The sequence below is a fragment of the Ramlibacter humi genome (genome assembly GCF_004681975.1).
GTDB lineage: Bacteria > Pseudomonadota > Gammaproteobacteria > Burkholderiales > Burkholderiaceae_C > Ramlibacter > Ramlibacter humi.
Genome location: NZ_SMLK01000001.1, coordinates 1 through 109103, shown reverse-complemented (window position 1 = coordinate 109103; position 109103 = coordinate 1). Strand labels below are relative to the sequence as shown.

General features: G+C 69.2%; 115 protein-coding genes and 1 pseudogene (1 of these 116 running past the window's edge). 50 read left to right on the top strand and 66 right to left on the bottom strand.

Going from position 1 to position 109103, the window contains the following annotated elements; translation table 11 throughout:
* The 5 genes from EZ216_RS00575 to EZ216_RS00555 form a co-directional block, all read right to left on the bottom strand.
* A protein-coding gene (locus tag EZ216_RS00575; protein WP_135247630.1) for a methyltransferase crosses the window boundary here: on the bottom strand, positions 1–522 show its 5' portion. The gene continues 453 nt to the left of window position 1, outside the view; only the first 522 of its 975 coding nucleotides appear in the window; it begins with the start codon at positions 520–522; the stop codon falls past the left edge of the window.
* Positions 523–981: 459 nt separating this feature from the next.
* Complete coding sequence (locus tag EZ216_RS00570; protein ID WP_135247629.1) at positions 982–1404, bottom strand: VOC family protein; 423 nt, start codon at positions 1402–1404, stop codon at positions 982–984.
* Between the two features lie 27 nt (positions 1405–1431).
* The gene (locus EZ216_RS00565; RefSeq protein WP_135247628.1) at positions 1432–1857 is read right to left on the bottom strand and encodes a gamma-glutamylcyclotransferase family protein; all 426 of its coding nucleotides are present in this window, start codon (positions 1855–1857) and stop codon (positions 1432–1434) included.
* 10 nt (positions 1858–1867) lie between these two features.
* Positions 1868–2671 (bottom strand): phytanoyl-CoA dioxygenase family protein, encoded by an 804-nt coding sequence (locus tag EZ216_RS00560; RefSeq protein WP_135247627.1) that lies wholly within the window; start codon positions 2669–2671, stop codon positions 1868–1870.
* A 137-nt stretch (positions 2672–2808) separates the two neighbouring features.
* Positions 2809–3090, bottom strand: coding sequence for a DUF2917 domain-containing protein (locus EZ216_RS00555; RefSeq protein WP_167772787.1), 282 nt, complete (start codon positions 3088–3090; stop codon positions 2809–2811).
* 79 nt (positions 3091–3169) lie between these two features.
* Here EZ216_RS00555 and EZ216_RS00550 point away from each other — a divergent pair, with 79 nt between their 5' ends.
* A complete protein-coding gene (locus EZ216_RS00550; RefSeq protein ID WP_135247625.1) occupies positions 3170–4141 on the top strand; it encodes a LysR substrate-binding domain-containing protein in 972 nt (323 codons plus the stop codon).
* The gene (locus EZ216_RS00545) at positions 4141–4542 is read left to right on the top strand and encodes an SRPBCC family protein (protein WP_135247624.1); all 402 of its coding nucleotides are present in this window, start codon (positions 4141–4143) and stop codon (positions 4540–4542) included. The genes EZ216_RS00550 and EZ216_RS00545 overlap by 1 nt, the downstream gene beginning before the upstream one ends.
* A 21-nt stretch (positions 4543–4563) precedes the next feature.
* On the opposite strand, the gene EZ216_RS00540 is transcribed toward EZ216_RS00545, so the two are convergent.
* Positions 4564–6225: an L-lactate permease gene (locus EZ216_RS00540; protein WP_135247623.1), complete on the bottom strand. Its 1662-nt coding sequence runs from the start codon at positions 6223–6225 to the stop codon at positions 4564–4566.
* Positions 6226–6361: 136 nt separating this feature from the next.
* The gene (locus tag EZ216_RS00535) at positions 6362–6946 is read right to left on the bottom strand and encodes a TMEM175 family protein (protein ID WP_135247622.1); all 585 of its coding nucleotides are present in this window, start codon (positions 6944–6946) and stop codon (positions 6362–6364) included.
* 254 nt (positions 6947–7200) lie between these two features.
* Here EZ216_RS00535 and EZ216_RS00530 point away from each other — a divergent pair, with 254 nt between their 5' ends.
* Positions 7201–7833 carry an isochorismatase family protein gene (locus EZ216_RS00530; protein ID WP_135247621.1) on the top strand — a complete coding sequence of 211 codons (633 nt, stop codon included), beginning with the start codon at positions 7201–7203 and terminating at the stop codon, positions 7831–7833.
* A gap of 179 nt (positions 7834–8012) precedes the next feature.
* On the opposite strand, the gene EZ216_RS00525 is transcribed toward EZ216_RS00530, so the two are convergent.
* The 4 genes from EZ216_RS00525 to EZ216_RS00510 are packed head-to-tail and all read right to left on the bottom strand — an operon-like array spanning position 8013 to position 9907.
* Complete coding sequence (locus EZ216_RS00525) at positions 8013–8246, bottom strand: DUF1653 domain-containing protein (protein WP_135247620.1); 234 nt, start codon at positions 8244–8246, stop codon at positions 8013–8015.
* On the bottom strand, positions 8246–8905 hold the full coding sequence (locus tag EZ216_RS00520; RefSeq protein ID WP_135247619.1) for a dihydrofolate reductase family protein: 660 nt from the start codon (positions 8903–8905) through the stop codon (positions 8246–8248). Before EZ216_RS00520 ends, EZ216_RS00525 begins: the two co-directional genes overlap by 1 nt.
* 10 nt (positions 8906–8915) lie before the next feature.
* On the bottom strand, positions 8916–9377 hold the full coding sequence (locus EZ216_RS00515) for a GNAT family N-acetyltransferase (RefSeq protein WP_135247618.1): 462 nt from the start codon (positions 9375–9377) through the stop codon (positions 8916–8918).
* Positions 9374–9907 carry an NADPH-dependent FMN reductase gene (locus EZ216_RS00510; RefSeq protein ID WP_205959599.1) on the bottom strand — a complete coding sequence of 178 codons (534 nt, stop codon included), beginning with the start codon at positions 9905–9907 and terminating at the stop codon, positions 9374–9376. Before EZ216_RS00510 ends, EZ216_RS00515 begins: the two co-directional genes overlap by 4 nt.
* 94 nt (positions 9908–10001) lie before the next feature.
* On the opposite strand from EZ216_RS00510, the gene EZ216_RS00505 reads away from it, so the two are divergent.
* From EZ216_RS00505 to EZ216_RS00485, 5 genes are all read left to right on the top strand, one after another.
* A complete protein-coding gene (locus tag EZ216_RS00505) occupies positions 10002–11015 on the top strand; it encodes an ABC transporter ATP-binding protein (protein WP_135247617.1) in 1014 nt (337 codons plus the stop codon).
* A 33-nt stretch (positions 11016–11048) separates the two neighbouring features.
* Positions 11049–12344, top strand: a complete 1296-nt coding sequence (locus tag EZ216_RS00500) for an ABC transporter substrate-binding protein (protein WP_135247616.1) — start codon at positions 11049–11051, stop codon at positions 12342–12344.
* A gap of 107 nt (positions 12345–12451) precedes the next feature.
* Positions 12452–13345 carry a carbohydrate ABC transporter permease gene (locus EZ216_RS00495; protein ID WP_135249074.1) on the top strand — a complete coding sequence of 298 codons (894 nt, stop codon included), beginning with the start codon at positions 12452–12454 and terminating at the stop codon, positions 13343–13345.
* On the top strand, positions 13342–14172 hold the full coding sequence (locus EZ216_RS00490; RefSeq protein WP_135247615.1) for a carbohydrate ABC transporter permease: 831 nt from the start codon (positions 13342–13344) through the stop codon (positions 14170–14172). The genes EZ216_RS00495 and EZ216_RS00490 overlap by 4 nt, the downstream gene beginning before the upstream one ends.
* Before the next feature lie 4 nt (positions 14173–14176).
* On the top strand, positions 14177–15019 hold the full coding sequence (locus EZ216_RS00485; protein WP_135247614.1) for an endonuclease/exonuclease/phosphatase family protein: 843 nt from the start codon (positions 14177–14179) through the stop codon (positions 15017–15019).
* On the opposite strand, the gene EZ216_RS00480 is transcribed toward EZ216_RS00485, so the two are convergent.
* Entirely contained in the window at positions 15012–15599 is a 588-nt protein-coding gene (locus EZ216_RS00480) for a sugar O-acetyltransferase (RefSeq protein WP_135247613.1), read from the bottom strand. The genes EZ216_RS00485 and EZ216_RS00480 overlap by 8 nt on opposite strands.
* 25 nt (positions 15600–15624) lie before the next feature.
* A complete protein-coding gene (locus EZ216_RS00475; protein WP_135247612.1) occupies positions 15625–16530 on the bottom strand; it encodes a LysR substrate-binding domain-containing protein in 906 nt (301 codons plus the stop codon).
* An 83-nt stretch (positions 16531–16613) separates the two neighbouring features.
* Between EZ216_RS00475 and EZ216_RS00470 the strand changes: the two genes are divergently transcribed.
* Together EZ216_RS00470 and EZ216_RS00465 are read left to right on the top strand one after the other, a co-directional pair.
* Entirely contained in the window at positions 16614–17357 is a 744-nt protein-coding gene (locus EZ216_RS00470; protein ID WP_239024239.1) for a sulfite exporter TauE/SafE family protein, read from the top strand.
* Positions 17358–17450: 93 nt separating this feature from the next.
* Positions 17451–21149 (top strand): ATP-binding protein, encoded by a 3699-nt coding sequence (locus EZ216_RS00465; protein WP_135247610.1) that lies wholly within the window; start codon positions 17451–17453, stop codon positions 21147–21149.
* A gap of 10 nt (positions 21150–21159) precedes the next feature.
* Here the strand turns inward: EZ216_RS00465 and EZ216_RS00460 are convergent, their stop codons facing one another.
* The 9 genes from EZ216_RS00460 to EZ216_RS00420 form a co-directional block, all read right to left on the bottom strand.
* Positions 21160–22185 carry an RNA methyltransferase gene (locus tag EZ216_RS00460; RefSeq protein ID WP_135247609.1) on the bottom strand — a complete coding sequence of 342 codons (1026 nt, stop codon included), beginning with the start codon at positions 22183–22185 and terminating at the stop codon, positions 21160–21162.
* Positions 22186–22335: 150 nt separating this feature from the next.
* Positions 22336–24384 carry a phenylacetic acid degradation bifunctional protein PaaZ gene (gene paaZ, locus EZ216_RS00455; protein ID WP_135247608.1) on the bottom strand — a complete coding sequence of 683 codons (2049 nt, stop codon included), beginning with the start codon at positions 24382–24384 and terminating at the stop codon, positions 22336–22338.
* Positions 24381–25091: a TetR/AcrR family transcriptional regulator gene (locus EZ216_RS00450; protein WP_135247607.1), complete on the bottom strand. Its 711-nt coding sequence runs from the start codon at positions 25089–25091 to the stop codon at positions 24381–24383. The genes paaZ and EZ216_RS00450 overlap by 4 nt, the downstream gene beginning before the upstream one ends.
* 6 nt (positions 25092–25097) lie before the next feature.
* Complete coding sequence (gene paaE / locus EZ216_RS00445) at positions 25098–26186, bottom strand: 1,2-phenylacetyl-CoA epoxidase subunit PaaE (RefSeq protein WP_135247606.1); 1089 nt, start codon at positions 26184–26186, stop codon at positions 25098–25100.
* Between the two features lie 147 nt (positions 26187–26333).
* Positions 26334–26834, bottom strand: coding sequence for a 1,2-phenylacetyl-CoA epoxidase subunit PaaD (gene paaD / locus EZ216_RS21690; protein ID WP_135249073.1), 501 nt, complete (start codon positions 26832–26834; stop codon positions 26334–26336).
* 5 nt (positions 26835–26839) lie between these two features.
* Positions 26840–27616: a 1,2-phenylacetyl-CoA epoxidase subunit PaaC gene (gene paaC / locus EZ216_RS21685; RefSeq protein ID WP_135247605.1), complete on the bottom strand. Its 777-nt coding sequence runs from the start codon at positions 27614–27616 to the stop codon at positions 26840–26842.
* Between the two features lie 7 nt (positions 27617–27623).
* Positions 27624–27917, bottom strand: a complete 294-nt coding sequence (paaB, locus tag EZ216_RS00430; protein WP_135247604.1) for a 1,2-phenylacetyl-CoA epoxidase subunit PaaB — start codon at positions 27915–27917, stop codon at positions 27624–27626.
* A gap of 149 nt (positions 27918–28066) precedes the next feature.
* Positions 28067–29080, bottom strand: a complete 1014-nt coding sequence (gene paaA, locus EZ216_RS00425; RefSeq protein WP_135247603.1) for a 1,2-phenylacetyl-CoA epoxidase subunit PaaA — start codon at positions 29078–29080, stop codon at positions 28067–28069.
* 208 nt (positions 29081–29288) lie between these two features.
* Positions 29289–29789 carry an Lrp/AsnC family transcriptional regulator gene (locus EZ216_RS00420; RefSeq protein ID WP_135247602.1) on the bottom strand — a complete coding sequence of 167 codons (501 nt, stop codon included), beginning with the start codon at positions 29787–29789 and terminating at the stop codon, positions 29289–29291.
* 219 nt (positions 29790–30008) lie between these two features.
* Here EZ216_RS00420 and EZ216_RS00415 point away from each other — a divergent pair, with 219 nt between their 5' ends.
* Both EZ216_RS00415 and EZ216_RS00410 read left to right on the top strand, forming a co-directional pair.
* Positions 30009–33668, top strand: coding sequence for an indolepyruvate ferredoxin oxidoreductase family protein (locus EZ216_RS00415; protein ID WP_135247601.1), 3660 nt, complete (start codon positions 30009–30011; stop codon positions 33666–33668).
* Between the two features lie 116 nt (positions 33669–33784).
* Positions 33785–34831, top strand: coding sequence for a DUF898 family protein (locus tag EZ216_RS00410; RefSeq protein WP_167772786.1), 1047 nt, complete (start codon positions 33785–33787; stop codon positions 34829–34831).
* 9 nt (positions 34832–34840) lie between these two features.
* Here EZ216_RS00410 and EZ216_RS21940 read toward each other — a convergent pair whose 3' ends face one another.
* From EZ216_RS21940 to EZ216_RS00340, 16 genes are all read right to left on the bottom strand, one after another.
* Entirely contained in the window at positions 34841–34963 is a 123-nt protein-coding gene (locus tag EZ216_RS21940; protein ID WP_275405125.1) for a hypothetical protein, read from the bottom strand.
* A 72-nt stretch (positions 34964–35035) separates the two neighbouring features.
* Positions 35036–35308 carry a DUF4242 domain-containing protein gene (locus tag EZ216_RS00405; RefSeq protein WP_135247599.1) on the bottom strand — a complete coding sequence of 91 codons (273 nt, stop codon included), beginning with the start codon at positions 35306–35308 and terminating at the stop codon, positions 35036–35038.
* A gap of 206 nt (positions 35309–35514) precedes the next feature.
* Positions 35515–36324, bottom strand: coding sequence for a crotonase/enoyl-CoA hydratase family protein (locus tag EZ216_RS00400; protein WP_205959598.1), 810 nt, complete (start codon positions 36322–36324; stop codon positions 35515–35517).
* 43 nt (positions 36325–36367) lie between these two features.
* Entirely contained in the window at positions 36368–36610 is a 243-nt protein-coding gene (locus EZ216_RS00395) for a hypothetical protein (protein ID WP_135247598.1), read from the bottom strand.
* Positions 36611–36810: 200 nt separating this feature from the next.
* Positions 36811–37257 carry a hypothetical protein gene (locus EZ216_RS00390; protein ID WP_135247597.1) on the bottom strand — a complete coding sequence of 149 codons (447 nt, stop codon included), beginning with the start codon at positions 37255–37257 and terminating at the stop codon, positions 36811–36813.
* A gap of 79 nt (positions 37258–37336) precedes the next feature.
* The gene (locus EZ216_RS00385) at positions 37337–37774 is read right to left on the bottom strand and encodes a hypothetical protein (RefSeq protein WP_135247596.1); all 438 of its coding nucleotides are present in this window, start codon (positions 37772–37774) and stop codon (positions 37337–37339) included.
* Positions 37775–37837: 63 nt separating this feature from the next.
* Complete coding sequence (locus EZ216_RS00380; RefSeq protein WP_239024238.1) at positions 37838–38557, bottom strand: enoyl-CoA hydratase/isomerase family protein; 720 nt, start codon at positions 38555–38557, stop codon at positions 37838–37840.
* A gap of 150 nt (positions 38558–38707) precedes the next feature.
* Complete coding sequence (locus EZ216_RS00375) at positions 38708–39103, bottom strand: VOC family protein (protein ID WP_135247595.1); 396 nt, start codon at positions 39101–39103, stop codon at positions 38708–38710.
* Positions 39104–39395: 292 nt separating this feature from the next.
* Entirely contained in the window at positions 39396–39917 is a 522-nt protein-coding gene (locus EZ216_RS00370; protein WP_135247594.1) for a DUF2199 domain-containing protein, read from the bottom strand.
* Positions 39918–39956: 39 nt separating this feature from the next.
* Positions 39957–40121: a hypothetical protein gene (locus EZ216_RS21215; protein ID WP_167772785.1), complete on the bottom strand. Its 165-nt coding sequence runs from the start codon at positions 40119–40121 to the stop codon at positions 39957–39959.
* 5 nt (positions 40122–40126) lie between these two features.
* Positions 40127–40366 (bottom strand): Imm32 family immunity protein, encoded by a 240-nt coding sequence (locus EZ216_RS00365; protein WP_135247593.1) that lies wholly within the window; start codon positions 40364–40366, stop codon positions 40127–40129.
* Between the two features lie 102 nt (positions 40367–40468).
* Positions 40469–40897 carry a hypothetical protein gene (locus tag EZ216_RS00360; RefSeq protein ID WP_135247592.1) on the bottom strand — a complete coding sequence of 143 codons (429 nt, stop codon included), beginning with the start codon at positions 40895–40897 and terminating at the stop codon, positions 40469–40471.
* 576 nt (positions 40898–41473) lie between these two features.
* Positions 41474–41809, bottom strand: coding sequence for a hypothetical protein (locus EZ216_RS00355; RefSeq protein ID WP_135247591.1), 336 nt, complete (start codon positions 41807–41809; stop codon positions 41474–41476).
* Between the two features lie 126 nt (positions 41810–41935).
* On the bottom strand, positions 41936–42457 hold the full coding sequence (locus tag EZ216_RS00350; protein WP_135247590.1) for a YcxB family protein: 522 nt from the start codon (positions 42455–42457) through the stop codon (positions 41936–41938).
* Between the two features lie 107 nt (positions 42458–42564).
* Positions 42565–42987 carry a hypothetical protein gene (locus EZ216_RS00345; RefSeq protein WP_135247589.1) on the bottom strand — a complete coding sequence of 141 codons (423 nt, stop codon included), beginning with the start codon at positions 42985–42987 and terminating at the stop codon, positions 42565–42567.
* A 118-nt stretch (positions 42988–43105) separates the two neighbouring features.
* Positions 43106–43579 carry a hypothetical protein gene (locus EZ216_RS00340; protein WP_135247588.1) on the bottom strand — a complete coding sequence of 158 codons (474 nt, stop codon included), beginning with the start codon at positions 43577–43579 and terminating at the stop codon, positions 43106–43108.
* Positions 43580–43837: 258 nt separating this feature from the next.
* Between EZ216_RS00340 and EZ216_RS22095 the strand changes: the two genes are divergently transcribed.
* Together EZ216_RS22095 and EZ216_RS22090 are read left to right on the top strand one after the other, a co-directional pair.
* Positions 43838–44287 (top strand): phage integrase N-terminal SAM-like domain-containing protein, encoded by a 450-nt coding sequence (locus EZ216_RS22095; RefSeq protein ID WP_205959597.1) that lies wholly within the window; start codon positions 43838–43840, stop codon positions 44285–44287.
* Entirely contained in the window at positions 44278–44889 is a 612-nt protein-coding gene (locus EZ216_RS22090; protein WP_135247586.1) for a tyrosine-type recombinase/integrase, read from the top strand. The genes EZ216_RS22095 and EZ216_RS22090 overlap by 10 nt, the downstream gene beginning before the upstream one ends.
* Here the strand turns inward: EZ216_RS22090 and EZ216_RS00325 are convergent.
* Both EZ216_RS00325 and EZ216_RS00320 read right to left on the bottom strand, forming a co-directional pair.
* Positions 44849–46123 (bottom strand): MFS transporter, encoded by a 1275-nt coding sequence (locus tag EZ216_RS00325; protein WP_135247585.1) that lies wholly within the window; start codon positions 46121–46123, stop codon positions 44849–44851. The two genes, EZ216_RS22090 and EZ216_RS00325, sit on opposite strands and share 41 nt — an antisense overlap.
* A gap of 53 nt (positions 46124–46176) precedes the next feature.
* Positions 46177–47187: a MerR family transcriptional regulator gene (locus EZ216_RS00320; protein ID WP_135247584.1), complete on the bottom strand. Its 1011-nt coding sequence runs from the start codon at positions 47185–47187 to the stop codon at positions 46177–46179.
* A gap of 140 nt (positions 47188–47327) precedes the next feature.
* Between EZ216_RS00320 and EZ216_RS00315 the strand changes: the two genes are divergently transcribed.
* Entirely contained in the window at positions 47328–47549 is a 222-nt protein-coding gene (locus tag EZ216_RS00315; RefSeq protein ID WP_135247583.1) for a hypothetical protein, read from the top strand.
* A gap of 80 nt (positions 47550–47629) precedes the next feature.
* Complete coding sequence (locus EZ216_RS00310; protein WP_135247582.1) at positions 47630–48163, top strand: hypothetical protein; 534 nt, start codon at positions 47630–47632, stop codon at positions 48161–48163.
* A 143-nt stretch (positions 48164–48306) separates the two neighbouring features.
* Here the strand turns inward: EZ216_RS00310 and lpdA are convergent, their stop codons facing one another.
* From lpdA to EZ216_RS00290, 4 genes are all read right to left on the bottom strand, one after another.
* Positions 48307–49704, bottom strand: a complete 1398-nt coding sequence (gene lpdA / locus EZ216_RS00305; RefSeq protein WP_135247581.1) for a dihydrolipoyl dehydrogenase — start codon at positions 49702–49704, stop codon at positions 48307–48309.
* Between the two features lie 7 nt (positions 49705–49711).
* Entirely contained in the window at positions 49712–51097 is a 1386-nt protein-coding gene (locus EZ216_RS00300) for a dihydrolipoamide acetyltransferase family protein (RefSeq protein WP_135247580.1), read from the bottom strand.
* A gap of 3 nt (positions 51098–51100) precedes the next feature.
* Positions 51101–52162 (bottom strand): alpha-ketoacid dehydrogenase subunit beta, encoded by a 1062-nt coding sequence (locus tag EZ216_RS00295; protein ID WP_239024237.1) that lies wholly within the window; start codon positions 52160–52162, stop codon positions 51101–51103.
* Positions 52163–52319: 157 nt separating this feature from the next.
* Entirely contained in the window at positions 52320–53555 is a 1236-nt protein-coding gene (locus EZ216_RS00290; protein WP_135247579.1) for a 3-methyl-2-oxobutanoate dehydrogenase (2-methylpropanoyl-transferring) subunit alpha, read from the bottom strand.
* Between the two features lie 246 nt (positions 53556–53801).
* Here EZ216_RS00290 and EZ216_RS00285 point away from each other — a divergent pair, with 246 nt between their 5' ends.
* Positions 53802–54170, top strand: coding sequence for a hypothetical protein (locus EZ216_RS00285; protein ID WP_135247578.1), 369 nt, complete (start codon positions 53802–53804; stop codon positions 54168–54170).
* A 3-nt stretch (positions 54171–54173) separates the two neighbouring features.
* On the opposite strand, the gene EZ216_RS00280 is transcribed toward EZ216_RS00285, so the two are convergent.
* From EZ216_RS00280 to EZ216_RS00260, 5 genes are all read right to left on the bottom strand, one after another.
* Complete coding sequence (locus EZ216_RS00280) at positions 54174–54737, bottom strand: restriction endonuclease (protein ID WP_135247577.1); 564 nt, start codon at positions 54735–54737, stop codon at positions 54174–54176.
* 18 nt (positions 54738–54755) lie between these two features.
* Positions 54756–55232: an FKBP-type peptidyl-prolyl cis-trans isomerase gene (locus EZ216_RS00275; RefSeq protein WP_135247576.1), complete on the bottom strand. Its 477-nt coding sequence runs from the start codon at positions 55230–55232 to the stop codon at positions 54756–54758.
* A gap of 160 nt (positions 55233–55392) precedes the next feature.
* A complete protein-coding gene (locus tag EZ216_RS00270) occupies positions 55393–56373 on the bottom strand; it encodes a Bug family tripartite tricarboxylate transporter substrate binding protein (protein ID WP_135247575.1) in 981 nt (326 codons plus the stop codon).
* Positions 56374–56383: 10 nt separating this feature from the next.
* A complete protein-coding gene (locus tag EZ216_RS00265; protein ID WP_135247574.1) occupies positions 56384–57340 on the bottom strand; it encodes a TauD/TfdA dioxygenase family protein in 957 nt (318 codons plus the stop codon).
* 13 nt (positions 57341–57353) lie between these two features.
* Positions 57354–58136: a class II aldolase/adducin family protein gene (locus EZ216_RS00260; RefSeq protein WP_275405124.1), complete on the bottom strand. Its 783-nt coding sequence runs from the start codon at positions 58134–58136 to the stop codon at positions 57354–57356.
* Between the two features lie 79 nt (positions 58137–58215).
* Between EZ216_RS00260 and EZ216_RS00255 the strand changes: the two are divergent.
* The 3 genes and pseudogenes from EZ216_RS00255 to EZ216_RS00245 all read left to right on the top strand — a co-directional run.
* Positions 58216–58365, top strand: a pseudogene (locus EZ216_RS00255) (ribonuclease activity regulator RraA); the annotation flags it as partial.
* 274 nt (positions 58366–58639) lie between these two features.
* Positions 58640–59968: a glucose-1-phosphate adenylyltransferase gene (gene glgC / locus EZ216_RS00250; protein ID WP_135247572.1), complete on the top strand. Its 1329-nt coding sequence runs from the start codon at positions 58640–58642 to the stop codon at positions 59966–59968.
* A gap of 184 nt (positions 59969–60152) precedes the next feature.
* Positions 60153–61676, top strand: a complete 1524-nt coding sequence (locus EZ216_RS00245; protein WP_135247571.1) for a class I adenylate-forming enzyme family protein — start codon at positions 60153–60155, stop codon at positions 61674–61676.
* Between the two features lie 109 nt (positions 61677–61785).
* On the opposite strand, the gene EZ216_RS00240 is transcribed toward EZ216_RS00245, so the two are convergent.
* Entirely contained in the window at positions 61786–63225 is a 1440-nt protein-coding gene (locus tag EZ216_RS00240) for a cytochrome P450 (protein WP_135247570.1), read from the bottom strand.
* A gap of 284 nt (positions 63226–63509) precedes the next feature.
* On the opposite strand from EZ216_RS00240, the gene EZ216_RS00235 reads away from it, so the two are divergent.
* Entirely contained in the window at positions 63510–64115 is a 606-nt protein-coding gene (locus tag EZ216_RS00235) for an ATP-dependent Clp protease proteolytic subunit (RefSeq protein ID WP_135247569.1), read from the top strand.
* A gap of 69 nt (positions 64116–64184) precedes the next feature.
* Here EZ216_RS00235 and EZ216_RS21210 read toward each other — a convergent pair whose 3' ends face one another.
* On the bottom strand, positions 64185–64562 hold the full coding sequence (locus tag EZ216_RS21210) for a hypothetical protein (RefSeq protein ID WP_167772784.1): 378 nt from the start codon (positions 64560–64562) through the stop codon (positions 64185–64187).
* A gap of 524 nt (positions 64563–65086) precedes the next feature.
* Here EZ216_RS21210 and EZ216_RS00220 point away from each other — a divergent pair.
* Positions 65087–66520: a glycosyl hydrolase family 8 gene (locus tag EZ216_RS00220; protein ID WP_167772783.1), complete on the top strand. Its 1434-nt coding sequence runs from the start codon at positions 65087–65089 to the stop codon at positions 66518–66520.
* Positions 66521–66663: 143 nt separating this feature from the next.
* On the opposite strand, the gene EZ216_RS00215 is transcribed toward EZ216_RS00220, so the two are convergent.
* Together EZ216_RS00215 and EZ216_RS00210 are read right to left on the bottom strand one after the other, a co-directional pair.
* Entirely contained in the window at positions 66664–67845 is a 1182-nt protein-coding gene (locus EZ216_RS00215) for an acetyl-CoA C-acetyltransferase (protein WP_135247565.1), read from the bottom strand.
* Positions 67846–68006: 161 nt separating this feature from the next.
* On the bottom strand, positions 68007–68939 hold the full coding sequence (locus tag EZ216_RS00210; protein ID WP_135247564.1) for a M14 family metallopeptidase: 933 nt from the start codon (positions 68937–68939) through the stop codon (positions 68007–68009).
* Positions 68940–69049: 110 nt separating this feature from the next.
* Here EZ216_RS00210 and EZ216_RS00205 point away from each other — a divergent pair, with 110 nt between their 5' ends.
* The 6 genes from EZ216_RS00205 (at position 69050) to EZ216_RS00180 (ending at position 76588) form a co-directional block, all read left to right on the top strand.
* A complete protein-coding gene (locus EZ216_RS00205; RefSeq protein ID WP_135247563.1) occupies positions 69050–69721 on the top strand; it encodes a glutathione S-transferase family protein in 672 nt (223 codons plus the stop codon).
* A gap of 91 nt (positions 69722–69812) precedes the next feature.
* Positions 69813–72383 (top strand): circularly permuted type 2 ATP-grasp protein, encoded by a 2571-nt coding sequence (locus EZ216_RS00200; protein WP_135247562.1) that lies wholly within the window; start codon positions 69813–69815, stop codon positions 72381–72383.
* 3 nt (positions 72384–72386) lie between these two features.
* Positions 72387–73292 (top strand): transglutaminase family protein, encoded by a 906-nt coding sequence (locus EZ216_RS00195; protein ID WP_135247561.1) that lies wholly within the window; start codon positions 72387–72389, stop codon positions 73290–73292.
* A 41-nt stretch (positions 73293–73333) separates the two neighbouring features.
* Complete coding sequence (locus tag EZ216_RS00190) at positions 73334–73786, top strand: RidA family protein (protein WP_135247560.1); 453 nt, start codon at positions 73334–73336, stop codon at positions 73784–73786.
* A gap of 574 nt (positions 73787–74360) precedes the next feature.
* Positions 74361–75923, top strand: coding sequence for a galactarate dehydratase (garD, locus tag EZ216_RS00185; protein ID WP_135247559.1), 1563 nt, complete (start codon positions 74361–74363; stop codon positions 75921–75923).
* A 5-nt stretch (positions 75924–75928) separates the two neighbouring features.
* Positions 75929–76588 carry an NUDIX hydrolase gene (locus tag EZ216_RS00180; RefSeq protein WP_135247558.1) on the top strand — a complete coding sequence of 220 codons (660 nt, stop codon included), beginning with the start codon at positions 75929–75931 and terminating at the stop codon, positions 76586–76588.
* A gap of 148 nt (positions 76589–76736) precedes the next feature.
* On the opposite strand, the gene EZ216_RS00175 is transcribed toward EZ216_RS00180, so the two are convergent.
* A complete protein-coding gene (locus tag EZ216_RS00175; protein ID WP_135247557.1) occupies positions 76737–77711 on the bottom strand; it encodes an NAD(P)H-dependent flavin oxidoreductase in 975 nt (324 codons plus the stop codon).
* A gap of 227 nt (positions 77712–77938) precedes the next feature.
* Between EZ216_RS00175 and EZ216_RS00170 the strand changes: the two genes are divergently transcribed.
* Positions 77939–78181 carry a hypothetical protein gene (locus tag EZ216_RS00170; protein ID WP_135247556.1) on the top strand — a complete coding sequence of 81 codons (243 nt, stop codon included), beginning with the start codon at positions 77939–77941 and terminating at the stop codon, positions 78179–78181.
* On the opposite strand, the gene EZ216_RS00165 is transcribed toward EZ216_RS00170, so the two are convergent.
* The 5 genes from EZ216_RS00165 to EZ216_RS00145 all read right to left on the bottom strand — a co-directional run bounded on the left by EZ216_RS00165 (position 78178) and on the right by EZ216_RS00145 (position 86085).
* Entirely contained in the window at positions 78178–78867 is a 690-nt protein-coding gene (locus EZ216_RS00165; protein WP_135249069.1) for an ATP-binding cassette domain-containing protein, read from the bottom strand. The genes EZ216_RS00170 and EZ216_RS00165 overlap by 4 nt on opposite strands.
* The gene (locus EZ216_RS00160; RefSeq protein WP_135247555.1) at positions 78867–79601 is read right to left on the bottom strand and encodes an ABC transporter permease; all 735 of its coding nucleotides are present in this window, start codon (positions 79599–79601) and stop codon (positions 78867–78869) included. The genes EZ216_RS00165 and EZ216_RS00160 overlap by 1 nt, the downstream gene beginning before the upstream one ends.
* Before the next feature lie 131 nt (positions 79602–79732).
* On the bottom strand, positions 79733–82582 hold the full coding sequence (gene fdhF, locus EZ216_RS00155) for a formate dehydrogenase subunit alpha (protein WP_135247554.1): 2850 nt from the start codon (positions 82580–82582) through the stop codon (positions 79733–79735).
* On the bottom strand, positions 82572–84380 hold the full coding sequence (locus EZ216_RS00150) for an NADH-ubiquinone oxidoreductase-F iron-sulfur binding region domain-containing protein (RefSeq protein ID WP_135247553.1): 1809 nt from the start codon (positions 84378–84380) through the stop codon (positions 82572–82574). Before EZ216_RS00150 ends, fdhF begins: the two co-directional genes overlap by 11 nt.
* A 25-nt stretch (positions 84381–84405) precedes the next feature.
* Positions 84406–86085: an OFA family MFS transporter gene (locus EZ216_RS00145; protein WP_135247552.1), complete on the bottom strand. Its 1680-nt coding sequence runs from the start codon at positions 86083–86085 to the stop codon at positions 84406–84408.
* A gap of 213 nt (positions 86086–86298) precedes the next feature.
* Between EZ216_RS00145 and EZ216_RS00140 the strand changes: the two genes are divergently transcribed.
* A complete protein-coding gene (locus EZ216_RS00140; protein ID WP_135247551.1) occupies positions 86299–87192 on the top strand; it encodes a dienelactone hydrolase family protein in 894 nt (297 codons plus the stop codon).
* Here EZ216_RS00140 and EZ216_RS00135 read toward each other — a convergent pair.
* The gene (locus EZ216_RS00135; protein ID WP_135247550.1) at positions 87189–88160 is read right to left on the bottom strand and encodes a LysR family transcriptional regulator; all 972 of its coding nucleotides are present in this window, start codon (positions 88158–88160) and stop codon (positions 87189–87191) included. The genes EZ216_RS00140 and EZ216_RS00135 overlap by 4 nt on opposite strands.
* A 144-nt stretch (positions 88161–88304) precedes the next feature.
* Here EZ216_RS00135 and EZ216_RS00130 point away from each other — a divergent pair, with 144 nt between their 5' ends.
* Complete coding sequence (locus tag EZ216_RS00130) at positions 88305–88700, top strand: cupin domain-containing protein (RefSeq protein ID WP_135247549.1); 396 nt, start codon at positions 88305–88307, stop codon at positions 88698–88700.
* Here EZ216_RS00130 and EZ216_RS00125 read toward each other — a convergent pair.
* On the bottom strand, positions 88687–89349 hold the full coding sequence (locus tag EZ216_RS00125; protein WP_167772782.1) for a Crp/Fnr family transcriptional regulator: 663 nt from the start codon (positions 89347–89349) through the stop codon (positions 88687–88689). The genes EZ216_RS00130 and EZ216_RS00125 overlap by 14 nt on opposite strands.
* Positions 89350–89596: 247 nt before the next feature.
* Between EZ216_RS00125 and EZ216_RS00120 the strand changes: the two genes are divergently transcribed.
* Positions 89597–90418, top strand: a complete 822-nt coding sequence (locus tag EZ216_RS00120; RefSeq protein ID WP_167772781.1) for a sensor histidine kinase — start codon at positions 89597–89599, stop codon at positions 90416–90418.
* Here the strand turns inward: EZ216_RS00120 and EZ216_RS00115 are convergent.
* Together EZ216_RS00115 and hisC are read right to left on the bottom strand one after the other, a co-directional pair.
* Positions 90405–91358 (bottom strand): Bug family tripartite tricarboxylate transporter substrate binding protein, encoded by a 954-nt coding sequence (locus tag EZ216_RS00115; protein WP_135247546.1) that lies wholly within the window; start codon positions 91356–91358, stop codon positions 90405–90407. The two genes, EZ216_RS00120 and EZ216_RS00115, sit on opposite strands and share 14 nt — an antisense overlap.
* Before the next feature lie 26 nt (positions 91359–91384).
* Positions 91385–92392 carry a histidinol-phosphate transaminase gene (gene hisC / locus EZ216_RS00110; RefSeq protein ID WP_135247545.1) on the bottom strand — a complete coding sequence of 336 codons (1008 nt, stop codon included), beginning with the start codon at positions 92390–92392 and terminating at the stop codon, positions 91385–91387.
* A gap of 165 nt (positions 92393–92557) precedes the next feature.
* On the opposite strand from hisC, the gene EZ216_RS00105 reads away from it, so the two are divergent.
* The 4 genes from EZ216_RS00105 (at position 92558) to EZ216_RS00090 (ending at position 95024) form a co-directional block, all read left to right on the top strand.
* Positions 92558–93391 (top strand): phytanoyl-CoA dioxygenase family protein, encoded by an 834-nt coding sequence (locus EZ216_RS00105; RefSeq protein ID WP_135247544.1) that lies wholly within the window; start codon positions 92558–92560, stop codon positions 93389–93391.
* Positions 93392–93481: 90 nt separating this feature from the next.
* Positions 93482–94018, top strand: coding sequence for a DUF4142 domain-containing protein (locus tag EZ216_RS00100; RefSeq protein WP_135247543.1), 537 nt, complete (start codon positions 93482–93484; stop codon positions 94016–94018).
* A complete protein-coding gene (locus EZ216_RS00095) occupies positions 94015–94320 on the top strand; it encodes a cupredoxin domain-containing protein (RefSeq protein WP_135247542.1) in 306 nt (101 codons plus the stop codon). Before EZ216_RS00100 ends, EZ216_RS00095 begins: the two co-directional genes overlap by 4 nt.
* Positions 94317–95024, top strand: coding sequence for an RNA polymerase sigma factor (locus EZ216_RS00090; RefSeq protein WP_135247541.1), 708 nt, complete (start codon positions 94317–94319; stop codon positions 95022–95024). Before EZ216_RS00095 ends, EZ216_RS00090 begins: the two co-directional genes overlap by 4 nt.
* On the opposite strand, the gene EZ216_RS00085 is transcribed toward EZ216_RS00090, so the two are convergent.
* Positions 95014–95745, bottom strand: coding sequence for a GntR family transcriptional regulator (locus EZ216_RS00085; protein ID WP_135247540.1), 732 nt, complete (start codon positions 95743–95745; stop codon positions 95014–95016). The two genes, EZ216_RS00090 and EZ216_RS00085, sit on opposite strands and share 11 nt — an antisense overlap.
* A 74-nt stretch (positions 95746–95819) precedes the next feature.
* On the opposite strand from EZ216_RS00085, the gene EZ216_RS00080 reads away from it, so the two are divergent.
* From EZ216_RS00080 to EZ216_RS00040, 9 genes are all read left to right on the top strand, one after another.
* Entirely contained in the window at positions 95820–96800 is a 981-nt protein-coding gene (locus tag EZ216_RS00080; protein WP_135247539.1) for a Bug family tripartite tricarboxylate transporter substrate binding protein, read from the top strand.
* 126 nt (positions 96801–96926) lie between these two features.
* On the top strand, positions 96927–98672 hold the full coding sequence (gene araD / locus EZ216_RS00075; RefSeq protein ID WP_135247538.1) for an L-arabinonate dehydratase: 1746 nt from the start codon (positions 96927–96929) through the stop codon (positions 98670–98672).
* A gap of 2 nt (positions 98673–98674) precedes the next feature.
* Positions 98675–99391 (top strand): ribonuclease activity regulator RraA, encoded by a 717-nt coding sequence (locus EZ216_RS00070; protein ID WP_135247537.1) that lies wholly within the window; start codon positions 98675–98677, stop codon positions 99389–99391.
* 78 nt (positions 99392–99469) lie between these two features.
* Positions 99470–99907 (top strand): GNAT family N-acetyltransferase, encoded by a 438-nt coding sequence (locus EZ216_RS00065; RefSeq protein WP_135247536.1) that lies wholly within the window; start codon positions 99470–99472, stop codon positions 99905–99907.
* A gap of 1 nt (position 99908) precedes the next feature.
* Positions 99909–100607, top strand: coding sequence for an aspartate/glutamate racemase family protein (locus EZ216_RS00060; protein WP_135247535.1), 699 nt, complete (start codon positions 99909–99911; stop codon positions 100605–100607).
* Positions 100608–100638: 31 nt separating this feature from the next.
* Positions 100639–100956, top strand: a complete 318-nt coding sequence (locus tag EZ216_RS00055) for a hypothetical protein (RefSeq protein WP_135247534.1) — start codon at positions 100639–100641, stop codon at positions 100954–100956.
* A 2-nt stretch (positions 100957–100958) separates the two neighbouring features.
* Entirely contained in the window at positions 100959–101366 is a 408-nt protein-coding gene (locus EZ216_RS00050) for a PaaI family thioesterase (protein ID WP_135247533.1), read from the top strand.
* 85 nt (positions 101367–101451) lie between these two features.
* Complete coding sequence (locus EZ216_RS00045) at positions 101452–101925, top strand: DUF1203 domain-containing protein (protein WP_135247532.1); 474 nt, start codon at positions 101452–101454, stop codon at positions 101923–101925.
* 177 nt (positions 101926–102102) lie between these two features.
* The gene (locus EZ216_RS00040) at positions 102103–103311 is read left to right on the top strand and encodes a hypothetical protein (RefSeq protein ID WP_135247531.1); all 1209 of its coding nucleotides are present in this window, start codon (positions 102103–102105) and stop codon (positions 103309–103311) included.
* Positions 103312–103336: 25 nt separating this feature from the next.
* Here EZ216_RS00040 and EZ216_RS00035 read toward each other — a convergent pair whose 3' ends face one another.
* Positions 103337–103753: a PaaI family thioesterase gene (locus tag EZ216_RS00035; RefSeq protein ID WP_135247530.1), complete on the bottom strand. Its 417-nt coding sequence runs from the start codon at positions 103751–103753 to the stop codon at positions 103337–103339.
* Positions 103750–104343 (bottom strand): TetR/AcrR family transcriptional regulator, encoded by a 594-nt coding sequence (locus EZ216_RS00030; RefSeq protein WP_135247529.1) that lies wholly within the window; start codon positions 104341–104343, stop codon positions 103750–103752. The genes EZ216_RS00035 and EZ216_RS00030 overlap by 4 nt, the downstream gene beginning before the upstream one ends.
* Positions 104344–104495: 152 nt before the next feature.
* On the opposite strand from EZ216_RS00030, the gene EZ216_RS00025 reads away from it, so the two are divergent.
* The 5 genes from EZ216_RS00025 (at position 104496) to EZ216_RS00005 (ending at position 108932) form a co-directional block, all read left to right on the top strand.
* Positions 104496–106238: an ABC transporter ATP-binding protein gene (locus tag EZ216_RS00025; RefSeq protein WP_135247528.1), complete on the top strand. Its 1743-nt coding sequence runs from the start codon at positions 104496–104498 to the stop codon at positions 106236–106238.
* Positions 106228–108048 carry an ABC transporter ATP-binding protein gene (locus EZ216_RS00020; protein ID WP_135247527.1) on the top strand — a complete coding sequence of 607 codons (1821 nt, stop codon included), beginning with the start codon at positions 106228–106230 and terminating at the stop codon, positions 108046–108048. The genes EZ216_RS00025 and EZ216_RS00020 overlap by 11 nt, the downstream gene beginning before the upstream one ends.
* 41 nt (positions 108049–108089) lie before the next feature.
* Complete coding sequence (locus EZ216_RS00015) at positions 108090–108326, top strand: hypothetical protein (RefSeq protein ID WP_135247526.1); 237 nt, start codon at positions 108090–108092, stop codon at positions 108324–108326.
* Between the two features lie 71 nt (positions 108327–108397).
* Complete coding sequence (locus EZ216_RS00010) at positions 108398–108625, top strand: glutathione S-transferase family protein (RefSeq protein WP_135247525.1); 228 nt, start codon at positions 108398–108400, stop codon at positions 108623–108625.
* Between the two features lie 7 nt (positions 108626–108632).
* Positions 108633–108932, top strand: a complete 300-nt coding sequence (locus tag EZ216_RS00005; RefSeq protein WP_135247524.1) for a hypothetical protein — start codon at positions 108633–108635, stop codon at positions 108930–108932.
* Positions 108933–109103 lie beyond the last annotated feature (171 nt).

Here is a 109103-nt window from a genome sequence, read left to right as displayed (position 1 = left end):
GTCGGCGAGCGCCAGGCTGGGCGAGGCGGCATGCGAAGCCTGCGCCGCGACCAGGCCACCCGCGCCGCCACCGCAGCCCACGTCCAGCAGCCGCGGCGCGGAGCCTTCGGCGAACGGGCGCCGTGACAGCTCCTGCAGGATCAGCGAAGTGAAGCGGTAGGTGTCGGGGCCGAAGAAGACCGCGTCGGCCTGCGTGGTCGGGTAAGCGGAGTGCGCGTACAGCTGGCCTTCGAGGAAAGAGAAGCGCACCTTGCTGCGCAGGCCGGCGCCTTCACGGTCCAGCAGGCCGGCAGCGTCCAGGCTCTCCACGATGCCGGCCGGCAGCAAGTCGCCGCCGAACGCCCGGCTCCAGCCGAACACGTCGCGCAGGTCGCGCGCCCTGCGATCCGGCTCGCGCGCGAGCACCCGCGCATGCGTCGCCGGCGTCGGCGCGATGAACTGGTAGCCCTCGCCGGCCAGCCACTGCCCCGTGGCGACGAGGGCATCGGTCACCCGGCCCGACAAGTCGGCCCTGGCGTTCATTTGGGTTCGCGCTCCCGGCCCGGCTTGTCGCCGGCGCGGCGCCGCGGCATGTCCGCGCCCGCTGGCGCGGAACGGGCTGCGCGCCTTTCCAGCCAGCCCGTCAGTGCCGGCCAGACCTCGTCTGCCGAAGAGGGCTTGGCCCCACGGCCGCGAGTCCTCAGCATGAACAGCGGGCCGAAGCTCATCGCGATACCCGATTCAAGTACGTCGATGGCAAGCGTGCCGCGCCTGCCCCGTCCGCGCTGTAGGCGGCGGGCGCATGCGAAGCCCAGCTGCTATCAGACCAGGGCGTCTGGCTGCTTCTGCCGCCCAGACGACGCGGGTCATCTTGATCCCCCGCAGGTAGAACCTGATGGTGATCTCGTCGCCGATGAACCTTCAATCTCATCGGGCTTCTCCCCAGGTCAGAGCGCCGCGAGAGCATGGCGCAGGACGCCGCGCGCGCCGCGCAACGAAGGTTCAGTCGTCCGGCAGCATCTGCGGGTTCCAGGCCACTTCCCACAGGTGTCCGTCGGGGTCGGCGAAGTAGCCGGCGTAGCCGCCGTAGAAGGTGTCCTGTGCCTTCTTCACGATGCTGGCGCCGGCGCGCCCGGCCTGCGCCATGACTTCGTCGACCTCGCCGCGCGTACGGACGTTGTGCGCCAGCGCGACCTCGGTGGCGCTGCGCGGTCCCACGGGTTGCGTCACGTCGTGCGCCAGGCTCGCGCGCGGCCACAGCGCCAGCTTCAGCCCGCCCGCCAGTTCGAAGAACGCCACGGCGCCGTGCTCGAACTCGGTGCCGACGATGCCGGGCGTCTGCAGCCCAAGCCCATCGCGGTAGAACGAAAGCGCGCGCTCGAGGTCGTCGACGCCGAGCGTGATGAGGGAGATGCGTGGCTTCATGCGGGCTCCTGGTGGCCGTGCGCGGGTTCAGCTGCGGGGGCGGTACAGCGCGGCGTGCTCGAGCGAGTATTCCGCCAGCGGCCCCACGCGGATGTCGGACGGCGTCAACTGTCCGGCAGGCTTGAGGTACACGTGGGCCTGCCGCCGGCCCGGCGGTTCACCGCCTTCGAAGTCCAGCAGCACGCGGCGGTAGCCGTCCGGCTCGCTCACGCGCTCCAGCCGGTCCATCGCCGCCAGCGTTTCGTCATCGACGCGGAACAGCTGCCCGTTGACCGGATGCCCCTGCCCGGGCAGATCGACCATCCAGGGCGAATGCCGCTCCCCCACCAGGTAAAGCGGGTAAGGCGTGCAGGTGCGGAAGATGCCCGGCACGCGCACGCCGCGGTTGGTGGCGTGGTTGGGGAAGTCTTCCTTCAGCGTGCCGAAGACGAAGACGAGGTGCGATGCAGCCATGTCCATGCGATCAGCGGCGATGGCCGGTGACGAAGTCGTTCCTGCCGCTGCGGTCCACGCCCTTCAGCAGCCACAGCGGCCGCTGCGCGAAGTTGACCGACACGCCGGTCTTGCCGTCCACCGGCCGCAGCGAACGGTCGAAGTGCGAGGTGGCCGGCATGTAGCGCAACGCGACGCCGGTGCGGCGGCGGCTGGACGTGTTGGCGCGGGCGCCATGGATCATGAACACGTCGTGCAGCGACATCTCGCCGGGGTCCAGTTCGATGTCCACCGCGTCGTCCTCGTCGAAGGTGCCGGGTGCCAGCCGCTGCTGCAGCGTGAGGTCCTGGCGGTCTTCGTGCAGGTGGTCGTGCAGTTGCCGCCCGGTGTGCGAGCGAGGGATGACGCGAAGGCAGCCGTTGTCCTTCTTCGAATCCTCCAGCGCCACCCACACCGTGCAGGTGGCCAGCGGCCGGATGGGCCAGTAGTGGCCGTCCTGGTGCCAGGGCGTCTCGAAGCCTTCCACCGGCGGCTTGCAGAACACGTGGCAGCCCCACAGGATGACGTCGTCGCCGATCACGCCGGAGACCAGATCCACGATCTCGGGGTCGCGCGCCAGTTCGAGAAACGCCGCGCTGCCGCGGACGCCTTCGCCGTTGTCGCCCTCCACGTGCGCCGACACCAGCTTCTCGGGCCGCACGCCGGGGTTGCGCCGGATCAGCTCGTCCAGCGCCTGCTTCATCGCGGCCGTGCGATCCGCCGGCAGGCGCCAGCGCGGCTTCACCCAGCCGTGTTCGTTGTAGTGGGCGACCTCATCGGCGGTGAGTCGGGCCATCGTCGTCTCCTGCTGTACGGGCATGAGCCTAACCGAATGGTCCGGAATGCGGACAGCGGTACGCGCCTGTCTGCAGGCCGTGCGGCGCGCCATGCGCCACCCGCCGCGCTTCCCCGGAATGTCGGGCCGTGAATAACTCAAGCCGGCACGACTTCAAATCCCCGCCGCGCGACAACCGTCGACGGCTCCTGCACAGCCCTGACCTCCAGCACCGCATCGTCAAAGGCATACGCGATCACCCGCCCGGGCGCTTCGATCAGCACGCGCTCACCACGCTCCAGCACCAGGTCGCGCGGATCGCCGTCCAGCGTCAGCCACAGCGTGCCGCCGGCGCTCGCCACGTCCAGTGGCCTTTCGGGCGGCAGGTCCACCAGGGTCTTGCGCATCATCGCGAACCGTCCGGATTGGTTGATCTTCATGGGGCACCTCGCATGCAATATGCGAATCACTATACTGAGCGCGTATGGCAATCTCCAATGGTGATTGAGCATGCCAAGCATGCATACAACGAATGCGAAAACGCCGGCACCCGCACCGCCGGAGCCCCGTTCGCGCCAGCTGCGGCTGGACCTGCTGCACACGTTCGAAACGGCGGCGCGGCACCTGAGCTTCACCAACGCGGGCGCGGAACTGGCGCTGTCGCAACCCGCGGTCACGCGGCAGATCCAGCAACTGGAGGCTTCTCTCGGCGTCGCACTGTTCGAAAGGCGCCACCGCTCGCTCGCCCTCACCGACGCCGGCCGCGTGATGCAACGCGCGGTGGACGACAGCCTGGAGCGGCTGCGTGACGCCGCCGCCCGCGTGCGCGCCACCGCCGGCACGCGCCAGATCGCCATCACCTGCACCCCGGGCTTCGCGTCGTTCTGGCTGATCCCGCGGCTGGCGCGCTTCACGGCCACGCACCCGGATGTGGATGTGCGCATCTCGGCCACGCTGAACATCGTGGACCTGGAGCGCGGACAGGTCGACCTGGCGGTGCGCTTCGTGCCCATGGCCGAAGGCGTGGGACCGCAGCTGTTCGCCGAAGCGGTGCAGCCCATGTGCGCGCCTTCACTGCTGAAGGACGCGCGGCGGCCGCTGAAGGTGCCGGAAGACCTGGCGCGGCACACGCTGCTGACGGTGGACATGAAGGACGCGCCGCCCACCGTCGAGTGGGAGCCCTGGCTGGACCTGATGGGCCTGGACGACGTGCGCATGGCCCACACCATGCGGTTCACGCAGTACAGCGAAGCGGTGGCCGCGGCCGTGGCCGGCCACGGCGTGGTCATTGGCCGGCTGCCGCTGCTGGCCGACCTGGTGCGCCAGCGCAAGCTGGTGGCGCCCTTCCGCACACCCGCCTCGTCGCAGCGCGGCTACTTCCTCACGCTGGGGCCCGCCGGTGCGCGCAACCCCGACGCCCAGGCTTTCATCGAATGGCTGCAGTCCGAAGCTGTGGCCGGTCCCGCCACCCCCACGACAAGGAGACCTTGATGGCCACGCTGAGACAGGACTTCACCGTCACCGCCGCCCCCGCGCAAGCCTGGGCCGCGGTGGCCGACTTCACCGCGCTGCACGAGAAGCTGGTGCCCGGCTTCGTCACCGCGTGCACGGCCGAGGAAAGCGGCAACGTGCGGTTCATCACCTTCGCCAACGGCATGCAGGTGCGCGAGCGCCTGGTCACGCGCGACGACGCGATGCGCCGGCTGGTCTACAAGACCGAGGGCGGCCGCGCCAGCCACTACAACGCCGCGGTGGAAGTGCACGAGATGGCCGGCGGCGGCAGCCGCCTGGTGTGGACGGTGGACCTGCTGCCCGACGAGCTGGCCGGGCCCGTTGGCCAGATGATGGGCGCGGGGGTTCAGGCGATGAAGAAGGCTCTGGGGAGCGGCTGAGCCGCCCCGTGCGCGCATGAGTCAGGGAATGACGAGGCCGGTGAAGGGCGGCACATACGCCTGCAACGTCACCAGGATGCCCACCAGGGCGGCCAGCGCCAGCGAGTGGAAGAACACGTATCGCAGGATTTCGCCTTCCTTGTTGACCCATCCCGTCGCGGTGGAGGCCACCACGATGGACTGCGCGTCGATCATCTTCCCCATCACGCCGCCGGAACTGTTGGCCGCGCCCATCAGGTTCATTGGCAGGCCCAGCTGCCCCGCGGCCACCTTCTGCATGCCGCCGAAAAGGACGTTGGAGGCCGTGTCGGACCCGGTCAGCGCAACGCCGAGCCAGCCCATCAGCGTTCCGAAGAACGGGTAGAGCGGACCGGTCGCCGCGAACGCCAGGCCCAGCGTGGTGTCCAGCCCCGAATAGCGCGTGACGGTGCCCAGCGCCAGCATCAGCGCGATCGTCATGAGCGAGTAGCGCACCTTCCAGAAGGTCGCCCCGTACACCCTGACGAGTTGCAGCGGGTTGTAGCGTGCCGCCAAGCCGCCCACGACGGCGGCCAGCAGGATGGCCGTGCCGGTGGCGGACAGCAGCGTGAAGGCGTACACGGCGCCTTCCTTGGTGTTCTTCGGAACCACCGGCGGCACCCGCTCGATCAGGTTGTGCAGCCCGCCGATCGGGTAGTTGGGCGCGAACAGGCCGTTGAGCGCGTTCTTGATCACGGGCAGGCCCCAGAGGAACACGAACACGGCCAGAAGCACCCAGGGCATCCAGGCGCGCAGCACGTCGCCGCGCGGATGCTGCTTGCGCGCCGCCGCGGCGGACGCCTGGCCGGCGCTGGCTTCGTGCCCGCGCGGCACCACGGACGTCCAGATCCGGGCGGGCTTCCACACCCGCAGGAACAGCGAGAGGCAAAGCATGGACACCGCCGCCGCGATCACGTCGACCAGTTCGGGGCCGAAGTAGTTGGACACCAGGAACTGCGGGATGGCGAAGCTGAGGCCGGTGACCAGGATGGCGGGCCAGACCTGGAGCATGCCGCGGAAGCCCGCGAAGGCCCAGATCAGCCAGAACGGGACCAGCAGCGAAAAGAACGGCAACTGGCGGCCGACCATCGCGGAAATCGCGTTGACGTCGTAGCCGTGCACTTTGGCCAGCGTGATGATCGGAGTACCCAGGGCCCCGTAGGCGACGGGCGCCGTGTTCGCGATCAGCGAGAGGCCCGAAGCCGCCAGCGGCGAAAACCCGAGGCCGATCAGCATGGCGGCTGTCACGGCCACAGGCGTGCCGAAGCCGGCCGCGCCTTCGAAGAAGGCCCCGAACGAAAAGGCGATCAGCAGCAGTTGCAGGCGGCGGTCCTCCGTCACGCCCGCGATGGAATCCTGCAGCACCGTGAAGGAACCGTTCCGTTCCGTGAGCTGGTGCAGGAAGATGATGTTGAGCACGATCCAGCCGATCGGCAGCAACCCGGTGAGTCCACCCAGCCAGGCCGCCTTACCGGCCATCTCGGCGGGCATGCCGAAAGCCACCACCGCGATCACGAGCGCCGCCACGAGGCCCGCCAGTGCCGCGATATGCGCCTTCATGTGCAGGAACCCAAGCCCCACCAGCATCACAACGACCGGGATGGCCGCCAGCAATGTGGAGAGCACCATGCTGCCCATCGGGTCGTACACCTGTTGCCATGTCATGGACGTCTCCTGTCTTCGGTTGAATGGCGACCAGCATGAAGTCGCGAGTCTGAAGGCGCGCTGACCAGACGCGCGGTCGCACGCCAGCCTCGGGTAAGCCCTGAGTCGGTACTGCAACGCTTGGCACCGCCTTGCGTCACGTTCCCTTCCTGTCGACCACCCGCTCGATGCGCCGATCCGGAACCAGCCAGGCCAGTGCGACGGCCACATAGATCGCCTGCGCAAGCCATTGCACCAGGAACGAAGCCGCGATGCCCGCCACATACGCGATCACCGACAGCTTCCCTTTCCAGTCCTGGCCCAGAGCCAGCCCGAGACGCGAGTCCGGTCCTTCGACACGCAGCATGACGCGCTCGAGGATGTAGTAGCTGATGGCGGCCATCGTGAGGATGAAACCGTACGCGGCGGACGGAAGGGGCGCGAAGTGGTTCTCGCCCATCCACGCCGTGCCGAAAGGCAGCAGCGTCAGCCAGAACAGCAGGTTCAGGTTGGCCCAGAGAACGCCTCCCGTCACGCGCGTTGCCGTGTGAAGCAGGTGATGGTGATTGCTCCAGTAGATTCCCACGTAGACGAAGCTGAGAACGTAGCTCAGCAGCTTCGGCAGGAGCGGCAGCAGCGGGGCAACGCCTTCGCCATGCGGAGGTCGCAGCTCGAGGACCATGATCGTCAGTGCGATCGCCAGCACCCCGTCGCTGAATGCTTCGAGCCGGCTCTTGTTCATGGCGATGCGCGACTCGATGCACGACTCAGTGCCGGTGCGAGCGCGAACGTCGGAATCCCGTGGCGGACAAGGGATCCTTGGCTGGATCAAGGGGGATCGTCGCGTCGGCCATGTCAGTCTCCTTGGGGTCCGAACGATTCTCACACCTGTTCGTTCTCATCAGTACCGCCGCCGGGGTGCGGCCGCACACAGGAGCCGGCGCGCGGCGCATACTTCCGGCGCCGCGAATCGTCGCCAACTGTCGAGGAGCTTGCATGGCCAGCGAACCACGCCGGGACCCTGTCCAGGACTCGTTACTCACCCCCGAGAACTCGGCATTCCTTCTCATCGATTACCAGCCGGTGCAGGTGAACTCCATCGCTTCGATGGAGAGGCAGCGGCTGGTGAGCAACATCGCGCGTGCCACGCGCGCGGCCATTGCGTACGGGCTGCCGGTGGTGCACTCCACCGTGAACGTGCAAAGCGGGCGCAACAAGCCCACGATCGCGGTCCTGCGCCACATGCTCGACGGTTTCCCGGCCTACGACCGGACCTCCATCAACGCCTGGGAAGATCGCGAGTTCCGCGCGGCCGTCGAAGCCACCGGACGGCGAAAGTTGATCATCGCCGCGCTGTGGACGGAAGCGTGCCTCACCTTCCCGGCGCTCGACGCCCTCCGCGAGAACTTCGAGGTGTACGCGCTGGCTGACGCGGTGGGCGGCACGTCCGTCGCAGCGCACGAACTGGCGCTGCGCCGCATCGAGCAGGCCGGCGCGAAGATGCTGAGCGTGACCCAGTTGTACTGCGAACTTCAGCGGGACTGGCAGCGGCCTGAGACGCTGCCTGCGTTCCTGCCGCTCTTCGTCGACATGACCGGAAGCGCCGGTGTCGCTGCGGCCGAGGAGTAGCGGCCATGGAGGTCACATGATCACTTTGCGCGAAGCCGAAGATCGAGGCCTCGCCGACCACGGCTGACTCAAGTCATCCCACGGCTTCGCGTTCACCGACTGCTGTCGATACGCAGCGGATAGTGCAGGCGACGGTGCAGCAGTGCTCCGTGCAACTCAGCCAGGTGTCGATCTGCGCACTACGCCAGCAACTGAAATCGCGGCCGCCGCGCGCCGTCGATCTCCACGTCTTCGAAGAACATGCCGTACGGCCTGACCCACAGCCCGCTGTCGTTGTACAGCGGCCGGTACAGCACCAGCGGTTCCAGCGTCTCGCTGTGGCGCGCGGCGCCCACCACTTCGTACTCACCACCCTTGTAGTGGCGATACCGGCCCAACGGCGGCTGCGGCAGCGGCGGCAGGTCGTCCGCCATCACGTGCCCTCGCGCGCGATCACCACGTGCGTGGCCTTCTCCGACGCCGCGCTGCTCACGCAGCGGTAGCCCAGCTTCCGCAGGTCCAGGCCCTGGAACAGGTTCTCGCCCGCGCCCAGCAGCACCGGCGACACGGCCAGGTGCATCTCGTCGATGAGCTTCTCCTGCAGGTACTGGCGGATGGTGTGCACGCCGCCGCCGATGCGCACGTCCTGGCCGCCCGCGGCTTCGCGCGCACGTTGCAGCGCTTCGTGGATGCCGCCGGTGACGAAATGAAAGACGGTGCCGCCCTTCATCGCCAGCGGCTCGCGCGCATGGTGCGTCAGCACGAACACAGGCACGTGGTACGGCGGCTCCTCGCCCCACCAGCCTTTCCAGCTGTCGTCGGGCCACGGCCCGCGCACGGGGCCGAACATGTTGCGGCCCAGGATCCAGGCGCCGACGTTGCGAAAGCCCCGCTGCGCGAAGTCCTCGTCCAGGCCGTCGCTGCCGCTGCCATCCTGCTTGCCCAGCACCATGTGCTGGAAAGTGCGCGTGCCGAAGAACCAGCCGTGCAGGTCCGGGCCATGCACGCCCAGCGGGTTCTGCAGGCTCTGGTCGACGCCGGCGCCGAAGCCGTCGAGGGAGATGGAATAGCTGGCGACGCGAACGCGGGTCATGGGACTCTCCTCAAAGGGGATCGCGGGAATAGACGATGAAGCCCAGGTGCCTGGCCACCTTGTCGTACAGCGCGCGGCCGGCTTCGTTGGTGGTTTGCGTGTGCCAGTACAGGCGCTGCGCGCCGCCCTGCCTGGCCTGCGCGGCCACGCCTTCGATCAGCGCGCGGCCCACGCCCTTGCCGCGCAGCTCAGGCGCGGTGAACAGGTCCTGCAGGTAGCACACGGGTTCGATTTTCGTCGTGCTGCGATGGAAGAGGTAATGGGCGAGGCCCGACACGCGGCCGTCCACTTCCGCCACCAGGGCGAACACCGGCTCGATGGGGTTGAAGAAGCGCTCCCAGGTCGCTTCGGTGATGCGCGGGTCGAGCGCGGTTTCGCCGGCGCGGCCGTAGAAGGCGTTGTAGCCGTCCCAGAGCCGCTGCCAGGGTTGGCGGTCTTCGCGGCGCAGGGGACGGATCAGGACTTGGCTCATGGTTCGGGCGGTTGGAAGGAAGCGATGGCCTGCAAGGCAGCATCGATCATCGCCGACAACCGCGGGTCGGCGCAGATTCCCTCGACGTCCCAGTCGCCCGCCGTCACCGGGATGCGCACGCACGCGCCCGGCACCAGCGGCGCCGCCATGGTCGCCAGCGTTTCGCGCAGCGCGGCATCCGCATGCTCCGCGCGGTGCGAAGGGTTGAACACCGCCACCGGCTTGCCGGCGAAGGGGACGTAGCCCACCAGCCAGTCGAGCGCGTTCTTGATCGTGCCGGTGACGCCATGCGCGTATTCGGGGCTGGCGATGAGCAATGCGTCGCTGTCCGACACCGCCTGCCAGAACCGGCGCACGGCGGCGGGCGCGTCGTCTTCGAGGTCCGGGTTGAACAGCGGCAGGTCGCCCAGGCCTTCGAAAATGTCGACGGCCACGCGGTCGCCCGCCAGCTGCCGCGTGGCTTGCAGCAGCGCGCGGGACCGCGACTGCCGCCGCAGGCTGCCGCACAGCGCGAGGATCTTCAGGGTCATGGCGCGCAGCCTAGCGCAGGGACGGACCGGCGCCAGCCGCCATTCGGGTCATTCCGCGTATGGATCGTCACGGCCCGTTCCTATACTGGTCCGCATGGCATCCATCCAGCTCGCGGGCGTCGGCAAGCACTGGGGGGACACGACGGCGCTGGAGGGCATCACGCTGGACATCGCGTCCGGCAGCTTCTGCGTGCTGCTCGGTCCTTCCGGCTGCGGCAAGTCCACCACCCTGCGCATCATCGCCGGCCTCGAGACGGCCAGCACGGGCACCGTCTCCATCGGCGGCCGCGACGTCACGAACCTGCCACCTTCGCAGCGCAACATCGCGATGGTGTTCCAGAACTACGCGCTGTTCCCGCACCTTTCCGTGGCCGGCAACATCACCTTCGGCCTCTCCGTGCGCAAGGTGGACAAGGAAGAAGCGGCGAAGCGCCTCAAGGAAGCCGCAGAACTCCTTGGCCTGTCACGCCTTCTTGAACGCAAACCCTCGCAGCTTTCCGGCGGCCAGCAGCAGCGCGTAGCGCTGGGCCGCGCGCTGGTGGCGCAGGCGCAGGTCTGCCTGATGGACGAACCGCTGTCCAACCTGGACGCGCAGCTGCGCCAGGAGATGCGCGCCGAACTGCGGCAGCTGCAGCAGCGCCTGGGCCTCACCGTCGTCTACGTCACGCACGACCAGGCCGAAGCCATGAGCATGGCCGACCAGGTGGTGCTGCTGAACAAGGGCCGCATCGAGCAGGCCGCCACGCCGCGCGAGATGTACGCGCGGCCCGCCACCACGTTCGCCGCCGCCTTCATCGGCACGCCGGCCATGAACCTGCTGCGCGTGCAAGCGCAGCGCATCGCCGGCAGCGAAGTGCCCGCCGGGCGCGAAGCGCACTGGCTGGGCGTGCGGCCCGAGGACGTGACGCTGGGCGGCGCGGTGCCGGGCATCGTGCGCAGCGTGGAATACCTGGGCGCCGACCTCATCGCGCACTGCGCCGTCGGCAGCGAAACGCTGACCGTTCGCACCGCCGGCCAGGCCGACCTGGCCGCGGGCTCCGAAGTGCGGCTGCAATGGCCGGCCGCACGCGCCCACCATTTCGATTCGCAGGGCCGGCGCCTGGCCTGAGCGCCCCATGAGATCACCACGAGGAGAAGCACCATGCAACGCAAGACCTTCCATCGGCTGGCCCTGGCCGCCACCGCCGCCGCGGCCCTGGGCTGGGGCAATGCCGCGCTCGCGCAAGGCACCACCGAGATCACCTTCTTCTACCCGGTGGCCGTCGGCGGCCCCATCACGAAGACCATGGACGGCCTGGCCGCCGACTTCATGAAGGCCAACCCGGGCATCAAGGTGACGCCGGTGTACTCGGGCACCTACCAGGAAACCATCGTCAAGATGCTCACCGCGCACAAGGCGGGCACGCCGCCGACGGTGGCGGTGCTGCTGTCCACCGACATGTTCACGCTGATCGACGAAGACGCCATCGTGCCCATCGACGGCTTCGTCAAGACCGCCGACGACAAGGCCTGGCTGAACGGCTTCTACAAGGCCTTCATGATGAACAGCCAGACCGGCGGCAAGACCTGGGGCGTGCCGTTCCAGCGCTCCACCGTGGTCATGTTCTACAACAAGGACCTGTTCAAGGAAGCCGGCCTGGACCCCAACCGCCCGCCGGAGAACTGGGCCGACCTGAAGACCGCCGCCACCAAGCTGACGAAGAAGGACGCGAGCGGCAAGGTCACGCAGTGGGGCGTGCAGATCCCGTCCAGCGGCTTCCCGTACTGGCTGTTCCAGACGCTCACCACCACCAACGACGCCATCCTGGCCAACGACGCCGGCACGCAGGTGAAGTTCGACGATCCCAAGGTCGTCGAGGCGCTGCAGTACTGGGTGGACCTGGGCAAGGCCGGCGTGCACCCGCCGGGCGTCGTGGAATGGGGCACCACGCCCAAGGACTTCTTCGAGAAGAAGGTGGCCATGATGTTCACCACCACCGGCAACCTCACCAACGTGAAGAACAACGCCAAGTTCGACTTCGGCGTGGCCATGATCCCGGGCAACAAGCGCAAGGGCTCGCCCACCGGCGGCGGCAACTTCTTCATCAGCAAGAAGGCCTCGCCCGCGCAGCAGGAAGCCGCGTTCAAGTTCGCCAAGTGGATGACCCAGCCCGAGCGCGCCGCCGAATGGAGCATCGACACGGGCTACGTCGCCGTGTCGCCCGCCGCCTACGGCACCGACGCGCTGCGCAAGTACGGCCGCGACTTTCCCGCCGCGCTGGTGGCGCGCGACCAGCTGGCCAACTCGGTGGCCGAGTTCTCCACGCACGACAACCAGCGCGTGACCAAGGCGCTGAACGACGGCCTGCAGGCCGCACTCACGGGCACCAAGACGCCGGCGCAGGCGATGCAGGATTCGCAGCGCGAAGCCGACCGCCTGCTGCGCTCGTACAAGTGACGGGACCGAGCGCCAGCGAGGCCCGTCATCCTCGCGAAGGCGGGGATCCAGCGGGTTCCAGCGCCAGCGAGGCCCGTCATCCCCGCGCAGGCGGGGATCCAGGTGGAATCGGCCGGGCCGCCCCGGCGGCCGCAGGTTTCGGTGCCGTGCAGGCCTGGCTGCTGCTGCTGCCGGCACTGGTGCTGCTGCTGGCCTTCACGCACGGGCCCGCGGTCGCCACGCTCATCGACAGCTTCCGCTCCACGCCCAAGGGCTCGCGCCCGCCGGTGTGGGTGGGGCTGGAGAACTACCAGGCGATGGTGGAAGACCCGGTCTTCTGGAAGGCCGTCACCAACAACCTCTGGTTCGCGGGCGCCACCATCCCGCTGTCCATCGGCCTGGCCCTGCTGATGGCGCTGTGGGTCAACGAGCGCATCGCCGGCCGCGCGCTGGTGCGCATGGCTTACTTCACGCCCACCGTGCTGCCGATGATCGCGGTGGCCAACATCTGGCTGTTCTTCTACACGCCGCAATACGGCCTGCTGGAGCAGCTGACCGGCGCGCTGGGCCTGCCTTCGCACAACTGGCTGGGCAACCAGTCCACCGCGCTGGCCTGCGTGACGGTGGTGGCGGTGTGGAAGGAAGCCGGTTTCTTCATGATCTTCTACCTGGCCGCGCTGCAGACGCTGAATCCCAGCCTGCGCGAAGCCGCTGCCATCGAAGGCGCGTCGCGCTGGTACTTCTTCCGCCGCGTGCAGTGGCCGCTGCTGATGCCCACCACGCTGTTCGTGCTGGTCAACGCGGTGATCAACGGCTTCCGCATGGTGGATCACATCTTCATCCTCACGCGCGGCGGGCCGGATAACGCGTCCACGCTGCTGCTCTACCACCTGTACGAAGTGGGCTTCAAGTTCTGGGACACGGCCTACGCCGCCGCCATCACGGTGGTGCTGGTGCTGGTGCTCGCCACGGTGGCGCTGTTCCAGTTCTTCGTGCTGGACAAGCGGGTGCACTACCGATGAAGAGCGAGCAACACCTGGCCTGGAACGAGCCCGGCCGGCTGGACACCGCCGCGGCGTGGCTGCTGGCCCTGCTGTGGATCCTGCCGCTGGCCTACGCGGTATGGACGGCTTTCCACCCCACCGAGTACGCCACGCGCTTCGCCCTGGCGGCGCCGCTGACGCTGGACAACTTCCGCCGCGCCTGGGAAGCCGCGCCCTTCGCGCGCTACTTCCTCAACACGGCGCTGCTGGTGGCCATGATCCTGGCCGCCCAGCTGGTGCTGGCCACGCTGGCCGCGTACGCCTTCGCGCGGTTCACCTTCCCCGGCCGCGGCCTGGCCTTCTCGCTGGTGCTGGTGCAGCTGATGATCACGCCCGACCTGCTGCTGGTGGAGAACTACCGCACCATGTCGCAGCTGGGCACGGTGGACACGCTGCTGGCCATCGGCCTGCCCTACTTCGCCAGCGCCTTCGCCATCTTCCTGCTGCGCCAGACCTTCATGGGCATCCCCAAGGAACTGGACGAGGCGGCGCGTGTGGAAGGCGCCGGCCCGCTGCAGGTGCTGTGGCGCGTGTACGTGCCGCTGGCCAAACCCGTCTACACGGCGTTCGCGCTGGTGTCGGTGAGCTTCCACTGGAACAACTTCCTGTGGCCGCTCATCGTCACCAACAGCGTCAACGCGCGCCCGCTCACCGTCGGGCTGCAGGTGTTCTCGTCGGTGGACCAGGGCGTCGACTGGTCGGTGATCACCGCCGCCACGCTGATGACGGCCGCGCCGCTGCTGGTGGCTTTCCTTCTCTTCCAGCGCCAGTTCGTGCAGAGTTTCATGCGAGCCGGCATCAAGTAAGCCCATGAAGATCGTCACCTGGAACACGCAGTGGTGCTGCGGCCTCGACGGCAAGGTCAGCCCGCAGCGCATCGTCGACACAGCCAGACGCCTGGCCGACTTCGACGTGATCTGCCTGCAGGAGATCGCGTTCAACTACCCGCGCCTGACCAACGGCGTGGCGGCCGACCAGGCCGGAGAGCTGTCGGAGCTGCTGCCCGACTATCTCCTCTTCTTCGGTGCGGCGGTGAACGAGTTCGACGAAGCCGGCCGGCCCAGCCGGTTCGGCAACGTCGTCGCCACGCGGCTGCCGGTCAAGCAGGTGCAGCACCACTCGCTGCCCTACCCCGCCGACCACAACGTGCGCAGCATGCCGCGCATGTGCACCGTGGTCACCGTGCAGGACCCGCAGCTGGGCCCCGTTCGCGTGATGACCACGCACCTGGAGTACTACTCGAAGCTGCAGCGCATGGCGCAGGCGCGCGCGGTGCGCGAACTGCACGCCGAATACGGCGCGCAGGCCGCCGCGCCGCCGGAACCCAGCGACGACGGTTCGCCGTTCCGCACCCGCGTGCACACGCCGCACGCGGTGCTGTGCGGCGACTTCAACCTGGAACCCACCGAGCCGGAATACGCGCACCTCACCGCGCCGGGTGAAGCGCAATGGTGGGACAGCTGGCGGCTGCTGAACGGGGACGCGAAGCATGAGCCGACCTTCCGGCTCTACGACCGGACTTACGGGCCCGATCCGGTGGCATGCGATTTCGTGTTCGTCAGCGAGTCGCTGAAGGATCGGGTGCGGCGGCTGGTCGTCGATGCGAAGACGCAGGATTCCGATCACCAGCCGGTGTTCGTCGAACTCACCTGAATTTTCTCCGCCCTCCCCCGGAGGGGGAGGGAACAAGAGAGCGGATCACGCGGCAAGGATTCCCCGCCGCGAACACGTCCGCCGGCACGTCGCGCGTCACCACGCTCCCCGCTCCGATCACCGCGCGGTCGCCGATGGTCACGCCGGGCAGCACGATCGCCCCGCCGCCGATCCACACGTCTTCGCCGATGTCCACTGGCGCCCCGTACTCCGTGCCTCTTCGCTCCACCGCGTCCAGCGGATGCAGCGGCGTGTAGACCTGCACCGCAGGCCCGATGAGCGTGCGCGCGCCGATGCGCACGCGGCATACGTCCAGCACCACGCAGTTGAAATTGAAGTACGCGCCCTCGCCCAGCTCGATCTGCGTGCCGTAGTCGCAGAAGAACGGCGAAGTCACGATCGCGGCCCCGCCGCCCGCGCCGAACAGTTCGCGCTGCACCCCGGCGCGGCTGGCGTCGCCCAGCGGCAGCGCGTTCAGCCGCGCGCAGAGCGACTGCGCCCGGGCACGCGCGGCCACCAGCTCGGGATCCATGGCGAGGTACGGCTCGCCCGCCAGCATCTTCTCGCGCTCGGAGGTCATCGGGCCATTCTGGGCCGCGCCGGTTTCAGCGCGCGTCAGCCGCCAGCGCGTCCCAGCGTGACCGGACAGCTTCGGCGAGATGGCGGCCCGCGGGCGTCTCCGCCGCCATGCCGCGGCACAGCAGCAGACGGCGCTGCGCCCACGCTTCCTCCAGCGGCCGGACGGCCAGACCTTCCCTCGCACCCGGCGGCAGCAACGCCGCCGGCAACACGGTGAGGCCCACTCCACGCGCCACCAGCTCCAGCACGCCGCGCACCGAAGGGATCGCCGCGCGGTAGCGGATGGCCGATCCCGCGCGGAAGGCATGCATCGCCAGGTGCGTGTGCAGCGCGGCGGGCTCGCTCCAGCCCACCCAGTCCTGCTCGAGCAGCCGCCGGAACGACACCGCGGATTCATGGGCGAGCCGGTGCGACGCCGCGACCACCAGCACCAGCGGGTCGTCGCCGAGCGGCTGCGCCACCAGGCCTTCCGTGTCCACCGCATCGCTGACGATGCCCAGGTGCGCGGCGCCCAGCCGCAGCGCCTGCGCGGTCACCTCGCTCGCGCTTTCGCGCACGACCACGCGCGCGCCGGGATGGGAGGCCAGCGCTTCGGCGAGCAGGCCCGCCAGCGGCCGCGCCAGCGCGGAGCTGTTGCCCAGCAGCACCGTGGTGTCCGGATCGGCGACCGCCGCGGGCGCCAGCTCGCGCCGCAGCTGGTCCACCTGCTGCAGCACGATGCGCGCGTGCCGCGCCAGCGTCTCGCCGGCCGGCGTGGCGGCCACGCCGCGCGCATGGCGGCGCAGCAGCGGCAGTTGCGCGTCGTCTTCCAGCGCGCGGATGCGCGCGCTGACCGCGGCCAACGTGAGGTGCGCGCGCGACGCGGCCCCGGTCATGCTGCCGCTTTCGTAGGCGTGCAGGAAGACACGCAAGTCGGTCAGGTCGAAGCGCATCGCCGGATCATAGGCAGCGCGGCCATGGCAGCCTCAAGCAAAGATTGATGGTGCGTCCGGCGGCGCGTCCGCACACTCCGGGCGTGATCCATCCCGCCCTGCCCGACTTCTTCGCGATCGCCATGGTGTTCGTGCTCGCGGGCGCGGTGAAGGGCGTGCTGGGACTGGGCCTGCCCACGGTGGCGATCGGCCTGCTCGGGCTGTTCATGCCGGTGGCGCCGGCCGCCGCGCTGCTGACGGTGCCATCGCTGGTCACCAACGTGTGGCAGGCGGCCGCGGGCCCGCAGTTCGCGGCGCTGTCGCGGCGGCTGTGGGGCATGCTGCTGGGCACGCTCGCGGGCGTGGCGGTGGTGGCCGTCTTCTTCTCCGGCGCCGCGACAGCCTGGGGGCGGCAATTGCTGGGCGTGTGCCTGCTGGTGTACGGCGGCATCGGGCTCGCGGGCTGGCGGCCGCGGCCCTTGCCGGGGCGGCTGCAAGGCCCGATCGGTGTTGCGGCCGGTTTCGCCAGCGGCGTGCTCACCGGTTTCAGCGGCGTGTTCGTGCTGCCCGCCGTGCCTTACCTGCAATCGCTGTCGTTGGACAAGCGCGGGCTGTCGCAGGCGATGGGCCTTTGTTTCACCACGTCAACGGTCGCGCTGGCCGCCGCGCTGGCCTGGCAAGGGCACCTGGACCTGCGGGCTTCGACGGGTTCGCTGGTGATGGTGGCGCCCGCACTGGCGGGCATGTGGCTGGGCCAGGCCTTGCGCGACGCGATGTCGGAAGCGGCTTTCCGCCGCACGTTGTTCGCGGGGCTGGCGCTGCTGGGCGGCTGGATGCTCGCGCGCTGAAGAGCTTCGCTGTAGGACGGCACCCATAGTTGAGCGACGGCGCTCATCCGGGACGCATACTCGCCCCCTGCGCCGCGGCGGCGCGAGAAAACGATGGGCGAGCGTACCGAATCCAACCGCGCCGGCGGAGACACCGGCTTCCTGTCCGGCGGCGGCGCACTCGCCGAACTCATCCGCTCCCACGATTGGTCGGCCACCCCCCTGGGGCCAGTGGCGCGGTGGCCGCAAAGCCTGAAGACCACCGTCAGCCTGATGCTCAACTCCCAGCAGCCCATGTGGCTGGGCTGGGGACCGCAAGCCACCTTCCTCTACAACGACGCCTACATCTCGGTGCTCAGCCTGGCCAAGCACCCGTGGGCGCTGGGACGCCCCGCGTCGGTGGTCTGGGCCGAGATCTGGGACGTGTGCGGCCCGCTGGCCGACAAGGTGTTCGGCCACGGCCAGGCCAGCTTCCAGGACGACGTGCGCCTGTTCATGCGGCGCGAGGGCTGCACCGAGGAAGTCTTCTATTCGTTCTCGTACAGCCCGGTGCGCGACGAGAGCGGCGGCGTCGGCGGCCTGTTCTGCCCGAGCACCGACACCACGGGCAAGGTGCTGGGCGCGCGCCGGCTGGGCACGCTGTCGCAGCTGGCCGCGCAGGCGCTGGTGCAGGGAACGGTCGCACAGGCCTGCGCCACGGCGATGGACATCGTCGCCATGAACCCCGACGACCTGCCGTTCGCCCTGCTGTACCTGGCCGATGCGGATGGCAGGCTGCGTTTGCAGGCCTGGTGCAACGTCCAGGCGCCGCGTGAAGCCATCGAGCCGCCGCGGCTGTGGGACGCGGAGCATGTGTTCGCCACCCACGTCCCCACCACGGTGCCGGTGCCCCCAGGCATCCCGGGGCTGCCCATCGGGCTGGCCGAGCAGCCGGTGAAGTGCGTGCGAGTGCTGCCTGTCTCGCGCGCCGCGGACGAGCAGCCGTTCGGTGTGCTGGTGGCCGCGGCCAGCCCCGCGCGGCCGCTGGACCGGGAATACCTCTCGTTCTTCGACCTTGTCGCCAGCCAGCTGGCCAGTACGGTGCAGAACGCGCGGGCGGTGGAAGAGACCCGCGACCGCGCCGAGACGCTGGCGCAACTGGACCGCGCCAAGACGGTCTTCTTCTCCAACGTCAGCCACGAGCTGCGCACGCCGCTGACACTGATGCTGGGTCCCCTGCAGGACCTGGCGGACGAAGGATCGCTCAAGGGCGAAGCGGGCCAGGCCCTGTCGCTCGCGCTGCGCAACGGCCGCCGCCTGCACCGGCTGGTGAACACGCTGCTGGACTTCTCGCGCATCGAGGCCGGCCGCGTGAGCGCGACGTTCGTGCCGGTGGACCTGGCGGCGCTAACGGCCGAACTGGCCAGCAGCTTCCGCTCCGCCGTCGAGAAGGCCGGCATGTGGCTGGACATCGACTGTCATCCCACGGCCACGCCGACCTACGTGGACGCGGAGATGTGGGAGAAGATCGTCCTGAACCTCGTGTCCAACGCGTTCAAGTACACGCTGCGCGGCGGCATCCACGTCGGCCTGCGCGAGGAAAGCGGGCAGGCCGTGCTGGCCGTGCAGGACACCGGCCACGGCATCCCCGAAAAGGAACTGCCGCGCCTGTTCGAGCGCTTCCACCGCGTGGAAGGCACGCAGGGCCGCACGCACGAAGGCACCGGCATCGGCCTGGCGCTGGTGCACGAGCTGGTGAAGCTGCACGGCGGCGCGATCCAGGTGCGCAGCCGGCTGGGCGAAGGCACGACGTTCGAAGTGCGGTTGCCCACCGGCAAGGCCCACCTGCCGCCCGGCAAGGTGCGCGACGAGCCGCACCGCGGCATTTCGGCCGGCGGCGGCGCGTTCGTCGAGGAAGCCCTGGGCTGGATCCCGGGCGAGGAATCGGCCGCCACGCTGCCCGGCACTTCCGCGGAACGCAGCGGCGCGCGCGTGCTGCTGGCCGACGACAACGGCGACATGCGCGAGTACATCGCGCGCCTGCTGCGGGCGGAGGGCCATGAAGTGCGTGCCGTGCCCGACGGCGAAGTGGCACTGGCGGAACTGCGGCGCGAACCCGCCGACCTGGTGCTGACCGACGTGATGATGCCGCGGCTGGACGGCTTCGGCCTGCTGAAGGGCGTGCGCGAGGACGCGGCGCTGTCCACCACGCCGGTGATCATGCTGTCGGCGCGCGCCGGCGAGGAAGCGCGCGTGGAAGGCCTGCAGGCCGGCGCCGACGATTACCTGGTGAAGCCCTTTTCCGCGCGCGAACTGGTCGCGCGCGTGGGCAGCACGCTGGCGGCGTCGCGCATCCGGCGCGAGGCGCTGGCCAACGAGCGCCACCTGCGCCAGGAGATCACCGGCATCCTGGAGAGCATCGGCGAAGGCTTCCTCGCGATGGACCGCGACTGGCGCTTCACCTACGTCAACGCCGAGGCCGAGCGCATCAACGGCATCCGCCGCGAGGACGTGCTGGGCCGCAACCACTGGGACGTCTACGCGGCGGCGCGCGGCACGCTGGTGGAGGAAAAGTACAACCGGGTGATGGAACGCCGCGAGCCGGAGCACTTCCAGTACTTCTACGAGCCGTGGCAGCGCTGGATCGAGATCAATGCGTACCCGCTGGCCGATGGCGGCATCGCGCTGTACTTCCGCGACATCACCGAGCGCAAGCGCATCGAGAAGATCGCGCAGGAAGCCGAGCGGCGCAAGGACGAGTTCATCGCCACGCTGGCGCACGAGCTGCGCAACCCGCTGGCGCCCATCCGCACCGGCCTGCAGGTGATGCAGCGCGCGCCGGGCAGCGACGCCGCCGCGCGCATGCGCGAGGTGATGGAACGGCAGGTGAACCACATGGTGCGACTGATCGACGACCTGATGGACGTGGCCCGCATCTCGCGCGGCAAGCTGGAACTGCGCAAGGAACGCGTGACGCTGGCCGACATCGTGAAGACCGCGGTGGAAACCTGCAAGCCGCTGCTGGACACCGCGAAGCACGAGCTGTTCACCTCGCTGCCGCACGAGACCGTGTGGCTGGACGCCGACCCCACGCGGCTGGCGCAGGCGGTGGCGAACCTGCTGAACAACGCGGCCAAGTACACGCCCGAAGGCGGCCGCATCACGCTGACGGCGCGGCGCACCGACGGGCACGCCACCATCCAGGTGGCCGACACCGGCGCGGGCATCACGCCGCAGCTGATCCCCTTCCTGTTCGAGATGTTCATGCAGGGCGAGAACAGCCGCGGCCGGGCGCAGGGCGGGCTGGGTATCGGCCTGACGATGGTGAAGCAGCTGGTGCAGCTGCACGGCGGCGACGTCTCGGCGGCCAGCCCCGGCACCGGCCAGGGCAGCACCTTCACGATCACGCTGCCCGTGGCGGCCCAGCGCGGCGACACCACCGCGCACGACACGCTGGACGGGCAGCCCGCCGCCGGGCGCAAGCTGCAGGTGCTGGTGGCCGACGACAACAAGGACGCGGCGGACACGCTGTCGATGCTGCTGCAGCTGATGGGGCACAGCTGCATCGCGGTGCATGACGGCCCGGCGGCCATCGAGGCTTTCCAGCGCGTGCAACCCGACGTCGTGATGCTGGACATCGGCATGCCTAACATGGACGGCTACGAAGTGGCGCGCCGGCTGCGGCAGCTCAAACAGACGCGCCGCCCGCGCCTGCTGGCCCTCACCGGGTGGGGCGCGGCGGCCGACCGTGCGCGCTCGCGCGAGGCCGGGTTCGACCAGCACCTGACCAAGCCGGTGGACTTCGCCACCCTGCAGTCGGCGCTGGAGTCCTGATCGGGGTCGGTTACGCGGCCCAGTGCACCACGGCTTCGCGCCGCGCGCGCGAACGCAGCTGGCCGCAGCCGCCGTCCACGTCCTGGCCGGCGGAATGGCGAAGCTTGGTGAGCACGCCGCGGCGGTGCAGGCGGCGCGCCATCTCGGCGGCCTTTTCCCACGCGGGCCGGCGGAAAGGCAGGTCCGGCACGGTGTTGTACGGGATGAGGTTCAGCACGGCCCAGCGGCCGTGCAGCAGGCGCACGATGCCTTCGATCTCCTCGTCGGTGTCGTTCACGCCTTCCAGCAGCGTCCACTGCACCTGCAGCGGGTAGCCGGTGACGCGCGCGTAGCCGTCGCCGGCGGCAATGAGGTCGTCGGGCGTGATGCGCGGCGCGCGGGGCAGCAGCTCGGCGCGCAGGTCGGCGCGTGTGGTGTGCAGCGACAGCGCCAGCGCCGGTTTCACCGGGCCGCGCGGCAGGCGCTCGAAAGCGCGCTCGTCGCCGACGGTGGAGAACACCAGGTTCTTGTGACCGACGTTGCCCACCGTGCCGAGGAAGTCGATGGCGTCCATCACGTGCGCCAAGTTGTGCGCGGGTTCGCCCATGCCCATGAAGACGACCTTCTTCACCGGGCGGATGGACCGCGCCAGGGCCACCTGCGCCACGATCTCGGCGCTGCCCAGCTGGCGGATCAGGCCTTCGCGGCCGGTCATGCAGAACCTGCAGCCGACCGCGCAGCCGATCTGCGTGGACACGCACAGCCCGCCGCGCGGCAGCAGCACGCTTTCGCACGCCTGGCCGTCGGCCAGCTTCACCAGCAGCCGCTCGGAACCGTCCTCGCCGGGATGGCGGGAGACGAGTTGCGCGATCCGCGCGAATCCTTCCGTGACGGCCGGCAACTGCTCCAGCAGCGAATGCGGCATGAAGGTGGCGAGCTCCCGCGGCCCGTCGTCCTGCGGCAGCGCCTGCGACCAGAGGCGCAGCACCCGGCGCTCGTGCGCGGGCCCGGCGCCGGCGGCGCGCAGGCGGTGGCGGAGGTCGTCTATCGAAGTCACGGGGGGATTATCGGAAATGCGGGGGCGGACTCCCTTACGCAGAGTTCGCGGAGGGGGCGCAGAGACCGCAGAGAAAACATCAAAAGGGATTCTTCTCTTCTCTGCGCCCTCTGCGCCCCCTCCGCGAACTCTGCGTAAGGGTGTCCGGATTCACCCCCGCTTCGCCACCAGCGTCAGGATGTCGTAGCTCGCCACCAGCTCGCCGTCCTGGTTCGTCACCTCGACGTCCCAGGCGACCACGCCTTGCCCCTGCCCCTTGGCGTCCTTCTTGCGGCGGTCGATCTTGCGCTTGGCGGTCAGGCGAGCCTGGATGGTGTCGCCGATGCCCACGGGCTTGACGAAGCGCAGCGTGTCCAGCCCGTAATTGGCCAGCACCGGGCCCGGCGCGGGCGAGACGAACAGGCCCGCGGCGGCGGACAGCACGAAGTAGCCGTGCGCGATGCGCTTGCCGAAAGGGCTGTCTTTCGCCGCCACTTCGTCGAAGTGCATGTAGAAGTAATCGCCCGAGATGCCGCCGAAGTTGACGATGTCGGCTTCGCCCACCGTGCGGCGGTGCGTCAGCAGCGAGTCGCCGACCTGCAGGTCCTCGAAGTAGCGGCGGAAGGGGTGGATCTCGCTTTCGCGCACCTTCGCGCCACGCACGAACTCGCCGGTCACGGCGGTCAGCATCGTGGGCGAGCCTTGCACGGCGGCGCGCTGCAGGTAGTGCTTCACCGCGCGCAGGCCGCCCAGTTCCTCGCCGCCACCGGCGCGGCCGGGGCCGCCGTGCTTGAGCATCGGCAGCGGCGAACCGTGGCCCGTGGACTCGGCGGCGGCTTCGCGGTCCAGCACCAGGATGCGGCCGTGCGTCATCGCGGCCGCGGGCACGAAGCGCGCGGCGGTGGCGGGGTCCTTGGTCACCAGCGTGCCCACCAGGCTGCCCTTGCCTTTGGCGGCCAGCGCCAGCGCCTCGTCCAGGTCTTCGTACGGCATCAGCGTGCTGACCGGACCGAAAGCCTCGATGTCGTGCACCGAGTCGTCGCCCATCGCGTTCTTCGCCAGCAGCAGCGTCGGCGCGAAGAACGCGCCTTCGGCCACGCCGTCGCCCTTGGGCGAGAAGCCGTCCTTCTCGCCGAACACCAGCTCGGCGTTCTTCATCAGCGCCTTCACGCGCTCGGCCACGTCGGCCTTCTGGTCCAGCGAAGCCAGCGCGCCCATGCGCACGTCTTCCAGCGAGGGATCGCCCACGACCACTTTCGCCAGCCGCGCGCGCAGGCGCGAAGAGACTTCATCGACGTACTTGCGCGGCACGATGGCGCGGCGGATGGCGGTGCACTTCTGGCCCGCCTTCACCGTCATCTCGCGCGCCACTTCCTTGACGAACAGGTCGAACTCCTCGTCGTCGGGCGTCACGTCGGGCGCCAGCACGGCCATGTTCAGCGAATCGGCCTCGGCGTTGAACGGAATGGAATGGCGAATGACGTTCGGGTGCACGCGCAGCTTGGCCGCCGTGTCGGCCGAGCCGGTGAACGTCACCACGTCGGCGCCTTCCAGGCGGTCCAGCAGGTCGCCGGTGCCGCCGATCACCAGCTGCAGGCTGCCTTCGGGCAGCAGGCCCGATTCGACCATCAGCCGCACGGCTTTTTCGGTGAGGTAGCTGGTGGCGGTGGCGGGCTTGCCGATGCAGGGCACGCCGGCCAGGAAGCTGGGCGCGAACTTCTCCAGCAGGCCCCACACCGGGAAGTTGAACGCGTTGATGTGCACCGCCACGCCGCCGCGCGGCACCAGGATGTGGGTGCCGGCAAAAGCGTTCTTCTTGCCCAGCGGCACCGCCGGGCCTTCGTGCACCACGTTGCCGGAAGGCAGCTCGTTGGTGCCGACGCTGGCATACGCGAACAGCGTGCCGCTGCCGCCTTCGATGTCGATCCAGCCGTCGGTGCGCGTGGCGCCGGTGTGGGCGCTGACGGCGTACAGCTCCTCCTTGCGGTCGGCGAGGAACTTCGCCAGCGCCTTCAGCCGCTCGGCGCGCTGCTGGAAGTCCAGCTTCAGCAGGTTGGGCACGCCCACCTTGCGCGCGTGCTGCACGGCTTCGGCGAAGTCGAGCTTCTCCGCGTGCGTGGCGGCGACGGGCTTGCCATTGACGGCGTTGCGCAGGACCTGCGCGGACTCCTTGCCGATCCAGCGGCCGGCGATGTAGCTTTGGAGGGTGGTGAGGGTCATGGGGTCTCCTTGTCTTTCTCCCTCTCCCGCCGGCGGGAGAGGGTTGGGGTGAGGGTGGAGCGGCCGTCGCCCTCATCCCCCGCCTTCTCCCGCGAGCGGGAGAAGGAGCCTTCGGGTGATTTCACGGCGCCCAGCCCGCCCAGGAACAAATCCGCCACCACCGGCGCCATCGCCGTGTGGTCCAGCGTGCCGTCGGGCTTGAGCCAGGTGAACATCCAGTTGACCATGCCGAACAGCAGCATGGTCAGCGGTTTTGCGAGCGCCACCTCATCCAGGTCCGGCCGCAGCGCGGCGACTGCCTTCGCGAACGCGGAAACCACCTCGCGCTCGCGGCTCACGATGCGCGCCCGGTCCGCGGGTTCGAGGAACCGCACCTCGCTGGTCAGCACCCAGTGCTCGTCCTGCGCATCGGCGTACTCTTCCACCAGCCGCGCGATCAGCGTGCGCAACCTCGCTTCGCCGGCGGGCCCTTCCGCCGCTTCGACGGCGATGCGCTGCAGCCGCTCCACATGCGTGTCGGCGATCGAGAACAGCAGCGCGTACTTGTCGCGGTAGTAGTGGTACAGCGTCGCCTTCGACAGGCCGCATGCCTGCGCCACCTGGTTCATCGAGGTAGCCGAGTAACCCTGCATCGCGAACAGCCGCGCCGCGCCCGCGAGGATGGCCCCGCGCTGGTCGTCGTAGCCGGCGTGGCGTCCTCGGCCCATGGCGGCTCAGCGCTCGTCGAAGGACAGGACCACCCGCTCGCTCACCGGGTGCGCCTGGCAAGTCAGGATGAAGCCGGCCGCCACTTCCTTCTTGTCGAGGGCGAAGTTGCGCTCCATGCGCACCTCGCCTTCCACCAGCTTGGCGCGGCAGGTGCCGCACACGCCGGAGGTGCAGGAGAAAGGCACTTCCAGGCCGGCCGCCGAAGCGCAGTCCAGGATGCTGGGCTGGTCGCGCGTGAACGTGATCTCGCGCTGCAGGCCGTCGCGCACGATGACCACCTTGGCCTGCTCGGCGTCGCCCGGCTTGGCTTCGTGCATCACCGCCCCCACGGCGCCCGCGGCCGGCGCGGGCACGCCGAAGCGCTCGATGTGCACGCGGTCTTCCGGCACGCCCGCGCCCAGCAGCGCGGCCTCGGCCTCGTCGTTCATCTGGAACGGCCCGCAGACGAAAGCGTGGTCGATGCGCCCGGCCGGGACCACGGTGCGCAGGAACTCGCCGAGTTTGTCGCGGTTCATCACCCCCATGTTCAGCGGCGCGTCGGTGTGCTCGTCGGAGAACACGTGGTGCAGCACGAACCGCGTCATGTAGCGATCCTTCAGGTCCTCGATCTCTTCCTTGAACATCGTGGACCTGAGGCTGCGGTTGCCGTAGATCAGGGTGAAGCGGCTGTGCGGCTCGCGCGCCAGCACGGTCTTCATGATCGACAGGATGGGCGTGATGCCGCTGCCGCCCGCGATGCCCAGGTACTGGTGCTCCGCCTGCGGGTCGATGGGCACGAAGAAGCGGCCTTGCGGCGCCATCACGCTGAGCGTGTCGCCGGGTTTCAGCGATTCGTTGATCCAGTTGGAGAACACGCCGCCGCGCACCTTGCGCACGCCCACGCGCAGCTCGCCGTCGTCCACACCTGCGCAGATGGAATACGACCGCCGCAGGTCCTGGCCGTCGATGTCCTTGCGCAGCGTGAGGTACTGGCCCTGCGTGAAGCCGAACACCGGCTGCAGGTCCGGCGGCACCTCGAACGAAACGATCACCGCTTCCTGCGTGTCGGGGGTGATGGCCTTGACTTTCAGCGGGTGGAAGAGAGGGTTATTCATGTTGAAGGCCCTTGAATGCGGGGTCCGCAACGCAGAGGACGCAGAGCGAGCGCAGAGATCGCAGAGAAAAAGCCAGAAAGGCTTTTCTCCTTGCCTTCTCTGCGTCCTCTGCGAATTTCCGCGTTCTCTGCGTTGCGGACCCCGTATTCATATCGGCTTGAAATGTTCGAACGGTTCCCGACAGGACACGCAGCGGTACATCGCTTTGCAGGCGGTCGAGCCGAAAGCCGACAGCCGCTCGGTGTGGGTGCTGCCACAGCGCGGGCAGGCGATCGCAGGTTCGCGGCGGACGATGCGGATGGGCGAGACCCCCTCGGGTAGCACGGGCCCCGGCGGTGCGATGCCGTAGTCGAGCAGCTTGCGCTTGCCTTCGTCGGTGATCCAGTCGGTGGTCCACGCGGGCGCGCGGCGCAAGGTCGCGCGCGCCGGGCCGAGCCCCTCGGCCTGCAAGGCGCCGAGCACGCTCTGCTCGATCACCTCGGTCGCAGGGCAACCCGAGTACGTCGGCGTGAGCACCACCTCCAGCTCTTCGCCGTGGTCGATGACGTCGCGCACGATGCCCAGGTCGCGCACCGACAGCGCCGGCACCTCGGGGTCCAGCACCTCGCCCAGCACGTCCCAGGCCCGCTGCACGCGGTCGGCCGCCATGGGAGTCACCACACGCCGCCCGGGTAGGCGCGCTGCAAGTACTGCATCTCGGCCAGCAGGAAGCCCATGTGCTCGCTGTGCACGCCGCGCTTGCCGGCGGAGACGAAGGGCGTGCCCTTGGGGATCTCGAGCCCGGCCTCGCCGAGAAGCTCCGCCATCTGCGCGTCCCAGGGGTCCGACAGGTCGGCCCAGCGCGGGCCCAGGCCCGAGGCGCCGGCCTGCTCGTCGACCTCGTCTTCCGAGAACAGCTCGGCGGTGTACGGCCACAGCTGGTCCAGCGCGGTGCGCAGGCGGCGCAGCGATTCGTCGGTGCCCTGCCCCAGGCGCACCACCCAGTCGAACGCGTGCTGCTGGTGGTAGCGCGCCTCCTTCACCGCCTTGCCGGCGATGGCGGCCAGTTCCTCGTCGCTGGAATGCTTCAGGCTGTCCCACAGCAGGCGGAAGAACGAAGCCATCATCGCGTTGCGCAGCACGGTGAACGCGAAGTCGCCGCGCGGCAGTTCCACCAGCGTCACGTTGCGGAAGTCGCGCTCCTCGCGAAGGAAAGCCAGCTGGTCCTCGTCGTAGCCATGGCCGTCCAGCTGGCCCGCGCGCGTGAGCACCGCGCGCGCCTGGCCCACCAGGTCCAGCGCCATGTTGGCCAGGGCGATGTCTTCTTCCAGCTGCGGGGCGTGGCCGGTCCATTCGGCCAGCCGCTGGCCGAGCACCAATGCGGTGTCGCCGATGCGCAGCAGGTACTGCACGGCGGGATCGTTCTTCAGTTGGATCGATGCGGCACTCATGCGGGCCTCACATGTGGTCGACCGAGTCGGGCAGCTTGTAGAAGGTCGGGTGGCGGTACACCTTGTCTTCCATCGGGTCGAAGTACATGTCCTTCTCGCCGGGGTCGCTGGCCACGATCTGGTCGGACCGCACCACCCACACGCTGGTGCCTTCCTGGCGGCGCGTGTACACGTCGCGCGCCAGCTGGATCGCCATCTTCGCGTCGGCCGCGTGCAGGCTGCCGCAGTGCTTGTGGTCCAGGCCCGACTTGCTGCGGACGAACACTTCCCACAGGGGCCACTCTTGCTTCTCTTCGCTCATGTCAGTCTCCGGAATTCAATGCGGGGTCCGCAGCGCAGAGGACGCGGAGCAAGCGCAGAGATCGCAGAGGAAAACCATAAAGACTTTTCCTTTTGCCTGCTCTGCGTCCTCTGCGAATTTCTGCGTCCTCTGCGCTGCGGACCCCGTATTCATGCGGCCATCTGCGCAGGCGAGGCCTGCTGCCTGGCGGCGTAAGCCAGCGCGGCTTCGCGCACCCACGCACCGTCGTCCCACGCCTTCACGCGGGCGGCCAGGCGTTCCTTGTTGCAGGGGCCGTGGCCCTGCACGACGGCCCAGAAGTGGTCCCAGTCGATGGGGCCGAAGTCGTAGTGCTCGCGCTCGGCGTTCCACTTCAGTTCGGGGTCGGGCAGCGTCACGCCCAGCACCTTGGCCTGCTCGCAGGTGGCGTCGATGAAGCGCTGGCGCAATTCGTCGTTGCTCACGCGCTTGATGCCCCAGCGCATGGACTGCGCGGTGTTGGGCGACTGGTCGTCGGGCGGGCCGAACATCATGATCGACGGCCACCACCAGCGGTTGACGGCGTCCTGCACCATCGCCTTCTGCGCATCGGTGCCCTTTTGCATCATCGTCAGCAGCGACTCGAAGCCCTGGCGCTGGTGGAAGCTTTCTTCGCGGCAGATGCGGATCATGGCGCGCGCGTACGGCCCGTACGAGCAGCGGCAGATCGGCACCTGGTTCATGATGGCCGCGCCGTCCACCAGCCAGCCGATGACGCCCACGTCGGCCCAGGTGAGCGTGGGGTAGTTGAAGATGGAGCTGTACTTGGCCTTGCCCGCGTGCAGCGCGTCGAGCATCTGGTCGCGGCTGGTGCCCAGCGTCTCGGCAGCGGAATACAGGTACAGGCCGTGGCCGCCTTCATCCTGCACCTTCGCCAGCAGGATGGCCTTGCGCTTGAGCGTCGGCGCGCGCGAGATCCAGTTGCCTTCGGGCAGCATGCCCACGATCTCCGAATGCGCGTGCTGGCTGATCTGCCGCACCAGCGTCTTGCGGTAGTGGTCCGGCATCCAGTCCTTGCCTTCGATGAACTCGCCGGCCGCGATGCGCGCCTCGAACCGCTCTTCCAGCTGCATCTCGTCGGCCGAGCGCACCGGCTTGCGCGCGCCCTCGTCCTTGCCCATGGTGTCCATCGCCTGCGTGTACATGCGGTCTCCTGTGTGCTGCGGACGGAATTAACCGACCGGTCGGTCGATAATAGGGGAAGTCGGTGCGGGGTGCAAGCGGCGCGAACGCGGACACCCTTACGCAGAGTTCGCAGAGGGTACGCAGAGATCGCGGAGGAAACCTTCAGCTTTTTTTCTTCCCTGCGGACTCTGCGATTCCTCTGCGAACTCTGCGTAAGGGTGTCCGCTTTCAGCGGCGAGCCCGCCGCGCAGGAGCCTTCCCCGGCACGTCCAGCGGCAGCCGCGTCTCCGACTTCACCTCCTTCAGCACCACGCTCGACCGCACGTGTGTCACGCCGGGCAGCTTGAACATGGTGTCGTGCAGGAAGCTCTCGTAGCGCTTGATGTCGGGCACCAGCACCTTGATGAGGTAGTCGGCCTGCCCGGTCGTGGCGTAACAGCTGACGATGCGCGGCTCAGCGGCGACGGCCTGCTCGAACTTGCGCACGTCGTCTTCGTGGTGGCGCGTGAGGTTCACCTCGGCCAGCACGCAGAGGGTGAGGCCGACGCGCTCGCGGTCCACCAGGGCGGTGTAGCCGCGGATCACGCCGGACGACTCCATTTCCTTCACGCGCTTCCAGCACGGCGTGCTCGACAGGCCCGTGGCCGCGGCGAGCTGCTGCACGGTCTGGCGGCTGTCGCGCTGCAGTTCGGCAAGCAGCAGCACGTCGTGGCGGTCGAGTTCTTCCATTCTTTTCGTCCGTCGATTTGGAGAACACCATTCTCTTCCATAGCCTTGAATACAGGAATGAAAGGAACAATTTCCTCGCGAGCACAGCTAACCTCTTCCCATCGCCGTCATGGCGGGCTTGACCCGCCATCCATCTCCGGGAAGTCGATCGCGCGTGGACGGCGTGCAGGAGGTGGATGCCGGGTTCAGCCCGGCATGACAAGGCCCCGGAGACAAGCCATGGACACCAGCACCCTCGCCCGCCCCGACTACCAGCTCAGCGATTCCCTGTGGGCGCGCAGCGGCGCGATCTTTCTCACCGGCACGCAGGCGCTGGTCCGCCTGATGCTGATGCAACGCCAGCGCGACGCCGCCGCGGGGCTGAACACGCAGGGCTTCATCAGCGGCTACCGCGGCTCGCCGCTCGGCATGGTCGATCAGGCGGTGTGGAAGGCCGGCAAGAAGTTCGACGAGGCCGGCTTGCGCTTCCTGCCCGCCATCAACGAGGAGCTGGGCGCCACCGCGGTGCTGGGCACGCAGCGCGTGGAAGCCGACCCCGAGCGCACCTGCGACGGCGTGTTCGCCATGTGGTACGGCAAGGGCCCGGGCGTGGACCGCGCCGGCGACGCGCTGAAGCACGGCAACGCGTACGGCGCGTCGCCGCACGGCGGCGTGCTGATGGTGGCGGGCGACGACCACGGCTGCGTGTCGTCGTCCATGCCGCACCAGAGCGACCACGCGTTCATTTCCTGGCACGCGCCCATCGTCTCGCCGGCCACCGTGGCCGAGTACCTGGAGTTCGGCCTGTACGGCTGGCAGCTGTCGCGCTTCTCGGGCAACTGGGTGGGCTTCACCGCGCTGTCGGAAGTGGTGGAAAGCGCATCCACCGTCGACCTGGACCTGGTGAACGCGCGCGTGGCCGCGTGGCAGGACGCGGACACCGTGCGCACGCTCACCGGCTACACGCCGCCCGCCGGCGGCCTGCACTACCGCTGGCCAGACCTGCCTTCGCTGGTGATCGAGCAGCGCCTGCACGCCAAGCTGGAAGCGGTGCGCGCGTTCGCCCGCATCAACAGCATCGACCGCCACGTGGTCAGCAGCGACCACGCCACCGTGGGCATCGTCACCGCGGGCAAGGCGCATGGCGATTTCATGGAGGTGCTGCGCCGGCTGGACATCTCCACCGACACGCTGGCCAAGCACGGCGTGCGCATCTACAAGCTGGGCCTCACCTGGCCGGTCGAGCCCACGCGCATGCGCGACTTCGCGCGCGGCCTGAAGGAAGTGCTGGTCATCGAGGAGAAAGGCGCCGTCGTCGAAGACCAGTTGCGCGCCATGTTCTACAACGCGGCCGAACGGCCGGTGATCGTGGGCAAGACCGATGCGCAGGGCGCGCCGCTGGTGTCCGCGCTGGGCGAGCTGCGGCCTTCGCGCCTGATCGGCATCGTGGCCACCTGGCTGGTGAAGCATTTCGCCGACCTGGACCGGCGCCACCTGGTGCGCGACTTCACGCTGCCCGAGCTGCTGTCCAACGACGCCGACAGCGTGAAGCGCCTGCCCTACTTCTGCGCCGGCTGCCCGCACAACACCAGCACGCGCGTGCCCGAGGGCTCGCATGCGCAGGCCGGCATCGGCTGCCACTTCATGGCCAGCTGGATGGACCGCGACACCGAAGGCCTGATCCAGATGGGCGGCGAAGGCGTGGACTGGGTGTCGCACGCCATGTTCACCAAGGTGCCGCACGTGTTCCAGAACCTGGGCGACGGCACCTACTACCACTCGGGCTACCTCGCCATCCGCCAGGCCGTGGCCGCGCGCGCCACGCTCACCTACAAGATCCTGTTCAACGACGCGGTGGCGATGACCGGGGGCCAGCCGGTGGACGGCATCATCAGCGTCGACGGCATCGCGCGGCAGGTGGAAGCCGAAGGCGTGAAGCAGGTGGTGGTGGTGTCCGACGACATCCGCAAGTACGACGCCATCCACTCGCGTTTTCCCGAAGGCACCGAGTTCCACGACCGCGACCAGATGGATGCCGTGCAGCGCCGCCTGCGCGAGATCGCCGGCGTCACCGTGCTGATCTACGAGCAGACGTGCGCCGCGGAAAAGCGCCGGCGCCGCAAGAAAGGCGAGCTGGTCGATCCGGCGCGCCGCGTCTTCATCAACGACCGCGTGTGCGAAGGGTGTGGCGATTGCAGCGTGCAGAGCAACTGCGTCGCGGTGCTGCCGACCGAAACGCCGCTGGGCCGCAAGCGCAAGATCGACCAGAGCAGCTGCAACAAGGACTACTCGTGCGTGAAGGGGTTCTGCCCCAGCTTCGTCGGCGTGTCGGGCGGGCAGCTGCGCAAGAGGGCGGGGGCATTGGCGTCATCCCCGCGGAGGCGGGGATCCATGGCTTCGATGGACGCCGTCGACGCGGGCGCCATGGATTCCCGCCTGCGCGGGAATGACGCGGAGACGGCTCTCGGCGAATTCCAGCGCCGGGTGGAGGCATTGCCCATCCCGGCATCGCACACCTGGACCGCCCCCTACGACCTCCTCGTCACCGGCGTCGGCGGCACCGGCGTGGTGACCGTGGGCGCGCTGATCACCATGGCCGCGCACCTGGAAGGCAAGTCGGCCAGCGTGCTCGACTTCATGGGCTTCGCGCAGAAAGGCGGCTCGGTGCTCAGCTTCGTGCGCCTGGCCGACGTGCCGGCGCGGCTGAACCAGGTGCGCATCGACACGCAGCAGGCCGACGCGCTGCTCGCCTGCGACCTCGTCGTGGGCGCCTCGCCCGACGCGCTGGCCACCGTGCGCCATGGCCGCACGCGCATCCTCGCCAACACGCACGAAGTGCCGGTGGCCGAAAGCCTGCGCAACCCGGACGCGTCGCTGAAGGTGCCCGCGTTGCTGGAGAAGCTGCGCTTCGCCGCCGGCGCCGACCGCGTGGAAACGCTGGATGCGCAGGCGCTGGCCGAAGCCTTCATCGGCGATGCCATCGTTTCCAACATCCTCGCGCTCGGCTACGCGTGGCAGCGCGGCCTGGTGCCGGTGGGCCTGGCGGCGCTGATGCGCGCCATCGAGCTCAACGGCGTGGGCGTGCGCAACAACCAGCTGGCGTTCTCGCTGGGGCGGCTGGCCGCGGCCGACGCGCAAGCCGTCGCGGAACTGCTGCGCGGCGAAGCTTCGCCGGAATCCGCCGCCGCGGGCAGCAGCCTGGACGCCATCGTCACGCTGGGCATGCGCCACCTCACCGGCTACCAGGACGCGGCCTACGCGCGCCGCTTCGCCGACTTCGTCGCGCGCGTGCGCACCCGTGAGGCTTCGCTGGGCCTGGACGCCTCGCTGCCATTCACGCGCGCCGTGGCGCAGTCGCTGCTGAAGCTGATGGCGTACAAGGACGAGTACGAGGTCGCGCGCCTGTACACCGACGGCGAGTTCCTGCGCTCGCTGCGCCAGCAGTTCGAGGGCGACCTGTCGCTGGAGTTCTACATGGCGCCGCCCTTCCTCAGCCGGCCGAAGCACGGCGAGCGTCCGCGCAAGGTGCGCCTGGGCGGCTGGATGATGCCGGCGCTGCGCGTGCTGGCGCACGGCCGGCGCCTGCGCGGCTCGGTGTTCGATCTCTTCGGCCACACGCAGGAGAGGCGGCTGGAGCGCCAGCTGATCGCCGACTTCAGCAAGCGCGTGGAGTCGCTGCTGCCGGTCCTGTCGGCCGACCGCCTGGCCGTCGCCACCGAGATCGCGAAGGTGCCGCTGTCGATGCGCGGCTACGGTCCGGTGAAGCTGGCCAACGTGGCCACGGCCCGCGCGCGCGAGGCGGAGCTGCTGTACCGGTTCGATCCGGAGACCTACCCGCGCCCCGCGCAGGCGGTCGCCCCCGGCCAGTTCCGGGGCATCCGCGTGACGGCGGCGGCGTGAACGGAATGCCGGGGGTGGATCCCGGCATTCGCCGGGATGACAGCAAGGGGCAGGAACGGCGCCCCGAGCTTTGTCATGCCGGGCTTGACCCGGCATCCACCTCCGGTGACCGGGTCATGCGCGAAGATCGGAGCACCTTCGCCTTCACCGGCAGCGGCGAAGACCTTCGCCGCCACCTGCGCCGCGACAGGCTGGTGAACCTGCTGCTCGGTGGTCTGTACACACCTGTCGTCCGCCGCCGCCAGGCGCGCTATCTCGCGTCCAACACGGCGCTGGATGGCACATCGGTGCAGTGGACCGACGTGCCCCGCTCGCGCCTGCCCGCGCTGCTGTTGCTGCTGCTCTTCGTCGGCCTGCGCGTGGCCGGTGAATTCGGCGAAGGGCCGCCGATGCCGCTGGTGATCGCCGGCGGCGTGCTGATGCTGCCGTACCTGTGGGCGGTGTCCGCCGCGAGGTCCCTCGACGCGCTGTCGTGGCGCGGCATGCACCTTCGCTTCACGGCAACTTGGCCGGCGATCTATCGCGCAAGCTGGCCGTTGTTCGCGCTCGGGCTGCCATGGGCCGTCGCGCAGCCATGGGTTACGGCGAAGCTGCAAGGCGCGGCGCCGGACCTGCGCTGGCTGTGGCCGATCTCGGCCGTCGCGCTGGTGGCGTATCCGCTGCTGGTGCGGCAAGGCTACGAGTGGCACCGGCTGCGCGTGTCCGCCGCCACGGTGGACGGCCACGCGGTGCGATCGCCCACCGGCTTCGGGCCGTACCTGCGGCAATGGCTGGCGACCACGGCGCTCGTGCTCGTCACCGCCGTCGCACCCGTCCTCTTGCTGCGGCACCTGCTGGGGATTGCGCTCACGCCGGCCGATCCGAACGACGTGGCGAGCCTCGCCGTGCCTCTGGTGGCCGCCATGATCGCCTTCCTGCTCTCAACGCCCGCGCGCGCATGGCACGAAGCGCGGATGTTCCGGCTCTGGTGGGACGGCGCTCGGGTAGGCGGCCTCGCGCGCATCGAATGTCGCCTGGACGCCGCCGCGTTCACGCGCCTGCGGACGCCGGCCACCGCACGCGCGCTGCTCACGCTGGGCCGCTCGCGCAGCGAAGCGGCGGTGGCGGCGTGGCGGATGAAACTGGATTCGTTGACGGTGGGGCTGGAAGGTCCGCCGCGTTGAAGCGGCGTTTCACGCCGCGGCGAACAGGCGCGCGAGCAGCGTGCCGAGCAACGCGGCGGTCGCGGTCGTGCCCAGCACCAGGCGGGCAGCGCGTTCGAAATGCGCGAGCGCTTCCAGCAGGTCGTCTTCCATGGAGGACCATCCTGGCGGGGCGCGCCCGCCGGTCGCGTCCGCCAACGGCGCATGGCGCCGTGCGACAACCGCTCAGGCAGCGGTCATCGGGTCGATGATGCCGCGCACCTCGGTGATGCGCGTCGCGGGGAAACCGCTGAGCCTGGCGTGCTCCTTCACAGCGGCCTCGTCTTCCGCGATGTACACGCAGAAGGTCTTGTCGTCCGTCACGTACGACTGTACCCACTGAGCCTTGCCGCCCAGGGCGGCCAGCGCGTCGCAGGAAGTGGCCGCCGCACCCTTGAGCTCCGCGCCCTTGAGTTGGCCCACGCCGGGGATGTCGCGTTCGATCATGTAGCGCTTCATGGAAGTCCTCGCTCGAAGAAACCGCAGCTCGGGTCCGCCTGGCGGCCGCCCTGCGGGTGGCGGCCGTGCGGTGTCGACGGCCGGGCGCCGTGGGCACCGCGGACCGGCCGACAGCTTCTTCCGCGCAAGCCGCGCCGTCCATGCCGCCTGGCGCGGCTTTGTAGCGTTTGGTACGGCAGGGCAGCCGCCGCGCGGCGCCCGTGCCGTCAGCGGAACCGCGCGGCGCGGTTCTCCAGCCCGGCCTGCACGGCCTCCAGCTGGTTGGGGCTGCCGATCAGCGCCTGCTGCTCGCGCGATTCGGCCAGCAGCACTTCGTCGGCCCGCACGGGCGAAGCACCGTTGAGAAGCCGCTTGCCAGCGCGGATGGCATCGGGGCTGCTGGCCGCGATGCGGGCCGCTGCAGCTCGCGCTTCGGCCAGCGGGTCTTCGCACACGCGCGTGGCCAGGCCGATGGCCGCCGCTTCCGTGCCTTCGACGATGCGGCCGGTGAACGCGAGTTCGCGCGCCATGTCGGGCCGCACCAGCTCGGCCAGGAACACCGCGCCCGACATGTCGGGCACCAGACCCCACTTGATCTCCATCACGGAGAACTTCGCGTCGGGCCGCGCATAGCGCACGTCGGCGCCCAGCGCCACCTGCAGGCCGCCGCCGAAAGCCGCGCCCTGCACCGCGGCGATGACGGGCACCGACAGCTCGCGCCAGCCCCATGCGACCTGCTGGAAATGGTTGGCCAGGCCGTGCGTGCGCGCCATCAGGTCGCTGAAGCCCTTGTCGCCGCCGAGGATGGCCGCGAAGCTGCTCTTGTCCAGGCCGGCGCAGAACGCGCGCCCTTCGCCGTGCAGCACCACGGCGCGCAGCGACTTCTCTTCGCGCAGCTGCGCGATGGCACCCACGATGCCGTGGAACATCGCCGGGTCCAGCGCGTTCATCTTGTCGGCGCGCGCCAGCGCGACTTCGGCGACGCCGTCGCCGCCCAGCGTGACGCGCACGCGGTCGTGGTGCAGGGTGGTGCTCATCGCACCACTGTACCGGCTGGGGGCCGGAGCCTGTCTTCTCCGGTCAGCCCCTGCCACGGTGGCGCCGATACCAGACGGCTGCGGCCCAGAACGCGACGGAAACGACAAAAGGCGCGACGAGGATCACGAAAGCGGCGAATTCGCGCCAGGTGAACGGCCGGCCGGCACAGTTCTCGCAATAGACCATGGCGAAGGACTGCACGAACGCGAAGAGCTGCAGCGTCGCGAAAGCCAGCGCGAACAGGATGCCGAACAGCACCTTCTGCCACCTGGCCGTGGCGAGCATCGAAACAGCGGACAGCCCCAGGACGACCGCCGTGACCGGAATGAAGATGAAAAGACCTGTGCCCATGAGCCGCCTTGCCGCAAATGGGCGGGACCTTACGCGGCCACCATGCAGACGCTATCGGCTGGACGGGCCATCGCGCACGATCGGCGCTCCGCGGCGATGGCCGTGAAGCGCTTCGCCAACGACGATGGTGAAAGTCAGGCTTCGGCGCGAAGGTCGTCGAACACGCGCTGCACGGCCTGCGCGTCCCTCTCGTGCACGGACATCGGCGGGCGGGCCGCCTTGTTGCCGTCACCTTCCAGCGGTTCCGCGGTGACGGACAACGGTTCCAGCGTGCCGGCGTCCAGTTCCAGCCGGATGACTTTCACCACCGGCCCGGCCGGCAGCTCGCGCGGGATTCGGCTGCGGTCCAGGTACACGTTGCCGACGCCGACACCGTCCTTGCCGCGGTACACCGGCAGCCAGTGCACCAGCGAACGCGGCTTGAGGCGGAACTTCAGGCCCGGCGCCCCGCGCACCAGCGTGGCCACCGCCACCGCCGGGTCCATGTCCGTCCAGCCGTCGTCGTTCGGCGTCACCTGCACGACCTGGCCGTCGAGCACGGCACGGATGAGATCGGCGTTGGGGATGTCTTTCAATGTCACGATGCGCTCCTGCCGAAGCGAAAAGCAAAAACGCATTGTGGGCAATCCCCGGCGAAGGGGCCTGCTGAGCCAACGCTCTTTACTTCGCGGCCAGCGCCTGCGACAGCTGGATGACGCCCCAGACCAGCAGCACCAGCAGCGCCAGGTTGATCAGCAGCGCGGCGACATGCATGCGGCGGAAACGCCGGATGGCGCCTTCATCGTTCGCCTCGATGCGCAGGCCCAGCCGGTGCATCGCGGGCAGCAGGTGCCGCCGCAACAGGAACGCGGCCGCCGCTATCGCCGCCGTGCCGGCGGCGAAGACGGGGCGGCCCCAGAGCCCATAGCTGGCCGAAGCGCCCAGCCCCGCCCAGAACGCGGCCACGTAGTACACGTTGAAGAATCCGCGGATGAAACGCGCGTCCAGCGGCACATCGTGCTTCAGGACCAGCAGCGGCAGACCGCCCATGATGAAGTACGCCGTGGTCACGAGCAGTGCCACGGTGAAGAAGAAAGCGCCGTAGATGGCGGAAGACATGCGCGGCGGCTCCTGATGGCAGCGACGGTGCCACTATACGCAGCGGTGCCGGCCCCCGTCACCTCATGCCGTGCCCGGTTCACCGCCAAGCGTCCGCTGCGCCTGGTTTTCCAGCTCGATCGCACGATCGAAGTGCGCCAGGCCTACCTGGTTGAGGACCCGCTTGAACTGGCGTGCGACCGCCGGCTGCAGCGAAGCCAGCCGCCTGGCCGTCTGCAGCGAAATGGCCTCGAGTTCTTCGGGCGCGACGACCTGCCACACGAGCCCCCAGGCGCGCGCCTCCCCGGCCGTGAACTCGCCCCCCAGCAGCGTGAGTGCCTTGGCGCGGCCGAGGCCCGCATAGGCGGCCAACGTGGCGCTCAGCCCGCCGGTGACGAAGACGCCCAGCGACGCTTCCGGCAGCTTGAAGCGCGCGCTGCTGGCCGCCACCACGATGTCCGCGTCCAGCATCCATTCGAGCCCGGCGCCGATCGTCCAGCCGTGCACCGCGAAGAGCACAGGCTTGTCCAACTGCACGAGTGCCGTGGCGACGGCCTGCACGAGCACCAGGTCGCGCTCCGTCGGCGCCGCGCCCACGTCGCGGCCGGCGCAGAACGCCCGGCCGTTGCCTCGGACTCGCAGGGCACGGACGTCGCGGTTACCGCCGGCTGCTTCGATCGCGGCCAGCAGCGCCTGCGCGAGGTCGTTGTCGATGGCGTTCAGCTTGCCGGGCCGGTTCAGCGTCAAGGTCAGGACGCCTTCGTTCAGGTCGGTCAGCAGGGGCGATGGGGACACGGAAGTCATGAGGAGGCTCACCTGACTTGCCAAATGGCCGCGCCGATCGCGATGCACGCCAGGTGCGCGAGCGCCGCCGCCGCGCTCAGGACGGCACCGAGGATCAGTGCGCTGAAAGCGGCGCTGGTCATGCGGCCGAGTCGAAATCGTTCCCCGCGGTCATGCCCCGCCGGCCGGCTGCACCAGGTTGACCAGGTTGCCGCAGCCGTCCTCGAACATCACCGCCGTGATCGGGCCCATGGCGATGGGCTCGCCGCGGAACTTCACGCCACGCGCCTTCAGCCGCGCGTACTCGGCCGCGATGTCTTTCGTCATGAAGGCCGTGGCGGGGATGTCCGCGTCGAACAGCGCCTTCTGGAACGTGCGCGCCGGCGGGAAAGCCATCGGCTCCAGCACCAGCTCCACGCCCGCCGCGCCTTCCGGCGAAACGACCGTCAGCCAGCGGAACGTGCCCATGGGGATGTCGTGCTTCTTCTCGAAGCCGACGATGCCCGTGTAGAAGGCCAGCGCGCGGTCCTGGTCTTCGACGAAGAGGCTGGCGAGGGTGATTTGCATGGAAGACTCCCGGTGAAAACAGGCCCCACTGCCTCTCGCGCCGCGGTCTCGCGGCTGCGCCACAGCGAACGCTGGGACGAGCGCACCACATAAGCATTGCGGCTGCGTATTGTTGCCGCGAGAAACTCTCACCGCAACCGATAACAGACCGAATTCGACGCCACACCTTCCTGCGCAGCGCCGCGGCTTGCGCCGTCGTCCGTATCGACCAGCCTGCTAGGCAATGAGGCTGCAGGGATGCGTACTCCGCCTACCCTGCCGGGAGGGAGGCACCCTGAGTGCTGATGGCAGGTCATGCCGGATGCTGCAAGAACTCGGCGATCTCTTGTGCCTTGGCCACTGAAATTCCACGCCTCTGATCGACGATGAGGGGGTGATCATCCGAACCCCCGTGGTGGAGGAACAGAAGCGGCCTTTTGCCGCCAAGCTGAACGGCGACATCGGTCGCGAGCGGCTCCGCCGGCGGGTACCAAGGAATCGCGTTGCAGACCCAGCCGAAGAACCCGTCACCTTCAACCGGCTCATCGTAGGTTTCCACATAGCGCTTGAAGCTCTTCTCCGAGAGGGATACCCAGACACCCCAGGTGAATGGCTCCGCCACTCCGTGGATGGGAATCTCCAGCACGGTACGAATGAAGTAGTCCGTGCCCTCGCCACGAGTGACCGTGCACAGGTCGGTGTTGATGCGCCCCATTGCCGCCTTCTGCTCTTCGCTCAAGGAAGCATAGTGGTCGGGCGCCTTGAAGGCGTAGGAAGGAGAGCCTTCATGGACCTTGCCACAACAGGAGCACTTGAAAGCGAAGATGGCAGCCATGGCGGATTGATGACCTAGGGTTCCCGGGGGAAGAACGTCTCAAAGCAGTCTTGTCGCCTCTTGCGCATTGATGTTCCAAGCGCCGGCGTCCGCGTCGTTGCACACGTTCTCCACGCGACCTGATGGTTTGCGCCCGACGGAGAACGCCGGCTTGCAGGAGTGCTGCGTCCAGCGGCCGTCGACGAGATGAGAGAGCTTGTACATGAGGCCTAACGGTCACCCCGGGCCACAATGACGTCGGGCCAGGTGGCGGACCACCCCTGGACCTCGTCCTGTGCATGCACGTGCCCGAATTTGGCTCCAGCCGCGTCCATCCCGTCCGCGGCCGAAAGCAGGTATGCGGCGATCAAGCGCAGCGCATCTGCATCAGCCGCAAAGGACACCTCTTCCAGTTCAACGAGCCCATGGTCGTTCAAGGGCGCGCCTGCCGGATAGCCAAAGATTTTCATGAGACCTAGCATAGAGGCAGCCGGCGGCTTGCACCACTCTCTCCATTGGGCAAGAGTGTCAACGAAAGCGAGGCAGGCTCCGTGTCCGTGTCGAACGACCAGTTAGATCGCACTGGCGTCCCTCCTTCGCCGCACCACCGAGAGCGCTGCAAGACCAAGCAAGCCTCCGACCAAACCAGAAGGTGGGTGGAAGATGCCGATCCCGAGAAGAGCGACGGTGAAACCTGCCGCGGAATTGGCACTCGATTCGCCCCGAAACTCCGCCCAGAGTGCGAGAGCAACTGCCGTAAGCGCCATCGCGACCGCAAACCAGGTGAACCAGAGAACAGCGTTGGCGTCGTTCAACGAAAAGACACTGCTCGACTTCAAGACTGCGTAGGGATTCGACGTCACCAGTCCGAGCCACTCAACCAAGGCGAGCAATTTACCGCCAAACAGTACTCCTAAGCGGCCTATGTGCCAAACGGACACGAGACCAAGGCACGAGAAGACTGCGATGATTAGCGAGGCAGTGCCAAACTTGCGGGACATGGCTGATCTTGCGATCTAACGTGAAGGTGAGCCGCACCCAGCGGCAAGGCGCCGCGAGGTGCAGAACATCCGACGGCCCCTCGCGGCGCCTTGCTGCTGGGTGTCGGCCTCGACCGACCTATTAGACCGCTTAGTCGAGGTAGACATAGCGGGACTCGCTCACCACACTGCTTCCGCGAACCGAGCAGATGTGGCGAGACAGCGGAGTCGCCCCGGTGAATGTGACGGGAAGCCAAGGCTCCTCCGCTCCTACCTTCAGCCATCGAGTTTGCCGTCGATCTGCGCCTGCAGCGTACGCCCGCTCCAGCAGCGTCGCCGAACTCTCTCCAATTCTGACGTGATCGCAAAATTCACGAGCTCGCGACTCCCCGCGCGACTCTGCGAACCAAGCGTACGCAATGAGCACCACCGCCGCCAGGGCTGTCACGGTGGCCAGTTGCACAAACGCACGAGTGATCGGATGTGCCATCTGCGGTGACCGGCACGTTGCGGCAAGGGGCCGCACGGTGCAGGATTTCCAACGGCACTGTGCGGCTCCTTGCCGCAACGTGTCCGAGTCGACCAACCTGTTGGACATCACCCGCGCCTTTCACGTGCCATGCCCTTCCAGAACTCCAGGTCCAACTTCTGGAGGATCTGGCTCGGGACCTTCTTCTTCGGCAGGAAGCCAAACGCTACTCCACGCGCGACAACCGTAGCGTCGTCCAATCCCTGGTACGTAGCCCAGAGATCACGCGAATCACGTTGGTGGAACGCATGGATGTCCGCCAACAGGTCCGAGCTGAGCCTTTGCTTCTTGCGCCATTCGCGGAACGAGGCGTCCAATTCTGCAAGGACCTTCCGGGCCTCCGCCTCGTACACCTCGGAGGCGAGTTCTCGAAGAATGGTTCGCTCGGAACGGTTGAACTCCATCAGGCACTCACTAGTGAGGTCTAACGTTGGAGTTGACCGGCGCGCGGCGGCATTGCGCCGCGAGGCGTACGCTCACAAGCACGCTTCGCGGCGCAATGCCGCTCCGTGTCCGCGTCGAACGACCTGTTAGAGCTCACGGAGCTTCCGCCCAACCAGTTCTTGCCCTGCGCCGGCGATCGCGGTCTTCGGAATGATGAACCCGTAGCTTGGCTCAAGGAATAGATACACGTTGCGCTCATCCTCGGTACGTCCGATGAAAGCGGCCCACGCAAACCGGGACGACCCCTGACCTTCGAGCGTGATCACAACAAGCCCCTCCTCGTCAAGAGTGATGGTCTGCGGAGAGAGGAGCGAACCGTTGTCCCTGAGGAGGTGCTTCTGAACGATTCGGCCAGGCGCGACCCTCGCGAGCACAAATACCACCACGGCGAGGACAGTCAGTCCGCCAACGATGGCGAGCGGGCGCCGGTACTCGGAGGCTGCGTCGTACAGTCGGAGATAGGTCGACACCGCCAAGCCGATAAATAGCCAAACAGCCATTTGCAGCAGGAAAGCCCAGCTACGAGGTACTGTCTTTCGTAGGACTTTCACGACCTGCCGCTGGAACGAGGTGAAGTCGCTTCGGGAGAGGGTGAATGTGTGTGTCACCAGTGAGCTCTAACGTCGGAGTTGACCGGCGCACAAGCACCAGGAGCGCTGAAAGCGCGGACGCACTTGTGCGTCCGCGTCGAACAACTTGCTAGGCGGCAACTTCACTAGTGGCTGTCCCTAAGTCTGCTGGAATGGCCTCGGCGCAAACGCCTTCCGGGTACTCCGAGGTACTGATCTGCGGAACGGCGGCCGTCCGCAGTTTCAACCGTGACTGTGAAATGAGGACCGTACACTGGGTCGACTCCGTACCGCACCTGAACGATCTTGATCTCACCAAGGTCCAGACCATGCTTTGCGCACAACGCTGGCAAGGCATCCTTGTACAAGACAATGGCGCGACCGAGCTTGGCAGAAACGGAAGCGCCTGTAGATGAAGCGTTCAGGAAGTCCACAGTGACGAATCCCTCCGATGACGACGAGGCTTCGGCAAAAACGTTCATGTCGTAAACGCCAATCATCAGTCCGATGCCGCTTGCCAAAGAGCCGGCAATATTGTGACCCAGGGACTTGAGTTCACCCAATTTCATGATGGTGGATTCTGTCGCGATGTCGGACTTTGCCGCCTAACGTTGGAGTTGACCGGCGCCGGGGAAGCGAGTGCGCGCAGCGCAGGCAAGCACTCCGGTGTCCGAGTCGAACGACCTGTTAGACGGCATGGCCCAACTTCTCCAGCAGGCGCCCAAGCTCTACGAGCTGATGAGTGGGGAACTCGTGTTCGGACCACTTTTCGGCATAGCCGGTCTCACCTTCCTCCCCCAGAACGCGAGCAGCCGCTTCATAGACTGCCTGCGCAAAGTCCTCCGGAATGCACCGGATTCGAAGCAGCTCCTTGCCTTCGTGGTCAGGCCGCCCGCCATATAGGTCAGGAAATTCCAGCACGGCGACGTCGATCTCGTTCAATCGCGCGCTGCGAATCACCCAGCGGTACTCGCCAGGCTCCTCCTCAAAGCTGAATATCAGGGCACTGAACCCTGAGAGCACCGCCACAGCAGCGCGCACCAGATTCCCCAGCGCATCTGAGAGGTAAGAGGCGGTCGTGACACAAGACTTCTCGTCGCACGAGATCACGCATTCGGACCAACCTGTGCCCGTGAGTCGGTAGTTGATCGCGATGCGCATCGTGCCGTCTAACGTAATTTGGAGCGCATGTCGGAACCTGCAAAGCCGCAGATGCCGAATAACCTCGTCCTCACGAAGACTGCATGTCGTTGATGCTTCAAGACTTTTCCCTCCCCCTTTGGTTATTCAGGTACGACTATACGCACCCTGAAACAGCACACAAGCCAACCCGTTCCGAGGGGCAGCAACGCGCCTGGAGCAGGTTCCGTTGTCAACGAAACGCGGCCAACCTTCTCCACGCGAAGCCGTTCCGGGAGCATGCTTCCCTCCCCAGCGCCAACGGACGCCCAGCTGCCTTCACATCAGCCGCGCCTGCTCGACCAGGTCCGCGCACAAGCACGCCACCGCCACCTCAGTCTGCGCGCCGGACGCGCCTACGTGTACTGGGTCAAGTACTTCGTGCGTTGGCATGACCTGCGCCACCCAAAGAATCTGGGTGGCCCCGAGGTCGGAAGGTTCCTCATCATGCTGGCGGCGGACCGGCGCGTCTCCCCGTCCACTCACAAGCAAGCGCTGAGCGCCTTGCTCTTTCTCTACCGGCACGTGCTCGGGCAGGAGCTGCCATGGATGGCGCAATTGCAACGGCCACCGGCGCGTAAGCGCATTCCTGCGGTGCTGTCGCACTCGGAAGTGCATCGTCTGCTGGATGCCATGCAGGGGCAGCCGCCCTGCTGGCTCGCCTGCTCTATGGCACCGGCATGCGGCTGATGGAAGTTCTGCGTTTGCGCGTCAAGGACATCGACTTCCACCGCCGCGTCATCGTCGTGCGCGAGGCCAAGGGCGCGAAAGACCGTGTCGTGATGCTGCCGCTGTCCATCGCCGGCGAACTGCAGTCTCAGCTGGTACTCGCACAAACGCTTTGGCGCCAGGACCGGTTGGCGCATGCGCCGGGCGTGGAAGTGCCGTACGCACTGGAGAGGAAGTATCCGAACGTTGGGCGCACCTGGGGGTGGTTCTGGGCGTTTCCCTCGCCTTCAACGTCTTCCGACCCGCGCAGCGGAGCCGAACGGCTCCACCACGTCCATGAAGATCGGCTCCAGCGCGCGCTACGGGCCGCGTCGGCCATCGCCGGCCTGCATCAGCGCGTGACCGCGCACACGCTGCGCCACAGCTTCCCCACGCACCTGCTCCAGACCTGCACCGACATCCGCACGGTGCAAGAGCTGCTGGGGCACAGCGACGTGAGCACGACCATGATCTACACGCACGTGCTGAAGGTGGCGGCCGGCGGCACGGCCGGCCCACTGGACCGGCTGCCGCCGCCCGCCCTCACGCCACCGCCACGTCATTCACCTGCCGGATCGGCGTAGCCACCCACGCCAACCCCGCGGCCGCCACCAGCATCGCCCCGCACCCGGCGAACAGCATCGGCAGCGGCACCCACTTCATCACCCACCCCGCGGCGGCCGATGCCACCGGCACCAGCCCCATGAAGATGAACATGAACAGGCTCATCGCGCGGCCCAGCATCGCTTGCGGCACACGGCGCTGCACCCAGGTGAAGATGGCCACCTGCATGAAGCCGCCCAGCACGCCCACCAGCACCATCAGCGTCGCGCCTTGCCACGCGGCGTGGATGCCGCCCAAGGGCATGAACAGCAGGCCGATCAGCACGTCGGCCAGCAGCACGCTGGTGCCGAGGGTGCCGATGCGCAGCTTCGCGCCGCTGCCGGCGGCCCCCATGCCCAGCAGCGTGCCCGCGCCGTGCGCGCCCGCCATCAGGCCCAGCGCGCCGGCGCCCAGTTCGGGCCGGCTGTTGGCCAGCACGGGCAGCGCGATGTGCAGCGGCCCCATCACCAGCAGCGCCACCGCGGTCCAGTACAGGTAGCAGGTGCGCAGCTGCGCGTCGTTCCACACATGGCGCAGGCCCTGCACGATGGACGACCAGAGGTTCTGCACAGCGGCCGGCGCGCCGGGAGCGCGGGTGCGCACCTGGGCCAGGGTCCATGCGGACAGCGCGAAGCTGAAAGCGTCGAACGCGAAAGCGATCGCGATGCCGTTGGCGTCGGCCGCGCCGCTGCCGCCGTCACCGAAAAGCGCGATGAGCAGGCCGGCGGCCAGCGGTCCCGCGAACATGCTCAGCTGGCGCAGGCCCATGATCACGCCGTTGGCGCCCGGCAGCAGCTGCGGCGGCAAGGCATGCGGCAGCATCGACGTGGCCGAGGGGATGCTGAACGCGCTGCTCACGCCGATGGCCAGCGCCAGCGCGTAGATCGCCGGCAGCGGCAGCGCGTGCGCCCAGACGCCCCACGCCAGCACCGCCAGCAGCGCGGTGTTGACGTACTTGGTGGCCATCAGCACGCGCTGCGGCGACAGGCGGTCCACCAGAGCGCCGCCGGCCAGGATGAAGACGGCGCGCGGCACGCCGATCAGCGCGAGCACCAGCCCCAGCGCCACGGTGTCGCCGGTCAGGCGCAGCACCATCCAGGGCAGCGCGATGGCGGTGAACTGGTCGCCCAGCAGCGACACGGCGCTGCCCGCGGCGATCCAGCGGAAGTTGCGGTCGGCGAACAGCGCCGCGCGCGATGAAGTGGTGGGGGTCATCCTCGAGTCCTTGCGATCAGGGCAGGACTCTGAAGCCTCACGCTACGTGAGGGTCAAGCGCCGGGGTCGCCCGCGGACACCAGCCAGGCCCGCACCTCGCCACTGAGCGGGCCGCCTGCCAGCAGCAGCGGATGCGCCCGGTGCAGGGTGAGCATGCGGCCCAGCAGGGCCGGATCGCCGCCAGCCGCTTCGCCCAGCAGCGCCTGCCAGCGCGCGCGCAGCGCACGGGCTTGCTTGCTGGCGGGCGCGCGGCCCGCAGCCATCGCCTCGCAGCTTTCGTCCTCGATGGCCTGCAGGCGCCGTTCCGTGTCTTCGGGCCAGCGCATGGCCGTCAGGTCTTCCACGCTGAAGTGCTGCCGCAGCAGTCCCAGGCGGAACTCGATCGAGTCTTCCATGAAGTCGAGCATGTCCGTGGGCGGCGCGCCGTTCAGGCCGTGCGCCGACGTCTCGCGCCGGTACATCTGGCCCCAGCGCTGCATCAGGTCATGGTCGCCGCCCATCACGCGGTACACCAGGCCCATCCAGCGCCGCGTGAGCGCCTGCACTTCCATCGTGTCGCGCTTCAGGCCCGCATCCATGGCGGCGCGCACCCCGGCCTTCAGCTGGTCCCATTCGGCCGCGTTGCGGTTCCAGCCCGACAGGATGCGCTGGAGCTCGCCCGCCTCGAAGTAGCGGCCATAGGTGGCCATCAGCGACAGGCTGCCCACCCAGTCCTGCAGCGAAGGGCTTTCGCCGCGCAACAGGCCTTCGCGCAGCAGCGAAAGGCGGTCGCGCAGTTCGGTGGCCTGGCGCACCTGGCGGTCCAGCGCCTGGATCTGCTGCGCCAGGATGGCTTCCGGCGGCGCGCCCTTCCCGTCCAGCAGCGGGCCGATTTCGGCCAGCGGCAGGCCCAGGTGGCGCAGCGCCTGCACCGCATGCAGGCGCGCGACGTCGCCGGTGTCGTAGAGGCGGTAGCCCGCTTCCGAGCGCGCCGAAGGCTTCACCAGCCCGATCGCGTCGTAGTGGTGGAGCGTGCGGACCGTCAGGCCCGTGGAGCGCGCGAGTTCGCCGACCTTCAGCAGCATGGGCCCGGATTGTGCAGCTCATCGGCGACTGCACAGCAAGCGCGGTCCGCCGACGGCCGGCTCATGCGCGGTCCTACGGCTGCGCTTGCAGGACCGGCGTGCAATGCAAGCTCATCTTCTTTGTCCGAAGGGAGGACACCATGAACGCACTTCGCATCACCGCCGTCGTCCTGATCATCGGGGGCCTGCTGGCGGTCTTCTACGGCGGCTTTTCGTACACGCAGGAGCACACCGCGATGAAGGTGGGTCCGCTGGAACTCAAGGTGGAAGAGCGCAAGGACGTCAACGTGCCGCTGTGGGCGGGCATCGCCGCCATCGTGGGCGGCGGCGTGCTGCTGCTGGCGGGCGGGCGCCGGAAGTAAGTCGCGCCGCACCGCGTGGCCCTCACCACAAAACGGCCGGGCTACGCCATCATGTCGGACCGCGAAGAAAAAGTTCCGGCATGACTACTCCCAAGGTTGAGCTGCGCTGCCCGTTCTGCCACACGGTGGTGGCGCCGCACGTGTCCGAATGCCATCGCTGCCACGCGAAGCGGCACACGCGCAAGGGCATGACGCTGCGCAACTTCCGCCGCTTCGTGGCCACGTGGGTGGCACTGGCGGTGCCGCTGATGCTGATGGCCTGCTGGGTGGGCTTCGCGCCGTGGGCGCCGAGCAAGCCCGCGCCCGGCTATGCGCTGGCGCTGATCGGCGCGAAGGCTTCGGCGGAAGAGGTGGTGCGCTGCCGGGTGGAAGTGGCGGGCGCCGATGGGCACACGGCCGCGAAGGTGGTCGAAGGCGCCTGCGGCCCGGGCAGCGAGAGCGCGCCCGCGGTGAACGCGGTGCCTTCGATGACGGAGCGCCGCATGGCGACCGCGCTGCACAGCTTGCTGTGCCTGTCGATCGGGCTCATTGCTTCGTGGGGGCTGCTGCTGGCCTTGCGGCAGGCGTATCTCACGAAAGCGGAGCCGAGCTGGGTGCAGCGGGCGGCGGCTTAGCCACCTGGCTGGTTGAAGACGTCATCCCCGCGAAGATGAAGGCGTCATCCCCGCGAAGGCGGGGATCCACGGCTTTCGCTTTCTCGGCGACGCGAATCCGGGAGCCATGGATCCCCGCCTTCGCGGGAACGACGCCACTGGCGCTAGATATGCAGCGCGTGCCCCAGCGCCTTTAGCGCGCTCTCCAGCACCGCCTCGCCCAGCGTCGGATGCGCGTGGATGATCCCCGCGACGTCCTCCAGCCGTGCGCCCATCTCGATGGAATGGCAGAACACCGCAGCGAGTTCCGACACGCCCTGCCCCACCGCCTGCCAGCCCAGGATCTGGTGGTTGTCCTGGCGCGCCACCACGCGCACGAAACCCTCGCCCGCTTCCATGCTCAGCGCGCGGCCGTTGGCGGCGAACGGGAACGAGGCCACCTTCACTTCGATGCCCTTCTGCTGCGCCTCTTCCGGCGTGAAGCCCGCCACCACCAGTTCCGGATCGGTGAAGCACACGGCGGGGATGGCCTGCGGCGCGAACCGCCGGCGTTCGCCCGCGATGATCTCGGCCACCATCTCGCCCTGCGCCATCGCGCGGTGCGCCAGCATCGGCTCGCCCGCGACGTCGCCGATGGCCCACACGTTGCGCATCGACGTGCGGCACTGGTCGTCGATGCGCACCGCGCGGCCCGCCATGTCCAGCTGCAACGATTCCAGGCCGAAGCCCGCGGTGCGCGGCACGCGGCCCACGGCCACCAGCACCTTGTCGGCGGGCAGCACGTACTCGTCGGCTTGCGCGCTGCGCACCCGCAGGCCGTCGCCGGTGTCTGTGAGTCCCTCGGCCTTGCAGTTCACGTGCAGCGTGATGCCCAGCTTGCGCAGCGACGCCGCCACCGGCTTGGTCAGTTCCTCGTCGTAGGCAGGCAGCACGTGGCCGGCGGCTTCCACCACCGCCACGTCCGCGCCCAGCTTGCGCCAGGCGATCCCCAGCTCCAGGCCGATGTAGCCGGCGCCGACAACCACCAGGTGCTTGGGCACCTCGGTGAAGTCCAGCGCGCCGGTGGACGACACCACCGGCCCGCCCAGCGGCAGGTTGGGCAGTTCCACCGGGACCGACCCCGTCGCCAGCAGCAGGTGCTCGCACGTGATGCGCACCGGCTCGCCTTCGCGCGTGGCCACTTCCACGGTCTTGCCGTCCACCACCTGCGCCCAGCCCTGCACCACCCGCACGCCCGCCTTGCGCAGCAGCGCGCCGACGCCGCCGGTGAGCTTGCCCACCACGCCGTCCTTCCACTTCTGCGCGCGCGCCAGGTCCAGCGAAGGGCTTTGCACGCGAATGCCCAGCGGGTGGTCGCCGCTGAAATACGTGGCCTTCTCGAACTCGCCCGCCACGTGGATCAGCGCCTTCGAAGGGATGCAGCCGATGTTCAGGCAGGTGCCGCCCAGCCGGTCGCCTTCCACCAGCACGGTGGGGATGCCCAGCTGCCCCGCGCGGATGGCGGCGACGTAGCCGCCCGGCCCGCCGCCGATGACCAGCAGCTTCTTCTCGATCGTCTTCATCGGCCGGTCACTCCACGAACAGCAGCGCCGGCGTTTCCAGCAGCGCGCGGATGGCCTGGATGAACCGGGCCGCGTCCATGCCGTCGACCACGCGGTGGTCGAACGAGGACGACAGGTTCATCAGCGAACGCTTCACCACCGCGTCGCCCAGGAACACGGGGCGTTCGACGATGCGGTTGACGCCGACGATGGCCACCTCGGGGTGGTTGATCACCGGCGTGGTGACGATGCCGCCCAGCGGGCCCAGGCTGCTGATGGTGATGGTGCTGCCCTGCAGCTCGTCGCGCGTGGCCTTGCCGGTGCGCGCGGCTTCGGCCAGGCGCACGACTTCCTTCGCGCAGGCCCACAGGTCCATCGCCTCCGCATGCCGCAGCACGGGCACCATCAGCCCGGCGTCGGTCTGCGCGGCCATGCCCAGATGCACCGGCTGGTAGCGCGTGACCACGCCCGCGTCGTCGTCGAAGCGGGCGTTCATCTGCGGAAACTCTTCCAGCGCCAGCACCACCGCGCGGGCGATAAAGGGCAGCACCGTCAGCTTGCCGCGCGCGGCGCCGTAACGTTCGTTCAGCTTGGCGCGCAGCGCTTCCAGCTCGGTGACGTCGATCTCCTCGACGTAGCTGAAGTGCGGGATGCGGCGCTTGGCCTCCTGCATCTTCTGCGCGATCTTGCGGCGCAGGCCGATGACGGGCACTTGCTCCTCGCCCTGCTTTTCGCGCAATCGCGCGGGCGTGGCGGCTTGCGCCTGGCCGCGCGAGGCGAGGTACACGTCCAGGTCGCCGTGCTCGACGCGGCCGGCGGGGCCGCTGCCGTGGACGAATTGCAGTTCGATGCCGAGCTCCCAAGCGCGGCGGCGGACGGCGGGAGAAGCGATGGGCTTTTCGCCGGGGGCACGGCGGGGCGGCGGCGTGACGCTCGGCGGCTTTGCTCCCTCTCCCGCTTGCGGGAGAGGGTTGGGGTGAGGGTGGCCGGCGCTTGGGCCACCTTCTGCCCTCACCCCTTCCCTCTCCCGCGAGCGGGAGAGGGCGCCCGATGGTGCGGGCTCGACGGCCGTGTTCTCGTGCGTGATGTCGTCCTTCTGGTCAGGCGGCACGCCCGTCACGGCAGCGGCCGCAACAGCGGGCGCCTTCGCGCCCTCCTTCACGTTCCCCGCCCCCTCCACCTCCAGCCGGATCAACTCCGCGCCGACGGCCATCAGCTGCCCCGGCTGCCCACCCAGCTCCAGCACCTTGCCGTTCACCGGCGAAGGGATCTCCACCGTCGCCTTGTCGGTCATCACGTCGGCGACGACCTGGTCTTCCTTCACCGAGTCGCCGGGCTTCACGCGCCATTCGACGAGTTCCACTTCCGCGATGCCTTCGCCGATGTCGGGCATCTTGATCGCATAGACACCCATCGCTCAGCCCTCCAGCACTCGTTTCAGGGCCGCACCCACGCGGTCCGGCCCGGGGAAGTAAGCCCACTCCTGCGCGTGCGGGTAAGGCGTGTCCCAGCCCGCCACGCGCTCGATGGGCGCTTCCAGGTGGTAGAAGCAGTGCTCCTGCACCAGCGCCGACAGCTCGGCGCCGAAGCCGCTGGTCTTGGTGGCTTCGTGCACGATGACGCAGCGGCCGGTCTTCTTCACCGAAGCCACGATGGCCTCGATGTCCAGCGGCCACAGCGAGCGCAGGTCGATGATCTCGGCGTCCACGCCCGCTTCGCGCGCGGCGCATTCGCTGACCCACACCATGGTGCCGTAGGTGATGACGGTCACTTGCGAACCGGGCCGGAACACCGCCGCCTTCTCCAGCGGGATGCTGTAGTAGCCCTCGGGCACGTTGCCCAGCTCGTGCTTGCTCCACGGCACGACGGGGCGGTCGTGGTGGCCGTCGAACGGGCCGTTGTACAGGCGCTTGGGCTCCAGGAAGATGACCGGGTCGTCGCACTCGATGGCCGCCACGAGCAGGCCCTTGGCGTCGTACGGGTTGCTGGGCATCACGGTGCGGATGCCGCACACGTGGGTGAACAGCGCTTCCGGGCTCTGGCTGTGCGTCTGGCCGCCGTAGATGCCGCCGCCGCAGGGCATGCGCACCGTGATCGGGCAGGTGAAGTCGCCGGCCGAGCGGAAGCGCAGGCGCGCGGCTTCCGACACGATCTGGTCGCTGGCCGGGTAGAAGTAGTCGGCGAACTGGATCTCCGCCACCGGCCGCAGGCCGTAGGCGCCCATGCCCACCGCCGCGCCGACGATGCCGCCTTCGCTGATCGGCGCGTCGAAGCAGCGGCTCTTGCCGTACTTGGCCTGCAGCCCTTCGGTGACGCGGAACACGCCGCCGAAGTAGCCCACGTCCTGGCCGAACACGACCACGTTGTCGTCGCGCTCCATCATCACGTCCATCGCCGAGCGCAGCGCCTGGATCATGGTCATGGGCTTGCGGCTGCCCTCGGCGGCCTCTACTCTGGAATCGCGGGTCTGGGTCAGCATGAGAGCTCCTGAACGCGGACACCCTTACGCAGAGGCCGCGGAGGTTTCGCAGAGGACGCAAAGAAGAAAGAAGTGATCGAGAGGTTTCCTGAGTTCTCTGCGTCCTCTGCGAAACCTCCGCGCTCTCTGCGCAAGGGAGTCCGATTTCTCTCCATCTTCAGACTCCCAGTTGCTGGCGCTGCTCGCGCAGGTGCCAGGGCATGTCGGCGTAGACGTCCTCGAACATCGTCGCCGGGCTGGGGATGTGGCCGTCCAGCAGCGTGCCGTGCGACTCGGCTTCCTTCTGCGCGGCGTTCACTTCGGCTTCCAGTTCCAGCCGCACCTGTTCGTGTTCCTGCTCGCTCCAGGCGCCCAGGTTGACGAGGTGCTTCTTCAGGCGCTCGATGGGGTCGCCTAGCGGGAATCGCTCCCAGTCGTCGGCGGGACGGTACTTCGAAGGGTCGTCCGAAGTGGAGTGCGCGCCGGCGCGGTAGGTCACCCACTCGATCAGCGTCGGGCCCAGGTTGGAGCGGGCGCGCTCGGCGGCCCACTTGGAAGCGGCGTACACCGCGAGGTAGTCGTTGCCGTCCACGCGCAGCGATGCGATGCCGCAACCCACGCCGCGCGCCGCGAAGGTGGTGGACTCGCCGCCCGCGATGGCCTGGAAGGTGGAGATGGCCCACTGGTTGTTCACCACGTTCAGGATGACCGGCGCGCGGTACACGTGCGCGAAGGTCAGCGCGGTGTGGAAGTCCGACTCGGCCGTGGCGCCGTCGCCGATCCAGGCCGACGCGATGCGCGTGTCGCCCTTGATGGCGGAAGCCATCGCCCAGCCCACCGCCTGGATGAACTGCGTGGCCAGGTTGCCCGAGATGGAGAAGAAGCCGGCCCGCTTGTACGAGTACATCACCGGCAGCTGGCGGCCCTTCATCGGGTCGCGCTCGTTGCTCATCAGCTGGCAGATGAGCTCGACCATGGAGATGTCGTCGCGCGACAGCAGCAGGCCCTGCTGGCGGTAGGTGGGAAAACACATGTCGCCGGGGTCGATGGCGGCGGCGTGCGCGCAGGCGATGGCTTCCTCGCCCAGCGCCTGCATGTAGAAGGAAGTCTTGCGCTGGCGCTGGCAGACCAGCATGCGGGCGTCGAAGATGCGCGTCTTCATCATCGCGTGCAGGCCCTTGCGCAGCTGGGCCGTGCTGATGTCCGGCGCCCACGGGCCGGCGGCGTTGCCTTCGGGGTCGAGCACGCGCACCAGGCTGTACGCCAGGTCCTGGGTGTCGAAGTGGGGGGTGTCCACCGGCGGCCTGCGGACGGCGCCGGCTTCCGAGACGTGGAGGTACGAGAAGTCGGTGGCACAACCGGGCCGCCCACTGGGCTCCGGCACGTGCAGCCGCAACGGCTGGTGCTGGTTCATGCAATCGCTCCGCGCGCTTTTGGCGCGCCAACAGGTCTGCAAACGGCGGAACACGGCGGCGGGTGGCCGTCGTCCTCCTCCTCTCGGCCGCCACCTTGGGTGGTCGGCCCACGCCGCGCGGGTTGCGCGCGGCGGCGATCAGTGTAGAGGCAAAGCGGGCAGGAATGCGGGCTGCCGAACGCGGAGCTCTGCAAGGCTGTCCGATCCCGCCGCATGCATCGCCAGCGCACGCTAGACTGCGCGGACATGGCTCCGCTCACGTTCACGCTGCACTACGGCCCCGGGCAATTGATGGTGGAGGCGCACGGGCTGGCGACGTTGGCGGACCTGTACGGGCTGGCCGACCTGGTCGCCACGGTCTGCGCCAAGCAGGGCTGGCGGCGCGCCGGGATGAACCTGCTGGGCGTGGAACACACGCAGGCCATCAGCTTCACCGATCACCTGCAGCTGGGCGCGTACATCGCCGAAAGATTGGCGCACCTGGAGCGGGTGGCGTCCATCGTGCCGCAGCGCTACCGCACGGGCACCAGCGAAAAGGCCGCGCAGAAAGCCGGCCTGCAGTTGCGCACGTTCACCGTGCTGGAAGAGGCGACGGCCTGGCTGGCCGCGCCCTGAACGTCAGGCGCGCAGCAGCTTCACCAGCGCTGCCCCGCCCAGCACTTCGATGCCCTCTTCGCGCGCCAGTTTCGCCGCCTGCGGCGTGAGCTCGCCCAGCGCGACGTAGGCGCCACGGCCCACGTCCTGCGCGCGCATGGCCTTGGCCAGCGCCTGCACCGCTTCCTCGCCGTGGCGCGCGGCTTTCCAGCGGCGGGCGCTCACCAGCGTGGGACCGCCCTTGCCTTCCAGCAGCAGGTCGGCGCCGCCGGTGGCCGGCCGCACCTGGCGGCCTTCGCGCTCGAAGCCGCGGCGCAGCGCCGCCTCGAAAGCAGGCCAGGCCATCGCGCGCGCCTGCGCCAGCAGCGTTTCGGATTCCTTCTCGCCCGGCTCGCGCCATTGCCGCGCGAAGGCGATGCAGCCGATGACGACGAACGGGAACGCCCCCATCGACGCCAGGTTGCGGTACTCCACCGGCACCAGCGACTGCGTGACCACGACCACACCCGCGGCGACGACGAAGCTGATCCACCACTGCGAACGCAGCAGCACCGCGAAGACCGAGTTCTCCGCCATGCGGAACTTCATGAACCGGCTCCGGTGGGGTCAGTGGTGGTGGCCGTGCTCGCCGTGCACGTGGCGGTGTTCCAGTTCCTCCGGCAGCGCCGCGCGCACGCCGGTGACCTTCAGCACGAACTTCAGCGCCTTGCCCGCCAGCGGATGGTTGCCGTCCAGGTGCACTTCGGGGCCCTTGATCTTCATGACGTGGAAGACGTGGGGCTGGCCGCCGTCGGTGACGCCTTCCAGCTGGCCGCCGACCTTCACGCCGGGCGGGAATTCGGCCTTGGGGATGACGCGCACCAGCGATTCGTCGCGCACGCCGAAGGCGTCGGCCGGCTGCAGTTCCACCGACACCTGGTCGCCGGATTCCTTGCCGTCCAGGGCCTTCTCGATGCCCGGCAGCGTGTTGTCGTAGCCGCCGTGGAGGTAGGCGATGGGTTCCTTCGACTGCTCCAGCAGGCGGCCGGCCAGGTCGGCGACCTTGTAGGTGATGGTGACAACGGTGTCTTTGGCTACTTTCATGCCCCGGATTCTGCCTTGGGGCCGGGGAAGGGGGATCGGACTCCCTTGCGCAGAGTTCGCGGAGCAAGCGCGGAGGGCGCAGAGAAGTCAAACAATCCAGAAGTCTTCTCTGCGGACTCGGCGCGCCCTCTGCGAACTCCGCGCAAGGGAGTCCGCCTTCTCAACTCGCCTTCAACCCCGCCGCGCGCACCAGGTCGCCCAGCCGCTTCTCGTCCTTCGCGATCAGCTCGTTCATCTGCTGCACGGTCAGCGGCACGAAGTCCACGCCCACCTTCTGCAGCGCCGCGCGGCCGTCGGGCGTGTCGAAAGCCTTGTTGATCTCGGCGTTGAGCCGCTGGACGATGGCCACCGGCGTGGCCTTGGGCGCGGCGATGCTTTGCCAGGCCTGCAGGTCGATCTGGGGAAAGGTCTCGGCGACCGTCGGCACGTTGGGCAGGGCGGGCATGCGGCGCGACGCGGCCACCGCGATGGCGTTGATCTTGCCGGCCTGCAGCTGCGGCAGCGCGGCCACCGCGTCCAGGAACATGAAGTCGATGCGGCCCGTCATCAGGTCGGACAGCGCGGCCATGCTGCCCTGGTAAGGCACGTGCGTGGCCTGCACCTTTTCCTGCGTCTTGATCATCTCGATGATCAGGTGGTGCATGGTGCCCACGCCCGGCGAGCCGAAGTTCAGCTTGGCCGGGTGCGCGCGCATCTCGTTCACCAGCTCGCCCAGGTTGGCCACCTTCAGGTCGGCGCGCGTCACGAGCAGCAGCGACACCACGCCGATCATCGCGACGCCGATGAAGTCGGCGGGCACGGCCGGCGGCGGCGAGTACATCGCGGGCGAGATGGCCAGCGTGGTGCTGGTGGCCACCATCAGGTTGTAGCCGTCGGGCGGCGCCTTGGCGATCATGCTGGCGCCCAGCAGCGTGCCGGCGCCGGGGCGGTTTTCCACCACCAGCGGCTGGCCCAGCACGGGCCGCAGCCGCTCGGCCACCATGCGGCCCAGGTTGTCGGTGAGCGCGCCCGCGGGGAAAGGCACCAGCAGCTTGATCGGCCGGTCGGGATAGGCCGGCTGCGCGAACGCAGGCGCCGCCATCGCGGCCGCGCCGCCCAGGACCAGGTCGCGCCGGGTGATGCCCGTCAGGGTGCCTTTCATGGCCGTCTCCTCACATCAGGTTGCGTTCGAACTCTCGCACCGGCCGCTTCGCGCCGGACTGCGGCTTGACGTGGTGGCCGTCGGGCAGCGGCGCCACGCCCTCCTCCGGCGTGTACGGGCCCTGCACACCCACGATGCGCGTGCCGGCGATGGTCACGCGGTTCATGGTGCGGCGCTGCGGGTAGTAGTCGTGCGGCGCGTAGTGCTGCGTGCTGCGGTTGTCCCACATCACCAGCATGTCCGGCTGCCAGCGCACGCGCAGCTGGAACTCGGGGATGGCCGCGCGCCCGTACAGGTAGTTCAGGACCATCTGGCTTTCGTCGTCCTTCAGCCCCTTGATCTTCACGGTGAACTGCGCGTTGCAGTACAGCACGCGCCGGCCGGTCACCGGGTGCACCGCCACCAGCGGATGCGAAGGGTTGGGGAACTGCTCCTGCAGCTCGCGCAGCTTCTTCTGGTGCGCTTCGGAGGCGGTGAACAGGTGCCGCCACGGCTTGAAGTCGTGGATGGCTTCCAGGCCGTGGATGTACTGCTTCATGCGTTCCGACAGGCCCGTGTACGCCGCCGTCATGCTGGCGAAGCAGGTGTCGCCGCCGTACTCGGGCACGACCTTGGACCGCAGGATGGTGATGGAAGGCGGCGCGGCGCGGAAAGTCTCGTCGGTGTGCCACTGGTCGGTCAGCGCGGGCGGGTTGTCGGCCGAGTAGTCCAGCACGATCACCTCGCGCTTGTCGTCCAGGTTGGGGCTGAACGGGTGGATGGACAGCTCGCCGAAGCGCTGGCCGAAAGCCATCTGCTCTTCCAGCGAGATGTCTTGCCCGCGCAAGACCAGCACCTGGTGTTCGACGAACGCGGCGTTCAGCGCCTGGAACTGCGCATCGGACAGCGGCTTGCGCAGGTCCAGGCCGCGGATCTCGGCGCCGAGGTTGCCGCCGAGGCGGATGGTTTCGAAATGGGTATTGCTCATGGTGATACGTCGGTCAAAGCGCGTCGCGCGAAATGCCAGCCTTGCGCAGCATGGCGTCGAACATCAGCTGCGCCACGCCGCCGGACTTGTCGTCGCCGGTCTTCAGCCGCGTGGCCGGCACGCGTTCCAGCACCGGCACGGGGATCTCGCGGTTGGGGCCCGCGCCGGCGTCGCTGGCCAGCTGGATTTCACAAGCGCGCTGCAGCGTCCACAGCCGGTGGAAGCACTGCGCCACCGTGCCGCCCACGGCCAGCAGGCCATGGTTGCGCAGGATGAGGTGGTTGCGGTCGCCCAGCGCCTTGACGATTCGCGGCCGCTCGTCCAGGCCGGTGGTGACGCCTTCATAGTCGTGGTAACCGACGTCGCCGTACAGCATCGCGCTGTAGAAGTTGTCGTGCCGCAGCCCGCTTTCCTTGCTGGAGACGGCGCAGCCCGCGGTGGTGTGCACGTGCATCACGCAATGCGCGTCGGGCCGCGCCTGGTGCACCGCGCCGTGGATGACGAAGCCGGCGCGGTTCACCTGCCGGCCCGTGCGGTCGATGTCGTTGCCCTCGACGTCGATCTTCACCAGGTTGGAAGCCGACACCTCGCAGTAGTGCAGCCCGAAGGGGTTGATGAGGTAGTGCGCGCTGCCCCCCGGCGACGGCACGCGCAGGGTGATGTGGTTGAAGATCGCCTCGGTCCAGCCCAGGTGGTCGAACAGGCGGTAGCAGGCGGCCAGCTCGCGCCGCGCCGCGTCCTCGGTGAGTTCGGCAGTCATGCGGACATTCTCCGCTGCGTTGGCATGCCACCACAACCGGGCCCGACGCGGGACTTACCCGTAAGCCGATGGTTCAACGTAGCATCGGCGCCCACGGGGAACCGACCCTCTTCCGCTGGACGCGTCCGTGGTGAAGGCGCTGCAAGGCGTGACCACCGCCACCCTCACCACCGTGCTGCTCAAGCACGGCCTGCGCAACGTCTGGATGCGCGGCACCAGGCCGCTGGCGCCGGATTACCCGCGCATCGTGGCGCGCGCGTTCACCGCCCAACGCCGAGAACAAGGCGCGGTATGACATGTGGGCGAAGTCACGCGGCTGAAAAGCGGGAACGGACTCCCTTACGCGGAGGTCGCAGAGGAAACGCAGAGGGCACAGAGAAGGCAAGAAAACTTCAAGGTTTTCTCTGCGAACTCTGCGTTTCCTCTGCGACCTCCGCGTAAGGGAGTCCGCTTTCACGTCGCCTCGAATCGGCAGCGTCCTACATCGGGCCCAGCGCGGCTGCGGGACAAAGTGAGCCTGAGCAAGGACACACCACCCCATGGCCAAGGAAGACCTCGCGTACGAGCACCTGCTCGTCACCGCGCAGCACGGCAGCGACCCCCGGACCACTGAAAGGCTGAGCCTCGCGCGGCAGTTGCCCAAGCGCACCGTCGCGCTGGTGCTGGCCGGCGGCCGCGGCTCGCGGCTGATGGAACTGACCGACCGGCGCGCCAAGCCCGCCGTGTACTTCGGCGGCAAGTTCCGCATCATCGACTTCGCGCTGTCGAACTGCATCAACTCCGGCATCCGCCGCATCGGCGTGCTCACGCAGTACAAGTCGCACTCGCTGCTGCGCCACCTGCAGCGCGGCTGGAACTTCCTGCGCGGCGAAGCCAACGAGTTCATCGACCTGCTGCCCGCGCAGCAGCGCGTGAACGAAGCCGACTGGTACCGCGGCACGGCCGACGCCATCTACCAGAACATCGACATCCTGCGCAGCTACGGCCCCGAATACATCCTGGTGCTGGCCGGCGACCACATCTACAAGCAGGACTACTCGCTGATGCTGCTGGACCACGTGGAGTCGGGCGCGCGCTGCACGGTGGGCTGCATCGAGGTGCCGCGCATGGAAGCCACCGCGCTGGGCGTGATGCACATCGACGGCAAGCGCTGGGTCACCGACTTCCTGGAAAAGCCCAAGGACCCGCCCAGCATCCCCGGCAAGCCCGACCGCGCGCTGGGCAGCATGGGCATCTACATCTTCAACGCCGAGGACCTGTACCGGCTGCTGGAGGAAGACTTCGCGCTGCCCGATTCCGATCGCGACTTCGGCAAGAACGTGATCCCGCGGCTGGTGAAGACCGGCAAGGTGCTGGCGCACCCGCTGGGCATGTCCAGCGTGCCGGCCAGCACGCGCAACGACCCGTACTGGCGCGACGTCGGCACGGTGGAAGCGTTCTGGTCCGCCAACCTGGACCTGGCGTCCAACCTGCCGGAACTGAACATCTACGACCGCGACTGGCCCATCTGGACCCACCAGGAACAGTTGCCGCCCGCCAAGTTCGTGCCCGACGAGAACGGCCGCAACGGCGAGATCGGCAACGTCATCATCTCGGGCGGCTGCATCGTCACCGGCTCCGACATCACGCACTCGGTGCTGTTCTCCAGCGTGCGCGTGCATTCGTGCTGCCGCATCCGCGAAGCGGTGATCCTGCCGGCCTGCGAGATCGGGCGTGGCGCGCGCCTGTCGAAAGTGGTGGTCGACCGCGGCTGCCGCATCCCCGACGGCATGGTGATCGGCGAGGACGCGCAGGAGGACGCCGAGCGCTTCTACCGCACGGAAAGCGGCGTGGTGCTGGTCACGCCGGAGATGCTGGCGGCACTGTAGAAACGAATGCGGACGCCTTACGCGGAGTACGCGGAGGTTTCGCAGAGATCGCAGAGTGAATGCTCCAATTTTTTCTTTCTCTGCGTCCTCTGCGAAACCTCCGAGACCTCTGCGTAAGGGTGTCCGTGTCGATGTGACGTAGGCGAAGCGGCAGGTTTCAGGTCAGAGGCAGAATGGCCGCCCCATGAGCACGCCCGCCCCTTCCGCCCTGCCTCCGTTCCGCACGGTCGGCGAACTCGTCCGCGAGCACGCCGCCGCGCGCCCTGCGCACGCCGCGCTGGTCCAGGGCGACCGGCGCGTCAGCTGGGGTGAACTGGACGGCTGGATGGACCGCATCGCCGCCGCGCTGCAGCGCGACGGCGTGCAACCCACGCAATCCATCGCGATCAGCGGCGCCAACAGCATCGACTACGCGCTGCTGTTCCTGGGCGCGCTGCGCGCCGGCGTGGCGGTCGCGCCGCTGCCCACCGGCGCCACACCGCAGCAGCTGGCCGGCATGGTGGCCGACAGCGGCGCGAAACGGCTCTTCGCCGACGCATCCGTGCCCGCGCTGGAGATCGCGGTGCCGCGCACGGCGCTGGATGCGGCGGCGATCGAGAGCTGGCTGCTGCCCCAAAGCTCGAAGCCGCGGCCGGTGGACATCCAGCCCGAGTGGCCGTTCAACATCATCTACTCGTCCGGCACCACCGGCACGCCCAAGGGCATCGTGCAGCCGCACGGCATGCGCTGGGCGCACATGGGGCGCGCGGAAGCGGGCGGCTACGGGCCGCAGTCGGTGGCGCTGCTGGCCACCTCGCTGTGCTCCAACACCACGCTGGTGTGCTTCTTCCCGGCGCTGTCGCGCGGCGGCACGGCCGTGCTGATGCAGGGCCGCTTCGACCCGGTGCAGTACCTGGCCCTGGCCGAGCGCGAGCACGCGACGCACACGATGCTGGTGCCGGTGCAGTACACGCGGCTGATGTCGCACCCGGATTTCGACAAGTACGACCTGTCGTCGTTCGTCATGAAGTTCTGCACCAGCGCGCCGTTCTCCGCCGCGCTGAAGGCCGACATCCTGAAGCGCTGGCCCGGCGGGCTGACCGAGTACTACGGCATGACCGAAGGCGGCGGCACCTGCATGCTGGCCGCGCACGAATTCCCCGGCAAGCTGCACACGGTGGGCAAGCCGGCCGAAGGCCACGACATCCGGCTGATCGACGAGGAAGGCCGCGAGGTCGCGCGCGGCGAACTCGGCGAAGTGGTGGGCCGCTCTGGCGCCATGATGACCGGCTACCACGGCCAGCCCGGCAAGACGCGCGAAGCCGAATGGTTCGACGCCGAGGGCCGCCGCTACATCCGCACCGGCGACGTCGGCCGTTTCGACGAGGACGGCTTCCTGGTGCTGATGGACCGCCGCAAGGACATGGTGATCAGCGGCGGCTTCAACATCTACCCGAGCGACCTGGAAGCGGTGCTGCGCCAGCACCCATGCGTGGCCGATGCGGCGGTGGTGGGCATCCCTTCCGCCGAATGGGGCGAGTCGCCCGCGGCGTACGTGGTGGTGAGGCCCGGCGCGCCGCAGCCGGAGGCGCTGCGCGAGTGGACGAACGGGCAGCTGGGGAAGACGCAGCGCCTGGCCGGCGTGCGCTACATCGGCGAACTGCCGCGCAGCGACATCGGCAAGGTGCTGAAGCGGCAGCTGCGCGAGATGTGGGCCACGCACCCGTGACACCCCGCTGAAGCGTCATTCCCGCGAAGGCGGAAATTCACGGCTCCCGTGTTCGTGCACCTGAAAGCCATGGATTCCCGCCTTCGCAGGGATGACGCAGCACTGGCGCTCAGCCTCGCGCCCGCAGCTTCATCCGCAGCCCCACGGGCGACATCACGATCGACACCGTCTCCCGCGGCTCGCCGCCGCCGGGCGGCGACACGTCCACCAGCTCGAAGTTCGCCAGCAGCATCGCCGCGGCGAGCTTGATCTCCGCCAGCGCCAGGTAGCGCCCCGGGCACATGCGCGGCCCCGCGCCGAAAGGCATGGTGTGCCGCTTGGCCGAAGCCATCGCGTGCGCCGAAGCGCCCTCGCCCAGCCAGCGCATCGGGTCGTACGCCTCGGGCTGCGCGAACGTCGCGGCGTCCAGGCCGCCCGGCCGCATCAGGCAGATGACGAACTGGCCCTTGCGCACGGCGACGTCGCCCACCTGCGTGTCTTCCACCACCTGGTTCATGATGAAAGGCGCCACCGGCTTCAGGCGCATGGTTTCGTTGGCGCAGGCCTCGACGAGGTCCAGCCGCCCCAGCTGCGCCAGGTCCTGCACGCCGGCCGCGCCCTGCAGCACGGCATCGACTTCCGCGCGCGCCGCGGCCGCCGCTGCGGGGTTGCGGTGCAGGTGCCAGAACATCCAGGCCAGCGTGTTCGCGGTCGTGTCCTCGCCCGCCAGCAGCATGGTCAGCACGTTGCCGGCCACGTCTTCGTCGGTGAGGCCGCTGCCTTCTCGGTCACGGCCGGCCACCAGCGCCTGGATCAGGTTCTGGGGCCTGTCGCGCAGCGCGGGCTGCCCGGCCAGCACCTTCCGCGTCTTGGCGATGAAGCCCTGCACCGCCTGCCGCAGTTCATGGATGTGCGCCTGCAGCTCGCGCTCGCGCAGCCGCCGCAGCCACGCGGGCGGATCCACCGGCGACAGGATTCGCTTGAACAGCGCCGGCATCACCACGTTCAGGTGCCGCTGGATGGTGTCGTCGCCGGGCGTCTCCAGCGTGTTCAGGTCTTCGCCGAAAGCCAGGCCGGTGGTCACGTCCACCGTGAAGCGCATCAGGTCGGCCTGCAGGTCGATCGTCTCGCCCGCCTGCGCCGCGCGCAGCCAGCGGCGGCGCAAACGGTCGGTCACGGCCACCAGCGCCGGGAAGAACTCGCGGATGTGCGCCGGATCCAGGCCCGCCAGCACCATCGGCCGCTGGCGCCGCCACGTGTCGCCGTTGGCGGCGAAGAGGCCGAGGAACCCCATCTCGCGCGACACGCTCTCCAGCCTCTCGCTGCGGCGGAACTGCTCGGGCCGGCGCCGCAGCACCTGGCCGATGACCTCGGGCGAATCCACCACGACGAAGCGGCGGCTGCGGATGTTGAAGGTGAACGGCGCGCCGTACTCCCGGGCCCAGCCTTCCAGTTGCAGGTGGAGGCGATCCAGGCGCAGCTGCAGCCCGTTGCCCACCACGGGCCAGGGGCGCGGACCGGGCAGGGACTCTGCGGTGCGCGCTGCGTGCGTTGCTGTCGTGGCTTCCATACCGGCCTCCTTGCGTGAAAGTTCCCCGCGGAGGAGCTTACGCTGCCCCGGGGATTACCCGCTCTCACTCGCGCGGCGACGCCCCTAGACTGGTTTGCGGAGCGCGTGACTGGCGTTCCGGCCGGCGGGATGGTCGGTCCTTTGGGAAGATGAGTCGCTCATTCGCGGGCCCCCACCTGGGGGCCTCTTTTTTGCGGCGTTTTTCCCCGCGCGCAACCCGGCCGTGCCGGCCGGTGCATGATCCGGGGGTTGAAAAACGCCTGAACCGCCGAAACATGACGACCATGGAAACGCCCCACGAACACGACGAACCGGCCGCCGGCCCGTCCACCGCCGAACCGCGCAACGCCTTCCTCGAAGAGAAGGCCTTCAAGTCGCGCACCGTCCTGCTGTTCGGCGAAGTCAGCGACCGTTCGGCCGCCGACATCGCCCGCCGCCTGATCGCGCTGGACGCCGAATCGTCCAAGCCCATCGACATGCTGGTCAGCTCGCCCGGCGGCCACCTGGAGTCGGGCGACGCCATCCACGACATCATCCGGTACATCGCCGCGCCGGTGAACATGGTGGGCACCGGCTGGGTCGGCAGCGCCGCCACCCACCTGTACCTGGCCGTGCCGCGCGAGCGCCGCTTCTGCACGCCCAACACCCGCTTCCTGATCCACCAGCCCAGCGGCGGCGCCGGCGGCCCGGCCAGCGACATCGCCATCCACGCGCAGGAGATCATCAAGGCGCGCGAACGCATCGCCCAGACCATCGCGCGCGAAACCGGCAAGCCGCTGGACAGCGTGATGGCCGACATCGAACGCGACCGCTGGCTGTCCGCGGAAGAGGCCATCGAGTACGGCCTGGTCGGCAAGATCATCCAGCACAAGAACGAACTGCCGAAGTGAGCGCCCCGAACAGGCGCTCCCCAGAAAAAAGCCGGGCACTGCCCGGCTTTTTTGCTGGCGGCGAGCCGGTCAGGAAGTCGACTTGGCGGACTTCTTGGCGGCCTTTTCGTCGGCCTTGGCGCGCTTGACGTCGGCTTCGGCCTTGTCGTACGAAGCCTTGGCGTCCTTCTCGCAAGCCTTCTGCTCGTCGCCCTTCATGGGCTTGCATTTGGCCTTGGCCGCCTTGTAGTCGGCCTTGGCCTGCTTCTGCATGGCCTTGCTGTCGCCGCCGGCGCCGGCCATGCCGGCGGTGCTGCCGCCGGAGGTGCTGGGCGTCGTGGTGGCGCTGCTGCTGCCGCCGGAGGTGCCGCCGCCGCTGGCCGTGGAACCGGTGCTGCCGCTGGTTTGCGCGATGGCGCCGCCGGCGACACCCAGGGCGATGGCGAGGGCGATGAGGGTCTTGTTCATTTCGCGAAATCTCCTGTCAGAAGGTCAGAGGTTGTGAGCCGAGTACACGGCTTCTAGTCAACGCTCCGCGACTCGGCCGGTTTGTAGGACAAGCGCGCGTCGCGCTTTCCCGGGTGAGGCGGTTCCGCGTGCGACGTTGACCAAACGTAAGAGCTGTTGAGGCCGGGCACGCGCGGTTCGCAATGCAGAGTTCGCACCGGTGACTCAGCTGAGCCACAAGCCTGTCTCGACCGTGATGGATTGCTGAGCCAGGCCCGGACTGGACTACAAACTCGCGAACGGCCGTTCGTCGCACGCCCTGAAGCATTTGCGGCACCTCGTTACCAGCGTAGGCCAACGGCTGATGCGCTTGTCGGACACCTCCTACTACATTCGCGCCTCCTGTCGAGGTTGGGCAGGTGGCTTCGCAGTCATGCCGGTTCCGGTGCCGGCGGCCGAACACCCTGAACACCTCGGCGTCCGTCAACTCGCGGCGGGCGCCGCACGCTTTCGTGCGGGCCGGCCGCTTTCCCATCGGTGGTGGCATGAAACGGCGCATCTTCATCCAGGGCGGCTCGGCCGCGTTCGCAACGGCACTGACCGCTTGCGGCGGCGGTGGCGGCGGCGCAAGCGCGCCCGTCGCGGAGGCCGCCGGCACCGCCACGGGCAGCACGCTGAGCGACGCGGTCACCGGCGTCGTGGCGGCGCCCTCGCCCGCCCCGGCTCCCGGCGGCGCCCCTGCCCCTGCGCCAGCACCTGCTCCCACGCCTGCGCCCTCTCCCGCGCCGGCCGGTGGCCCCGCGTACCCGTTCGGCTCGCGCCTGGAAGCGTATGCCGCGGGCATCCTGCCCAACAACGTGTCCAACGCCAGCATGGACACGGCGGTGAAGCGCTGCTACGACGCGTGGAAGGCCGTGGCCATCGTCGACGTGCCCACGTTGTCCGGCGGCAAGGCGGTGAAGTTCGGCAGCTCCACCGACTACCTCACCGTGTCCGAAGGCATGGGCTACGGCATGCTGATCACGGTGGTGATGGCGGGCTACGACGCCGGCGCGAAGACGATCTTCGACGGCCTGCTCAAGACCGTGCGTGCGCGTCCCGCCTACAGCATCCCGGCCGGCAACGGTGGCCAGTACCTGATGGACTGGCGCCTGACCATCAACGGCTCCTCGACCGACGCCGCCGGCGGCGGCTGGAACGCGATGGACGGCGACCTGGACATCGCGATGGCGCTGCTGATGGCCGACCGCCAGTGGGGCTCCGCCGGCACCTGGAACTACAAGCAGGAAGCCATCCGCACCATCAACGCGCTGAAGGCGTGGAACATGAAGACGGACGGCACGACCAAGGGCCTGTCCACCGCCGACGTGAGCCGCACGTCCGACTACATGATCAGCCACTTCCGCGCGTTCGCGCGCGCGACCGGCGACACGTGGTGGAGCACCACCGTGATCGACCGCTGCTACTGGCTGATCAACCGCATGCAGACGGTGTACTCGCCCTCGGCCGGCCTGATGCCCGACTTCATCGTGCAGACCAACACCGCCACGCCGATCCCTTCGCCCGGCTACATGGGCGACTTCGTCGGCACCGAGATGTACTACTACGCCAACGCGCAGCGCAACCCGTGGCGCTGGGGCACCGACTACGTGCTGAGCGGCGACGTGCGCTGGAAGAACGTGCTGGACAAGATGATGGCCTTCTTCAAGGCCGACACCGGCGGCGACCCGGCGCGCACGGCGACGGGTTACGCGATGGACGGCAGCATGCCTTCACCGCTGATGCGCCCGTACCCGAACTGGACGCCCAAGGGCATGATCGGCCCGCAGCTGTGCGGCGCCATGACCGGCAGCGCGCACCAGACTTACCTGAACTCGCTGTTCTCGTACAACACGACCAACTTCAGCACGCTGTACTACGACTCGGAACTGCAGCTCATTCCGCTGCTGGTGGCGTCGGGCAACTGGTGGCAGCCGTGAGCCGCTGAATGCGGACACCCTTACGCAGAGTTCGCAGAGGGGACGCAGAGATCGCAGAGAAAACCTTTGAAGGTTTTCTTCTTCTTCTCCGCGTCCTCCGCGTTTCCTCTGCGAACTCTGCGTAAGGGAGTCCGCTCCCGCCTTCAGCGGAGTGATTCGACGATCGTGACGTTGGCCATGCCGCCGCCTTCGCACATGGTCTGCAGGCCGTAGCGCCCTTTGCGCTGCTGCAGCACGTTCAGCAGCGTGGTCATCAGCTTGGCGCCCGAAGCGCCCAGCGGGTGGCCCAGGGCGATGGCGCCGCCGTTGACGTTCAGGCGCTCGGGGTCGGCGCCCGTGGCTTGCAACCAGGCCAGGGGCACCGGCGCAAAAGCTTCATTCACCTCGAACGCGTCGATGTCGGCGATCTTCAGGCCGGCCTTCTTCAGCGCCGCGTGCGTGGCCGGGATCGGCGCTTCCAGCATCACCACCGGGTCGTGCCCCATCACCGACAAGTGGTGGATGCGCGCCAGCGGTTTCAGGTTGAAGGTCCTCACGGCCTTCTCGCTGGCCACCAGCACGCCGGCCGCGCCGTCGGCGATCTGGCTGGCGCCGGCGGCGGTGATCACGCCGTCGGGCTGCAGCAGCTTGACGCCGGCGATGCCTTCCAGCGAAGCGTCGAAACGGATGCCCTCGTCCACCGTGTGCATCGCATCGGCGGCTTCCTCGCCCTGCTTCCACGCGCGCACGGGCAGGATCTCGGTGTCGAAGCGGCGCGCCTCGGTGGCGGCCTTCGCGCGCAGGTGGCTGCGCAGCGAGTACTCGTCCAGCTGGTCCTTCTTCAGGCCGTACTTGCGCGCGATCATCTCGGCGCCCATGAACTGGCTGAACTCCACGCCCGGGTAGCGCCGCTGGATGCGCGGGCTCATGTAGAAGCCCAGGCCGTTCTTGCGCGGCAGTTCGCTGGACGTGAACATGGGCACGCGCGACATGCTTTCCACGCCGGCGGCGATCACCAGGTCCTGCGTGCCGGACATCACGGCCTGCGCCGCGAACTGCAGCGCCTGCTGCGACGAGCCGCATTGGCGGTCGATGGAGGTGCCGGGCACGGATTCCGGCAGCTTCGACGCCAGCACCGCGTTGCGCGCGACGTTGGTGGACTGTTCGCCGACCTGGCTGACGCAGCCCATCAGCACGTCTTCGATGGCCGCGGGATCGACGCCCGCGCGGTCCACCAGCGCGTTCAGCACTTCGGCGGCCAGGTCGCCCGGATGCCAGCCGGACAGCCGGCCATTTCGGCGGCCGGCGGCGGTGCGGGTGGCGGCGACGATGAAAGCTTCAGCCATGTTGGACTCCCAAGTTCGGAATCGAAGACGGACACCCTTGCGCGGAGGTCGCAGAGGGAGCGCAGAGGACGCAGAGAGAAGAGAAGAAGACTTTAAAGGTTTTCCCTGCGAACTCTGCGTCCCCTCTGCGACCTCTGCGCAAGGGTGTCCGCTTCCGCATTTCAGATCACCCGCGCGATGTACAGCGCCTCGCGCCCCGGCTCGATCTTGCTGGCGGGCATGAGGATGGTGCAGTCCTCGGGCGCGCGAATCTCCTCGCTGCCGTCGACGGCGATCAGGTCGCCCGCCTTGAAAGTCTCGAAGCCCTTCAGCGGCCTGGTGAAACGGAACTCGCGCGTCTGGATGACCACGGTGCGCAGCAGCTCGTAGCGGTGCTGCGGCTGCGAGCCGCATTCCAGCGAGCGCTCGATCAGGCCGTAGTAGCCCAGGAAGTCCAGCGTCACCTGCACCGCCAGGTCGGCGCTCGCCTGCCGGAAATGGCCGCCGCATTCGACGACCACGGCGGCGCCCGCATTGGAGTCGCGCAGGCCGTGGCGGCCGTGCTGGATGACGGGCGTGCCCGAACCCAGGCCATTGGGCATCACCAGGTGGATGGGAGGCCGCCCGATGGCCAGCGCCACGCTCGCATTGCGGTCGAAAGCGGGATAGACCCAGAACGGCTCCACGTCCTGAGAGGTGGAGTGGATGTCCAGGATGTGGTCGGCCGCCGTGACGATGGGCCGCAGCTCGCGTGCGCGGCGCAGCTCGGGGCTGTCGCCGGTGCCGCCGAGCAGCTCGTCGGACCACACGCGGTTGAGGTTGTGCACCAGCATGCGGCTGTCGAAGGGCCGCGCGCGGTCGAACGACTCGTAGGCCGCGACGTTGGCGAAACTCACCGTGAGCGTGCCGATGAGCGGCCGCACGCCTTCGTCCAGCAGGTGCGTGGCCGCGACCATGCCGCAGATCTCGTTGCCGTGCGTCAGCGCGTTGATCAGCACGTGGGGGCCGGGCTTGCCGGATTCGAAGCGGTGCACATAGTCGATGCCGGTGTTGCCGCGGCGGTAGGCCGACAGGTCGCGGGGCAGGACTTCGAAGATGGGGGTGTCGGTGGTCATGGGGCTGGAATGGTCGCGAAGGAGAGCGCCGCGCGCTCCCTGGCGCGGCATCATGCCAGCCGGCCGGCCATGCCGCTATGCTGGCACGACCCCATCCGCCACATCCCGCCATGATCACGCTCTACCACTGCGTCAGTGCCCGCTCGTTCCGCCCGCTGTGGGCGCTGGAGGAACTGGGCCTGCCTTACGAGCTGAAGATGCTGCCGTTCCCGCCGCGCGTGCGCGCCCGCGAGTACCTGCAGCTGAATCCGCTGGGCACCATCCCGCTGATGGTCGACGGCGACACGCGCATGACCGAGTCGGCCGCGATCGGCCACTACCTGTGCACGAAGTACGGCCCTTCGCCGCTGGCGGTGGCATCCCACGAGGAGGGCTTCGGCGCCTACCTGAACTACCTGCACTTCGGCGAGGCGACCCTCACCTTCCCGCAGACGCTGGTGCTGCGCTACGAGCGCTTCGAGCCGCCCGAACGCCGCCAGCCGCAGGTGGCGCAGGACTATGCGAAGTGGTTCCTGGCGCGCCTGCGCGGGCCTGAAGGCGTCCTCGCGTCGAGCGAGTACCTGGCGGCGGGACGCTTCACCTGCGCGGACATCTCGGTGGGCTATGCGCTGATGCTGGCGGAACTGATCGGCCTGGCGCCGCAGTTCCCGCCGAACGTCGCGGCCTACTGGGAGAGGCTGCGCACGCGCGAGGGCTACCTGAAGGCCATGGCCGCGCAGGACGCCGCCGCGCGCGCGCAAGGCGTTGCGCCGGAACCGGCAACCGTGCAGCCCTGGCCCTGACGGCCGGCGCGGGACGCATCGCCACGCGCGTCTCCGTCGCACAACAGCCCACGGATGCGTTCGCCGCGCGGGGTGGGACAATCCCGGCGACGTGGAAACGCCCATCGATTCGCTGTTCGGCGGCGCCGCCGAGGAAAGCCCGGCGCGGCTGGCCGCCGCCCTGGCGCCCTGGGCGGCCACGGGCCACTTCGACGAGCTGCGCGCCGCCGCGGCGCTGCCCGACGGTCCGCGCGGGCCGGACATCTCGCCGCATTGGGCCGGCTTCTTCGGGCACTTGGGCGCCGGTGGCTTCGGCGACCTGGACCACCGACTGCGCAACCTGGCCCGCCAGGTGCGCGACAACGGCATCACCTACAACGTCTACGCCGACGACGACGGCCCGCAGCGCCCCTGGTCGCTGGACCTCTTCCCGCTGATCCTCACACCCGAAGCCTGGCAGGGCATCGAGCGCGGCGTGCTGCAGCGGGTGAAGCTGCTGGACAGCATCCTGGCCGACGTCTACGGCCCGCAGCAGGTGCTGGCGCGCAACCTGCTGCCGCCCGCGCTGGTGCAGGGCCACCCCGGCTACCTGCGCCCGATGCATGGCGTCACCCCGGCGGGCGACACCTACCTGCACATCGCAGCTTTCGACCTGGCGCGCGACCCGCAAGGCCACTGGTGGGTGGTGTCGCAGCGCACGCAGGCGCCTTCGGGCCTGGGTTACCTGCTGGAAAACCGGCTGATCATCTCGCGCCTGTTCCCCGAAGCCTTCGGCGCGCTGAAAGTGCAGCGGCTGGCGGCCACGTACCGCGCGCTGTTCGACGGCCTGCGCGCCATGTCGCCGGCGGGCGAAGACTCGCGCATCGCGCTGCTCACGCCGGGCCCCTACAACGAGACCTACTTCGAGCACGCGTACCTGGCGCGCTACCTGGGCCTGACGCTGGTGGAAGGCAGCGACCTCACCGTGCGCGACCAGCGCCTGTACCTGAAGACGTTGCGCGGCCTGGAACCGGTGCATGGCCTGCTCAAGCGCATGGACGACGAGTTCCTCGACCCGCTGGAGCTGCGCTCCGATTCGCGGCTGGGCGTGCCCGGGCTGCTGCAGGCCATCCGCGCGGGCAACGTGCTCGTCGCCAACGCGCCCGGTTCGGGCTTCCTGGAATCCACCGCCCTGCTCGGCTTCCTGCCCGCGCTGTCGCGCGAGCTGCTCGGGCAGGAACTGGAGCTGCCTTCCATCCCCACCTGGTGGTGCGGCGAACGCGCCGCGCTGGACGCGGTGCTGCCGCAGCTCGCGTCGGGCGTGCTGAAGAACACCTACGGCGGCGCCGGCGCGGGCGCGGTGCTGGGCCGCTACCTGTCGCGCCGCGAGCTGGACGAATGGGCCGGCCGCATCGTGCGCGAACCGGACGAGCACACCGTGCAGGCGTACCAGCCGCTGTCGCAGATGCCGACGTGGAAGGACGGCCGGCTGACGCCGCGCTCGGTCATCCTGCGCGTGTTCGCGGTGTCCGACGGCCCGCAGTCGTGGCGCGTGCTGCCGGGCGGGCTGACGCGCATCGCGGGCGGCACGCTGGAGATCGCTTCCATGCAGCGCGGCGGCAGCTCGGCCGACACGTGGGTGATGACGCGCGGCGAAGTCGACCCCACCAGCCTGCTGCGGCACGACGTGAGCGACACGGCGCACCGTACGCGCACCGTCACCAGCCGCGCGGCCGAGAACCTGTTCTGGCTGGGCCGCTACACCGAGCGCGCCGAGAACACGTCGCGCCTGGCGCGCCTGACGCTGCAATGCCTGAACGGCGAGGAGCAGACCTCGGCCCCGCTGCTGGCGTGGCTGGGCGAGCTGGCCGACGAGCACGGGCTGGTGCTGCCCAACGTGCCTTCGCCGGCCGCGTCGCGCCGCGTGTTCGAGCGCTCGCTGGTGGCCGCGCTGGCCGACACGGAGCACGCCACCAGCGTGGGCTTCAACCTTCGCGCGCTGCGCAGCGCCGCCGCCGCGGTGCGCGACCGGCTTTCGCAGGAGCACTGGAACCTGATCGTTAGGGCGCAGGAAGAATTCATCCACGCCTGCGAGCGGGGATCGGCGGACGGCGAATACTCGTCGGTGGAAGCGCTGCGCGTGCTGGAGAAGCTGTCCGGCCACACGGCCGCGATGACCGGCGCGCAGACCGACCGCATGACGCGCGACGACGGCTGGCGGCTGCTGTCCACCGGCCGGCATCTGGAACGGCTCGGCTTCCTGTCGTCCGCGCTCGCGACGGGCTTCGAGACCGGCGCGGTGCAGCACGAAGGCGGCTTCGAAGCCATCGTGGCGCTGTTCGACAGCACCATCACTTTCCACGCGCAGTACCAGCAGCGGCACGACATCCCGGCGCTGCTGGACCTGCTGGTGATGGACCAGGACAACCCGCGCTCGCTGGCGTGGGTGACGAAGACGCTGCGGGGCCGCCTGGCGAAGCTGGAAGGCAGCGCGCCGGGCCAGATGCCCGACGTCGCGCTGGCCATCCCCGACCCCCAGGCCTGGTCGCTGGAAGCGCTGGGGTCGCGCGACGCTTCGGGCCGGTACGGCGCGCTGATCGAGCTGCTGCACCAGTGCGGCCATGCCGCGTGGCAGTTGTCCGATTCGCTGGGCGCGCGCTACTTCAGCCACTCCGGCGATTCGCGCCTGAGCGTGGGAGCCTGAGCCGTGCTGCTGCAAGTGGTTCACGAGACCGCGTACGACTACTCGCCCGCGGTGCGCACCGCGCAGCACATGGCGCACCTGCGCCCGCAGGACCGCGACGGCCAGCGGCTGCTGCGCCACAGCCTGGGCATCGAGCCCGAGCCGGTGCAGTGGAGCGAATCGCAGGACGCCTTCGGCAACACGCGCTGCTTCTTCGGCCTGCAGGCCGCGCATGAACACCTGCGCGTGGTGGCCGAGAGCGTCGTGTCCACCAGCGCGCACGAGCTGCCCGCCACCAGCCTGGCCTGGGAGGATGCGCGGGAGCGGTTGCGCTATCACCGCAGCGCGGAATACGACCCCGCGGCCGAGTTCCTGTTCGCGTCGCCTTACGTGCAGCGGCACGCCGATCTCGCGGCCTACGCGCGCGCCAGCTTCACGCCCCGGCGGCCCCTGGTGGATGCGGCGCGCGAACTGGCGCACCGCATCCACGAAGACTTCGCCTACGTCTCGCAAGCCACCGACGCCAGCACCCCCGCACTGGAAGCGCTGGCGCTGCGCAAGGGGGTGTGCCAGGACTTCGCGCACGTGATGCTGGGTTGCCTGCGCAGCCTGGGGTTGCCGGCGCGCTACGTCAGCGGCTACCTGCTGACCGAGCCGCCGCCGGGACAGGCGCGGCTGGTGGGCAGCGACGCGTCGCACGCGTGGGCTTCCGTGTACCTGCCGGCCGACGGCGGGCGCGGGCAATGGATCGAGCTGGACCCCACCAACGACCGCGTCGCGGGCGAAGACTACGTGCGCCTGGCCATCGGCCGCGACTACTCCGACGTTTCGCCGATGCGCGGCGTCATCCACGGCGGCGGGCACCACACGCTGCACGTCGCGGTGACGGTCGCGCCGGCGCGGGAGGAAGCGGCTGCCCTGGCCCAGTGACACAATGCCGCCTTTTCGGCCCACATGAACCTGGAGCAACGATGAGCGTCTACGACAAGCTGAAGCAACTGGGCATCGAACTGCCGCCCGTGGCCATCCCGGCCGCCGCCTACGTGCCTTTCGTGCGCACCGGCAACCTGGTGTTCGTGTCGGGCCACATCGCCAAGCGCGACGGCAAGCCCTGGGTCGGCCAGCTGGGCAAGACCATGGGCACCGAGGAAGGCAAGGCCGCCGCGCGGTCCATCGCCATCGACCTGATGGGCACGCTGCACGCCGCCGTGGGCGACCTGGGCAAGGTCAAGCGCATCGTCAAGCTGATGAGCCTGGTAAATTCCGCATCCGACTACACGGAGCAGCACCTGGTGACGAACGGGGCGAGCGAGCTGTTCGGGCAGGTGTTCGGGGATTCGGGCGCGCATGCGCGCAGCGCGTTCGGCGTGGCGCAGATTCCGCTGGGGGCCTGCGTGGAGATCGAGCTGATCGCGGAAGTCTGAAGGCTCATGGAGCGGCGCGCCAGGCGGTGCCCGGCCTGGCGCATGGAACCAGTGCGCGGGTTCCAAATGGCGTCATTCCCGCGAAGGCGGGAATCCATGGCGTCCGCATTCAACGGCCGTAGTGGAAGCGATGGATTCCCGCCTTCGCGGGAATGACGCCGTTGAGGGGCTGCGCGCTGCAGGTGCAATACCTTCTTTGAATCCGCACGCTGGTCCCAGCGCGGCGGGTGGCGCCTGGCGCGGCCGATTTTGGAAGCGCCGCCGAATTGGCCGAACCCGGGACAGCATCGCGCGCGACAGCGCGCGATGCGACTGTCCAACTAGCTCCGGCGAGTGTCTGAGTGACGCGCGTAGCGCGTCGACGAGTTGCGCCGGCCGTCCCGGGTTCGGCCAATTCGGCGGGAAGCCTGTGCGAGCGCCAGCGAAGCACGGCCGCTGGAGCATGAGGCCGCGCCGGGCGCCACCCGCCGCGCCCGCAGAGCCACCGCACCCGCACCCGCGCCACGCGCCCCCCGCCCCCGCCCCCCACCAAGGCTGCGCGACAATCATTCCCAGCAGCAGAGCGCCAGCAACCATGGACATCGCCCCCCGCCCTCCCCACACCATCCGCATGCACCCCGCCGACAACGTGGCCATCGTCGCCAACGACGGCGGCTTGCCGGCGGGCACCGTGCTGGCGTCGGGACTCGGACTGAAAGACAAGGTCCCCCAAGGCCACAAGGTCGCGCTCGTCGACCTGCCCGAAGGCACTGCCGTGCTGCGCTACAACGTCCCCATCGGCTACGCACTGAAAGACATCCCCGCCGGCAGCTGGGTGCACGAGCGCCTGCTTCGCATGCCCGAAGCGCGCGAGCTGGACGACCGCCTGCCCATCGCCAACGCACGCCGCGAACCGCTGCCGCCCTTGGAGGGCTACACCTTCGAGGGCTACCGCAATGCCGACGGCTCCGTGGGCACGCGCAACATCCTGGCCATCACCCAGACCGTGCAATGCGTGGCCGGCGTCACCGACTTCGCCGTGCAGCGCATCAAGGCCGAACTGCTGCCGCGCTACCCCAACGTCGACGACGTCGTGGCGCTGGAGCATGGCTACGGCTGCGGCGTGGCCATCGACGCGCCCGACGCGGTCATCCCCATCCGCACGCTGCGCAACCTGGCGCTCAACCCCAACTTCGGCGGCGAAGTGATGGTCGTCAGCCTGGGCTGCGAAAAACTGCAGCCCGAACGCCTGCTGCCGCCCGGCAGCATCCCGCTGAAAGACGAACGCGACGCCGGCCTGGACGTCGTGTGCCTGCAGGACGAACAGCACGTGGGCTTCATGTCCATGGTCGAGTCGATCATGAAGCAGGCGCAGCAGCACCTCGAACGCCTGAACGCGCGCCGCCGCGAAACCGTGCCGGCCAGCGAACTGGTGGTCGGCGTGCAGTGCGGCGGCAGCGACGCTTTCTCCGGCGTGACGGCCAACCCCGCCGTCGGCTTCTGCGCCGACCTGCTGGTGCGCGCCGGCGCCAGCGTGATGTTCTCCGAAACCACCGAGGTGCGCGACGGCGTGGACCAGCTCACCTCGCGCGCGGCCACGCCCGAGATCGCGCAGGCCATGATCCGCGAGATGGGCTGGTACGACGCCTACCTGCAGCGCGGCGCGGTGGACCGCAGCGCCAACACCACGCCCGGCAACAAGAAGGGCGGTCTTTCGAACATCGTCGAGAAGGCGATGGGCTCCATCGTCAAGTCGGGCAGCGCGCCCATCACCGGCGTGCTGTCGCCCGGCGAGAAACTGCGGACGCGCGGCCTGACCTACGCCGCCACGCCGGCCAGCGACTTCATCTGCGGCACGCTGCAGCTGGCCGCCGGCATGAACCTGCACGTGTTCACCACCGGCCGCGGCACGCCCTACGGCCTGGCGGAAGTGCCGGTCATCAAGGTCGCCACGCGCACCGACCTGGCCCGCCGCTGGCACGACCTGATGGACATCAACGCCGGCAAGATCGCCGACGGCGAAGCCACCATCGAGGACGTCGGCTGGGAGATGTTCCGCCTGATGCTCGACGTGGCCAGCGGCCGCAAGCGCACCTGGGCCGAGCAGTGGAAGCTGCACAACGCGCTGGTGCTTTTCAACCCGGCGCCGGTGACCTGAGCACGATGCAGCTGGACCAGGCCCTGCACGCGGCCGTTCATTCGCGCCTGCAGTCGTTCGAAGTGCAGTACGCCGCGGCGGGCGCGCACCACGCCGCTGCCGTCGTCGTCGCCCTGATGGAAGAAGGCCTGGGCACGGCGGTCCACGGCCTGGAAGCGCCGGCGCAGTGGAGCCGCGAAGCGGCCATCCTGCTCACGCGCCGCGCGGCCACGATGTCGCGCCACTCCGGCCAATGGGCGCTGCCTGGCGGCCGCCTGGACGAAGGCGAGACGCCGGAAGCGGCGGCCTTGCGTGAGTTGCGCGAGGAAGTGGGCCTGGTGCTCGAGCCCGAGGACATCCTCGGCCGGCTGGACGACTACGTGACGCGATCCGGCTTCGTCATCACGCCCATCGTCGCCTGGGCCGGCACGGCCACGGACCTGTTCCCGAACGCCGCCGAAGTCGGCAGCGTTCACCGGCTGCGCGTGCGCGAATTCATGCGCGAAGATGCGCCGTTGCTGGAACCCTCCGACGAACCCGGCCGTCAGATCCTGCGCATGCCCGTGGGGCGCCACTGGATCGCGGCGCCCACGGCGGCAGTGCTGTACCAGTTCCGCGAGGTGTGCATCGCGGGCCGAAGCACGCGCGTGGCGCACTTCGACCAGCCGGTGTTCGCGCGGCGTTGAGGGCGGCAGGAAGCGGACACCCTGACGCAGAGTTCCCAGAGGTGACGCGGAGACCGCGGAGGAAAACCATTGAAGGGTTTTCCTTGCTTGCTCTGCGTTCTCCGCGCTAGCTCTGCGACCTCTGCGCAAGGGAGTCCGCTTTCGGTCCCTATCCCAGAGCCCGCGCCAGCCGGTCGCGGATCAGCGACTCGGCCTCGGCCATGATGCGATCGATCAGTTCCTGGCAGCTGGGCACGTCGCGCACCAGGCCGGCCACCATGCCGCACGACCAGACGCCGGCGTCCATGTCGCCCTGCTGCATGATCTTCGGGTAGACGCCCGCCACCTCGCCGAGGATGTCCTCGAACTTCACCGAGGCGCCGAGGTCCTTTTCCTTTTCCAGCAGGCGGCGCGTGGCGGCGTTGTCCAGCACGCGCTCGGTGTTGCGCAGCGGGCGCATCACCAGGCGGGTGTCCAGCTCGGTGGCCTTCACGATCGCGTCCTTCACGTTCTGGTGCACCGGCGCTTCTTTCGTCGCGATGAAGCGCGTGCCCATGTTCATGCCATCCGCGCCCAGCGCCAGCGCCGCCACCAGCGATCGGCCGTCGGCCATGCCGCCGGAGGCCACGAACGGGATCTTCAGCTCTTCCGCGGCGCGCGGCAACAGGATGAAGTTGGGCACGTCGTCCTCGCCCGGGTGGCCACCGCATTCGAAGCCGTCGACGCTGACCGCGTCGCAGCCGATGGCCTCGGCCTTCAGCGCGTGGCGCACCGAAGTGCACTTGTGGATGACCTTCACGCCGGCTTCCTTCAGCGCGGGCAGCCACTTCTGCGGGTTGTTGCCGGCGGTCTCGACGATCTTCACGCCGCCTTCGACGATGGCGCGCACGTAGCCGGGGTAGTCGGGCGGCTTCACCGCGGGCAGGAAGGTGAGGTTCACGCCGAACGGCTGGTCGGTCATCGCGCGGCAGCGCGCGATCTCCTTCGCCAGGTCGTCCGGCGTGCGCTGCGTCAGGCCGGTGATGATGCCCAGCCCGCCGGCGTTGGACACCGCCGCGGCCAGCTCGGCGAAGCCGACGAAGTGCATGCCGCCCTGGATGATGGGGTGGCGGATGCCGAACAGTTCGGTGATGCGGGTCTTCATGGGGCGCTCCTCGGCGGTGGTTCGGCGCAATGTAGCAGCGCGGGATCGGCGGCGCCGACGCGCGGGCGACGCAACACATCCGTGTTCGAAGACGTAAGCGGCGCTTCGAATCCTTTTCGCCGGAGGCGATTTCTAACGCCTGGTTTCGACTGCATGGGAGGAATTCCCAAACCGCTGCGCTAATGCGGTCACCGCCGCGCAGACCCATGGCGGACACAGGAGCATCGATGACCCCGCAGGCAGTTCCCGTCCCCGTTCCCGGCCAACGCTATGTCGATCCTGCGGGCCTGCACTGGAAGGTGCAGGCGGTTCACCCGCTGCGCGGCGGCGAGACGCCCTACTACGCGGTGAGCCTGCGCTTCGGCCCCGAGCCGATCATCACGCTGTCCTGCTTCGAGTTCCAGCGCCTGCACGAGCAGCGCGAGCTGCGCGACCCGTCCGTGGTCATCGCGCGCCGCGGCCGGCGCTAAGCCATCTCGCCCTGCAGGAACAAGTCGGCTTCGCGGGACACCGAAGCCAGGCGGCCGCGGTCGAAGAACTCCGCCACCGGCAGATCGGCCAGCAGCCGCCCCTGCTCCAGGTAGGCCACGCGCGTGGCCAGCCGCTTGACCTGGCCCAGGTTGTGGCTGGCGAAGACCATGGTGGTGCCGGCCTGTGCGAAGCCGGCCATCAGCGCCTCCACCTCGCGCTTGGCCGGCGGGTCCAGGCTGGCCGTGGGCTCGTCGAGGAACAGCAGGTCCGGCTGCAGGCTCCACGCGCGCGCGAAAGCCACGCGCTGCTGCTGGCCCGCGGACAGGTGGCGCGCATTGCGCTGCGCCGCGCCTTGCAGGCCTACGCGGGCCAGTGCGGGCTCGACACGCCCCATCGCCTCGCGCCAGGGCACGCCCGACAGCCACAGCCCCAAGGCCAGGTTGCGCGCCACCGAAGTGCGCAGCAGGAAGGGCCGCTGGAACACCATCGCCTGCCGGATCGCCGTGTCGCGCTGCAGTTGCCCCGCCGCCACCGGCAGCAGGCCGTGCAGCGTCCGCAGCAGCGTGCTCTTGCCGCTGCCGTTGGCGCCGATCAGCGCCAGCCGCTCGCCGCTCGCCACGCGCAGCGACAGGCCATGCAGGATGGCCGCGCGGCCGATGGCCACGTCGGCTTGCCGCAGCTCGATCACGCGCCCACCTCGTGCATCGCCGCAGGGACGTCCGCGTGCGCCAGCCGCCAGCGCCGCATCAGCGCGATGGCCGCATTGAGCGCCAGCACGATGGCCAGCAGCACCACGCCCAGCGCCACGGCCAGCGGCAGGTCGCCCTTGCTGGTCTCCAGTGCGATGGCGGTGGTCATCACGCGCGTGAAGCCTTCGATGTTGCCGCCCACGATCATCACCGCACCCACCTCGGAGATCGCGCGGCCGAAGCAGGCGATCAGCACCGTGAGCATGGCGTAGCGCTCATCCCATGCCAGCAGCAAGCCGCGCAGCGCGCCGCCCGCGCCCAGCGATTTCAGCTGCTCGCCATGCGATTGCTCCGCGTCGTCCACCAGCTGGCGCGTCAGCGCCGCCGCGACGGGCAGCACCAGGATCGCCTGCGCGGCCACCATCGCCTTGAACGAGAACAGCCAGCCCAGCGACCCGAGCGGGCCCGAGCGCGAGAGCACCAGGTACACCAGCAGGCCGACCACCACGGAGGGGATGGCCAGCAGCGTGTGCAGCACCGCGAGCACCGCGCCGCGGCCGGCGAACCGCGCGACGCCCAGCCAGGCGCCGAACAGGCAGCCGACCGAGCACCCGATGGCGCAGGCCGTGGCACTGACGGACAGCGAGCGGCCGACGATGGCCAGCAGCTGCGGCTCGGCGCCGGCCAGCAGGCGGGCGGCAGTGGCGGCGACCTCGGTGAAGGAACTCATCGAGGCGGATTGTGAAGGAGTCCCTGGACGTGTCATTGCGGGCTTGACCCGCAATCCATCGCCGGAAAGACGGACCCGCGCAACCGCAGTCCAGGGGATGGATGCCGGGTCGAGCCCGGCATGACATGCGCTCAGACCGCGCCCGTGCCGTAGCCCGCCGGCGCGCGCGGCGTGCCACCCGGGACCACCTGCACGGCGCAGTACTTGAACTCCGGGATCTTGCCGAACGGGTCGAGCACCGGGTTGGTCATCAGGTTGGCCGCCGCCTCGTAGTAGGCGAACGGGATGAACACCGCGCCGGCGGGCGTGCCGTCGTCGCGGCGCAGGTGGATGGCCACCTCGCCGCGGCGCGAGCGCACCGTCACCACGTCGCCCGGCTGCAGCCCCAGCTTCTGCATGTCGCTGCCGTTCATGGACGCCGTCGCCATCGGCTCGATGGCGTCGAGCACCGCGGCGCGGCGGGTCATGCTGCCGGTGTGCCAGTGTTCCAGCTGGCGGCCGGTGATCAGCACGTACGGAAACTGCGCATCGGGCCTTTCGTCGGCCGGGATGATGTCAGCGGGCACCAGTTTCACGCGGCCGTCGGCCGTGGGGAAGCTTTCGGTGAACACCACCGGCTGGCCGGGGTCGTCTTCCGACAGGCAGGGGTACGTCACGCTGGATTCGCGCTGCAGGCGTTCCCAGGTGATGCCCTTGATGGCCGCGTGCATGGCCTGGCGCATCTCGTCGTAGATGGCGGCCACGCCGCACTCTTCGCCTTCGTAGTTCCAGTCCAGGCCGATGCGGCGGGCCATCTCCTGCAGGATCCACAGGTCGGGCTTCGCGTCGCCGGGCGGGTCGATGGCGCGCTTGCCCAGTTGCACCATGCGGTCGGTGTTGCTGACGGTGCCGGTCTTCTCCGGCCAGGCCGAAGCGGGCAGCACCACGTCGGCCAGCCACGCCGTCTCGGTCATGAACAGGTCCTGCACCACCAGGTGCTCCAGGCTGGCCAGCGCGTGGCGCGCGTGGTTCAGGTCCGGGTCGCTCATGGCCGGGTTCTCGCCCATGATGTACATGCCGCGGATCTTGTGCGGGTCGCTGTCGTCGGCCAGCGCCTTGTGCATGATCTCCACCACCGTGTAGCCGGGGCGGTCGTCCAGCGGCGTGTTCCAGAACTTCTGGAACCACTCGCGCGCGCCCGCGTTGTCCACCCGCTGGTAGTTGGGGAACATCATCGGGATCAGGCCCGCGTCGCTGGCGCCCTGCACGTTGTTCTGGCCGCGCAGCGGGTGCAGCCCGCTGCCGGGCTTGCCGATCTGCCCGGCCACGCTGGCCAGCGCGATCAGGCAGCGCGCGTTGTCAGTGCCGTGCACGTGCTGGCTGACGCCCATGCCCCATAGGATCATCGCGCCCTTGGCCGTGGCGTAGGCGCGCGCCACCTCGCGCAGCACCTGCGCGGGCACGCCGCAGATGGGCGCCATGGCTTCGGGGCTGTAGCCCTTCACGTTCTCGCGCAGCGCCTCGAAGTTGGCGGTGCGCTCGCGCACGAAGGTTTCGTTGGCCAACCCTTCCTCGATGACCGCGTGGATCAGCGCGTTGAGCATGGCCACGTCGGTGTCGGCCTTGAACTGCATCACGCGCCAGGCGTGGCGGCCGAGGTCGGTGATGCGCGGGTCGGCCAGCACGATCTTCGTGCCGCGCTTGGCCGCGTTCTTCATCCACGTCGCGGCCACGGGGTGGTTGGCCGTCGGGTTGGACCCGATGACGATGATGAGGTCAGCGTTCTCGACGTCGTTGACCTGGTTGCTCACCGCGCCCGAACCCACGCCTTCCAGCAGCGCCGCGACGCTGGACGCGTGGCACAACCGCGTGCAGTGGTCGACGTTGTTGCTGCGGAAGCCCGTGCGCACCAGCTTCTGGAACAGGTAGGCCTCTTCGTTGCTGCCCTTGGCGGAGCCGAAGCCGGCCAGCGATTTCGGGCCGTACTGGTCGCGCAGGCCGCGCAGCTTGCCCGCGGCGAGTTCGAGCGCCTCTTCCCACGTCGCTTCGCGGAACACCTCGCGCCAGTCCTGCGGCCGGGGCGCGGTGCCGTCGTCCTTGGGCACGCCCGCCTTGCGGATCAGCGGCCTGGTCAGCCGCTGCTCGTGGTGCACGTAGTCGTAGCCGAAGCGGCCCTTCACGCACAGGCGGCCGTGGTTGGCCGGCCCGTCGCGGCCGTCGACGCTGACGATCTTCCCTGCGCGCACGTTGTACGTGATGAGGCAGCCGACGCCGCAGAACGGGCAGACCGAGTCCACCTTGCGGTCCACCACCTGGCTGCCCACCATGGTCTTGGGCATGAGCGCGCCGGTGGGGCAGGCCTGGACGCATTCACCGCAGGCGACGCAGGTGCTGTCGCCCATGGGGTCGTCCAGGTCGAACACGATCTTGCTGTCCAGGCCGCGGCCGGCGTAGCCGATGACGTCGTTGACCTGCTCCTCGCGGCAGGCCCGCACGCAACGCGTGCACTGGATGCACGCGTCCAGGTTGACGGCCATCGCGGGGTGCGACACGTCGGGCGCAGGCTCGTCGCGGCGCAGCGCCGTGAGCTCGGGCCGCGGCGTGATGTCCAGGCGCGCGGCCCATTCACTCAATTCGCCGTGCTGGCCCGCGTCGCCGTCCCGATCGCCCTGAGCCTGGGTCCACTTGTACCCGCGCTCCGGCAGGTCGGCCAGCAGCATCTCCACCACCATCTTCTGGCTGCGCCGGGCGCGCTCGCTGGTGGCCTGGACGTCCATGCCGGGCGTCACCGCGCGGCAGCAGCTGGGGGCGAGCACGCGCTCGCCGGCCACTTCCACCACGCACGAGCGGCAGTTGCCGTCGGCACGGTAGCCTTCCTTGTAGCAAAGGCGCGGGATCTCCACGCCCAGGCGGTCGGCCGCCTGCAGGATGGTTTCGCCCTGGATGGCCTGGACGTCCTGGCCGTCCAGCTTGAAGGCGACGAGGGGCAGGTCAGATTTCATGGGCGAAGTGCTGCTGCACGCAGCGGATCGGGTTGGGCGCGGCCTGGCCCAGGCCGCAGATCGACGCGTCGCCCATCACGTTCGACAGGTCGTCCAGGGTGGCGTTGTCCCACCGCGGCGCGTCCATCAGCGCCGCTGCCTTGGCCGTGCCCACGCGGCACGGCGTGCACTGGCCGCAGCTTTCGTGTTCGAAGAAGCGCATCACGTTCAGCGCGGCATCGCGCGCGCGGTCGTGCTTCGACAGCACCATCACCGCGGCGGAGCCGATGAAGCAGCCGTGCGGCTGCAGCGTGTCGAAGTCCAGCGGGATGTCGCCCATCGAAGCCGGCAGGATGCCGCCCGAGGCGCCGCCCGGCAGGTAGGCATAGAACTCGTGGCCTTCCTGCATGCCGCCGCAGAACTCATCAATGAGTTCGCGCACGGTGATGCCGGCGGGCGCCAGCTTCACGCCCGGGTACCTCACCCGGCCGCTGACGCTGAACGAGCGCAAGCCCTTGCGGCCGTTGCGGCCGAACGAGGAAAACCACTGCGGGCCGCGCTGCACGATGTCGCGCACCCAGTACAGCGTCTCGAAGTTGTGCTCCAGCGTCGGCCGGCCGAACAGGCCGACCTGCGCGATGTACGGCGGGCGCATGCGCGGTTCGCCGCGCTTGCCCTCGATGCTTTCGATCATCGCGGACTCTTCGCCGCAGATGTAGGCGCCGGCACCGCGCCGCAGCTCGATGATGGGCGGCAGCGGGCAAGGCGGGTCGGCCCGCAGCTTCGCCAGTTCCTGCTGCAGCAGCGCGCGGCAGGCGTGGTACTCGTCGCGCAGGTAGATGTAGACCGCTTCGGTGCCCACGACCTGCGCAGCCACCAGCAGCCCTTCCAGGAAGCGGTGCGGATCGCGCTCCAGGTAGGTGCGGTCCTTGAAGGTGCCGGGCTCGCCTTCGTCGATGTTCACCGCGAACATGCGCGGCGCCGGCTGGTCGCGCACGATGCGCCACTTGCGCCCGGCCGGGAAACCGGCGCCACCCAGGCCGCGCAGGCCCGAGTCTTCCATCGCCTTTAGCACTGCTTCGTGCCGCACCTGGCCGCTGGCCACGGCGGCAGCCAGCGCGTAGCCGCCATTGGCGCGGTACGTCGCGTAGTCGGTGTACGAGGGAATCTCCTGCACCTGCCCCACCGGCGGCGAGACGCTGCCGTTGACGCAGGCCACGGGATCGAACGCCGCCACGGCTTGCGGCGGCTGCGCGTCGATGCGGCCGCGCCGCGCCACCTGCGCCACCGTTTCCGGTGTCGCGAATGGCACGGCCGATTGGTGCACCGCGACCGCGGGCGCCTGCTCGCAGCGTCCCAGGCAAGGCGCGGCTTCCACGCGCACCTCGCGGCCAAGCAGCGCCGGCAACCGGTCGAGCAACGACCGCGCGCCCGCCATCTCGCACGAGAGGCTGTCGCACACGCGCACCACCAGGGCCGGCACGGCTTCGCCCGCCTCCACCACCTCGAAGTGGTGATAGAAGGTGGCCACCTCGTAGATCTCGGCCATCGGCACGTTGATCTCGCGAGACAGCGCCACCAGGTGCGGCGCGCGCAGCGCGCCGAACGTGTCGTTCAGCCGGTGCAGGTACTCGATCAGCAGGTCGCGCCGCCAGCCTTGCGCCGGCGGCGGGCCGAGGCAGCTTCGCACCTCGGCCTGGGCCTGCTCGTCGGGTTGCCGCCCTTTCAGGCGGCTCTTGCGGCGGATGCGCTCTCGCAGCTGGTCGGCCGTGGCCAGCGCCACGGCCTGGACCTGCTCGCTCGGGACAGGATGGTTCATCGGACGCCCGATTGTCCTCTCATGGTCAGCTGAAGAACTTGGCGGCGGCCAGCAGCGTGCGGTACGTGCCCCACGCGAGTGGGATGCCCACCACCAGCCAGGCGAACCAGACCTTGGCCACCGGCGTGGCTTCCTGGTTCCTGCCGGCGCCGGCCATGCCCGCCTCGGCGGCGGCAGCCTTCTCGTGAGCCAGCTGCTTCTCGCGCGCCAGCTCGGCGTCGGTCATGAACCACTTGTCGGCCACCGGGCGGATCATCAGGTTGCAGACCAGGCCGATGACCAGCATGCCCACCAGGATGTACATGGTCTGGTTGTAGACCTGCTCGCGCGGGATGCCCATGCTGAGCTGGTATTCGCGCATGTAGTTGACGACCACCGGGCCCAGGATGCCCGCCGTGGACCAGGCCGTCAGCAGGCGGCCATGGATGGCGCCCACGAACTGGGTGCCGAACAGGTCGGCCAGGTAGGCCGGCACGGTGGCGAAGCCGCCGCCGTACATGGACAGGATGATGCAGACCGCGCCCACGAAGGCCAGCTTGCTGCCCGCCGCGGCCGAGCCCGGCAGGCTGGCGTACAGCACGCCGCCCAGCACGAAGAAGATCGTGTAGGTCATCTTGCGGCCGAACTTGTCGGACATGCTGGCCCAGAAGAAGCGGCCCGCGATGTTGAACAGCGACAGCAGCGCGGCGAAGCCGCCCGCCACCGTGGCGATGGCCGCCAGCTGCGTCTTGTCGAGCTCGGTGAACTTCCTGGCCACGCCGATCAGGCTGCCGCCGAACACTTCCTGCAGCATGGGCGACGCCATGCCGATCACGCCGATGCCCGCCGACACGTTCATGGTCAGCGCCAGCCACACCAGCCAGAACTGCGGGATGCCCCACACCTTCTTCACGTGCACGTGGCGCTGCGTGATCATGGCGTCGCTCGTCTGCGCCGCGGGCGGCGTCCAGCCGGCCGGCTTCCAGCCCGTGGGCGGCACGCGGTAGCCGAAGGCGCCGCCGAGCATGAAGACGAAGTAGACGATGGCCATCACGACGAAGGTCTCGAACACGCCGTTGGTGGTGGGCGTGGCGAAGTGCTTCATCAGGTCCACCGCCAGCGGCGAGCCGATCATCGCGCCGCCGCCGAAGCCCATGATGGCCATGCCGGTGGCCATGCCGCGCCGGTCGGGGAACCACTTGATGAGCGTCGACACGGGCGAGATGTAGCCCAGGCCCAGGCCGATGCCGCCGATGACGCCGGAGCCCAGCACCATCATCCAGAACTGGTGGGTCTTGATGCCGATCGCCGAGATCAGCATGCCGCCGCACCAGCACAGCGCCGCGACCACGCCGGCCTTGCGCGGTCCCGCGCGTTCCAGCCAGCCGCCCCAGATGGCGGCCGCGCAGCCGAGGAAAACGAAGTACAGGGTGTACATCCACCCCAGCGTCGACACCTGCCAGTCGCAGCCGGTCGCGAACAGCTGCGCCCAGAAGCCCACGTCCTTGCCGCATGCCGCGCCGGTGCCGGCCAGCTGCAGTTGCCTGGACAGCGGCAGCCAGAACACCGAGAAGCCGTAGGCCATGCCGATGCACAGGTGGATGGCCAGGGCCGCCGGCGGGACCATCCAGCGGTTGAAACCGGGTCCCGCGATGATGCGTTCCTTGTCCAGCAGCCCGGGGGCCTTGTCCCCGTAGCCCCGGACGTCTCCAATGACGCTTGACATGCTTTTGTCTCCGTTCCGATATGCAGGGTCGCGCCTGACTTCGAGCGCGCGCGCAGTGTGGAAGTGCGGCTGAGACAGCGTCAAATTGAATCGGCGCATGTCCCGATTCAAGCCATGAATGACGCACCGCACCAGGCATGCTTTCCGGCTATCGGCGGCGTTCACGTCCGCTCGCTATGCTGGGGGCCTCACCCGTTGCCAAGGAGACCTTGCATGCCGCCCCGCCTCACCGCCCAGGACTTCGACCAGGACCTGCTGATCCTCTTCGACGCATACGTGCACGGCGACGTGGACCGGCGCGGGTTCCTGAAGGGCGCGCAGCGCTTCGCCAAGGCCGGCGTCACCGCGGCGGGGCTGCTCGCCGCCCTGAGTCCGGACTTCGCGCTCGGGCAACAGGTGAAGCCCGACGACAAGCGGGTGAAGACCGAGTGGGCCACCCTGCCCTCGCCCGCCGGCTACGGCCAGGTGCGCGGCTACCTCGCGCGGCCCGCGGCGGCCGGCGCGAACAAGTTGCCTGCCGTGCTGGTCATCCACGAGAACCGCGGGCTGAACCCGCATATCGAGGACATCGCGCGCCGCCTGGCGCTGGACGGCTTCATGGCTTTCGCGCCCGACGCGCTGTTCCCGCTGGGTGGCTATCCCGGCGACGAGGACAAGGCGCGCGAGAAGTTCGGCACGCTCGACCAGGCGAAGACGCGCGAGGACTTCCTCGCCGCCGCCGCGTGGCTGCGTGCCCGGCCGGACGGCAACGGCAAGATGGGCGCGGTGGGCTTCTGCTGGGGCGGCGGCATGGTGCACTGGCTGGCCACGCGCCTGCCCGACCTGAATGCGGCGGTGCCGTTCTACGGCAACACGCCCGCGCCGCAGGAGGCCGCCAAGGTGCGCGCCCCGCTGCTGGTGCAGCTGGCCGGAACCGACGAGCGCATCAATGCCGCGTGGCCCGCGTACGAAGCGGCGCTGAAGGCGGCCGAGGCCAATTTCCAGGTGTTCCAGTACGCCGGCACGCAGCACGGCTTCAACAACGACACCACGCCGCGCTACGACGCCGCGGCGGCCAAGCAGGCCTGGGACCGCACCATCGCCTTCTTCAAGGCGCACCTGGCCTAGGAACCGGGGGGCTTCGCCCGACCGCCGGCGGTGAGCAGGCCCGAGTGCGCGGCGGCGTGCCGCAGCCACTCGCCGTCCTGCGCCATCGCCAGCGCCGCGTCCAGCGCGCGCGAGGGCCGCACGCCGGCCTGCGCCATGAAACCGATCGGCGTGCGCACGTCGGGCTCCACCAGCGGCAGCGCTTCCAGTTCGCGGTAGCCGAGCACCGCGCTCACCAGCGCGCCAGGCATCACGGTGCAGATGTCGCCCGCGAACACCGACAGCGGCAGTGTGAGGATGGCGTTGGTCTCCATCGCCGGCTTCACCGGCGCGCCGGCGGTGACGAAGGCGCTGTCGATGATGGTGCGGTTGTGCATCTCCGGCGTCAGCATGACCAGCGGGAAGGCCGCTGCATCGCGCCAGCGCATCGGCTTGCCGATGCGCAGCTGCGACGGGTGCGGCTTCTTCGCGCGGCGCAGCAGGAAGTAGTGCTCGGTGTACTGCGGCCACGCCTTCAGCTGCGCGCCGGTGAGCTTCATGCGCTCCGTGTAGCCCAGGGCCAGGTCCAGCGACAGCCGCTCCAGCCCGGCTTCCAGCTCGCTGGAGCTGAGCGACAGGATGCTGGGCACGATGCCCGGATGGCGCGCCTGCAGCCGCGCGGCGAAACGCGACAGCACCGGCATCGCCGTCGGCACGGCGCCGATGCGGATGGGCCCGCGCGGGCGGTCCGCCTCGCTGCCCAGTTCCTGCCGCAGCACCGTGTGCTCGCGGACCATGCGCTGGGCGGTCGCGAGCACGCGTTCGCCCTCGGGCGTGAGGCCGGCGTAGTTGCGGCCGCGCTTGATGATGACGACGCCGAATTCGTCCTCCAGCGCCTTCATCGCGTTGGACAGCGCGGGCTGCGTGATGTGGCAGGCCAGTGCCGCTCGGCCGAAGTGGCGGTGCTCGCTCAGCGCGATCAGGTAGCGCATCGACGCCAGCAGGTTCATGCGCGGATGATGGCATGGCTCAGCCGGCGGCCAGCCCAGCGGTTCCACCCACGCGCATCGGCCGTGGCCTACAGCCGCCCCGCGCGCGAACCCGTAGCCTTGAGGCAGGCGCCGCCGCGCCACGAATGACACGGAGAGAACGCCATGGCCCTGCCGCATGCCGGCCTGCTGGACATCATCAACGTCGCCCCGCTGGGCCAGGCGCTCGGCCAGGCGGTGAGCACCAGCCTGATCAAGACTTCGCGCGTGCAGCTGCTGCACCTGGTGCTGCGCGCGCACCAGGACCAGCCGCAGCACCACGTCGCCGACGAATGCACCGTGCACTGCCTGGAGGGGGAAGTCGAGGTGGTCACGCCCGGCGGGGTGCGCCAGCTGCGGCCGGGCAACGTGCTGGTGCTGCCCGCGGCCGAACCCCATTCGCTGCGGGCGAGGACCGACTGCGCGGTGCTGGTGACGCTGATCCTGCGGGACGGCGACGCGGGCGACGGCGGCGGCAACGGCAGCCGCACCCTGCGCGGCGAAAAGGTCAGCCCGTCGTGACGGCGGGCTCGGGCGGCATGTGGGGCGCCAGCGCCGCGCTGCGCCAGCAGCCGCACGACATCTCCTCCAGCCCCTGCCTGTCCAGCACGCGGATGTGGCCGCGGGTGTAGCGCACGTAGCCGCGCTCCTGCACCCTCATCGCCGCCTGGCTGATGGTCTCGCGCCGCAGGCCGAGCAGCCGGGCGATCAGGTCGTGCGTCATCGACAGCTCGCCGTGCGCGCCGCGGTCCATGACGAGCAGCAGCAGCGAGCAAAGCTGCGGCGCCGGGGCGTGGTGGCGGTTGCACAGCGCGATCTGCCATGCCTGGCCGAGCAGGTTGCCCGACCAGGCCAGGATGTTGCGCCGCACGGAAGGGCAATGTTCGAAGGCGTCCTGCAAGGGCTGCGCGTTGCAGCGCAGTGCCAGCCCCCCCGCCAGCACCAGCGCGGTGGACCGGTGCGGCGCGCCGAAGCACGCGCCAAGGCCGAGCATGCCGTCCCAGCCCACCAGGCCGACCTGCGCGCTGGCGCCTTCGTCGTCGGTGTGCAGCAGGCTCACGACGGCGTCGACCGGGAAATAGATCACGCGCACCGGCCGGCCCGCGGCCGCGATGATGCTGCCGGTGGGCAGGTTCACCGGCTCCAGCTCACTCTCGAGGCTCTTTTGCAACTCGGCTGGAAAGCTTTGCAGCAAAACGTTCCCCCAGGGCGCGCGCGCTCCCTGTCCTGACGGCTGCTCGGGCATTGTTCTTCTCCTCGTGCCGTTGCCGGAACAGCGAAGGGTACTGCCAAGGCCGGAAGAAACAAGCGCCATTCCTTACAAGCACATACAAATCGTATGGCATTGCGTGATCATGCGCACTGACGGAATCGCACAGTCACATACATCCTACGAGCCACTTCCTCAGGAGCGACACATGCATAACCACCATGATGCCCAGACGCTCGACATCCAGCAGGAACTGCGCACCCGTTCGGCCCAGGCGGCCCTGGACCGCGCCGCCCGGGACAGCGAGCGGAAAGACGTTTTCATTGCCACCGTCGCACACGAGCTGCGAAACATGATGGCTCCTTTGGGCGCTGCGCTTGAAGTCATCGACCGCAGCCGCACCGACCCCAAGCTGCTCGACCGCGCGCTGCCGGTGGCCCGCCGGCAGGTGCGGCACCTGTCGCACCTGGTCGAGGACCTGCTGGACATCGGCCGCATCGTCAACGACCAGGTCCTGATCGAGCGCAAGCCGCTGTCGCTGCGCCAGGTGGCGGAAGACACCGCCGCGGCCTGCGACCCCATGTTCGGCGAGCGCGGCCAGCAGCTGCTGCTGGACCTGGGCGAGGACGCGGCCTGGGTGCGCGGCGATGCGCTGCGCTGGACCCAGGTGATCACCAACCTGCTGCACAACGCCGCCAAGTTCACCCCGGAAGGCGGCGAGGTGCGGCTGCAGTTGCGCGCCGGTCCGAAAGCATCGTGGTGCGAGCTGCGCGTGGCCGACACGGGCCGGGGCCTGGCCCGGGCCGAGCTGGAATCGGTGTTCGGCATGTTCAGCCGGGGGCAGCGCAGCCACCAGCGCACGGGGCTGGGCATCGGCCTGGCGCTGGTGCGCCGGCTGGTGGAACTGCACGGCGGCACCGTGCATGCGGAAAGCTCGGGGCCGGACCGCGGCACGACCTTCGTCGTGCGCGTGCCGCTGCTGCCGCAGGCGCCCCAGCCCGCGGCGGCCCTGTGCATCAGTCCGGTTTGAAGCCGGAAGCCTTGATCGGCGCTTCCCAGCGCTTCAGGTGCGCGACCTGGATGGCGGCCAGCTCGGCCGCCGGGCCATGGTTGGGCACCAGGCCGTACGAATAGATCTTCTCCTGAACGTCGGGCTGCTTGAGCGCCTCGGCCGCCGCGCGGTCCAGGCGCGCCACCAGGTCCGGCGCCATGCCGGGCGGGCCGTACAGGCCGAAGTAGGCGTCGGCGGCGACGTTGATGCCGATTTCCTTGAGGGTCGGCACCTCGGGCAGCGCCTTGTTTCGTGTCTCCCCCGTGACAGCCAGGATGCGCACCTTGCCGGCCTTGTGGTGCTCGATGGTTTCCGAAGCGGTGTCGACCATCAGCGGGATCTGGCCGCCGATGAGGTCCTGCGCGGCCGGTGCGCCACCCCGGTACGCCACGTGCGTGAGCGGGACGCCGGTGGCCTGCGCCAGCAGCTGGCCGGCGAAGTGCGGCACCGTGCCGGCGCCCGAAGTCCCGTAGCTGGCCTTCGAGGGATTGGCCTTCATCCACGCCAGCACCGTCTTCAGGTCGCCGGCCGGCGCGCCCGGGCCGGCGGTGATGGCGAAGTCGAACGTGCTGACGCGCGAGATGGGCGTGAAGTCCTTGATCGGGTCGTACCCCAGGTTGTTGTAGATCCAGGGCGCGATGACCATCGCGCCGCTGGGCGACAGCAGCAGCGTCTGGCCATCGGGCGCGGCCCGCTTCACTTCGTTCAGCACCACGCGGCCCGCGGCGCCCGGCTTGTTGTCGATGATGACGTTCTGGTTGAGCGTCACGCGCATCTTCTCGGCCATGAGGCGAGCGATGACGTCGGCCGAGCCGCCGGGCGGGAACCCCACCAGGATCTTCACGGTGCGGTCTTGCGCAAAGACCGCGGGCACGGCCAGCGTGGCGGCCGCGGCGGCGGCGAAGTGGCGGCGTTTCATGGCTTGTCTCCTGGTTGGATGAAAGTTCAGGCCGTCGGGGAAAGCTTCAGCGCGCCCAGGGCCTGCAGCACCTGCGCGTTCTGGTCGGCCAGGCCGGTGCTGATGCGCAGCCAGCGCGGCAATCCGTAGGGCTCCAGCGTCGAAACGAGGATGCCCCGCTGCGCCAGGGCGCGCGCCACCGCGGCGCCGTCGCCCACCTCCACCAGCACGAAGTTGCCGGCGGAAGGCAGCGCCCGCAGGCCCAGTTGCGCGAAGCCCCGGGACAGCTGCGCCATGCCCTGCCGGTTGGTTTCGCGCGTGCGCTCGAGGAAATCTTCGTCGGCCAACGCCGCGGCGGCGGCGGCCAGCGCGGGCGTGGTGACGTTGAAGCGCGGACGCAGCGCGTTCAGCCGCGCCGCCAGCGCCGGCTGCGCGATGCCGTAGCCGACGCGCAGGCCGGCCAGGCCGTAGGCCTTGGAGAAGGTGCGCGCGACCAGCAGCTGGGGCAGGCGTTTCGTCCAGCCGACGGCGTCGTAGCGCTGCTGCGGTTCGAGGTATTCCGTGTACGCCTCGTCGAGCAGCACGGCGCAATGGCCGGGCACCCGCTCCAGAAAAGCGAGGAGCTCGGACCCTTCGATGAAGTTGCCGGTCGGGTTGTTCGGGTTGGCCACGTAAACCAGCCGCGTGGACGCATCGATGGCTTCCAGCATGGCGCGCAGATCGTGACCGAAGTTGCGCGCGGGCACGACCACGTGTTTCGCGTGCACCAGCCGCGCGGCCTGCGTGTAGACGATGAAGCCGTATTGCGAGGAGACGATGCCCTCGCCCGGGCGCACGAGCGCCTGCGCGGCCATGGTGAGGATCTCGCTGGAGCCGCTGCCCAGCACGATGCCTTCTTCGGGCACCTGCAGCCGCTGCGCGAGCGCGCGGCGCAGCACGGTGCCGTTGGCATCGGGGTAGCGGTCGGCGCCGGACAGCACGCGCGCGACCGCCTCCCGGGCGGATGCGGGCAGGCCCAGCGGGTTTTCGTTGGCGGCGAGCTGGAGCGGTGTCATCGTGATTTATTTAAGACATTCAATATTGCCAGCCCATCGGTGGTGGGGCATTCGGGTGGACCCTGCCCCGGTGCCGCGAAATAGTTCCGCCATCCACCGGGCGAGTCCCGATGCCCGGCCGTGCGGCCGCGCCTAGAGTGATCCGCAACCACACGGGAGACAGTCATGCCGTCGGTGCTCGGTCCGCAGCAGGTCGCCGAATTCGGAGCCAAGGGCTTCACCTATGCCCGCGGGCTGTTCGCGCCCGACGAGGTGGACCTGCTCACGCAGGCGATGGAGAAAGACCCGGCGGTGCGCGACGCCATCCTCGATCGCCGCGACGTGGAAGGGCGCAGCACGCGCATCGCGTTGTGGAACCGCGCGGGCGACAGCGTGTACGGCCTGGCCGCGCGCTCGCGCCGAATGGCCGACACCGCCGCGCAACTGCTGGGCGGGCCGGTGTACCACTACCAGTCCAAGCTCACCGCCAAGGAACCCAAGGTGGGCGGCGCGTGGGAATGGCACCAGGACTACGGCTACTGGTACTACACCGGCTGCCTGCGCCCCGACATGCTGTCCGTGATGATCGGGCTGGACCGCACGACGCGGCAGAACGGCTGCCTGCAGATCGCGGTGGGCTCGCACCGCATGGGCCGCATCGACCACACGCCGCTGTCGCCCACGCAGAACGAAGTGGACCCGCGCCGCATGGAACCCATCCTGGAGCGCTGCGCCATCGAGTACTGCGAGCTCGGACCCGGCGACGCGCTGATCTTCCACTGCAACGCCATCCACCGCAGCGACGCCAACCACTCCGACGCCCGGCGCTGGACCCTGCTCGTCTGCTACAACCGGACGGACAACGACACGGTCTGGAAGAGCGACGACCGCTACCACGTGCCGCTGGACGTGGTGGACGACGGCGCCATCCGCCGCGCCGGCCTGAAGTTCGCGGGCGACGGCAACGCCGAGCACTTCACCAGCCGGCCTTACGTCCCGGACGTGCGCAAGGCGGCCTGAGCCGCTGCCCATCCATGCCGGCCACGGCCGCGCGGGAACGCCGGCGGAACTCGTGGCGTCCACCCTCCTGCAATCCCACAGGAGCAACCCATGAGCAAAGCATTCCAGGCCACCGCCCTTTGCGCGGCGCTGTTCACCGCCGGCTTCCTGCCGCCGGCCCATGCCCAGCAACAGGGACCCAACGATGCGCAGATCGCGCACATCGTGGTCACCGCCGACCAGGTCGACATCGACGCCGGCAAGGTCGCCGAGAAAAAGGGCTCGACGGATGACGTGCGCAAGTTCGGCAAGCAGATGGTCACCGACCACACCTCGGTCAACCAGCAGGCCGCGGCCCTGGCCAAGAAGCTCAAGCTCAAGCCCGAACCCAACGACACCAGCGCCAGCCTGAAGAAAGGCGGCGACGAGAACCTGGCCAAGCTGAAGGACCTGAAGGGCAAGGAATTCGACAAGGCCTACGTCGACAACGAAGTGACCTATCACCAGGCGGTGATCGATGCCGTGGACAAGACGCTGCTGCCTTCGGCGAAGAACCCCGAGCTGAAGTCGCTGATCGAGAAGGTGCGGCCCACGCTGCAGGCGCACCTCGAGCACGCCCAGCACCTGCAGGCGCAGTTGGGCAAATGAGCCCGCTCCGCGCCGCCGCCGCGGTGGCTGCCGCGCTGCCGCTGCTGGCGGCCGCGGCCACCCACACCGTCACCATCGAGAACATGAAGTTCCAGCCCGAAGCGCTGCAGGTGAAGAAGGGCGACCAGGTCATCTGGCTCAACAAGGACCTGGTGCCGCACACCGCCACCGCGGCCGGAAAGTTCGATTCCGGCGCCATCGCCAGCGGCAAGTCGTGGCGCTGGACCGCGAAATCGGCCGGCACGGTCGCGTATGTCTGCACCTACCATCCCGGCATGAAAGGCTCGGTGACGGTGAAATGAGCGCGGTCCCCGGACTCGCCCCGGCCGCCGGCGGCGACGAAGCCATCGCGGCGGGCGTGCGCGCGGGCGACGCCGCGGCCTTCGAAAGGTTGATGCGGCAGTACAACCGCCGCCTGTTCCGCACCGCCCGCGCGCTGCTGCGCGACGACGCCGAAGCCGAGGACACGCTGCAGGAAGCCTACCTGCACGCCTTCCGCGCCATGCATTCGTTTCGCGGCGAAGCCAGCCTGGCGACCTGGCTGACGCGCATCGTGGTGAACGAAGCCATGTCGCGCCTGCGCCGCCAGGCGCGCCGCCACAACATCGTCCCCATCCACGCCGGCGCCACGCTGCATGGGGACGAAGGGGAGCCGGACGCCATGAACGAGGAACCGGGCGGCAACTCCGCCGACGCGCCGGACGAAGCACTGGGCCGCGCGGAACTGCGCACGCTGCTGGAACGCAAGATCGACGGCCTGCCGCAGGATTTCCGCGCCGTGTTCGTTCTGCGCGCGGTGGAGGAACTGAACATCGAGGAGACGGCGCAGTGCCTGGGCATCCCGCAGGCCACCGTGCGCACCCGCTACTTCCGCGCGCGCGGGCTGCTGCGCGAGGCGATGGCGCAGGAGCTGGACTTCGCCGAGCGCGACGCCTTCCGCTTCGACGGCGCGCGCTGCGACCGCATCGTCGCCACCGTGCTGCGGGCGGCCGAAGCTAGCCGGTGAAGTACTCCGGGTGCGCCTTCGCGATGGCGTCCAAAAAAACCAGCGGCGAATGGATATGCACCTGCATCGCCTTGGCGGCCGCGCGGCCGTCGCCGCGCACGATGGCGTCGACGATCGCGCGGTGGTGGTCGATGGCGATGCGGTGGCTGCCCACCGTGGGGATCGCCAGGTGCCGGATGCGGTTCATGCCCGTGCGCGCCAGCCGCAGCGAGTTCCACGCATGCGGGTGGCCGGCCAGCTCCAGGATCGCGTGGTGGAACTCCTCGTCGGCCGACAGGTGGCTTGAGTAGTCCTTGCGCGCGGACGCGCCCGCCTGCCACTGCACGATCTGCGCAAGCTTCTTCTTCTGCGGCAGCGGCGCCGCGGCCGCCAGTTCCGCGGCGCGGCATTCGATGGCTTCGCGCACGAAGATGGCGTCGGCGATCTTGCCCCGGTCCAGCCGCGAGACGAAGGTGCCCCGCTGCGGCACCGCCTCCAGCAGGCCTTCCACCACCAGCTGCCGGAAGGCTTCGCGCACCGGCGCGCGGCTCACTTGCAGCTGCTCCGACACGGCCTGCTCCGACAACGCCATGCCCGGCACGAAAGTGCAGTCGAGGATGGCGGTGCGGATGGCGTCGTACACGCCGCGGCCGATGGCGCCGCGTGCCGCGCCGGCGGCGGGCGCGGGCGCTTTCGCTGGCGCGCTGGCAAGGCCGGGGATCTGCGGTCGGGTTCGGGGCATGGGGAAAACGCGGAGGATTATCGCCGGTGGCCAGATGCTAGGATACTAGTATGTTAGTCAAGGAGACAAGCACCATGGCCACCAAGCGCACCGTCCTGCGCGCCGCCGCCGCCCTGGCGGGCGCCGCCGCGTTCCCCTTCGCCGCCCGCGCGCAGGCGGATTACCCGAACAAGCCGATCAAGCTGGTCTGCCCCTTTCCCGCGGGCGGCACCAGTGACGTGATGGCGCGCCTGATCGCCGACGAACTGGGCCGGCAGCTCAAGCAGCCGGTGGTGGTGGAGAACATCGGCGGTGCGGGCGGCGTGATCGGCACCGACCGCGCGCTGAAGATGGCGGCGGACGGCTACACCCTCATCCAGACCGGCGTGGGCCAGAACGCGGTGGCGCACGGCCTGAGCCTGAAGGTGCCGTACGACTCCAAGGCCGACTTCATCCACCTCACGCAGGTGCACCAGGGCCCGAACCTGCTGGTGGTGCACCCGTCCACGCCGTGGAAGACCATCCAGGAATTCATCGCGGAAGCGAAGAAGAACCCCGGCAAGCTCAGCTATGGCTACACGCCCGCGGCGTCGGGCCACATGGCGATGGAGTTGCTCAAGCAGACCGCCGGCATCTACATGGTCGGCATCCCCTACCGCGGCGGCGGCCCGCTGATGACGGACATGCTGGGCGGCACCATCCCGGTGATGTTCATCAACCAGGACGTCGCGCTGCAGCACGTGAAGGCCGGCAAGCTGCGCCCGCTGGCGGTCACCAGCATCAAGCGCAACCCGCTGTACCCGGACGTGCCGACGCTGGACGAGTCGGGCTACAAGGACTTCAGCGCGCTGTCGTGGTCCGGCATCTCGGTGGCCAAGGGCGTGCCCAAGCCCATCGCCGACAAGCTGGAAGCGGCGCTGGTGGCGGCCATGCAGACGCCCAACGTCCGCCAGCGGCTGGAGTCCACCGGCTTCGTGGTGCCGCCGCTGGGGTCGGCCGACTACACGAAGTTCGTCGCCGCCGAACACGATCGCTGGGTGAAGGTGATCAAGACGGCGGGGATCAAGGAAGAATAAGCCCCTCACCACCTCACGTTGTCATGCCGGGCTTGCCCCGGCATCCATCCCCGGAACGGCCGGCCCGCGCGCTCTTTCTCCCGGAGGTGGATGGCGGGTCAAGCCCGCCATGACAGCTTCTTCACCATGACCCGCAAATCCCCCGACCAACTCCGCTCCGCCCGCTGGTTCGCGCCGGACGACTTCCGCTCGTTCGGCCACCGCTCGCGGGCGATGCAGATGGGCTACGACCATGCCGACTGGCAGGGCAAGCCCGTCATCGCCATCCTCAACACCTGGTCCGACATCGGCAACTGCCACTCGCACTTCAAGCAGCGGGTGGAAGAGGTCAAGCGCGGCGTGCTGCAGGCGGGCGGCTTCCCGCTGGAACTGCCCGCCATCTCGCTGGCCGAGAACTTCGTCAAGCCGACGACGATGCTCTACCGCAACCTGCTCGCCATCGAAGCCGAGGAGCTGCTGCGCAGCCACCCCGTGGACGGCGCGGTGCTGATGGGCGGCTGCGACAAGACCACGCCCGGCCTGCTGATGGGCGCGCTGTCCATGGGCATCCCCGCCATCTACATGCCGGCCGGCCCCATGCTGCGCGGCAACTGGAAAGGCAAGACGCTGGGATCGGGCAGCGACGCATTCAAGTACTGGGACGAGCGCCGCGCCGGCAACATCGACCAGGCGCAGTGGATGGAGATCGAAGGCGGCATCGCGCGCAGCGCCGGCACCTGCATGGTGATGGGCACGGCCGCCACCATGATGGGCATCACCGAGGCGCTGGGCCTGGCCCTGCCCGGCGCCAGCAGCATCCCCGCGGTCGATGCCAACCACCAGCGCATGGCCACCCACTGCGGCCGCCGCATCGTCGACATGGTGTGGGAAGACCTCACGCCGAAGAAGATCCTCACGCGCAAGAACTTCGAGAACGCCATCACGGTGGCGATGGCCGAAGGCTGCTCCACCAACGCCATCATCCACCTCGTGGCGATGTCGCGCCGCGCGGGCGAGGACTGCGCGGTGTCGCTGGACGACTTCGACGCCTTCTCGCGCAAGGTGCCGGTCATCGCGAACATCCGGCCCAGTGGCGACAAGTACCTGATGGAGGACTTCTACTACGCCGGCGGCATGCGCGGACTGATGAAGACGCTGGCCGACGGCGGCCTGCTGCACCTGGACGCGATGACGGTCACCGGCCAGACCGTGGGCGCGACACTTGAAGACGCCGCGGTCTACAACGACGACGTCATCCGCCCGCTGTCCAATCCCATCTACCAGGAAGGCGCCCTCGCCGTGCTGCGCGGCAACCTGGCGCCCGACGGCTGCGTCATCAAGCCCAGCGCGTGCAGCCCGCACCTGCTCAACCACACCGGCCCCGCGCTGGTGTTCGACGACTACCCGTCGCTGAAGAAGGCGATCGACGATCCCGACCTGGATGTCACCGCCGACCACGTGATCATCCTGCGCAACGCCGGCCCGCAAGGCGGCCCCGGCATGCCGGAATGGGGCATGGTGCCCGTCCCCACCAAGCTGGTGAAGCAGGGCGTGCGCGACATGATGCGCATCAGCGACGCGCGCATGAGCGGCACCAGCTACGGCGCCTGCGTGCTGCACGTCGCGCCCGAGGCCTACGTCGGCGGCAACCTGGCGCTGGTGAAGACCGGCGACCTGATCACGGTCGACGTGCCGAACCGCCGCATCCACATGGACGTGAGCGATGAAGAGCTGGCGCGTCGCCGCGCCGCCTGGACGCCGCCCCCGCGCCGCTTCGAGCGCGGCTACGGCTACATGTTCAGCCAGCACATCCAGCAGGCCGACACCGGCTGCGACTTCGACTACCTCGAGACCGGCTTCGGCGGCCCAACGGCCGAACCGGCGATCTATTGACCATGCCCCTCAAGCCCGAAACCAAGAACAAGCTGATGGCGGTGAGCACCGCCACCCTGTGCACCGCGCTCTTCAAGCGCGGCCTGCGCAACCAGTTCATCCAGGACGTGCGCCCGCTGAACGCCAACCTGCCGAACATGGTCGGCGAAGCCTTCACGCTGCGCTACATCCCGGCGCGCGAGGACCTGAACCCGATTACCGTCTTCCAGGACCGCCAGCACCCGCAGCGCCAGGCGGTGGAACAGTGCCCGCCCGGCGCGGTGCTGGTGTTCGACAGCCGCAAGGACGCACGCGCCGCTTCGGCGGGCTCCATCCTCGTCACGCGCCTGATGGTGCGCGGCTGCGCGGGCGTGGTCACCGATGGGGGCTTTCGCGACTCGCCCGAGATCGCGCAGATGGCCATGCCCGCGTACCACTCGCGCCCCAGCGCGCCGACCAACCTCACGCTGCACCAGGCACTGGACATCAACGTACCCATCGGCTGCGGCGACGTGGCGGTCTGGCCCGGTGACGTGATGGTTGGCGACAAGGAAGGCGTGGTGGTTCTGCCCGCCGCGATCGCCGGCGAACTGGCCGACGAGGCTTTCGAGATGACCGCCTTCGAGGACTTCGTCGCCGAAGAAGTGCGCGGCGGCCGCGGCATCCTGGGCCTGTACCCGGCCACCGACCCGAAGACCAAGGACGATTTCGCCGCCTGGCGCAAGGCGAACGGGCGCTGAACCGATCCTTGTCGTGCCGGGCTCGACCCGGCATTCGCCGGGATGACAGCCTCCGAGGGCGCGGCCAGAATGCGGCCCATGGATACCACCCTGCACTGGTCCAGCGACCTGCACGACGTCGACTGGCGCGAGCTCTCGGCCCTGTACCGGGTCGCGCCGCTGGGTGACAAGGACCCGGACCTGCTGAAGGTCGCCTTCCATGGCAGCCGCTTCCGCTGGTTCGCGCGGCAACAGGGGCGGCTGGTCGGCGTGGGCCGCGTCCTCGCGGACGGTTGCGACGTGGCTTACGTGTGCGACGTGGCCGTGCACCCTGACCTGCAGGGCACGGGCCTGGGCCGCGAGCTGATGGATCGCCTGCTCGCGCCATGCGAGGGCTATCCCAAGATCCTGCTTTACGCCAAGCCGGGCGTGGAACCTTTCTACCGCCGCCTCGGCTTCCGCCGCATGGCCACCGCGATGGCACGGTTCGCCAACGAGCCGCTCGCGCTCGAGCGCGGCTACCTGCACGGGGACTGAGATGGGAGCGCCGCTGCACATCGGCATCGCCGGCTGTTCGGCCGAAGGCGCGGCGCTCTGTTACCGCACGCTCGTGGCCATGGGCAACCGGAAGCTGGGCGGCCACGCGCATCCGCCGATCTCCATGCACACGCCCTCGCTGCAGGCGTACGTCGATTGCCTGGACCGCGGCGACGTGCAGGGCGTGGCCGGCCTGATGCTGGAATCGGCGCAGCGGCTGCAGGCGGCGGGCGCCGATTTCCTCATCTGCCCCGACAACACCATCCACCAGGCCATGCACCTGGTGCGCCCCGCGTCGCCGCTGCCCTGGCTGCACATCGCCGAAGTCGTCGCGGACGAAGCCGCGGCCCGGGGCTTCCGGCGCCTCGGGTTGACGGGCACCGCGTGGCTGGTGAAGAGCGATGTCTATCCGCAGGCGCTGGCCGCGCGCGGCATCCACTGCATCCAGCCCGCCGACGAAGCGCGCGAGCAGATGGGCCGGCTCATCATGGACGAGCTGGTGCACGGCGTGTTCCGCGAAGACACCACGCGCTGGTTCCAGTCGGTGGTGGAAAGCTTCCGCGCGCAAGGCTGCGACGCGGTGGTGCTGGGCTGCACGGAGATCCCGCTGATCCTGGGCGATCACAACAGCGCGCTGCCCACGCTGGACTCCACCCGCCTGCTGGCCGCGGCCGCACTCAGCCGCGCGCTTGCGGGCTAAGCTCGCGCACGCCAAACGACACAAGGACACCATGGCCACCAAGACGCCCGCTTCCAAGCCGGCCGCGCCGCAGCACGCGCGCCCCGCCACGCGCATCAGCACCGCCGTCACGCAAGTCTCGGCGGAGAACAACCGCACGTTCCATGCGCGCGTGGTCTACCGCTCGGGCACGCAACAGGAATTCACCGTGCTCGCCCAATCCACCACCGCCTTCGACGCCATGCGCACGGCGTACGCCAAGGCGTTGTCCGGCACCGGCCCGGCGTACGGCACGTTCGCGGTGCCGCTGAACGGCACGGTGGTCATCGACTGGCGCGAGGTCGCGTCGTTCTACGACTGGGCGGAGTGACCATGGACGTGCAACGGCTCCAGGCGGTGCTGCAGCCCCTGTTCCCCGGCCTGATGGGCGTGAAGCTGCTCGAAGCCACGCCCGAGCGCATCGTCGCCGAGATGCCGGTGCGCCCCGACCTGTGCACCGCGGGCGGCATCCTGCACGGCGGCGCGTACATGGCTTTCGCCGACACGCTGGGCGCCGTGGGCACCGTGGTCAACCTGCCCCAGGGCAAGATCACCACCACCACCGATTCCAGCACCAAGTTCATCTCCGGCGCGAAGGTGGGCACCACCGTACGGGGCGAAAGCGTCGCGCTGCACCGCGGCCGCACCACCATGGTGTGGCAGACCACCATCACCAACGATGCGGGCAAGCTTTGCGCGGTGGTCACGCAGACCCAGCTGGTGATGGACGCGCGCGGCTGAACGCGACCGCATCACAGGTCCGTTTCCGGCCAGCGCCGCGGGCACGGGTCGCCGACGATCTCCTCCACACCCCAAGGAGACCGCCATGGCCGATACCTTCCAGCTGCAGGGCCTGGACCCTGCCTTCTTCCAGCCGCTATTCGCGCTCGACGACGGCGAGCTGCGCTCGCGCGGCATCGTGCGGCGCTTCGCCGACGCGGCCGACACCTATCCCTGCCGCGTCAGCCTGGGCGAGGCGGCGCTCGGCGAAGAACTGCTGCTGCTCCCGTTCGAACACCAGCCCGCCAGTTCGCCGTACCGCGCATCCGGTCCCATCTTCGTGCGCCGCGGCGTGCCGCTGGCCGATCTCGCGCCCGGCGAGCTGCCGCCGTACGTGACCAAGCGCGTGATCTCGCTGCGCGCCTACGACGACGCCCACATGATCGTGGACGCCTCCGTCGCCGAAGGCGCGGACATCGGGCGCGAGATCCGCCGCCTGCTCGGCCGCGCCGACACGGCCTACCTGCACCTGCACAACGCCAAGCGCGGCTGCTACTCCTGCAAGGCCGTGCGCGCCTGACGTCCGCAGCGCTGCCACGGCCCGTTCGGGCTACCTCAGCCTCACGCCGTCCTACAGGGGCGGCGTTTTCGCATTCCTACGATGGCCCGACCACCACCAGGCCATCTTGGAATGACCACCAGCAGTACCCTTGCCGCGGGGAGGAAAGCGGCGCACAGGATCACCATTTCGCTGTCAATGGCGATCCTCGCCGCCGCACTGGCCGCGTGTGGCGGCGGTGGCGGTGGCGGCGCGGTCACCGGCAGCGGTTTGCCGACAGGAGCGACCGTGAACGCCCAGGCAGCATCGACCTCCACCTTCACGGCCGAAGCGGCCGTGCCCATTTACCCCGCCACCAGCGGACAACAGGCGCTGCTGTCCGTGGGTGCGCTCGCCGAAGGCGGCCATGCCGTCGCCTGGCTCGAGCCCGACGGTGCCGGCGCGCAGGCGCGCGTGCGCTCGCAGCGCTTCGATGCGCAGGGCGCGCGCGAAGGCGACGCGCTGTCCGTCTCCGTGGACGCGCTGCTCGGCGCGCCCGCGGCGATGCCGCTGCCCAACGGCGGCCTGGTGGTCGCCACGCCGGTGGCTTCGCCCTCCTCGGTCGACAAGCCCTGGATCACGCGCTCGGCCATCCGCGTGCAGCGCCTGGCCGCCGACGGCACGGCGGTCAGTGACACCGACGTCGGCGCGGTGCTGCAGAACCGCATCGGCGCCGCCACCATGCGCTACGTGGAAGCGCCCGCGCTCATCCGCTGGGACGACGGCGGCTTCCTCGTGGGCTGGTCGCTGGTGGACGACGACGGCACGCACAAGACACCGCAGTTCTGGGTGCAGCGCTTCGATGCCTCCGGCCGGGCCGCCGGCGCCGCCTCGATGGCCGCGCAAGGCGAGATCGACTCGCCTTTCGCGCTCACAGCCACGCCCAACGGGGGCTGGCTGCTCGCCACTTTCCATCGCCTGCAGGGCCGCACGGTGCTGCGCTACCACCCGTTCCAGGGCGCCAGCGCGCCGGTGCTGCCCGCGGGCGCGCCCGGCGTCGCCGAAGGCAGCACGCTGGTGCCGCTGGCCGGTGGCGGCAGCGTGCTGCTGCAGCCGGTGCAAGGCTACGGCGCGCTGCAGCTGTTCGCCGCCGACGGCCAGCCGCGAGGCCAACCCGGCGGGCTGCCGCAAGCGGTGGCGGGCGGCGCCGCGCTGCGCGACGGCGGTTTCGTCGCCTTCCTCGACACGGGATCGGGCCTGGCCGCGCAACGGTTCGATGCGATCGCGCGGCCGATGGGCGGCGCGACGCCCATCGCGGCGCAGCGCAACCTGCAAGCGGCGCCCATGACCTGGGGCGCGCTGGCGATCGCGTGGACGGCCACCGGCGCGGCGGGCGACACGGACGCGATGACGCAGCGGCTGCGCTGAAGACGCGCCAGCCGCCGCCCGGCAGTCACGCCTTCCGGATGGTGCCTTGCGCGGCGGCGCAGAGCTGGCGGCCGCCTTCGTTGTCGAGGAACACGTCGCAGCGGCAGACCGCCTGCGTGCGTCCGCTGCCCACCACCGTAGCCACGGCGACCAGCCGCCCTTCGCCGACCACGGGCCGCAAGTAATTGATCTTCATCTCCGACGTGAGCGCCGGTCCGAGCACCGAACCGCCGGCGTAGGTGAGCGCGTTGTCGGCGAGATAGGCGAGCACGCCGCCGTGCACGAACCCGTCCTGCTGCAGCAGGCGGGCCGCCATCGGCAGCGACAGCGTCGCGCCACCCGGCTCGAAAGCATCGAGCCGCGCCGACAGCAGCTGGCTGAAGGGCTGCTGCTCCAGGACCGCACGCCCCCTGGCCAGCAGTTCCGCTTGCGACCCGCTCATCGCGCCTCTCCCGGCGGCGCGACGGCGCACCAAACGGCCTGCTCCAGCGCCTGGCGGACCTTGGGCGGCACCTGCGGCGTGCCGGCCGCGAGCCAGGCCGGCGTCAGTTGCAGCAGCGGCCCGAACACCATGGCGATCCAGACCGGGAACGGCAACGGCCGCAGTTCGCCCGCGTCGACCTTTCGATCCACCCAGGCGCGCAGCAAGCCGAAGCCTTGCGCGTTCGCGCGCTCCCATTCGCCGGCGCCGCCTTCGAGCTGGCCGGTGCGCCGCAGTTCATGCAGCAGCCGCGCCTGGCCGGGCTGGGCGATCACCCGCTCGACATACGCACGCACCAGTCCCTTGACGCCGGAGCGCGCCGACGCGCGGCCCCGGATCGGCACCATCACCGCGGCGTGGAATTCGCGCAGGGTCTGCGCATACAGCGCGTCGGCCAGGCTCGCCTTGGTCGGGAAGTGGTGGTAGAGGCTGCCGTTGCTGGCGCCGGCGCGCTGGCGGACAAGGTCCATCGAGCTTTCGCCGAAACCCTGCGCCAGGAAGACCTCGGCCGCCGCCCGAAGCAGCCTTTCACGAGTGGTTGTGTCATCCATGGCCTGGAGTATTACTCCAGAGTATCACTCCAGTCAAGAGCACAGCGGATGCGCCGCCGCGGCCGCGCGATGTCCCCACGCCCGGCCGGGCTGGCACCGGCTGCCTAGAATCCGCCCTTCCCCGCGCCGCCTTCGCGCGCGCCCCTCCCCGCATGTCCCTCTACCGCCTGATCGGCCAGTTTCTGCGCCGCCACTGGTTCGCCTACTCGGTTTCCGGCGTGATGCTCGCCGGCATCGCGGTGCTGATCGTCTGGATCCCGCGCCAGGTGGGGCACGTGGTGGACCAGCTGGTGGCGCAGCGCCTCACGCTGCCGCAGCTGCAGCGCGAACTCGCATGGCTGGTGGCGGCCGGCATCGCGGTGTACCTGCTGCGCGTGGGCTGGCGGCTGAAGCTCTATGCGGCGGCCTACCAGCTGGGCGTGGAACTGCGCCAGCGCCTGTACGCGCGACTGTCGCACCAGGGCCCCGCGTTCTTCCAGGACCGCCGCACGGGCAACCTGATGGCGCTGGCCACCAACGACATCGACGCGGTCGAGATGGCCGCGGGCGAAGCCATCCTCGCCGGCTTCGACGGCACGCTCACCCTGGTGCTGGTGGTCGGGATGATGGCGCTGGGCGTGGACGCCCGGCTGGCCGCTTTCGCGCTGCTGCCCTTCCCGCTGATGGGCGTCGCGTTCTGGTGGATCTCGCGCCACGTGCACGACGCGTCGCGCGCGTCGCTGGAACGCTTCGGCTCGCTCAACGACCACGTGCAGGAAACGCTGGCAGGCGTTCGCACCATCCGCGCGCTGGGCCTGCAGGCGCGCAGCGAACGGCAGTTCTCGCAGCTGGCGGCCGAGGCCGCGCAAGCCGGCTTGCGCTCGCAGAGATGGGAAGCCGCGTACGAGCCCGCCGTCGGATTCACGCTCAGCGCGGCGACGATGCTCACGCTGGGCGCGGGGGGCTGGCTGGTGTGGCACGACCAGCTGACCATCGGCCAGCTCACCAGCTTCAGCCTCTACCTCGGCCAGCTGCTGTGGCCGATGTTCGCGGCGGGCTGGGTGCTGTCGCTGCTGGAGCGCGGCAAGGCGGCGTGGTCGCGGTTGCAGCCGGTGCTGGATGCGCCGCTCACGGTCGACGACACGGGCCGCGTGCGCGCGGTCGAGCCCGGTCCCATCGACCTCGGGCACGTGAGCTTCCACTACCCCGGCATCGCGAAGCCCGCGCTGCAGGACGTCTCGCTCTCCATCCCGCCCGGTACGACACTCGGCCTGGTCGGCGCCACCGGCTCGGGCAAGACCACGCTGCTGCGATTGCTGCTGCGCCACCATGCGCCCGATGCCGGCGCGCTGCGCTGGAACGGCCACGAACTGCGCGACTACACGCTCGACGCGCTGCGCGACGCGGTGGCGTGGGTGCCGCAGGAAGCCTTCCTCTTTTCCGCCAGCGTCGCGGAGAACATCGCGCTGGCCCGTCCCGAGGCCAGCCGCGAAGAGATCGAGATCGCCGCCCGGCTGGCCGCGGTGCACGACGACATCGCGCGGCTGCCCAGCGGCTACGACACGCCGGTGGGCGAACGCGGCGTCACGCTGTCGGGCGGCCAGCGCCAGCGCGTGGCCATCGCCCGCGCGCTGCTGGCCGACGCGCCGCTGCTGCTGCTGGACGATGCGCTCTCGGCCGTGGACACGGAAACCGAGGCGCGCATCCTGGCCCATCTGCGCCAGCAGCGCGTGGGCCGCACGGTGGTGATCGTCAGCCATCGGCTGAGCACGGTCGCCGACGCCGACCACACCATCGTCCTGCGCGACGGCCGTGTGGCCGAGCAGGGAACACACGCCACCCTCACCGCTTCCGGCGGCTGGTATGCGCGGCAATGGCGCTACCAGCAGCTGCAGGCCAGTCTCGATGCCAGCTGACGTCCTTTCTTCTCCCGCCAAGCCGACCGCGGAACGCGTGACGCGACGCGCCGTCTGGGGCGACGCGTCCGCGCTGCTGCTGCGCGCCGCGCGGCCCGAGCGTTCGCTGGTGCTGCGGTCGGTGGCGTGGCTGGTGCTGGCCGCCGGGCTGGAAGCGCTGGGGCCCCTGGTGGGCAAGTACCTGATCGACAACCATTACCTGCCTCGCACCGGCACCTGGCCGGAAATCCTGGCGCTGCTGCTGGGGGCGCTGGCGGCGGGGTGGCTGGCCACCGCGCTGCGCTACGGGCAGATGGTGCGGCTGGGCAGCGTGGCGATGCGCTCCGTGCAGCGCGTGCGGGAAGAGGTGTACGCGCACGTGATGCGGCTGCCGATGGCTTTCTTCGACCGCGCCATCACCGGCCAGCTGGTCAGCCGCGTCACCAACGACAGCGAGGCGGTGAAGACGCTGTTCGTGCAGGTGCTGTTCGTCGTGCTGGACAGCCTGATCCTGCTGGCCGGCGCCACGGTGGCGATGCTGTGGCTGGACTGGCGGCTGATGCTGATCGTGGCGGCGATGGTCCCGGCCGTGGCGGTGATCGTCACGCTGTACCAGCGGCTGTCCGGCCCGGCCGTGGCCCGCACGCGACAGTTGCGCAGCGAGCTGAATGCGCAGATGGCCGAGTCCATCGCGGGCATGCCGGTGCTGCAGGCCGCCAACGCGACGGCGCGCTTCCGCGAGCGCTTCGCGGCGCTGAACCAGGCGCACTACGCCTCGCGCGCGACCGAGCTGCGCGCCAACGCCTGGCTGCTGCGGCCCGTGCTCGACCTGCTGAACGTGGCGCTGCTGGCCGGGCTGATCTGGACGTTCGGCCTGCGCAGCCAGGGCGGCGCATTGGGCGCGGTGGAAGTGGGCGTGCTGTACGCGTTCATCAACTACATGTCGCGCGTGATCGAACCGCTGATCCAGATCACCATGCAGTTCGCGCAGTTGCAGCAGGCGCTGGTGGGCGCGGCGCGCGTGCATGCGCTGCTGAAGGAAGCGGAGGCACCCAAAGCCGCGGAGCACGGCGAAGTCACCCGCGGCGCCATCGACATCCGGGCGCTGGACTTCTCGTACCTGCCCGGCCATCCGGTGCTGCGCGGCATCGACCTGCGCATCCCGGCCGGCGCCTTCTACGGCATCGTCGGGCACACCGGCAGCGGCAAGACGACGCTGCTGTCGCTGCTGCTGCGCTTCTACGCCGCGCCGCCCGGCAGCGTGCGGCTGGACGGCACGCCCATCGAGGCACTGGGCGAGGACCACCTGCGCGCCAGCGTCGGGCTGGTGCCGCAGGACCCTTTCCTGCTGGCCGCCAGCGCGCGCGAGAACATCGCGATGGGACGCACGCTCACCGGCGGGCAGGTCGAGGAAGCCGCGCGCGCCGCCCACCTGCACGGCTTCCTGGCCGCGCTGCCGCAAGGCTACGACACGCCGCTGGGCGAAGGCGGTGCGCGGCTGTCGGTCGGGCAGAAGCAGCTGCTGGCCATCGCGCGCGCCCTGGCCGGGCAACCACGCATCCTGTTCCTGGACGAAGCCACCTCGCACATCGATTCGGAGACCGAGCAGGTGGTGCAGCGCGCGCTGGCCGAACTGCGCGGCCGCGTGACCATCGTCGCCATCGCGCACCGGCTGTCGACCGTGCGCGACGCCGACAGCATCGCCGTGCTCAACCATGGCCGCCTTGCGGAGCAGGGCAGGCACGACGAGCTGATGGCCATCGACGGCGGCCTGTACCAGCGCCTGTACCAGTTGCAGCAACTGCAGGACGAGGGAATCGCACCGGCTTGAACGCGCGCGTGCTACAACGCCTCTCCACGCGGGCGACGGACATGGCGCGAATTTCTTCCCTGGAGACGAGGCTGCTGCGGCAACTGGTGCGGTTGTCCGGCCGCGACCCGGAAGGTTTCGAGGCGCAGGTGCTGGACGGCGGCCGCATCCGCGTGCACGCGCCGTGCGGGGCGGCGTTCTATCCCACCGAAGCGTGGACCAGCCATTTCATGCTGCACCTGCACCAGGGCTGGTTCGACGCGCGCAACCCGATCCTGGCCACCGGCGGCACCGGCTGAACGTTACAAATGCGTGCGCCGGATGTGCGTGTCCGTCGCATAGAATTTGCAGCTCATCCGTGCGTACCGCCATGCCCTCCGCTGACGACAATATCCGCAAGTCGCTGCAATCGTGGCTGAAGTCGCGCGACGAATTCGAGCCACACGCTCGCGTGCTGCAGGAAGCGCTGGACCGCTACCTCCAGCACAACGGTCCCCTGCCTTACGCCGAGATGGAAGCCGCCGAAGCCAGCCGCATCGCGGTGGCGCAAAGCTTCCACGAGCTGTGCGAAGCCGTGCGCGAGCGCGGCGGGCCCTAGCGGCTCGATGCCCTTCCCGGCCCTGGACGACCTGCTGGCCCTCGCCACGCAGGAAGGCCGCGTGTGCCCGAAACAGCATGCGTGGACCGCGCTGTACGAGCTGCTGCCCGACGTGCGGCACGACACCTACGGCTTCATCCCCGCGCCGCCGCTGGTGGCCGAGTTCTGGGACCGCACCGGCGACGAAGACAAGCGCGAGCGCCTGCGCGAACACCTGGCCTGGGCCGTGGCGCATGGCGCGGCGGCCAAGGTGCACGCGTGGCTGGCGCTGATGCCGGCAGACGCGTGGCACCGCGAAGGCGCCTGAAACGCGCGGTGCTACGCGGCGATGGGCGCCCCAACCTCGTCATTCCCGCGAAGGGGGAATCCAGGGCGGACGCAAGCCATGGATTCCCGCCTGCGCGCACTGCTGTCCGGAATCGGGAAGCGGGTTTGAAGGCTGGCGCTGGGAGGAGATGGAGGGAAGGCGCTGGGAGAC

Excerpts from the sequence above, each read along its gene's own strand:
- EZ216_RS00485 (WP_135247614.1), top strand. The coding sequence starts at position 14,177 with ATGAAGATCGTCACCTGGAACACGCAGTGGTGCTGCGGCCTCGACGGC.
- EZ216_RS00295 (WP_239024237.1), bottom strand. The coding sequence starts at position 52,162 with ATGCTGACCCAGACCCGCGATTCCAGAGTAGAGGCCGCCGAGGGCAGC.
- hisC (WP_135247545.1), bottom strand. The coding sequence starts at position 92,392 with ATGACACCGCTCCAGCTCGCCGCCAACGAAAACCCGCTGGGCCTGCCC.
- EZ216_RS00540 (WP_135247623.1), bottom strand. The coding sequence starts at position 6,225 with ATGACATGGCAACAGGTGTACGACCCGATGGGCAGCATGGTGCTCTCC.
- paaA (WP_135247603.1), bottom strand. The coding sequence starts at position 29,080 with ATGTACACGCAGGCGATGGACACCATGGGCAAGGACGAGGGCGCGCGC.
- EZ216_RS00405 (WP_135247599.1), bottom strand. The coding sequence starts at position 35,308 with ATGAAGCGCTACATGATCGAACGCGACATCCCCGGCGTGGGCCAACTC.
- EZ216_RS00450 (WP_135247607.1), bottom strand. The coding sequence starts at position 25,091 with ATGGGCCGAGGACGCCACGCCGGCTACGACGACCAGCGCGGGGCCATC.
- EZ216_RS00395 (WP_135247598.1), bottom strand. The coding sequence starts at position 36,610 with ATGCTCGCCACGGCCAGGTGGCAGAAGGTGCTGTTCGGCATCCTGTTC.
- EZ216_RS00070 (WP_135247537.1), top strand. The coding sequence starts at position 98,675 with ATGCCCCTCAAGCCCGAAACCAAGAACAAGCTGATGGCGGTGAGCACC.
- EZ216_RS00510 (WP_205959599.1), bottom strand. The coding sequence starts at position 9,907 with ATGACCCTGAAGATCCTCGCGCTGTGCGGCAGCCTGCGGCGGCAGTCG.
- EZ216_RS00315 (WP_135247583.1), top strand. The coding sequence starts at position 47,328 with ATGAACGCACTTCGCATCACCGCCGTCGTCCTGATCATCGGGGGCCTG.
- EZ216_RS00050 (WP_135247533.1), top strand. The coding sequence starts at position 100,959 with ATGGACGTGCAACGGCTCCAGGCGGTGCTGCAGCCCCTGTTCCCCGGC.
- EZ216_RS00385 (WP_135247596.1), bottom strand. The coding sequence starts at position 37,774 with ATGTCTTCCGCCATCTACGGCGCTTTCTTCTTCACCGTGGCACTGCTC.
- EZ216_RS00525 (WP_135247620.1), bottom strand. The coding sequence starts at position 8,246 with ATGGCGGACGACCTGCCGCCGCTGCCGCAGCCGCCGTTGGGCCGGTAT.
- EZ216_RS00160 (WP_135247555.1), bottom strand. The coding sequence starts at position 79,601 with ATGAGTTCCTTCACCGAGGTCGCCGCCACTGCCGCCCGCCTGCTGGCC.
- EZ216_RS00420 (WP_135247602.1), bottom strand. The coding sequence starts at position 29,789 with ATGGAAGAACTCGACCGCCACGACGTGCTGCTGCTTGCCGAACTGCAG.
- EZ216_RS00045 (WP_135247532.1), top strand. The coding sequence starts at position 101,452 with ATGGCCGATACCTTCCAGCTGCAGGGCCTGGACCCTGCCTTCTTCCAG.
- EZ216_RS00130 (WP_135247549.1), top strand. The coding sequence starts at position 88,305 with ATGGCCCTGCCGCATGCCGGCCTGCTGGACATCATCAACGTCGCCCCG.
- EZ216_RS00285 (WP_135247578.1), top strand. The coding sequence starts at position 53,802 with ATGGCTCCGCTCACGTTCACGCTGCACTACGGCCCCGGGCAATTGATG.
- EZ216_RS00065 (WP_135247536.1), top strand. The coding sequence starts at position 99,470 with ATGGATACCACCCTGCACTGGTCCAGCGACCTGCACGACGTCGACTGG.
- EZ216_RS00275 (WP_135247576.1), bottom strand. The coding sequence starts at position 55,232 with ATGAAAGTAGCCAAAGACACCGTTGTCACCATCACCTACAAGGTCGCC.
- EZ216_RS00220 (WP_167772783.1), top strand. The coding sequence starts at position 65,087 with ATGAAACGGCGCATCTTCATCCAGGGCGGCTCGGCCGCGTTCGCAACG.
- EZ216_RS00245 (WP_135247571.1), top strand. The coding sequence starts at position 60,153 with ATGAGCACGCCCGCCCCTTCCGCCCTGCCTCCGTTCCGCACGGTCGGC.
- EZ216_RS00215 (WP_135247565.1), bottom strand. The coding sequence starts at position 67,845 with ATGGCTGAAGCTTTCATCGTCGCCGCCACCCGCACCGCCGCCGGCCGC.
- EZ216_RS00560 (WP_135247627.1), bottom strand. The coding sequence starts at position 2,671 with ATGGCCCGACTCACCGCCGATGAGGTCGCCCACTACAACGAACACGGC.
- EZ216_RS00190 (WP_135247560.1), top strand. The coding sequence starts at position 73,334 with ATGAGCGTCTACGACAAGCTGAAGCAACTGGGCATCGAACTGCCGCCC.
- EZ216_RS00090 (WP_135247541.1), top strand. The coding sequence starts at position 94,317 with ATGAGCGCGGTCCCCGGACTCGCCCCGGCCGCCGGCGGCGACGAAGCC.
- EZ216_RS00410 (WP_167772786.1), top strand. The coding sequence starts at position 33,785 with ATGCGCGAAGATCGGAGCACCTTCGCCTTCACCGGCAGCGGCGAAGAC.
- EZ216_RS00015 (WP_135247526.1), top strand. The coding sequence starts at position 108,090 with ATGGCGCGAATTTCTTCCCTGGAGACGAGGCTGCTGCGGCAACTGGTG.
- EZ216_RS00270 (WP_135247575.1), bottom strand. The coding sequence starts at position 56,373 with ATGAAAGGCACCCTGACGGGCATCACCCGGCGCGACCTGGTCCTGGGC.
- EZ216_RS22090 (WP_135247586.1), top strand. The coding sequence starts at position 44,278 with ATGCGGCTGATGGAAGTTCTGCGTTTGCGCGTCAAGGACATCGACTTC.
- EZ216_RS00140 (WP_135247551.1), top strand. The coding sequence starts at position 86,299 with ATGCCGCCCCGCCTCACCGCCCAGGACTTCGACCAGGACCTGCTGATC.
- EZ216_RS21210 (WP_167772784.1), bottom strand. The coding sequence starts at position 64,562 with ATGAACAAGACCCTCATCGCCCTCGCCATCGCCCTGGGTGTCGCCGGC.
- EZ216_RS00530 (WP_135247621.1), top strand. The coding sequence starts at position 7,201 with ATGGCCAGCGAACCACGCCGGGACCCTGTCCAGGACTCGTTACTCACC.
- lpdA (WP_135247581.1), bottom strand. The coding sequence starts at position 49,704 with ATGAAGACGATCGAGAAGAAGCTGCTGGTCATCGGCGGCGGGCCGGGC.
- EZ216_RS00265 (WP_135247574.1), bottom strand. The coding sequence starts at position 57,340 with ATGAGCAATACCCATTTCGAAACCATCCGCCTCGGCGGCAACCTCGGC.
- EZ216_RS00535 (WP_135247622.1), bottom strand. The coding sequence starts at position 6,946 with ATGAACAAGAGCCGGCTCGAAGCATTCAGCGACGGGGTGCTGGCGATC.
- EZ216_RS00300 (WP_135247580.1), bottom strand. The coding sequence starts at position 51,097 with ATGGGTGTCTATGCGATCAAGATGCCCGACATCGGCGAAGGCATCGCG.
- paaZ (WP_135247608.1), bottom strand. The coding sequence starts at position 24,384 with ATGACCCTCACCACCCTCCAAAGCTACATCGCCGGCCGCTGGATCGGC.
- EZ216_RS00020 (WP_135247527.1), top strand. The coding sequence starts at position 106,228 with ATGCCAGCTGACGTCCTTTCTTCTCCCGCCAAGCCGACCGCGGAACGC.
- EZ216_RS00320 (WP_135247584.1), bottom strand. The coding sequence starts at position 47,187 with ATGCTGCTGAAGGTCGGCGAACTCGCGCGCTCCACGGGCCTGACGGTC.
- EZ216_RS00555 (WP_167772787.1), bottom strand. The coding sequence starts at position 3,090 with ATGAAGATCAACCAATCCGGACGGTTCGCGATGATGCGCAAGACCCTG.
- garD (WP_135247559.1), top strand. The coding sequence starts at position 74,361 with ATGGACATCGCCCCCCGCCCTCCCCACACCATCCGCATGCACCCCGCC.
- EZ216_RS00340 (WP_135247588.1), bottom strand. The coding sequence starts at position 43,579 with ATGCGCATCGCGATCAACTACCGACTCACGGGCACAGGTTGGTCCGAA.
- EZ216_RS00205 (WP_135247563.1), top strand. The coding sequence starts at position 69,050 with ATGATCACGCTCTACCACTGCGTCAGTGCCCGCTCGTTCCGCCCGCTG.
- EZ216_RS00515 (WP_135247618.1), bottom strand. The coding sequence starts at position 9,377 with ATGAGCCAAGTCCTGATCCGTCCCCTGCGCCGCGAAGACCGCCAACCC.
- EZ216_RS00145 (WP_135247552.1), bottom strand. The coding sequence starts at position 86,085 with ATGTCAAGCGTCATTGGAGACGTCCGGGGCTACGGGGACAAGGCCCCC.
- EZ216_RS00025 (WP_135247528.1), top strand. The coding sequence starts at position 104,496 with ATGTCCCTCTACCGCCTGATCGGCCAGTTTCTGCGCCGCCACTGGTTC.
- EZ216_RS00355 (WP_135247591.1), bottom strand. The coding sequence starts at position 41,809 with ATGGAGTTCAACCGTTCCGAGCGAACCATTCTTCGAGAACTCGCCTCC.
- EZ216_RS00565 (WP_135247628.1), bottom strand. The coding sequence starts at position 1,857 with ATGGCTGCATCGCACCTCGTCTTCGTCTTCGGCACGCTGAAGGAAGAC.
- EZ216_RS00475 (WP_135247612.1), bottom strand. The coding sequence starts at position 16,530 with ATGCGCTTCGACCTGACCGACTTGCGTGTCTTCCTGCACGCCTACGAA.
- EZ216_RS00235 (WP_135247569.1), top strand. The coding sequence starts at position 63,510 with ATGGAAACGCCCCACGAACACGACGAACCGGCCGCCGGCCCGTCCACC.
- EZ216_RS00325 (WP_135247585.1), bottom strand. The coding sequence starts at position 46,123 with ATGACCCCCACCACTTCATCGCGCGCGGCGCTGTTCGCCGACCGCAAC.
- paaC (WP_135247605.1), bottom strand. The coding sequence starts at position 27,616 with ATGAGTGCCGCATCGATCCAACTGAAGAACGATCCCGCCGTGCAGTAC.
- EZ216_RS00490 (WP_135247615.1), top strand. The coding sequence starts at position 13,342 with ATGAAGAGCGAGCAACACCTGGCCTGGAACGAGCCCGGCCGGCTGGAC.
- EZ216_RS00570 (WP_135247629.1), bottom strand. The coding sequence starts at position 1,404 with ATGAAGCCACGCATCTCCCTCATCACGCTCGGCGTCGACGACCTCGAG.
- EZ216_RS00290 (WP_135247579.1), bottom strand. The coding sequence starts at position 53,555 with ATGAACCAGCACCAGCCGTTGCGGCTGCACGTGCCGGAGCCCAGTGGG.
- EZ216_RS00105 (WP_135247544.1), top strand. The coding sequence starts at position 92,558 with ATGCCGTCGGTGCTCGGTCCGCAGCAGGTCGCCGAATTCGGAGCCAAG.
- EZ216_RS00520 (WP_135247619.1), bottom strand. The coding sequence starts at position 8,905 with ATGACCCGCGTTCGCGTCGCCAGCTATTCCATCTCCCTCGACGGCTTC.
- EZ216_RS00375 (WP_135247595.1), bottom strand. The coding sequence starts at position 39,103 with ATGCAAATCACCCTCGCCAGCCTCTTCGTCGAAGACCAGGACCGCGCG.
- EZ216_RS00370 (WP_135247594.1), bottom strand. The coding sequence starts at position 39,917 with ATGGCTGCCATCTTCGCTTTCAAGTGCTCCTGTTGTGGCAAGGTCCAT.
- EZ216_RS00400 (WP_205959598.1), bottom strand. The coding sequence starts at position 36,324 with ATGAGCACCACCCTGCACCACGACCGCGTGCGCGTCACGCTGGGCGGC.
- EZ216_RS00040 (WP_135247531.1), top strand. The coding sequence starts at position 102,103 with ATGGCGATCCTCGCCGCCGCACTGGCCGCGTGTGGCGGCGGTGGCGGT.
- EZ216_RS00380 (WP_239024238.1), bottom strand. The coding sequence starts at position 38,557 with ATGACTTCCGTGTCCCCATCGCCCCTGCTGACCGACCTGAACGAAGGC.
- EZ216_RS00135 (WP_135247550.1), bottom strand. The coding sequence starts at position 88,160 with ATGAACCTGCTGGCGTCGATGCGCTACCTGATCGCGCTGAGCGAGCAC.
- EZ216_RS00150 (WP_135247553.1), bottom strand. The coding sequence starts at position 84,380 with ATGAACCATCCTGTCCCGAGCGAGCAGGTCCAGGCCGTGGCGCTGGCC.
- araD (WP_135247538.1), top strand. The coding sequence starts at position 96,927 with ATGACCCGCAAATCCCCCGACCAACTCCGCTCCGCCCGCTGGTTCGCG.
- paaB (WP_135247604.1), bottom strand. The coding sequence starts at position 27,917 with ATGAGCGAAGAGAAGCAAGAGTGGCCCCTGTGGGAAGTGTTCGTCCGC.
- EZ216_RS00550 (WP_135247625.1), top strand. The coding sequence starts at position 3,170 with ATGCATACAACGAATGCGAAAACGCCGGCACCCGCACCGCCGGAGCCC.
- EZ216_RS00210 (WP_135247564.1), bottom strand. The coding sequence starts at position 68,939 with ATGACCACCGACACCCCCATCTTCGAAGTCCTGCCCCGCGACCTGTCG.
- EZ216_RS00095 (WP_135247542.1), top strand. The coding sequence starts at position 94,015 with ATGAGCCCGCTCCGCGCCGCCGCCGCGGTGGCTGCCGCGCTGCCGCTG.
- fdhF (WP_135247554.1), bottom strand. The coding sequence starts at position 82,582 with ATGAAATCTGACCTGCCCCTCGTCGCCTTCAAGCTGGACGGCCAGGAC.
- EZ216_RS00415 (WP_135247601.1), top strand. The coding sequence starts at position 30,009 with ATGGACACCAGCACCCTCGCCCGCCCCGACTACCAGCTCAGCGATTCC.
- EZ216_RS00100 (WP_135247543.1), top strand. The coding sequence starts at position 93,482 with ATGAGCAAAGCATTCCAGGCCACCGCCCTTTGCGCGGCGCTGTTCACC.
- EZ216_RS21940 (WP_275405125.1), bottom strand. The coding sequence starts at position 34,963 with ATGGAAGACGACCTGCTGGAAGCGCTCGCGCATTTCGAACGCGCTGCC.
- glgC (WP_135247572.1), top strand. The coding sequence starts at position 58,640 with ATGGCCAAGGAAGACCTCGCGTACGAGCACCTGCTCGTCACCGCGCAG.
- EZ216_RS00505 (WP_135247617.1), top strand. The coding sequence starts at position 10,002 with ATGGCATCCATCCAGCTCGCGGGCGTCGGCAAGCACTGGGGGGACACG.
- EZ216_RS00080 (WP_135247539.1), top strand. The coding sequence starts at position 95,820 with ATGGCCACCAAGCGCACCGTCCTGCGCGCCGCCGCCGCCCTGGCGGGC.
- EZ216_RS00360 (WP_135247592.1), bottom strand. The coding sequence starts at position 40,897 with ATGTCCCGCAAGTTTGGCACTGCCTCGCTAATCATCGCAGTCTTCTCG.
- EZ216_RS00280 (WP_135247577.1), bottom strand. The coding sequence starts at position 54,737 with ATGAAGTTCCGCATGGCGGAGAACTCGGTCTTCGCGGTGCTGCTGCGT.
- EZ216_RS00310 (WP_135247582.1), top strand. The coding sequence starts at position 47,630 with ATGACTACTCCCAAGGTTGAGCTGCGCTGCCCGTTCTGCCACACGGTG.
- EZ216_RS00240 (WP_135247570.1), bottom strand. The coding sequence starts at position 63,225 with ATGGAAGCCACGACAGCAACGCACGCAGCGCGCACCGCAGAGTCCCTG.
- EZ216_RS00085 (WP_135247540.1), bottom strand. The coding sequence starts at position 95,745 with ATGCCCCGAACCCGACCGCAGATCCCCGGCCTTGCCAGCGCGCCAGCG.
- EZ216_RS00480 (WP_135247613.1), bottom strand. The coding sequence starts at position 15,599 with ATGACCTCCGAGCGCGAGAAGATGCTGGCGGGCGAGCCGTACCTCGCC.
- EZ216_RS22095 (WP_205959597.1), top strand. The coding sequence starts at position 43,838 with ATGCTTCCCTCCCCAGCGCCAACGGACGCCCAGCTGCCTTCACATCAG.
- EZ216_RS00115 (WP_135247546.1), bottom strand. The coding sequence starts at position 91,358 with ATGAAACGCCGCCACTTCGCCGCCGCCGCGGCCGCCACGCTGGCCGTG.
- EZ216_RS21215 (WP_167772785.1), bottom strand. The coding sequence starts at position 40,121 with ATGTACAAGCTCTCTCATCTCGTCGACGGCCGCTGGACGCAGCACTCC.
- EZ216_RS00060 (WP_135247535.1), top strand. The coding sequence starts at position 99,909 with ATGGGAGCGCCGCTGCACATCGGCATCGCCGGCTGTTCGGCCGAAGGC.
- EZ216_RS00120 (WP_167772781.1), top strand. The coding sequence starts at position 89,597 with ATGCATAACCACCATGATGCCCAGACGCTCGACATCCAGCAGGAACTG.
- EZ216_RS00170 (WP_135247556.1), top strand. The coding sequence starts at position 77,939 with ATGACCCCGCAGGCAGTTCCCGTCCCCGTTCCCGGCCAACGCTATGTC.
- paaD (WP_135249073.1), bottom strand. The coding sequence starts at position 26,834 with ATGGCGGCCGACCGCGTGCAGCGGGCCTGGGACGTGCTGGGCGAGGTG.
- EZ216_RS00365 (WP_135247593.1), bottom strand. The coding sequence starts at position 40,366 with ATGAAAATCTTTGGCTATCCGGCAGGCGCGCCCTTGAACGACCATGGG.
- EZ216_RS00180 (WP_135247558.1), top strand. The coding sequence starts at position 75,929 with ATGCAGCTGGACCAGGCCCTGCACGCGGCCGTTCATTCGCGCCTGCAG.
- EZ216_RS00345 (WP_135247589.1), bottom strand. The coding sequence starts at position 42,987 with ATGAAATTGGGTGAACTCAAGTCCCTGGGTCACAATATTGCCGGCTCT.
- EZ216_RS00035 (WP_135247530.1), bottom strand. The coding sequence starts at position 103,753 with ATGAGCGGGTCGCAAGCGGAACTGCTGGCCAGGGGGCGTGCGGTCCTG.
- EZ216_RS00010 (WP_135247525.1), top strand. The coding sequence starts at position 108,398 with ATGCCCTCCGCTGACGACAATATCCGCAAGTCGCTGCAATCGTGGCTG.
- EZ216_RS00500 (WP_135247616.1), top strand. The coding sequence starts at position 11,049 with ATGCAACGCAAGACCTTCCATCGGCTGGCCCTGGCCGCCACCGCCGCC.
- paaE (WP_135247606.1), bottom strand. The coding sequence starts at position 26,186 with ATGAATAACCCTCTCTTCCACCCGCTGAAAGTCAAGGCCATCACCCCC.
- EZ216_RS00465 (WP_135247610.1), top strand. The coding sequence starts at position 17,451 with ATGGGCGAGCGTACCGAATCCAACCGCGCCGGCGGAGACACCGGCTTC.
- EZ216_RS00055 (WP_135247534.1), top strand. The coding sequence starts at position 100,639 with ATGGCCACCAAGACGCCCGCTTCCAAGCCGGCCGCGCCGCAGCACGCG.
- EZ216_RS00030 (WP_135247529.1), bottom strand. The coding sequence starts at position 104,343 with ATGGATGACACAACCACTCGTGAAAGGCTGCTTCGGGCGGCGGCCGAG.
- EZ216_RS00175 (WP_135247557.1), bottom strand. The coding sequence starts at position 77,711 with ATGAAGACCCGCATCACCGAACTGTTCGGCATCCGCCACCCCATCATC.
- EZ216_RS00005 (WP_135247524.1), top strand. The coding sequence starts at position 108,633 with ATGCCCTTCCCGGCCCTGGACGACCTGCTGGCCCTCGCCACGCAGGAA.
- EZ216_RS00545 (WP_135247624.1), top strand. The coding sequence starts at position 4,141 with ATGGCCACGCTGAGACAGGACTTCACCGTCACCGCCGCCCCCGCGCAA.